The 80,810-nt window shown below is 73.6% G+C and carries 79 protein-coding genes, 3 pseudogenes and 1 riboswitch (1 of these 83 only partly in view); of the genes and pseudogenes, 42 read left to right on the forward strand and 40 right to left on the reverse strand.

The window, feature by feature from the left end:
• Together V6U89_RS13570 and V6U89_RS13575 are read left to right on the forward strand one after the other, a co-directional pair.
• On the forward strand, positions 1-1,355 hold the 3' portion of the coding sequence (locus V6U89_RS13570; protein ID WP_334571326.1) for a sensor histidine kinase. The gene continues 379 nt to the left of window position 1, outside the view; only the last 1,355 of its 1,734 coding nucleotides appear in the window; the start codon falls outside the window, past its left edge; it ends in the stop codon at positions 1,353-1,355.
• On the forward strand, positions 1,352-2,026 hold the full coding sequence (locus V6U89_RS13575) for a response regulator (RefSeq protein ID WP_280839437.1): 675 nt from the start codon (positions 1,352-1,354) through the stop codon (positions 2,024-2,026). Before V6U89_RS13570 ends, V6U89_RS13575 begins: the two co-directional genes overlap by 4 nt.
• 25 nt (positions 2,027-2,051) lie before the next feature.
• On the opposite strand, the gene V6U89_RS13580 is transcribed toward V6U89_RS13575, so the two are convergent.
• Both V6U89_RS13580 and V6U89_RS13585 read right to left on the reverse strand, forming a co-directional pair.
• Positions 2,052-2,735 carry a response regulator transcription factor gene (locus V6U89_RS13580; protein WP_154941669.1) on the reverse strand — a complete coding sequence of 228 codons (684 nt, stop codon included), beginning with the start codon at positions 2,733-2,735 and terminating at the stop codon, positions 2,052-2,054.
• 20 nt (positions 2,736-2,755) lie between these two features.
• The gene (locus V6U89_RS13585; protein WP_334571409.1) at positions 2,756-4,027 is read right to left on the reverse strand and encodes a sensor histidine kinase; all 1,272 of its coding nucleotides are present in this window, start codon (positions 4,025-4,027) and stop codon (positions 2,756-2,758) included.
• A gap of 231 nt (positions 4,028-4,258) precedes the next feature.
• On the opposite strand from V6U89_RS13585, the gene phoU reads away from it, so the two are divergent.
• Entirely contained in the window at positions 4,259-4,912 is a 654-nt protein-coding gene (phoU, locus tag V6U89_RS13590) for a phosphate signaling complex protein PhoU (RefSeq protein WP_334571327.1), read from the forward strand.
• A gap of 57 nt (positions 4,913-4,969) precedes the next feature.
• On the opposite strand, the gene V6U89_RS13595 is transcribed toward phoU, so the two are convergent.
• On the reverse strand, positions 4,970-5,737 hold the full coding sequence (locus tag V6U89_RS13595) for a phosphoglyceromutase (protein WP_334571328.1): 768 nt from the start codon (positions 5,735-5,737) through the stop codon (positions 4,970-4,972).
• Between the two features lie 152 nt (positions 5,738-5,889).
• Here V6U89_RS13595 and V6U89_RS13600 point away from each other — a divergent pair, with 152 nt between their 5' ends.
• Together V6U89_RS13600 and V6U89_RS13605 are read left to right on the forward strand one after the other, a co-directional pair.
• Positions 5,890-7,221, forward strand: coding sequence for an MDR family MFS transporter (locus V6U89_RS13600; RefSeq protein ID WP_334571330.1), 1,332 nt, complete (start codon positions 5,890-5,892; stop codon positions 7,219-7,221).
• Positions 7,222-7,479: 258 nt separating this feature from the next.
• Positions 7,480-8,853, forward strand: coding sequence for an MFS transporter (locus V6U89_RS13605; RefSeq protein WP_334571331.1), 1,374 nt, complete (start codon positions 7,480-7,482; stop codon positions 8,851-8,853).
• A gap of 1,418 nt (positions 8,854-10,271) precedes the next feature.
• On the opposite strand, the pseudogene V6U89_RS13615 reads toward V6U89_RS13605, so the two are convergent.
• The 3 genes and pseudogenes from V6U89_RS13615 to mshA all read right to left on the reverse strand — a co-directional run.
• A pseudogene (locus V6U89_RS13615) lies at positions 10,272-10,557 on the reverse strand (hypothetical protein); the annotation flags it as partial.
• A 75-nt stretch (positions 10,558-10,632) separates the two neighbouring features.
• Positions 10,633-11,148, reverse strand: coding sequence for a YbjN domain-containing protein (locus V6U89_RS13620; protein WP_334571332.1), 516 nt, complete (start codon positions 11,146-11,148; stop codon positions 10,633-10,635).
• A gap of 57 nt (positions 11,149-11,205) precedes the next feature.
• Complete coding sequence (mshA, locus tag V6U89_RS13625) at positions 11,206-12,570, reverse strand: D-inositol-3-phosphate glycosyltransferase (protein WP_334571334.1); 1,365 nt, start codon at positions 12,568-12,570, stop codon at positions 11,206-11,208.
• A 181-nt stretch (positions 12,571-12,751) separates the two neighbouring features.
• Here mshA and V6U89_RS13630 point away from each other — a divergent pair, with 181 nt between their 5' ends.
• Together V6U89_RS13630 and V6U89_RS13635 are read left to right on the forward strand one after the other, a co-directional pair.
• Entirely contained in the window at positions 12,752-13,519 is a 768-nt protein-coding gene (locus V6U89_RS13630; protein ID WP_334571335.1) for an SDR family NAD(P)-dependent oxidoreductase, read from the forward strand.
• A gap of 31 nt (positions 13,520-13,550) precedes the next feature.
• Positions 13,551-14,330, forward strand: a complete 780-nt coding sequence (locus tag V6U89_RS13635; RefSeq protein ID WP_442933915.1) for a class I SAM-dependent methyltransferase — start codon at positions 13,551-13,553, stop codon at positions 14,328-14,330.
• Between the two features lie 134 nt (positions 14,331-14,464).
• Here the strand turns inward: V6U89_RS13635 and V6U89_RS13640 are convergent, their stop codons facing one another.
• Positions 14,465-15,556, reverse strand: coding sequence for a UDP-N-acetylmuramate dehydrogenase (locus V6U89_RS13640; protein ID WP_334571337.1), 1,092 nt, complete (start codon positions 15,554-15,556; stop codon positions 14,465-14,467).
• A 70-nt stretch (positions 15,557-15,626) separates the two neighbouring features.
• Here V6U89_RS13640 and V6U89_RS13645 point away from each other — a divergent pair, with 70 nt between their 5' ends.
• The 6 genes from V6U89_RS13645 to V6U89_RS13670 all read left to right on the forward strand — a co-directional run bounded on the left by V6U89_RS13645 (position 15,627) and on the right by V6U89_RS13670 (position 22,260).
• Positions 15,627-16,385 carry a maleylpyruvate isomerase family mycothiol-dependent enzyme gene (locus tag V6U89_RS13645; RefSeq protein ID WP_334571339.1) on the forward strand — a complete coding sequence of 253 codons (759 nt, stop codon included), beginning with the start codon at positions 15,627-15,629 and terminating at the stop codon, positions 16,383-16,385.
• A gap of 272 nt (positions 16,386-16,657) precedes the next feature.
• Positions 16,658-17,962 carry an ABC transporter substrate-binding protein gene (locus V6U89_RS13650; RefSeq protein ID WP_334571341.1) on the forward strand — a complete coding sequence of 435 codons (1,305 nt, stop codon included), beginning with the start codon at positions 16,658-16,660 and terminating at the stop codon, positions 17,960-17,962.
• 72 nt (positions 17,963-18,034) lie between these two features.
• The gene (locus tag V6U89_RS13655) at positions 18,035-19,024 is read left to right on the forward strand and encodes a carbohydrate ABC transporter permease (protein WP_334571342.1); all 990 of its coding nucleotides are present in this window, start codon (positions 18,035-18,037) and stop codon (positions 19,022-19,024) included.
• Positions 19,021-19,854 carry a carbohydrate ABC transporter permease gene (locus V6U89_RS13660; RefSeq protein WP_334571344.1) on the forward strand — a complete coding sequence of 278 codons (834 nt, stop codon included), beginning with the start codon at positions 19,021-19,023 and terminating at the stop codon, positions 19,852-19,854. The genes V6U89_RS13655 and V6U89_RS13660 overlap by 4 nt, the downstream gene beginning before the upstream one ends.
• Positions 19,851-21,233 carry a GH1 family beta-glucosidase gene (locus V6U89_RS13665; protein WP_334571345.1) on the forward strand — a complete coding sequence of 461 codons (1,383 nt, stop codon included), beginning with the start codon at positions 19,851-19,853 and terminating at the stop codon, positions 21,231-21,233. The genes V6U89_RS13660 and V6U89_RS13665 overlap by 4 nt, the downstream gene beginning before the upstream one ends.
• A 19-nt stretch (positions 21,234-21,252) precedes the next feature.
• Complete coding sequence (locus V6U89_RS13670) at positions 21,253-22,260, forward strand: LacI family DNA-binding transcriptional regulator (RefSeq protein WP_334571346.1); 1,008 nt, start codon at positions 21,253-21,255, stop codon at positions 22,258-22,260.
• Positions 22,261-22,547: 287 nt separating this feature from the next.
• Here V6U89_RS13670 and V6U89_RS13675 read toward each other — a convergent pair whose 3' ends face one another.
• A complete protein-coding gene (locus V6U89_RS13675) occupies positions 22,548-23,063 on the reverse strand; it encodes an O-acetyl-ADP-ribose deacetylase (protein WP_334571347.1) in 516 nt (171 codons plus the stop codon).
• Position 23,064: 1 nt separating this feature from the next.
• The gene (locus tag V6U89_RS13680; protein WP_334571350.1) at positions 23,065-23,856 is read right to left on the reverse strand and encodes an EI24 domain-containing protein; all 792 of its coding nucleotides are present in this window, start codon (positions 23,854-23,856) and stop codon (positions 23,065-23,067) included.
• Positions 23,857-23,910: 54 nt separating this feature from the next.
• Here V6U89_RS13680 and V6U89_RS13685 point away from each other — a divergent pair, with 54 nt between their 5' ends.
• Positions 23,911-24,900, forward strand: a complete 990-nt coding sequence (locus tag V6U89_RS13685) for a helix-turn-helix transcriptional regulator (protein WP_334571351.1) — start codon at positions 23,911-23,913, stop codon at positions 24,898-24,900.
• Here the strand turns inward: V6U89_RS13685 and V6U89_RS13690 are convergent.
• Positions 24,884-25,801 (reverse strand): SDR family oxidoreductase, encoded by a 918-nt coding sequence (locus V6U89_RS13690; protein ID WP_334571352.1) that lies wholly within the window; start codon positions 25,799-25,801, stop codon positions 24,884-24,886. The genes V6U89_RS13685 and V6U89_RS13690 overlap by 17 nt on opposite strands.
• Before the next feature lie 78 nt (positions 25,802-25,879).
• Between V6U89_RS13690 and V6U89_RS13695 the strand changes: the two genes are divergently transcribed.
• Both V6U89_RS13695 and V6U89_RS13700 read left to right on the forward strand, forming a co-directional pair.
• On the forward strand, positions 25,880-26,557 hold the full coding sequence (locus V6U89_RS13695) for a nucleotidyltransferase domain-containing protein (protein ID WP_334571410.1): 678 nt from the start codon (positions 25,880-25,882) through the stop codon (positions 26,555-26,557).
• A gap of 128 nt (positions 26,558-26,685) precedes the next feature.
• The gene (locus tag V6U89_RS13700) at positions 26,686-27,657 is read left to right on the forward strand and encodes a GNAT family N-acetyltransferase (RefSeq protein WP_334571353.1); all 972 of its coding nucleotides are present in this window, start codon (positions 26,686-26,688) and stop codon (positions 27,655-27,657) included.
• A gap of 49 nt (positions 27,658-27,706) precedes the next feature.
• Here V6U89_RS13700 and V6U89_RS13705 read toward each other — a convergent pair whose 3' ends face one another.
• The 5 genes from V6U89_RS13705 to V6U89_RS13725 form a co-directional block, all read right to left on the reverse strand.
• A complete protein-coding gene (locus V6U89_RS13705) occupies positions 27,707-28,441 on the reverse strand; it encodes an alanyl-tRNA editing protein (protein ID WP_334571354.1) in 735 nt (244 codons plus the stop codon).
• 11 nt (positions 28,442-28,452) lie between these two features.
• The gene (locus tag V6U89_RS13710; RefSeq protein WP_334571355.1) at positions 28,453-29,340 is read right to left on the reverse strand and encodes an alpha/beta fold hydrolase; all 888 of its coding nucleotides are present in this window, start codon (positions 29,338-29,340) and stop codon (positions 28,453-28,455) included.
• Positions 29,337-29,651 (reverse strand): DUF2516 family protein, encoded by a 315-nt coding sequence (locus V6U89_RS13715; protein WP_210773656.1) that lies wholly within the window; start codon positions 29,649-29,651, stop codon positions 29,337-29,339. The genes V6U89_RS13710 and V6U89_RS13715 overlap by 4 nt, the downstream gene beginning before the upstream one ends.
• Positions 29,652-29,724: 73 nt before the next feature.
• Positions 29,725-30,393 (reverse strand): hypothetical protein, encoded by a 669-nt coding sequence (locus tag V6U89_RS13720; protein ID WP_334571356.1) that lies wholly within the window; start codon positions 30,391-30,393, stop codon positions 29,725-29,727.
• Positions 30,390-30,974, reverse strand: a complete 585-nt coding sequence (locus V6U89_RS13725; protein WP_334571357.1) for a helix-turn-helix domain-containing protein — start codon at positions 30,972-30,974, stop codon at positions 30,390-30,392. The genes V6U89_RS13720 and V6U89_RS13725 overlap by 4 nt, the downstream gene beginning before the upstream one ends.
• A gap of 117 nt (positions 30,975-31,091) precedes the next feature.
• On the opposite strand from V6U89_RS13725, the gene V6U89_RS13730 reads away from it, so the two are divergent.
• A complete protein-coding gene (locus V6U89_RS13730) occupies positions 31,092-31,883 on the forward strand; it encodes an alpha/beta fold hydrolase (protein ID WP_334571411.1) in 792 nt (263 codons plus the stop codon).
• A 272-nt stretch (positions 31,884-32,155) separates the two neighbouring features.
• On the opposite strand, the gene V6U89_RS13735 is transcribed toward V6U89_RS13730, so the two are convergent.
• The 5 genes from V6U89_RS13735 to V6U89_RS13755 form a co-directional block, all read right to left on the reverse strand.
• Complete coding sequence (locus V6U89_RS13735) at positions 32,156-33,115, reverse strand: asparaginase (RefSeq protein WP_334571358.1); 960 nt, start codon at positions 33,113-33,115, stop codon at positions 32,156-32,158.
• 94 nt (positions 33,116-33,209) lie between these two features.
• Entirely contained in the window at positions 33,210-34,037 is an 828-nt protein-coding gene (locus tag V6U89_RS13740) for a 3-keto-5-aminohexanoate cleavage protein (RefSeq protein ID WP_334571359.1), read from the reverse strand.
• Positions 34,038-34,162: 125 nt separating this feature from the next.
• Entirely contained in the window at positions 34,163-35,275 is a 1,113-nt protein-coding gene (gene ygfZ, locus V6U89_RS13745) for a CAF17-like 4Fe-4S cluster assembly/insertion protein YgfZ (protein WP_334571360.1), read from the reverse strand.
• Entirely contained in the window at positions 35,272-35,676 is a 405-nt protein-coding gene (locus V6U89_RS13750; protein WP_088960086.1) for a Fur family transcriptional regulator, read from the reverse strand. Before V6U89_RS13750 ends, ygfZ begins: the two co-directional genes overlap by 4 nt.
• 31 nt (positions 35,677-35,707) lie before the next feature.
• On the reverse strand, positions 35,708-36,367 hold the full coding sequence (locus V6U89_RS13755) for a TetR family transcriptional regulator (RefSeq protein WP_334571361.1): 660 nt from the start codon (positions 36,365-36,367) through the stop codon (positions 35,708-35,710).
• A 125-nt stretch (positions 36,368-36,492) separates the two neighbouring features.
• On the opposite strand from V6U89_RS13755, the gene V6U89_RS13760 reads away from it, so the two are divergent.
• Positions 36,493-36,942, forward strand: coding sequence for a hypothetical protein (locus V6U89_RS13760; protein WP_334571362.1), 450 nt, complete (start codon positions 36,493-36,495; stop codon positions 36,940-36,942).
• A gap of 54 nt (positions 36,943-36,996) precedes the next feature.
• Positions 36,997-37,845, forward strand: coding sequence for an aminotransferase class IV (locus V6U89_RS13765; protein WP_334571363.1), 849 nt, complete (start codon positions 36,997-36,999; stop codon positions 37,843-37,845).
• 38 nt (positions 37,846-37,883) lie between these two features.
• Here V6U89_RS13765 and V6U89_RS13770 read toward each other — a convergent pair whose 3' ends face one another.
• Together V6U89_RS13770 and mtfM are read right to left on the reverse strand one after the other, a co-directional pair.
• Positions 37,884-38,486: an FABP family protein gene (locus V6U89_RS13770; RefSeq protein WP_334571364.1), complete on the reverse strand. Its 603-nt coding sequence runs from the start codon at positions 38,484-38,486 to the stop codon at positions 37,884-37,886.
• Between the two features lie 3 nt (positions 38,487-38,489).
• The gene (gene mtfM / locus V6U89_RS13775; protein ID WP_267897534.1) at positions 38,490-38,594 is read right to left on the reverse strand and encodes a small membrane protein MtfM; all 105 of its coding nucleotides are present in this window, start codon (positions 38,592-38,594) and stop codon (positions 38,490-38,492) included.
• A 12-nt stretch (positions 38,595-38,606) separates the two neighbouring features.
• Between mtfM and V6U89_RS13780 the strand changes: the two genes are divergently transcribed.
• The 3 genes from V6U89_RS13780 (at position 38,607) to V6U89_RS13790 (ending at position 41,493) form a co-directional block, all read left to right on the forward strand.
• Positions 38,607-38,981 (forward strand): DsrE family protein, encoded by a 375-nt coding sequence (locus V6U89_RS13780; protein ID WP_334571365.1) that lies wholly within the window; start codon positions 38,607-38,609, stop codon positions 38,979-38,981.
• Positions 38,982-39,061: 80 nt separating this feature from the next.
• Complete coding sequence (locus tag V6U89_RS13785; protein WP_334571366.1) at positions 39,062-39,442, forward strand: SCP2 sterol-binding domain-containing protein; 381 nt, start codon at positions 39,062-39,064, stop codon at positions 39,440-39,442.
• A complete protein-coding gene (locus tag V6U89_RS13790) occupies positions 39,439-41,493 on the forward strand; it encodes an amylo-alpha-1,6-glucosidase (protein ID WP_334571367.1) in 2,055 nt (684 codons plus the stop codon). Before V6U89_RS13785 ends, V6U89_RS13790 begins: the two co-directional genes overlap by 4 nt.
• Before the next feature lie 58 nt (positions 41,494-41,551).
• Here V6U89_RS13790 and V6U89_RS13795 read toward each other — a convergent pair whose 3' ends face one another.
• The 6 genes from V6U89_RS13795 to V6U89_RS13820 all read right to left on the reverse strand — a co-directional run bounded on the left by V6U89_RS13795 (position 41,552) and on the right by V6U89_RS13820 (position 46,028).
• A complete protein-coding gene (locus V6U89_RS13795) occupies positions 41,552-42,394 on the reverse strand; it encodes a hypothetical protein (protein WP_442933916.1) in 843 nt (280 codons plus the stop codon).
• A 120-nt stretch (positions 42,395-42,514) separates the two neighbouring features.
• The gene (locus tag V6U89_RS13800) at positions 42,515-42,835 is read right to left on the reverse strand and encodes a DUF1416 domain-containing protein (protein ID WP_334571369.1); all 321 of its coding nucleotides are present in this window, start codon (positions 42,833-42,835) and stop codon (positions 42,515-42,517) included.
• A 1-nt stretch (position 42,836) separates the two neighbouring features.
• Positions 42,837-43,685, reverse strand: coding sequence for a sulfurtransferase (locus V6U89_RS13805; RefSeq protein ID WP_088960076.1), 849 nt, complete (start codon positions 43,683-43,685; stop codon positions 42,837-42,839).
• Positions 43,686-43,889: 204 nt separating this feature from the next.
• Entirely contained in the window at positions 43,890-43,967 is a 78-nt protein-coding gene (locus tag V6U89_RS13810; protein WP_323135737.1) for an Ms5788A family Cys-rich leader peptide, read from the reverse strand.
• A gap of 118 nt (positions 43,968-44,085) precedes the next feature.
• A complete protein-coding gene (locus tag V6U89_RS13815; protein WP_280839473.1) occupies positions 44,086-44,874 on the reverse strand; it encodes an LmeA family phospholipid-binding protein in 789 nt (262 codons plus the stop codon).
• Between the two features lie 107 nt (positions 44,875-44,981).
• Positions 44,982-46,028, reverse strand: a complete 1,047-nt coding sequence (locus tag V6U89_RS13820) for a hypothetical protein (RefSeq protein ID WP_334571370.1) — start codon at positions 46,026-46,028, stop codon at positions 44,982-44,984.
• Positions 46,029-46,277: 249 nt separating this feature from the next.
• On the opposite strand from V6U89_RS13820, the gene V6U89_RS13825 reads away from it, so the two are divergent.
• The 8 genes from V6U89_RS13825 (at position 46,278) to pstB (ending at position 54,512) form a co-directional block, all read left to right on the forward strand.
• On the forward strand, positions 46,278-47,006 hold the full coding sequence (locus V6U89_RS13825) for a winged helix-turn-helix transcriptional regulator (RefSeq protein ID WP_334571372.1): 729 nt from the start codon (positions 46,278-46,280) through the stop codon (positions 47,004-47,006).
• Positions 47,007-47,214: 208 nt separating this feature from the next.
• Entirely contained in the window at positions 47,215-48,078 is an 864-nt protein-coding gene (locus V6U89_RS13830) for a polysaccharide deacetylase family protein (RefSeq protein ID WP_334571373.1), read from the forward strand.
• Positions 48,079-48,109: 31 nt separating this feature from the next.
• On the forward strand, positions 48,110-49,036 hold the full coding sequence (gene mshD / locus V6U89_RS13835) for a mycothiol synthase (protein ID WP_334571375.1): 927 nt from the start codon (positions 48,110-48,112) through the stop codon (positions 49,034-49,036).
• A gap of 21 nt (positions 49,037-49,057) precedes the next feature.
• Positions 49,058-50,104, forward strand: coding sequence for a phosphate ABC transporter substrate-binding protein PstS (gene pstS / locus V6U89_RS13840; RefSeq protein WP_334571377.1), 1,047 nt, complete (start codon positions 49,058-49,060; stop codon positions 50,102-50,104).
• Between the two features lie 282 nt (positions 50,105-50,386).
• Complete coding sequence (gene pstS, locus V6U89_RS13845) at positions 50,387-51,490, forward strand: phosphate ABC transporter substrate-binding protein PstS (RefSeq protein ID WP_334571378.1); 1,104 nt, start codon at positions 50,387-50,389, stop codon at positions 51,488-51,490.
• Between the two features lie 45 nt (positions 51,491-51,535).
• A complete protein-coding gene (gene pstC, locus V6U89_RS13850) occupies positions 51,536-52,630 on the forward strand; it encodes a phosphate ABC transporter permease subunit PstC (RefSeq protein ID WP_334571379.1) in 1,095 nt (364 codons plus the stop codon).
• Complete coding sequence (gene pstA / locus V6U89_RS13855) at positions 52,627-53,715, forward strand: phosphate ABC transporter permease PstA (RefSeq protein ID WP_334571381.1); 1,089 nt, start codon at positions 52,627-52,629, stop codon at positions 53,713-53,715. The genes pstC and pstA overlap by 4 nt, the downstream gene beginning before the upstream one ends.
• A 20-nt stretch (positions 53,716-53,735) precedes the next feature.
• The gene (pstB, locus tag V6U89_RS13860; protein ID WP_088960067.1) at positions 53,736-54,512 is read left to right on the forward strand and encodes a phosphate ABC transporter ATP-binding protein PstB; all 777 of its coding nucleotides are present in this window, start codon (positions 53,736-53,738) and stop codon (positions 54,510-54,512) included.
• Between the two features lie 125 nt (positions 54,513-54,637).
• Here pstB and V6U89_RS13865 read toward each other — a convergent pair whose 3' ends face one another.
• Positions 54,638-55,471 (reverse strand): NUDIX hydrolase, encoded by an 834-nt coding sequence (locus V6U89_RS13865; protein WP_334571383.1) that lies wholly within the window; start codon positions 55,469-55,471, stop codon positions 54,638-54,640.
• A 70-nt stretch (positions 55,472-55,541) separates the two neighbouring features.
• Here V6U89_RS13865 and V6U89_RS13870 point away from each other — a divergent pair, with 70 nt between their 5' ends.
• Positions 55,542-56,510 (forward strand): Gfo/Idh/MocA family protein, encoded by a 969-nt coding sequence (locus tag V6U89_RS13870; RefSeq protein WP_334571384.1) that lies wholly within the window; start codon positions 55,542-55,544, stop codon positions 56,508-56,510.
• Between the two features lie 51 nt (positions 56,511-56,561).
• On the opposite strand, the gene V6U89_RS13875 is transcribed toward V6U89_RS13870, so the two are convergent.
• The 3 genes from V6U89_RS13875 to V6U89_RS13885 all read right to left on the reverse strand — a co-directional run bounded on the left by V6U89_RS13875 (position 56,562) and on the right by V6U89_RS13885 (position 59,311).
• Entirely contained in the window at positions 56,562-57,566 is a 1,005-nt protein-coding gene (locus tag V6U89_RS13875; protein WP_334571386.1) for an inorganic phosphate transporter, read from the reverse strand.
• A gap of 4 nt (positions 57,567-57,570) precedes the next feature.
• Positions 57,571-58,197, reverse strand: coding sequence for a DUF47 domain-containing protein (locus V6U89_RS13880; RefSeq protein WP_280840029.1), 627 nt, complete (start codon positions 58,195-58,197; stop codon positions 57,571-57,573).
• Positions 58,198-58,327: 130 nt separating this feature from the next.
• Entirely contained in the window at positions 58,328-59,311 is a 984-nt protein-coding gene (locus V6U89_RS13885) for a PPK2 family polyphosphate kinase (RefSeq protein ID WP_334571387.1), read from the reverse strand.
• A gap of 243 nt (positions 59,312-59,554) precedes the next feature.
• Here V6U89_RS13885 and sigJ point away from each other — a divergent pair, with 243 nt between their 5' ends.
• The gene (sigJ, locus tag V6U89_RS13890) at positions 59,555-60,517 is read left to right on the forward strand and encodes an RNA polymerase sigma factor SigJ (protein WP_442933920.1); all 963 of its coding nucleotides are present in this window, start codon (positions 59,555-59,557) and stop codon (positions 60,515-60,517) included.
• A gap of 7 nt (positions 60,518-60,524) precedes the next feature.
• On the opposite strand, the gene V6U89_RS13895 is transcribed toward sigJ, so the two are convergent.
• The gene (locus V6U89_RS13895) at positions 60,525-61,031 is read right to left on the reverse strand and encodes a DUF402 domain-containing protein (RefSeq protein ID WP_238450621.1); all 507 of its coding nucleotides are present in this window, start codon (positions 61,029-61,031) and stop codon (positions 60,525-60,527) included.
• Positions 61,032-61,151: 120 nt separating this feature from the next.
• On the opposite strand from V6U89_RS13895, the pseudogene V6U89_RS30185 reads away from it, so the two are divergent.
• Together V6U89_RS30185 and V6U89_RS30190 are read left to right on the forward strand one after the other, a co-directional pair.
• Positions 61,152-62,504, forward strand: a pseudogene (locus tag V6U89_RS30185) (ATP-dependent DNA helicase); the annotation flags it as partial.
• Between the two features lie 132 nt (positions 62,505-62,636).
• Positions 62,637-63,323, forward strand: a pseudogene (locus tag V6U89_RS30190) (ATP-dependent DNA helicase); the annotation flags it as partial.
• 98 nt (positions 63,324-63,421) lie between these two features.
• Here V6U89_RS30190 and V6U89_RS13905 read toward each other — a convergent pair.
• On the reverse strand, positions 63,422-64,771 hold the full coding sequence (locus V6U89_RS13905) for an AI-2E family transporter (protein ID WP_334571412.1): 1,350 nt from the start codon (positions 64,769-64,771) through the stop codon (positions 63,422-63,424).
• A gap of 107 nt (positions 64,772-64,878) precedes the next feature.
• Between V6U89_RS13905 and V6U89_RS13910 the strand changes: the two genes are divergently transcribed.
• Together V6U89_RS13910 and V6U89_RS13915 are read left to right on the forward strand one after the other, a co-directional pair.
• Positions 64,879-65,226, forward strand: a complete 348-nt coding sequence (locus tag V6U89_RS13910; RefSeq protein ID WP_334449737.1) for a GroES family chaperonin — start codon at positions 64,879-64,881, stop codon at positions 65,224-65,226.
• Positions 65,227-65,349: 123 nt separating this feature from the next.
• Positions 65,350-65,505 carry a hypothetical protein gene (locus tag V6U89_RS13915; RefSeq protein WP_179800955.1) on the forward strand — a complete coding sequence of 52 codons (156 nt, stop codon included), beginning with the start codon at positions 65,350-65,352 and terminating at the stop codon, positions 65,503-65,505.
• Positions 65,506-65,546: 41 nt separating this feature from the next.
• On the opposite strand, the gene V6U89_RS13920 is transcribed toward V6U89_RS13915, so the two are convergent.
• Positions 65,547-67,022 carry a PrsW family intramembrane metalloprotease gene (locus V6U89_RS13920; RefSeq protein ID WP_334571391.1) on the reverse strand — a complete coding sequence of 492 codons (1,476 nt, stop codon included), beginning with the start codon at positions 67,020-67,022 and terminating at the stop codon, positions 65,547-65,549.
• Between the two features lie 23 nt (positions 67,023-67,045).
• A riboswitch (SAM riboswitch) is annotated at positions 67,046-67,167 on the forward strand.
• Positions 67,168-67,216: 49 nt separating this feature from the next.
• Between V6U89_RS13920 and V6U89_RS13925 the strand changes: the two genes are divergently transcribed.
• The gene (locus tag V6U89_RS13925) at positions 67,217-68,488 is read left to right on the forward strand and encodes an aminotransferase class V-fold PLP-dependent enzyme (RefSeq protein ID WP_334571392.1); all 1,272 of its coding nucleotides are present in this window, start codon (positions 67,217-67,219) and stop codon (positions 68,486-68,488) included.
• Positions 68,489-68,530: 42 nt separating this feature from the next.
• On the opposite strand, the gene V6U89_RS13930 is transcribed toward V6U89_RS13925, so the two are convergent.
• Positions 68,531-69,793, reverse strand: coding sequence for an FUSC family protein (locus V6U89_RS13930; protein WP_334571413.1), 1,263 nt, complete (start codon positions 69,791-69,793; stop codon positions 68,531-68,533).
• A 65-nt stretch (positions 69,794-69,858) separates the two neighbouring features.
• On the opposite strand from V6U89_RS13930, the gene V6U89_RS13935 reads away from it, so the two are divergent.
• Positions 69,859-70,488 carry an HD domain-containing protein gene (locus V6U89_RS13935; RefSeq protein ID WP_334571394.1) on the forward strand — a complete coding sequence of 210 codons (630 nt, stop codon included), beginning with the start codon at positions 69,859-69,861 and terminating at the stop codon, positions 70,486-70,488.
• A 38-nt stretch (positions 70,489-70,526) separates the two neighbouring features.
• On the opposite strand, the gene V6U89_RS13940 is transcribed toward V6U89_RS13935, so the two are convergent.
• A complete protein-coding gene (locus tag V6U89_RS13940) occupies positions 70,527-70,799 on the reverse strand; it encodes a DUF4031 domain-containing protein (RefSeq protein ID WP_334571395.1) in 273 nt (90 codons plus the stop codon).
• A 35-nt stretch (positions 70,800-70,834) separates the two neighbouring features.
• Between V6U89_RS13940 and V6U89_RS13945 the strand changes: the two genes are divergently transcribed.
• Positions 70,835-72,235 (forward strand): FAD-binding oxidoreductase, encoded by a 1,401-nt coding sequence (locus V6U89_RS13945; RefSeq protein WP_334571396.1) that lies wholly within the window; start codon positions 70,835-70,837, stop codon positions 72,233-72,235.
• A gap of 30 nt (positions 72,236-72,265) precedes the next feature.
• Here V6U89_RS13945 and V6U89_RS13950 read toward each other — a convergent pair whose 3' ends face one another.
• Both V6U89_RS13950 and V6U89_RS13955 read right to left on the reverse strand, forming a co-directional pair.
• Positions 72,266-72,778 carry a hypothetical protein gene (locus V6U89_RS13950; protein WP_334571397.1) on the reverse strand — a complete coding sequence of 171 codons (513 nt, stop codon included), beginning with the start codon at positions 72,776-72,778 and terminating at the stop codon, positions 72,266-72,268.
• 76 nt (positions 72,779-72,854) lie between these two features.
• Positions 72,855-74,687: a glycerol-3-phosphate dehydrogenase/oxidase gene (locus tag V6U89_RS13955; protein WP_442933917.1), complete on the reverse strand. Its 1,833-nt coding sequence runs from the start codon at positions 74,685-74,687 to the stop codon at positions 72,855-72,857.
• 163 nt (positions 74,688-74,850) lie between these two features.
• Between V6U89_RS13955 and V6U89_RS13960 the strand changes: the two genes are divergently transcribed.
• From V6U89_RS13960 to V6U89_RS13970, 3 genes are all read left to right on the forward strand, one after another.
• On the forward strand, positions 74,851-77,430 hold the full coding sequence (locus tag V6U89_RS13960; protein ID WP_334571398.1) for a S8 family serine peptidase: 2,580 nt from the start codon (positions 74,851-74,853) through the stop codon (positions 77,428-77,430).
• Between the two features lie 46 nt (positions 77,431-77,476).
• Positions 77,477-78,397 carry a GNAT family N-acetyltransferase gene (locus tag V6U89_RS13965; protein WP_334571399.1) on the forward strand — a complete coding sequence of 307 codons (921 nt, stop codon included), beginning with the start codon at positions 77,477-77,479 and terminating at the stop codon, positions 78,395-78,397.
• A gap of 151 nt (positions 78,398-78,548) precedes the next feature.
• The gene (locus V6U89_RS13970) at positions 78,549-78,791 is read left to right on the forward strand and encodes a hypothetical protein (RefSeq protein ID WP_442933918.1); all 243 of its coding nucleotides are present in this window, start codon (positions 78,549-78,551) and stop codon (positions 78,789-78,791) included.
• 62 nt (positions 78,792-78,853) lie between these two features.
• Here V6U89_RS13970 and groL read toward each other — a convergent pair whose 3' ends face one another.
• The gene (groL, locus tag V6U89_RS13975) at positions 78,854-80,476 is read right to left on the reverse strand and encodes a chaperonin GroEL (RefSeq protein WP_334571400.1); all 1,623 of its coding nucleotides are present in this window, start codon (positions 80,474-80,476) and stop codon (positions 78,854-78,856) included.
• Positions 80,477-80,810: the final 334 nt, after the last annotated feature.

Consider the following 80,810-nt stretch of genomic DNA (forward strand, 5'->3'; position numbering starts at 1 on the left):
CCGGCGAGCTGGAGGTCGGCGGCTCCCGGGAGCTGGTGGCCCAGGTGCCGGTGCTCGGGGCTCGTGAGTACAACCTCGGCCGGCACCTCGGGGTGGTGATGATCGGCGAGGCCGCACCGACCTGGTCGGAGCGGCTGGTCGGCGCCTCGTCGTACCTCTTCACCTATCTCGGCATCGCCAGCCTGCTCGGGGTGGCCGGGTCGTGGCTGCTGGCCCGGCGGATCAAGCGGCAGACCCTGGGCCTGGAGCCGCGGGAGATCGCCGGCCTGGCCGAGCACCGGGAGGCGCTGCTGCACGGCATCGCCGAGGGGGTGATCGCGCTGGACCCGCAGCAACGGATCACCCTGGTCAACGCGGTCGGCCGCCGGCTGCTCGACCTGCCCGAGCACTGCCTCGGCCGCAGCCTCGCCGACCTGCGGATCTCCGGCCGGCTGCGGGACGTGCTGGCCGGCGCCGACGGCGGCCCGGAGGCCCGGGACGAGGTGGTGGTCCGGGGCGGTCGGGTGCTGGTGATGAACCGGATGACCGTGACCAAGGACGGCCGCAGGCTCGGCTCGGTGACCACCCTGCGGGACCGCACCGAGCTGGCCCGGCTGGAGCAGGAGATCGGCTCGTTCCGCAGCACCACCGAGCTGCTCCGGGCGCAGACCCACGAGTTCGCCAACCAGCTGCACACCATCTCCGGGCTGATCCAGATCGGCGAGCACGACGAGGTGGTCCGGTACGTCGACGCGCTCAGCCGGCACCGGGCCTCGCTGGACCTCACCGTCACCAGCCGGATCCACGACACGGCGGTGGCGGCCCTGCTGATGGCGAAGTCGGCGCTGGCCGCCGAGCGCCGGGTGGAGCTGCGGATCTCCGAGCGGACCGGCCTGGACCGGCTGGAGCCGGCGGTCGCCGCGGACGTCGCGACGGTGCTCGGCAACCTGGTCGACAACGCTGTCGAGGCGGTCGCCGGCGGCTGGGAGGGCCGGACCGCGCTGCCGTCCGGCAGCCCGGAGGGCGGCACCCCGGACGGCGGCAGCCCCGACGGCGGCGGACCCGGCGGCGGACCGGGCGGCGGCGGACCGGACGAGCCGGCCTGGGTGGAGGTCGAACTACGCCGGGACGCCTCGTCGGTGGAGATCGTGGTCCGCGACTCGGGGCCGGGGGTGGCTCCCCAACTGGCCCAGGAGGTCTTCACCCACGGCTTCACCACCAAGGCCGCCCGGGGTGGCGAACGGGGCATCGGACTGGCGCTCACCCGGCTGGTCTGTCACCGTCGCGGCGGTGAGGTCGCGGTGACGAACACCGAGGAGGGTGCGATGTTCACGGCCCGGATGTCGGTGACCGGCACTCTGGAGGGGGTCCGGTGATCGACGTACTGGTGGTCGACGACGACTTCATGGTGGCCCGGATCCACCGCGGCTTCGTCGAGCGGATCGACGGCTTCCGGGTGGTGGGTACGGCCAGCACCGGCGAACAGGCGATCGCCGCCGTCGACGAGCTCCGCCCCGACCTGGTGCTGCTCGACCTCTACCTGCCGGACATGTTCGGCCTGGACGTGGTGACCCGGCTGCGGGCCGCCCGGCACGACTGCGACGTGCTGGTGATCAGCGCGGCCCGGGAGGCCGAGGCGGTACGTCGGGCGGTCCGCTACGGCGCGGTCAACTACCTGCTCAAGCCGTTCGGCTTCGACGAGCTGCGGACCCGGCTGGAGCAGTACGCCGCCCGGCGCAACGCGCTGCGCGCCACGGTGGTGAGCGACCAGGCCGACGTGGACCGGGTGCTGTCCCGCAGCGGCGCGCACATCGCCACCTCGGCGCTGCCCCGGGGCCTCAGCGCGGAGACCGCCGAGCTGGTCGAACGTACCCTGCGGGGACACTCGGGGACGTTCTCCGCGGCCGAGTGCGCCAACGCGGTGGGCATCTCCCGGGTCAGCGCCCGGCGTTACCTGGAGCACTTCGCCGACACCGGGCGGGCGGAGGTCAACCTCCGGTACGGCTCCGCCGGCCGCCCGGAGCGTCGCTACGGCTGGGTTTCCTGACGTCTCCCGACGTCTCCTGACCGGCTTACGGCTCGAACTTGTAGCCGAGACCGCGCACGGTGACGATGAACCGCGGCGCGGACGGCTCCGGCTCGACCTTCGAGCGCAGCCGCTTGACGTGCACGTCCAGCGTCTTGGTGTCGCCGACGTAGTCGGCGCCCCAGACCCGGTCGATGAGCTGCCCCCGGGTGAGCACCCGGCCGGCGTTGCGCAGCAGCAGCTCCAGCAGCTCGAACTCCTTCAGCGGCAACTGGACCGCGGCGCCGTCGACGGTCACCACGTGCCGCTCGATGTCCATCCGGACCGGGCCGGCGGCCAGCGTCGGCGCGCCCGACTCGGTCACCTCGGGGCTTTGCCGGCGCAGCACCGCCCGGATCCGGGCCACCAGCTCCCGGGGCGAGTACGGCTTGGTGACGTAGTCGTCGGCCCCGATCTCCAGGCCGACCACCTTGTCGATCTCACTGTCCCGGGCGGTGACCATGATGATCGGTACGTGCGAGCGCTGCCGCAGCTGCCGGCAGACCTCCGTCCCGGACATCTCGGGGAGCATCAGGTCGAGCAGGACGATGTCCGCGCCGGTCCGGTCGAACTCGGTGAGGGCGGAGGGTCCCGTCGCGGCGACGGACACCTCGAAACCCTCCTTGCGGAGCATGTACGACAGGGCGTCGGAGAACGACTCCTCGTCCTCGACCACCAGAACGCGGCTCAACGGTGCTTCCTCTCGTGCGGTCAGACCTGGCGAAGCTCGGCCGGGCCGGCCTCGATCCCAGTCGACGGCAGTATCGTCTCCAGGTCGGCCGGGGGGCTGGCCGGTAACCGGAGGGTGAACGTCGATCCCCCACCAAGAGTGCTCGCCACCTCCACCCGGCCGCCATGGTTGCTGGCGATGTGTTTGACGATGGCCAGGCCGAGGCCGGTGCCACCGGTGGAGCGGGAGCGGGCCTGGTCGGCCCGGTAGAAGCGCTCGAAAATCCGGTCCACCTCGTTGGGGGCGATGCCGATGCCCTGGTCGGTGACGGCGATCTCGACGTGTTCCTCGTCGGCCCGGGTGGCGACCCGGACCGTGGTGCCCTCGCCGGAGTAGTTGATCGCGTTCTCCACCAGGTTGGCCACGGCGGTGGCGATCTGGGCGTCGCTGCCGTACACGGTCAGCCCCTTCTCGCCCTCGGTCACCACCTGGATATGCCGGGCGGCCGCGGTGGTTCGGGTCCGGTCGAGCACCTCGGCGACCACCCAGTCGACCGCGACCGGCTCCGGCGCGGGTTGCGGCTCCGCGCCCTGCAGCCGGGTCAACTCCAGCAACTCCTGCACCAGCCGGCCCAGCCGGGTCGACTCGTGCTGGATCCGTTCGGCGAACCGGCGGGCGGCGACCAGGTCCTCGGAGAGGTCCGGCGCGGCCGCCCCGGCGGGTTCGGTGGCGTCGAGCAGCGCCTCGGCGAGCAGTTGCAGCGCCCCGATGGGGGTCTTCAGCTCGTGGCTGACGTTGGCGACGAAGTCCCGGCGGACCCGGGCCAGCCGGTGCGACTCGGTGACGTCGGCTGCCTCGATCGAGATGTAGCCGGCGCCGAGCCCCATCGCCCGCAGGTGCACCCCGAGCGGGTTCACGCCGGGGTTGTCGCGGCCGCGCGGCAGGTCCAGCTCGATCTCGCGCCGCACGCCGGTGCGGCGCACCTGCCCGGCGAGGGTACGGATCAGCGGGTGGGCGGCGATGGAGCCGGGTGTGGGGCCGGTGCGGAGCAGGCCCATCGCCCGGGCGGCCGGGTTGACCAGCACGGGCACGTCGTCCGGGTCGAGCACGACCACGCCGGCGCGCAGTGAGTCGATCGTCTTGCGGCCGAGCCCGGTGAGGCCGCCCTGCTGGTCGTCGGGAATCGCGAGCCTCCCTGAGCTCCAGCGGGAGCGACCGCTCCCCGACGACGCCGCCCGGCGCCGCCACTCGCGGACGGGCCCGGACAGCAGCAGACCGGCGACCAGGCCGGTCGCCAGCGCCACGGCCACCACGGCCGCCCCCACCCATTCCACCCGGCGATCGTAGGGTCATTGTTAACCTGGCTATCGCCCATAACGGGACGAATCATCCTCACTTCCGCAGAAGTTCACTCCCGGGCCTCGCGTCGTTCACCGGAGTTCACCTGGGATCCGCTCCCCCCGCCTACGGTTGGCGCGCACCCGCTCGACCCGTACGCCGGACGCCCCCCTGGGGCCCGGCGGCACCGACCCCAGGAAGTGACGATGCGCGACGAGTTCCGGGCCGACCTGCAGATTGTCAGCCAGCTGCTGGTGGACATGGCGGAAGGGGTCCGCGCCGCGATGCGCCAGGCCACCCGCGGCCTGCTCACCGCCGACCGTGAGGCGTCCGAGGCCGTGATCGCGCGGGACGCTGAGATCGACGACCTCTACCAGCACGTCGAGGAGCGGGTCTGCGACCTGCTCGCCCGGCAGGCGCCGGTCGCCTCCGATCTGCGGGCCATGATCACCGCACTGCACGTCGCGGCAGACCTGGAGCGGATGGGCGACCTGGCCGACCACGTGGCCAAGACGGCACTGCGTCGGCACCCGTCGCCGGCGGTGCCGGCCGAGCTGCGGCCGGTCTTCACCGACATGGCCGCCATCGCCGATCGGATGGCGGAGAAGATCGGCACGGTGCTGGCCAAGCCCGACGCCGACCTCGCCGCCGAGCTGGACCGCGACGACGACGCCATGGACGACCTGCACAAGAGCCTGTTCGGCGTGCTGCTCGGCGACGACTGGCCGTACGGGGTGGAGACGGCGATCGACGCCACCCTGCTCGGCCGCTTCTACGAGCGCTTCGCCGACCACGCGGTGAACGCCGGCGAGCACGTGGTCTACCTGATCACCGGGCAGACCACCCCCTCGGCGAGCTGACCCGGGCGACGACGAAGGCCCCCGGTCCGTGCGGACCGGGGGCCTGTCGCGGGTACGTCAGCGGCCCTGGTTGGCCACCGCGGCGGCGGCCTCCTTGGCGGCGGTCGGGTCGAGGTAGGTGCCGCCCAGGGTGTGCGGGCGCAGCTGGGCGTCGAGGTCGTAGCGCAGCGGGATGCCGGTGGGGATGTTCAGCTTGGCGATCGCCTCGTCGCTGATCTGGTCGAGGTGCTTGACCAGGGCGCGCAGCGAGTTGCCGTGCGCGGCCACCAGCACCGTACGGCCGGCCAGGATGTCCGGCACGATCGAGTCGTACCAGTACGGCAGCATCCGCTCGACGACGTCCTTGAGACACTCGGTGCGCGGCATCAGCTCGGTCGGCAGCAGCGCGTAGCGCGGGTCGCCGACCTGCGAGAACTCGTCGTCATCCGAGATCGGGGGCGGCGGGGTGTCGTACGACCGGCGCCAGAGCATGAACTGCTCCTCGCCGTACTCCTCCAGGGTCTGCTTCTTGTTCTTGCCCTGGAGGGCGCCGTAGTGCCGCTCGTTGAGCCGCCACGACCGGCGCACCGCGATCCAGTGCCGGTCGGCGGCGTTGAGCGCCAGCTCGGCGGTGCGGATCGCGCGGCGCATCACGCTGGTGTGCACCACGTCGGGCAGCAGGTTGTGCTCGCGCAGCAGTTCGCCGCCGCGCCGCGCCTCGTTCTCGCCCTTCTCGGTCAGGTCGACGTCCACCCAGCCGGTGAAGAGGTTCTTGGCGTTCCAGTCACTCTCGCCGTGCCGCAGCAGGACCAGCGTCCCGACGGTGGGCCCCTCGCTCGCAGTCATGCCGATCATCCTGCCGCACCCCGCCGGTGGACACGCGGGTGGTGGCCGTGACGACCACCACGTGGAAAAACCGATGACCCGCGTTCCGGGCCGGCACTAGGTTGTAAGGCGCTTAGAACTTGGCGGTCATTACCAAAGCGGGGGGCGCGGGCGTGCGGACGGTGCGAAGTTGGTTCCAGGACACCACCGGAGGGCTGCCGAGGACCTTCTGGTACCTCTGGACCGGCACCCTGATCAACCGGCTCGGTTCGTTCGTCCTGGTCTTCCTCGCCATCTACCTCACCCAGGAACGCGGCTTCTCCCCCACCCAGGCCGGCCTGGTGCTGGGCCTGTGGGGCGTCGGCGGCGCGGTCGGCACCACCGTCGGTGGCACGCTCACCGACCGCTGGGGACGGCGGCCCACGCTGCTCACCGCGCACCTCGGCGCGGCCACCATGATGCTCGCGCTCGGCTTCGCCCGGCCGCTCTGGGCGGTGGCCACGGGCGCGCTGCTGCTCGGCATGTTCGCCGAGGCGGCCCGGCCGGCGTTCGGCGCCATGATGATCGACGTGGTGCCGGAGAAGGACCGGTTGCGCGCCTTCTCGCTGAACTACTGGGCGATCAACCTCGGCTTCGCCTGCGCCGCGGTGCTCGCCGGGTTCGCCGCACAGGCCGGCTACCTGCTGCTCTTCGTGGTCGACGCGGCCACCACCGTGGTCACCGCGCTGATCATCTTCACCCGCGTCAGGGAGACCCGCCGGGTCTCGGTCGCCCCGGCCCGCCCGGGTGGCGCCGCCCCGCTCGGCGCGCTGCGCACCATCGCCACCGACCGGGTCTTCCTGGGCTTCGTGGCACTGAACCTGTTCGCCGCGCTGGTCTTCCTCCAGCACATCTCGATGCTGCCAATCGCGATGGGTGACTCGGGGCTCAGCCCCGCCACCTACGGCTCGGTGATCGCGCTCAACGGTGTGCTGATCGTCGTCGGGCAGCTCTTCGTGCCCCGGCTGATCAGGGGGCGCAGCCGGTCGCACGTGCTCGCCCTGGCCTCGCTGGTGATGGGCGTCGGTTTCGGCCTGACCGCGTTCGCCGACGCCGCCTGGTTCTACGGCCTCACCGTGCTGATCTGGACCCTCGGCGAGATGCTCAACTCGCCGTCCAACGCCACCCTCATCGCCGAGCTCTCCCCCGACCGGCTGCGCGGTCGCTACCAGGGCGTCTTCTCGCTGTCCTGGCAGATCGCCGGGGCGGTCGCGCCGATCCTCGGCGGCCTGGTCCGGGAACGGGCCGGCAACACCGAACTCTGGCTCGGCTGCGCCGCCATCGGCGCACTGATGGCGGTGGCCCACCTGGTCTCCGGGCCGGCCCGCGAGCGGCGGGCCGCCCAGCTCCGGCCGGCGACGCAGCCGGTCACGCCGGTCACCGCCGTCCGGCAGCCGGCTCCCCAGGCGGCCGAGGCCGCCGCCACCGCCCCGGCCGAGCCGGTCGCGGCCCACACCCCGTCCTGAGTACGCCGACCGCCGGCACCCCGACCGGGCACGCGGACCGGCGGGGTCGCTACCGCCCGCCCGGCCCGAATCGTTGACGACACCAGCTCGACAGGACCTCCGACCACCGTCCGCCTCCGGCCCGCCCGAACCCGCCCGTGCCGTAATCCGAGGCGCCACCTCCGGGTCCGCCCCGGGTGATCACCGACACGGTGGCGAGGTCGCGCGGGGCTGCATACGGTCGGGAACGTATCGGTTAACAAAGTTTCTGGAGGACGGGTGCGCGGGTTGCGGCGCTGGTGGGACGGAACTGCCGGCGGTCTGCCCGCCACCTTCTGGTACCTCTGGGCGGGGCTGCTGGTCAACCGGGCCGGCGCCTTCGCGGTGCTCTTCCTGTCGCTCTACCTCACCGAGGCGCGCGGGGCCAGCGAGTCGCTGGCCGGCGCGGTGGTCGGTGCGTACGGGGCCGGCGGGGCGGTCGGGGTGCTGCTCGGCGGGGTGCTGGCGGACCGCTGGGGCCGGCGGGCCACCCTGCTCGCCGCGCACCTGGCGGCGGCGGGGCTGATGGTGGGGCTGGCGTTCAGCCGGCACCTGGCGGTGATCGCGGCGCTGGCCGCGCTGGTCGGGATCGCGCACTCGATGCCGAGTCCGGCCTTCGTGGCGGCGATCGTGGACGTGGTCCCCGAGCACCGCCGCTCCCGCGCGTTCAACCTCCAGTTCTGGGCGTTCAACCTCGGCATGGCGGTGGCCTCGCTGCTGGCCGGGCTGCTGGCCGAGGCGAGCTTCCTCGCGCTCTTCCTGGTCGACGCCGTCGCCACCCTGGCCGCCGCCGCGCTGATCGCCTGGAAGGTCCCGGAGACCCTGCCCCGCCGCCGCACCGGACCGGTGGAGACCCGCCCGGACCCGGCCGGGACCGGGCGCGCCGCCGGGGAGCCGGTGGCCGCGGGCGCCAGGATCGTCGGGGAGCCGGTGGCCGTGGGCGCCCGGACCGTCGGCGAGGTGGCCGCGGGCGCCGGGCGATCCCGGCCGCCGGGGCTGCACACCGCGCTGACCGACCGGACCTTCCTGGTCTTCGTCGGGCTCACCTTCGTGCTGGCCGTGCTCACCATGCAGACCTCGACGATCATGCCGCTGGCCATGCGCGCGGACGGCCTCAGCCCGTCGGCGTACGGGATCGTGGTGGCGCTGGGCGGCGCGCTGATCGTGGTGGGGCAGCTCTTCGTACCCGGGTTGATCGACCGGCGTCGGGCGCACCGGGTGCTGGCCCTCTCCACCGGCCTGCTGGCGGTGGGGTTCGGTGCGCTGGCCGTCGCCGACCAGCTCTGGGTGTACCTGGCCGCCGCGGTGGTCTGGACGGTCGGCTCGATGCTCGCCGCGCCGCCGAACGCGCAGATCAACGCCGACCTGGCCCCGCCCGAGCTGCGGGCGCGCTACCAGTCGGTGTTCTACCTGACCTTCCCGGCCGCGTCCTTCGTCGCGCCGACGCTGGGCGGGGTGAGCCTGCAGTACCTCGGGGAGCGGCACTGGCTGGTGGTGGCCGCCCTGGGTCTGCTCGCCGCGGGCGGGCACCTGCTGGCCGGGCCGAGCCGGGAGCGTCGGGTGGCGGCGCGGCGGGTGGCCGCACCGACGCGCGCCTCGCAGCCGGTGGGCTGACGGCAGAACGCCCACCACGACCGTGGTCGTGATGGGCATCCGCACCGCTTGCCCGGCGGCGGCGGGCGACACTCACCCCCGTAAGCGTCGCCCGCTCGCGCCGCCGGTTCCACGGGTGGCACCGTCCCCCAACGATGTGCTCCACCCGTTTCTTGCGCCTCGCTCGGTGCTCGGATCTGATCGATCCACCGCTCCCCCGAACGGTTCCGAGCGTGGCGCGGTGCAATAAAGTTAGTTCGCCCGGATTCCGGATTCAACCCGGATCGCTGTCTCGCCGGTCACAGCGCCGACGTGGCGTCCGACACCCCTGCTCCGGGCCTCGCCAGGGTCAACACGGCGTACCCGGCGACCATTCCCGCAAACACCTCAGGCGTCCTCACGATCGGGTGACTCCGTCCGGAAGAAGTTGCTCTGCCGACCGTCGCGCATCTGCTCCTGGTAGATGAGGTTCAGCCGGCGGGTGTCGAAGGTCCGGAACCAGTCGTCCCAGCTGATCACCTGGACCCGGCTGCTCTCCCGGTAGCCCGGGATCTCGAAGGTCAGCACCCCCGGTCGGCCCTCGCGCTCGGTGCCGGCGATGGTCGCCGGTTGGGCGCCACGGGCCCGCGCCCAGTTCTGGATCACCTCGTGGTTGCTGGTGACCAGGCTGCGCCCGGGGCGCTCGGGGCGGTCCGCCGGGGAGGAGATCACCTGCGACGACCGTACCGACCGGGAACTGGACCGGCCGGTCCGTACGCCGGTGGTCCGGGCCCCGGCGGCCGCGCCGACGGCGGCCGGTGGGGCGATGACCCGCTGGGCGGGCGTCGCCCCGGCCTTCGCCGGCGTGGCCTTCGCCCGAGCCCCGGCCTTCGCCGGTGCGGTCTTCTTCGCGGGTGCGGTCTTCTTCGCGGGGGCGGCCTTCGCCCGGGCGCCCGCCTTCGCCGGAGCGGTCTTCTTCGCCGGGGCCGTCCTGGCGCGGGCGCCGGCCTTCGCCGGTGCGGTCTTCTTCGCCGGCGCGGCCTTCGCGCGGGCGCCCGCCTTCGCCGGTGCGGTCTTCTTCGCCGGCGCGGCCTTCGCGCGAGCGCCCGCCTTCGCCGGTGCGGTCTTCTTCGCCGGCGCGGCCTTCGCGCGAGCGCCCGCCTTCGCCGGTGCGGTCTTCTTCGCCGGCGCGGCCTTCGCGCGAGCGCCCGCCTTCGCCGGTGCGGTCTTCTTCGCCGGCGCGGCCTTCGCGCGAGCGCCCGCCTTCGCGGGCGCGGCCTTGGCCCGGGCCGCCTTGGCCGGTGTCGCCTTCGCCCGGGCGGTCGTCGCCTTGCGGGCCGCCGGGGCGGCCTTGCGGGCCGGCGCCGCCTTGCGGGCCGGGGCCGGCGCGGCCTTCGCCCGGGCGGTCGTGGTCTTCCGAGCGGCCGTCGTCTTCTTCGCGGCGGCCTTCGTCGCGCCGGCCTTCTTGGCGGGTGCCCGGCCCGTCGGGCCGGTGCTACGCCGGGCCGCGGCGCCGGGGCGGCCCTCGGACCGCAGGGTCCGCGCGAGCGTCTTGACCAACTCGGGCTTGCGCAGCGCGGAGATGCCGGAGACACCGCGACGCCGCAGCTGACCCCGGATGTCGTCGACCCGCATCCGCGAGATCTCCGACTCCGAGATCCCCGGGGTGTTCGGCGTCTGGTTGCCCGCCTGCTGTTTCGTCCTGGTCGCAGTTCCGCCGCGACCTGAGCTGTTCCGCTGAGCCATCGCACGCTCCTCGACAGTCCGTCTCGGCCTGCGGCGGGTCCCGTTTCGCCGCACCGCAGCGGTGCGGCATACCCGTCAGGACCGGTCCGAACCTCCGGCGGACGGCTCGAAAAGGTGGGCGAAGGCGGCGAGGTTGGCGGTGGACTCGCCCCGCTTGACCCGCCACTCCCACTCGCGGCGGATCGAGCTGCCGAAGCCGATCTCCAGCATCGTGTCGAACGACTCGTCCGCGTAGGTGAGCACCGCGCCGAGCAGCCGGTCCAGCTCGTCGGCGTCGACCCCGGCCGGGTTGACCCGCCCGGTGAGGTAGACGTCCCCCACCGCGTCGATGGAGAACGAGACGCCGTACATCCGGGCGTTGCGCTGCAGCAGCCAGGCCCACAGCTCCTCGCGCCGCTCGTCGGGCTGGCGCATCACGAACGCCTCGACCCGCAGCGCGTGCTCGCCGACGATCAGGTTGCAGACCGTCTTCAGCTTGTGCGTACCGGGCAGGGTGACCGCGTAGGAACCCTCGCCGGTCGACTCCCAGTCCAGCTCACGCTCGGTGCAGACGGACTCGATCAGGGCGGCCAGATCGCTCTTCGCGCTCATCGCACCCACTCTACGGGCGCCCGCCGGGACGCACCGGGCGCGCGGGAGTGGCCCGGGTCACCAGGAACAGGACAGCGCCGGGTCCCCGGCGAGCTGGGCAGCCAGCCGTCCCCGGTGCTCGACGATCGCCTCCCCGTAGACGGCGAGCAGGCCGGAGACCGTGCGCTGCCAGGAGAAGTTGCGCGCGTGCCGGGCCGCGCCCACCGCCAGGTCGGCCCGTAGCGCCCGGTCGGGCAGCAGGCGGGCGAGCGTAGCGGCCCAGTCGGCCGGGTCGTGGCCGTCGACGAGCACTCCGCTGACCCGGTCCCGTACGGCGGTGACCAGACCACCGACGGCGGCCGCGACGACCGGCGTACCGCAGGCCTGCGCCTCCAGGGCGACCAGGCCGAACGACTCGTTGTACGAGGGCACCGCGACCAGGTCGGCAGCCCGGTAGAGGGCGGGCAGGTCGTCGCCGGTCTGCGGGGGCAGGAAGCGCACCCGGTCGGCGACACCGAGCGATCCGGCCAGCTCCATCAGCGAGGTGGGCCGGTCCAGCCCGCTACCGCTCGGGCCGCCGCAGATCACCACGGTCAGCTCGTCGGCGAGGGCCGGGTCGCACTCGCGCAGCGCGGCGACCGCGCGGACCAGCACGTCGGGTGCCTTGAGCGGCTGGATCCGACCGACGAAGGCCACCACGTACCCGTCGGTGGGCAGGCCCAGCCGGCGGCGGGCGGCGCGGGTGGCCGCGACCCGGTCGCCGGGGGCGGGACGAAAGCGGTCGAGGTCGACGCCGGGCTCGACCACGGCGACCCGGGCCGGTTCGGCGTCGTAGCGGCCGATCAGGTCGGCCGCCTCCACCCGGGTGTTGGCCACCAGCCGGTCGGCCTCGGCGACCACCTGCTCCTCGCCGATCACCCGGGCCTTGGGCTCGGGGCGGTCGCCGGCGGCGAGCTGGGCGTTCTTGACCTTGGCCAGGGTGTGCGCGGTGTGCACCAGCGGCACTCCCCAGCGTTCCTTGGCCAGCCAGCCGACCTGACCGGAGAGCCAGTAGTGCGAGTGGATCAGGTCGTAGTGGCCGGGCGGGCGGGCCGCCTCGGCGCGCAGCACGCCGGCGGTGAAGGCGCAGAGCTGCCCGGGCAGCTCCTCCTTGGTCAGCCCCTCCAACGGCCCCGAGGTGATGTGCCGGACGTGCACGCCGGGCGCCATCTCGACCACCGGGGGCAGGTCACCGGAGGTGGCCCGGGTGAAGATCTCGACCTCGACGTCGGCCTCGGCGAGCCGTCGGGCGACCTCCAGGATGTAGACGTTCATCCCCCCGGCGTCACCGGTGCCGGGCTGGTGCAGCGGGGAGGTGTGCACCGACAGGGTGGCGATCCGCCGGGGGCGGGGCCACGGACGGGCACCTCGCTGACGACCGACGCCGGTGTGCATTTCCGCCACGTCCGCTCCTTCTGTCACGGTTTATGCCGTCCGCACGACCGGCGCTTCTCGGTCAACTCGCGCGCCGGGTGTCATCTTCCCCATCGGGCTACGGAAATGCGCCCGCGCTCTCCCCCGGCGTGACCCAGTTCATCGACGGCCCCCGCCCGGGCCGGTCGGTGCCGGAGGGGACAATGTCCGGATGACCTCTGTCGCGATCGTCACCGGGGCGTCCAGCGGGATCGGCGCGGCGACCGCCCGCCGGCTGGCCGCCGAGGGCTTCCACGTGCTGGCCGCCGCCCGGCGTACCGACCGGCTGGCCGGGCTGGTCAAGGAGATCGAGGCGGCCGGCGGCACGGCCACGGCGGTGGCCTGCGACGTCACCTCCGACGAGTCGGTGGCCGGGTTGGCCGCCGCGGCACAGGCGGCGCCCGGGCCGGTCACCCTGCTGGTGAACAACGCCGGCGGAGCGCGCGGGCTGGACCCGGTGGAGTCCGGCGCGATCGGCGACTGGCAGTGGATGTACGACGTCAACGTGCTCGGCACGCTCCGGGTCACCCAGGCGCTGCTGCCCGCGCTGGAGGCGTCCGGCGCCGGCACCATCGTGATCGTCTCCTCCACCGCCGGCTTCACCGTGTACGAGGGCGGCGGCGGCTACACCGCGGCCAAGCACGCGCAGACCGCGATCGCCGGGACGCTGCGCCTGGAACTGTGCGGGCGGCCGCTCCGGGTGATCGAGATCGACCCGGGCATGGTGCGGACCGACGAGTTCGGGCTGGTCCGCTTCGGTGGGGACGCCGACAAGGCCGAGGCCACGTACGCGGGGGTGCCCGAGCCGCTGGTCGCCGAGGACGTGGCCGACTGCATCGCCTGGTGCGCCACCCGCCCGCACCACGTCAACGTGGACCGCCTGGTGGTCCGCCCGCTGGCCCAGGCCGCCCAGCACAAGGTGCACCGGGTCGGGCAGTGAGCCGGACCGGTCGCCGGTGAGGGCCGGGCCGGTGCGGCCCCAGGGCGTGGTGACCCGGGGGACGACGAACCCCAACCGGCTGCGCCGGGTGGACAACTGGATCGTGGCCACCTGCGGCGACCGGCTCCGCGCCGCCGCCGACCCGCTGGTGGTGGACCTCGGCTACGGCGCCACCCCGGTCACCGCCGTGGAGCTGCGCGCCCGGCTGGCCACCGGGGTCCGCGCCGACGTGCGGGTGGTCGGGCTGGAGATCGATCCGGTACGCGTGGCCGCCGCCGCGCCCGCCGCCGACCCGCCCGGGTTGACCTTCGCCCGGGGCGGCTTCGAGCTGGCCGGCCTGCGTCCGGTCCTGGTGCGCGCGTTCAACGTCCTGCGCCAGTACGACGAGAGCGAGGTCGCCGCCGCCTGGCGGACGGTCACCGACCGGCTCGCCCCGGGCGGGGCGCTGGTCGAGGGGACCTGCGACGAGCTGGGCCGGCTGGGCAGCTGGGTGCTGGTCGACGGGGCCGGCCCGCGAACGCTGACCCTGGCGGCCCGCCTGGCGACCCTGGAGACCCCGGCCCAGCTGGCCGAGCGCCTGCCCAAGGCGCTGATCCACCGCAACGTCCCCGGTGAGCGGGTGCACGACCTGATCCGCGCCCTCGACGACGCCTGGCAGGCTGCCGCCGGCTACGCCGCGTTCGGCCCCCGTCAGCGCTGGCTCCGCGCGGTCGGCACCCTCAAGCAGTCCGGCTGGCCGGTCCTGGACCGCCCGCCCCGCTGGCGCCACGGCGAACTCACCCTCCCCTGGCCCGCCGTCGCCCCCACCTGACCCACCCACCCGGCCCGCCCCGACCACCCCCGCCCCGGGCCGCGGTGATCAAGAAGTTCTGGTCGGGAATCCGGCCCGGGGTGACGCAAACTTCTTGATCAACTCGGACTCAGTGGGCGGGGTGGGTGGGTGGGTCAGATGGTGCAGTTGATCAGGACGGGTTCGGGGTGGAGGGTGACGGCGAAGCGGGTGTGGACCGTGTCGCGGATGTCGCGGGCGAGGGCGACCAGGGCAGCCGTGCTCGCCGTGCCGGTGTGGTTGGTCAGGGCGAGGGTGTGCTTGCTGGAGATCGCGGTGCCCTCGGGGCCGGGGTGGCCCTTGGCGAAGCCGGCCTTGTCGATCAGCCAGGCGGCACTGACCTTCACCATGTCGCCCGGGCAGGGCCAGGAGGGCGGTTCCCCGACGTCGGTGGCGCGTTCGCGCAGCAGCTCGTACGCCTCCCGGTCGAGCACCGGGTTGGTGAAGAACGAGCCCACCGACCAGGTGTCCGGGTCGGTGGCGTCGAGCACCATGCCCTTGCCGGCGCGCAACTTCAGCACCGTCGCGCGGGCGTCGGCCAGCGGCACCCGGTCGCCCACCTCGACGCCGAGCGCCCGGGCCAGCTCGGCGTAGCGCACCGGGCCGGAGAGCGTCGAGCGGTGCAGCCGGAAGTCGACCGAGAGCACCACCCAGCGGTCGCTGTACTTGAAGATGCTGGACCGGTACGCGAAGCCGCAGTCCACCGCCTCGACCCGGCCGAGGCTGTCGTCGGCGCGGTCGTACACCTGGACGCCGGTGATGCTCTCGGCGACCTCCTGGCCGTACGCGCCGACGTTCTGGATCGGGGTGGCGCCGGCCGAGCCGGGGATGCCGGAGAGGCATTCCAGCCCCGACCAGCCGTTGTCCACGGTGGCGGCGACCAGGTCGTCCCAGGGCTCGCCGGCCTCGACCCGTACGGTGACGGTGTCGGCGTCCTCGGCGACCACCCGCAGCCCCCGCGACCGGACCAGCAGGACCGTGCCGGGGAAGCCCTCGTCGCCCACGACGACGTTGCTGCCGCCCGCGAGGATGAGGACGGGCTCGTCCCGCTCCCGCGCCTGGCGCACGGTTCGTACGATCTCCTCGGCGCTGGTGGCGGTCACCAGTCGGCCGGCGGGGCCGCCGAGGCGCAGCGTGGTGTACTTCGCCAGGGTGGCCGGGTCGGCGGGGTCGGCTCCGGTTGTCGGCTGGGCGTAGACGTCTGACACGCCTCTCACCCTAGGCTGAGGGGTAGCCGCGGCACCCACTGGTGGCCCGGTCACCCCCGGGAGGATTGCGATGAGCAGGTTGCACGGCACGAAGGACTTCTGGATCGGGGCGCTCCGGGTGGACGGCCCGGCATTCGCCGCCGCGGTGGCCGAGGCGCCGCCCGAGACACCGGTGCTGTCCTGTCCGGGCTGGACGGTCGCCGACCTCACCCTGCACCTCGCCGGCATCTACCACTGGGTGCACTCCTTCGTCGGCTCCGGCGAGACCGCCCAGCCGGCCCGCCGGGACCGCGCGGAGCTGCCCAGCGGGGTGACCCCGCTCCAGCTGTGGCAGCACGGGTACGACCAGCTGATGACCCTCTTCGACACCCTCGACCCGGAGGCGCCGGCGTGGAACTGGGCGCCGCAGCCGAAGAAGGCCGGGTTCTGGCCGCGCCGGATGGCGCACGAGACGGCGGTGCACCGCTGGGACGCCCAGCTCGCCATCGCCGCCGGTGAGCCGATCGAGGCCAAGCTCGCGGCGGACGGGGTCAGCGAGGTGCTGGACACCTGGCTGCCGGCCGGGCGCCGGGCGGTGCCGGGCCAGTGGCACGGCGTGGTGCAGCTGACCGCGACTGACGCCGCGCAGGACTGGTACCTGCGGCTGCGCGGCGAGGGGGTGGCCCTGCTCGACACCGCCACGGTCTTCGGCCACGAGGACCACCACGCCCGGGTCCAGGTCACCGGCACCGCCAGCGACCTGCTGCTCGCCCTCTGGGGTCGGATCGGGTACGACGCCCTGGGCGTCACCGGCGACCGCACCCTCCTGGACGGCCTGCGCACCGGCTGACCCGCACCCGGACCTCCCGGTCCGCACGTCGCGCTCTCCGCGAAGAGTGGCCATTCCCCCCGAATGGCCACTCTTCGCGTATCCGGGGTCGTCAGGTCACGGCTCGGACGCGACGAGAGAGCGCTCTCTTGACACCGTCGTGGCGAGCCGTAACGCTGTCGTGAGAGCGCTCTCTCAGCCCCTCACGATCGCGTCAGGACCCGGGCTGCGGCTCGCTCACCAGCAGGTCCACCCGCTTCACCACCGATTGACCTGAGAGGAATCCGAGGAAGATGGGTACCTTTTCGCGCCGCCGTCTGGCGGCGGTGGCCCTGGTGGCCACCACCGCCCTGCTCGGCACCGCCTGCGCCGGCGAGGACGACTCCGCCAAGGACGGGCCGATCACGCTGACCGTCGACGTGTTCGGCCAGTTCGGCTACGAGGAGCTCTACAAGGAGTACATGGCCAGCCACCCCGACGTGAAGATCGTCGAGCGGGGCACCGGCAGCAACCTCGACGAGTACTCGCCGAAGCTCACCCAGTGGCTCGCCGCCGGCAAGGGCGCCGGCGACGTGGTGGCCATCGAGGAGGGGCTGCTGGTCGAGTACAAGGCCAATCCGCAGAACTTCGTCAACCTGCTCGACCACGGGGCTGCCGACCTCAAGGGCAACTTCCTCGACTGGAAGTGGAACCAGGGGCTCACCGCCGACGGCAAGCAGCTGATCGGCCTCGGCACCGACGTCGGCGGCATCGCGATGTGCTACCGCAAGGACCTCTTCGCCAAGGCCGGCCTGCCCACCGAGCGGGACCAGGTCTCCAAGCTCTGGCCGACCTGGCAGGACTACATCGCCACCGGCGAGAAGTTCAGGGCCGCCAACACCGGCGCGTCCTTCCTCGACGCGGCGACCAACACGTTCAACACGATCCTGCTGCAGACCGCCGGCAACACCTCCGGCTACAGCTACTACGACACCAGCGACAAGCTGGTGGTCGACAGCAACCCGGCCGTGAAGCAGGCCTTCGACACGACCGTCGACATCATCGACTCGGGCCTCTCCGGCAAGTACGGCTCCTGGTCGGAGGAGTGGGTCTCCGCCTTCAAGCAGTCGAAGTTCGCCACCATCGCCTGCCCCGCCTGGATGACCGGCGTCATCGAGGGCAACGCCGGCCCGGCTGCCAAGGGCAAGTGGGACATCGCCCAGGTCCCCGGCAACGGCGGCAACTGGGGTGGGTCGTTCCTCGCCGTGCCGAAGCAGAGCAAGCACCAGGCCGAGGCGATCGAGCTGGCCAAGTTCCTGACCAGCGCCAAGGGTCAGATCGGCGCGTTCAAGGCCAAGGGCCCGCTGCCCTCGTCGCCGCAGGCGCTCGACGACCCGGCGATCGTCGACTCGACCAACGCGTACTTCTCCGCCGCGCCGGTCGGCAAGATCTTCGGCACCGGCGCCAAGAGCCTGAAGCCGGTCTACATGGGCCCGAAGAACCAGGCCGTCCGCACCGAGGTGGAGAACGCGGTGCGCACCGTCGAGCTGGGCCAGCGCACCCCCGAGCAGGGCTGGAACGACGCCGTCAACAACGCGAAGAAGGCCGCCGCCAAGTAGCCCGAGCCAGGCGGGCGGGCGGGGTCCGGTGTCGCCGGTCCCGCCCGCCCGGCGGAGAAGGAGTCCACTCCCATGGCCGTCCAGCTCGACGCGCGCCCCCCGGTCGTACCGGCGCCGCGCCACGCCCGCTCGAACCGGGGCAACCGGCTCGCCCGGTTCGACACCCGGTACTCGCCCTACCTCTACATCGCCCCGTTCTTCCTGATCTTCGCGGTCTTCGGGATCTACCCGCTGGTCTACACCTTCTGGGTTTCGCTGCACGACTGGGACCTGCTCGGGGTCGACCCCACGTTCATCGGGGCGCAGAACTACACCCAGCTGATGGCCGACCCCGACTTCTGGCACTCGGTGGTCAACACCCTCGGCATCTTCGTCATCTCGACCGTCCCGCAGCTGCTCCTCGCGCTCTGGCTGGCCAACCTGCTCAACCGGCAGCTGCGGGCGCGGACGGGCTGGCGGATGGCGGTGCTGGTCCCCAACGTCACCTCCACCGCCGCGGTGGCGATCGTCTTCGGCGTGCTCTTCGGCCGCGAGTTCGGCATGATCAACTGGCTGCTCGACCTCGTCGGGATCGACGCCATCGACTGGAAGTCCAACCGGTTCGCCTCCTGGGTGGCCATCTCGACCATGGTCGACTGGCGGTGGACGGGCTACAACGCGCTGATCTTCCTGGCCGCGATGCAGGCCATCCCGCGCGACCTGTACGAGTCGGCCTCGATCGACGGCGCCGGCCGGGCCCGGCAGTTCTGGTCGATCACCGTGCCGCTGCTCAAGCCGACGATCATCTTCGCGGTCATCATCTCCACCATCGGCGGGCTCCAGCTCTTCACCGAGCCCCGCCTCTTCAACTCCGGCACCAACGCGATCCGGGGCGGGCCGCTGCGCGAGTCGCAGACGGTGACCATGTACATGTTCGAGAACGCCTTCGCACCGCACTACAACTTCGGCTACGGCTCCGCCATCGCCTGGCTGCTCTTCGCGCTGATCGCGGTGGTCGCGGCCATCAACGTGCTGGTCCTGCGCCGGCTCGGCGGCGGCGGGCGCAAGGAGGAATCCCGATGACCCGACTCTGGTCGGCCGGCCGGCTCACCTACGCGGCACTGGCCCTCACCGCCCTCCTGTCGATCTTCCCGATCTACTGGATGTTCGTGGTCGCCAGCCGCACCAGCGACGCGATGGGCGAGGTGCCGCCCCCGGTCACCCCCGGCGGCAACCTGGGCGCCAACATCGCCCGGCTCTTCGCCAACACCGACGCGTACTTCCTGACCGGACTGGTGAACTCCACGATCGTGGCGGTGTCGGTCACCGTCTCGGTGGTCTTCTTCTCCACCCTGGCCGGGTTCGCCTTCGCCAAGCTGCGGTTCCGCGGCCGCAACGCGCTGCTGATGGTCATCATCGCGACGATGATGGTGCCCACCCAGCTCGGCGTCATCCCGCTGTACATGCTGATGACCAAGCTGAACTGGAACGACCGGTTGCCGGCCGTGATCGTGCCGGCGCTGGTGACCGGCTTCGGGGTCTTCATGATGCGCCAGTACGCCGGCCAGGCGGTCAGCACGGAGCTGATCGAGGCCGCCCGGATGGACGGCTGCAACACCGCGCGGATCTACTGGAACGTGGTGCTGCCCGCGCTGCGCCCCGCCGCCGCCGTCCTCGGCCTGCTCACCTTCATGACCACCTGGAACGACTTCCTCTGGCCGTACGCGGTGCTCAACGATCCGGAGAACCCGACCGTGCAGCTGTCGCTGCGCGCCCTGTCGGACGGTTACTACCAGGACATGTCGCAGGTGTTCACCGGCACCGCCATCGCGACGCTGCCCCTGCTGCTGGTCTTCGTCGTGTTCGGTCGCCAGATCATCGGCGGCATCATGGAAGGTGCGGTCAAGGCGTGAGTGAGCTGCGTTTCCCCGAGAACTTCGTCTGGGGCGCCGCCACCGCGGCGTACCAGGTCGAGGGCGCGGCCCACGACGACGGTCGCGGCCCGTCGATCTGGGACACCTTCAGCCGTACGCCCGGAAAGGTCTTCCAGGGGCACACCGGCGACGTCGCCTGCGACCACTACCACCGGTACGCCGGCGACGTGGCGCTGATGGCCGAGCTGGGCCTGCGGGCGTACCGGTTCTCGGTGGCCTGGCCCCGGATCCAGCCGGACGGCACCGGCCCGGTCAACCCGCGCGGGCTGGACTTCTACGACCGGCTCACCGACGCGCTGCTCGACCGGGGTGTCGACCCGATCGTCACGCTCTACCACTGGGACCTGCCGCAGGCGCTGCAGGACCGGGGCGGCTGGACCAACCGGGACACCGCCGGGCACCTCGCCGACTACGCCGTCGCCGTGCACGGCCGGCTCGGTGACCGGGTCCGCACCTGGACCACGCTCAACGAGCCCTGGTGCTCGGCGTACCTGGGGTACGGCAACGGGGTGCACGCGCCGGGCGAGCGGGACGCGGGGGCGGCCTTCGCCGCCGTACACCATCTCCTGCTGGGGCACGGCCTGGCGGCCCGCGCGCTGCGCGCGGCCGGCGCGCCGACCGTCGGGATCACCCTCAACCCGGCCGACGTGCAGCCCGCCGATCCGGCCAGCACCGCCGACGTCGCCGCGGCCCGGCTGGTCGACGGCCTGCACAACCGGATCTTCCTCGACCCGCTGACCGGCGCCGGCTACCCCGAGGACGTGCTGGCCCACCTCGGCCGGCTGGTGGAGCCGACGTTCATCCGGGACGGCGACGAGAAGATCATCGCGGCGCCGATCGACCTGCTCGGGGTGAACTACTACGCCCCGACCTACGTCGCCGGCCGGCCGGACGCCGCCGGCGGCGGCGGGGCGTACCCGGGCACCGAGGGTGTGGTGGAGTTCCTGCCGCCGACCGGCCCGCTGACCGACATGGGCTGGATGATCGAGGCGACCGGGCTGACCCGGCTGCTGGAGCGGATCGCCCGGGACTACCCGGGGCTGCCGATGCTGATCACCGAGAACGGCGGCGCCTTCCCCGACAAGCCCGGCGCCGACGGCCCGGACGGTCTCGGCCAGGTGATGGACACCGACCGGATCGCCTACCTCGACGGGCACCTGCGGGCGGCGCACCAGGCCATCGCCCGGGGGGTGGACCTGCGCGGCTATCTCGTATGGTCGTTGCTGGACAACTTCGAGTGGGCCGAGGGCTATCGGAAGCGGTTCGGGATCGTCCACGTGGACTACCTGACCCAGCGGCGCACACCGAAATCCAGCGCCCGGTGGTACCAGGAGGTGATCTCCCGGAACGGGCTGTGACGAGGTGGTGGTGACGGGGATGACGACCGCGCAGCGACCGACCCTGGAGGCGGTCGCCCGCCGGGCCGGGGTGTCCCGGGCGACCGTGTCCCGGGTGGTCAACGGCTCCACCACGGTGGCCGAGCCGATCCGGGAGGCGGTCCGCCGGGCCGTGGCCGAGCTGGGGTACGTGCCGAACCTGGCCGCCCGCAGCCTGGTCACCCAGCGGACCGACTCGGTCGCCCTGGTCATGCCCGAGGAGGCCACCCGGGTCTTCTCCGACGACCAGGTGTTCCCAGGGATCATCCGGGGGGCGGCCCAGGAGCTGGAGGCGGCCGACAAGCAGCTGGTGCTGATGCTCGCCGGCTCGGCGGCCGGTCACGAACGGGTCGAGCGGTACACCACCGGCCGGCACGTCGACGGGGTGCTCTTCGCCTCGCTGCACGGGGCCGACCCGCTGCCCGGCACGCTGGCCCGGCTCGGCATCCCGGTGGTCTGCGCCGGCCGGCCGCTCGACGGCGCGCGGGTGCCGTACGTCGACGTCGACAACGTCGGCGGGGTGACCCGGGCGGTGCGACACCTGATCCAGAACGGTCGCCGCCGGATCGCCAGCATCGCCGGCCCACAGGACATGATCGCCGGCATCGAGCGGCTCACCGGCTACCGGGAGACGGTCACCGCCGCCGGGCTGGACGAGCTGGTCGCGTACGGCGACTTCACCCGCGAGTCCGGGGCGGCGGCCATGCACCAGCTCCTCACCGCGCACCCCGACCTGGACGCGGTCTTCGCCGCCAGCGACCTGATGGCGCACGCCGCCCTGCGGACCCTGCGCGAGGCGGGACGGCGGGTGCCGGACGACGTCGCGGTGATCGGCTTCGACGACATCGAGACGGCGGCCTACACCGAGCCGCCGCTGACCACGGTGCGCTGGGAGATCGTGGAGCTGGGCCGGGAGATGACCCGGCAGTTGCTGCGGCTCGCCGCGGGCGAGGCGATCGAGGAGGCGATCATCCTTCCGACCGAGCTGGTGGTACGCGAGTCGGCCTGACCGGGCACGGCGGGCCGGCGCTGGCCGGCGGGGGTTCTGGCGAGGGCCCGGGCGTGCGGGGGGACGCACGGTTCGGTCGCCTCGGAAAAAGCCTGCTCGACGCGGTGTTGCCTCGGCGGCAGCAGAGCAAAGCAGTCGATGAGGGTCCGGAGCTCCGGAGCAGATATCACCCTTCGTGACGAAGGCCAACCAACTACCCGGCGCAACAGGCGCGTGGTACGGCTCCCTGATCCGTGGCCGTGCGGGGCGTCCCGGCGGCCGTGCCTGCGCGAGCTGGCCTGAACCGGTCAGCCCTCGGCGACGATCCGCTGCGCGGTCTGGTGGGTGGCGGCGCCGAAGAGCACCAGCCGGGCCTCGGTGACGTGCGCCGGGGTGGCCGCGCGCAGCACGGTCAACGCCTGGCGTACGGCGTCGTCGACCGGCCAGCCGTAGACGCCGGCCGAGATCAGCGGGAACGCCACCGTGGCGGCACCCAGTTCGTCGGCGGTCCGCAGGCTGTTGGCGTAGCAGTCGCGCAGCAGCGCCGAGCGGTCCTCGGCGGCCGAGAAGACCGGCCCGACGGTGTGCACCACCCAACGGGCGGGCAGGTTCCCGGCGGTGGTGGCGACCGCCTGCCCAGTGGGCAGGCCCCGGCCGTACCGGGAGGCGCGCAGGGCACGGCACTCCGCCAGGATCGCCGGGCCGCCCCGGCGGTGGATCGCGCCGTCCACTCCCCCGCCGCCGAGCAGGGACGAGTTGGCGGCGTTGACGATCACATCGACCCGCTGCGTGGTGATGTCGCCCTCGGCGAGGGTGATCTCCATGTCAGCGCTCCTCGACGGGTTGACCGAGCGACCGGCGGGTGAGCAGGGTGGCCCCGGCGACGGCGGCCGGCATGACCAGCACCGCGCCGAGCGGGATCAGGAAGCAGAGGAAGACCGCCACGCCGAAGCCGAGCGTGGTGGGCCGGTCCGCCTTCAGGATCGACCGGCGGTCGGGCAGCCGTAGCCCGCGCCGGGAGAACGGCGCCCCCACCAGCTCCACGGCGAGCAGCCAGCCACCCACCGCCGCCCCGATCACCGGCACCACCGTCTGGCCGACCACCGGGATGAACCCGGCGGCGAAGAGCGGGATGCCGAACAGCACCGACAGCCCGACCAGCCGCAGCGAGTCGACGACGCTGCGCCGCAGCGAGGCCCAGAGCGGCACCTCCACCCCGCCCGGGGTGCCACCGAGGCGCTCCTCCACCCGCTCGGAGATCTTCTCGTAGAACGGGTCACCGATGACCAGGGTGACCGCGGTGAAGCTGACCACCGCCAGCAGCCCGCCCAGCCCGAGGACGGCCAGCCCGGCGATCACCCGGACCAGGCTGCGCGCGGTGGTCGACCAGTCGTCGGCGAACGGGGTGACCAGCGCGGCCAGGTCGTCCACGAAGTACACCAGGGCGGCGAAGGCGGACAGGAAGACCGCACCGGAGATCAGCGCCGGCACGATGCCGAGCAGCATCAGCCCCGGGCTACGGACGTAGAGGCCGAGGCCGCGCAGGAGCAGCCCGACGCCGGAGAGGAACCGACCGACGGCGCCGGTGACCGGCGCGGCGATGCTGGGTGCGTTCACGAGCGGAGAGCCTAGTGCTCACCGGCACGCCCTGGGGCCGGGCAGGATGGTCGGGTGCGCGCGTCCCGGCTGATCTCCCTGGTGCTGCTGTTGCAGTCCCGCGGCACGATGACCGCCGCCGAACTGGCCCGCGAGCTGGAGGTGTCCGAGCGGACGGTCTACCGGGACGTGCTGGCGCTCTCCGCCGCCGGGGTGCCGGTTTACGCCGACCGGGGCCGGGCCGGCGGGTACCGCCTCCTCGGCGGCTACCGGACCCGGCTGACCGGCCTGACCCGGGACGAGGCGGAGGCGCTCTTCCTCTCCGGCCTGCCCGGGCCGGCCGGCGAGATGGGGCTGGCGGACGCGGTGGCGGCCGCCGAGCTGAAGGTGCTCGCCGCGCTGCCGCCGAGCCTGCGGGACGCCCCCGCCCGCGCCGGGCAGCGGTTCCACCTGGACGTGCCGGGCTGGTTCCGGGAGTCCGCGCCGCCACCGTGGCTGGCCGAGCTGGCCCGGGCGGTCTGGCGGGACCGGGTGGTCGAGCTGCGCTACCGGCGCGGCGACCGGGAGGTCACGCGGGAGCTGTGCCCCCACGGGCTGGTCCTCAAGAGCGGGATCTGGTACCTGGTCGGCCGCGTCGGCGACCGGTACCGGACGTACCGGGTGGACCGGGTGACGGGTGTCGAGGTGGGTGCGGAGAGCTTCGACCGGGACGACGACTTCGACCTGGCCGCGTACTGGCGGGAGCAGGCCGAGGCGTTCCTGCGGAGCATGCTCCGGGCCGAGGTGACGATCCGCCTCAGCCCCGCCGGCCTGCGCCGGCTCCGGCACCTCGCCGACGCCCCCTTCGTGTACGCCGAGGCGCTCGCCGCCGCAGGCGAACCCGACGGGCAGGGGTGGGTGGTGACCCGGCTGCCCGTCGAGTCCGTCGAGGTGGCGTACTCCCAGCTGCTGGGGCTGGGCCCGGAGGTGGAGGTGCTGGACCCGCCGGAGCTGAGGGCACGGCTGGCGGACGCCGCGAGGCGGTCCGCCGCCCGCTACCTCCCACCGGTCAGCGGTAGCCCGTGACGTCGGCGGGCTTGCCGGCGTCGACCACCTCGGCGATGTAGCGGAAGGCGTCCGGCCGGCTGCCGTCGACGTCGGTGAACCCGTACACCTGGGACAGCTCGCCGGCCGAGACGGAGGCCTGGTTCCAACGGACCTTCCCCTCGTCGGCGGCGAGCGCCGCGACCGCGCGCCCGACGAAGGCCGGGGTCTCCGAGATGAGGAAGTGCGGGTCCTTCGCTGCGCCGTCGCGCCAGTTCTCCTCGGTGACCGCGTAGTGCTCCAGCATGGCCTCGGACCGGATCCAACCGGGAGTCAGCGCGACGGCCGTGCCCCCGTGCGGCTTCAGCTCGTGCCCCCAGCTGAACGCGAGCCGGTTGACCGAGACCTTGGCCAGGTCGTAGAAGACCGAGAGCCGGTAGTTCTCGTCGTTGTACTCCTTGGTGCCGTCACCGATCTCCACCACCAGGCCGCCCGGGCGGCGGATCAGCAGCGGCAGCGCGTAGTGGCTGGTGATGATGTGGGTGTCCACCGCCAGCCGCAGCGTGCGGAAACCGGCCTCCAGCGGCTGCTCCCAGACCGGCTTCTCCCAGGTGATCAGCGGGTCGCCGCCCCAGATGTCGTTGACCAGCACGTCGAGCCGGCCCTGCTCGGCGTCGATCCGGGCCACCAGGTCGCGGACCTGCTCGGGCACCAGGTGGTCGACCCGTACCCCGATGCCGGTGCCGCCGGCGGCGGTGACCAGCTCGGCCGTCTCCTCGATCGTCTCCGGCCGGTCCATCTCCGAGCGGCCGGCGCGGCTGCTGCGGCCGGTGGCGTAGACGGTCGCCCCGGCCGCCCCGAGCTGGATGGCGATCTGCCGGCCGGCACCCCGCGTCGCCCCGGCGACCAGCGCGACCTTCCCTGTCAGCGGTTTCGTCGTCATGCGTCCGACCCTGACAGGAAAACCTGACATCCCAAGTCCGGTTTCGCCGACCGGGTGTCGTGCGTCATGCTCGCCGGCATGCACCTGCTGCTCTCCGGGATCGTCGGGTCGGTCGCGTACGGGCTGGCCGGGCCGGGCTCGGACGTCGACCGGATCGGCGTGTTCGCCGCGCCCACCGTCGCGTTTCACGGCCTGCACCCGCCGAAGGAGTCCGTGGTCACCACCGACCCGGACGTCACCCTGCACGAGGCCGGCAAGTACGCGAAGCTGGCGCTGAGCGGCAACCCGACCGCCACCGAGCTGATGTGGCTGCCGGACGACTGCTACGAGACCCGGACGGAGTTCGGCGAGCGGCTGATCGGCATCCGGTCGGCGTTCCTCAGCGCGCCCCGGGTCCGCGACGCCTACCTCGGGTACGCCACCCAGCAGTTCCGCAAGCTGACCGCCCGCGACTCGTCAGTAAGCGGACGGCGGCGCTCGGCCAAGCACGCCCGGCACCTGGCCCGGCTGCTGCACCAGGGCCGGGTGCTCTACGCGACCGGCGTGCTGGAGATCCGGCTGGCCGACCCGGAGTGGTTCCGGGCCTTCGGCGAGCGGGTGGCCGGCGGCGCGTTGGACGAGGCGGAGGCGCTGGTCGCCGCGGCGCAGCGGGACTTCGACACCATCCGTACGCCGCTGCCGGAACGGCCGGACGAGGCGACGGTGGAGGGTTGGCTGCTCGACGTGCGCGCCGCCCACCTGCCGACGAAGGGCTGAGCGCTCACTGGCCCGCCGGTGCCCGGGCCGAAAACCGCTCGGCCGGGCGCCGCCCCCGCTGCTAGGGTTCGGCCGCGTCCTCGATCAACGAAAAGGGAGGTGAGCGCGATGTCCACCACGACTGTCATGTGCTCCCACCCGACGGCGAGGACGCCGAGGTCCTGAACCGGGAGCACGTCAACACCCGGAAGGATCCCATGACCGACCTGGTCATCCGCCCGATCACCGCGGGCGAGGAAAAACTCTTCGACTCCCTGCCCGACCCCGCTCTCGTCGGCCGCGCCGCGTTCGGCGAGCGCTACCTCGACATGGCCGAAGCCGGCCAGTACCGCCCCGAATGGACCTGGGTAGCCCTGCGCGACGACGTCGTCGTGGCCCGCGCCGCCTGGTGGGGTGGACCGGACGACGACCAGCCGCTGGCGCTCGACTGGTTCGACTTCACCGACCCGGACGCGGCGGTGGAGCTGCTCCGGACCGCACCGTTGCGGGCGGAGTACTCGCTCTCGCTGCCACCCGGCTGGCGCGACGAGCCTGCCGTCCGGGCACAGGCGCAGGCGCGGATCGACGCCGCCACGGCCGCCGGCATGTCGGTGCTGGTCGAGCGGTACCGGTACCGCTGGACCACCTGGTGTGGACTGCCCGACCGGCCGGGTCGGCTCACGTTCCGCCCCGAACCGGACGATGCCGTGATCCTCGACGTCCTCCGCCGCGTCGGCGAGGGCAGCCTGGACGCCCACAACCGCCACACCACCGCCACCTCCGGGCCGGACGCGGCGGCCCGGGAGGAACTGGACCTGCTGCTCTGGCTGCCGAGCCCGCGTGACTGGTGGCGACTGGCCTGGACCGCGAGCGGTGAGCTGGTCGGCATCATCGTGCCGGCCCGCAACCACGCCGATCCGATCATCGGCTTCGTCGGCGTGGTCCCCGAGCAGCGCGGCCACGGCTACGCGTACGACCTGCTGGTCGAGGGGACGCACCTGCTGGTCGAGGGCGGCGCGACGGAGATCGTGGCCGCCACGGACCAGACCAACCACCCGATGGCCGCCGTCTTCGCCCGCGCGGCCTACCCGATTGAGCGGGCACGCGTGGACCTCGTCTGATCGGTCGTCCCCGGCACCGGTGCACCGGTGCCGGGGACACACCACCCGCTTAGTCGGCCAACCTGACCCGGACCCGGCGGTTGGCGCGGCCCTTGCTCTCCACCTTGACCACCTGCACCTTGCCGATCTGGGCGGTCGAGGCGACGTGGGTGCCGCCGTCGGCCTGCACGTCCAGCCCGACGATGTCGACGATCCGGACCTCCTGCTCGTCCGGCGGGATCAGGTTGGACTGGGTACGGATGATGTCCGGCAGGGCCAGCGCCTCGGCCCGGGGCAGCACCCGCACGGCGACCGACCGGTCGGCGGCCACCTCGGCGTTCACCAGCTCCTCGATCCGGGTCTTGAAGTCCGGCGGTACCTCGGGCAGGTTGAAGTCCATCCTGGCCTCCCCCGGCTCCATGTTGCCGCCGGTGACCAGCGCGCCGAAGTCGCGGAACACGACGCCGCAGAGCACGTGCAGGCCGGAGTGGGTGCGCATCAGGCGGGTCCGCCGCTCGTCCGCCACCGCGCCGGTGACCGCGGTGCCCACCGGCGGCACCGGATCTCCCTCGGCCGGGATCAGGTAGAGGTCGTCGCCCTTGCGGGTGCCGACGATCCGGGTCTGCACGCCCTGCCAGAGCAGCACGCCGTGGTCCGGCGGCTGGCCGCCGCCGCCCGGGTAGAACGCCGACCGGTCCAGCACGATGCCCTGCTCGTCGGCGGCGAGCACCGTGCACTCCCACTCCCGCAGGGTGGGGTCGGCGAGGTCGAGACGGTGGGTACGGCCGTGGTGTGTGACGCCCATGACAGCAGACGCTACCTGTTGAGGAACGTCGAGATCCGCTCCCGCAGGTCGGCGCGTTCGGTCCAGGCGAAACCCGGGCGGTCGTAGAGGTGCAGGGTGGCGTGTGGCAGCGCGGCGGCCAACTCCTCGGCGACGTGCGCCGGGTGCAGGTCGTCGCCGGCACAGCCGATCACCAGCGCCGGGGCGGTCACCGCGGCGAGTGCGGAGACGTCGCGCAGCGGGGCCTGCTCCGGCAGATCGGCCAGCCCGGGGGCGAGCCCGTCGCGGAGCAGCTGGTCGAGCCGCTGCCGCAGGTACGCCCAGCCCGCCGGAGTGTTCCGGACCGCCGCCGGCACCTCCAGCGAGACCACCTCGGCGACGGCCGAGGCGTCGCCCTCGGCCACCGCGTCCAGCAGGTCGGTCAGCCGTTGCCGGGCGACCGGGCCGCGCGGCTTGTCGAGCACCGCGGGCAGGAAGAAGACCAGCTTCTCGAAGCGGTCGGGGCTTTCCAGCAGCAGCCGGCAGAGCGCGCCGGCCCCGAGGCTGGCCCCGAACGCCCGGGTGGCGCCACCGAGGTCGGCGACCGCCCGCAGGTCACGCGCGAGGTCCAGGTAGCTCCACGGGCCGGGCGGCGCGTCGGAACGTCCGTGCCCCCGGAACTGAAAGAAAATCTTGCGGCCGGTGACGGCGCTGCCGAACGGGCGGGTGGTGGCGATGCCGTTGCCGAGCCCGTGCGCGAAGACGGTGGCCGGGTCACCGGCGCCGGTGACCAGCCGCTCCAGCCGTACCCCGTGCGGCGTGGTGACCAGCTCGGTCTCCGGCTCGGGCAGGGCCGGTCGCCCGGTACGCGGCCCGCCCGGACCGGGCCCCCAGGTGCGGGGTCCGCCGTCGGGCGGCGGGGGCCAGCGGAAACCTCTCACCAGAACCCTTTGCCGTCGTGCAGGTCACGCAGCCCGACCCGGACGTCGAGCAGGTAGATCAGGCCCGCCGCGATGCCGATCAGCCCGAAGATGCTGAGCGCGCCGAAGCCGAGCAGGGTGAGCACCAGACAGACCGCCAGGATGGCGATCCAGCCGCCCTTGGGCAGGGTGCCGATCGCCGGGAACGCGTCGGCGCGCTGGGTGATCGCGTGTACCAGGGCGATGCCCTGTACGGCCAGGGCGAAGACGAGCAGGATCAGCTCGATCACATAGCGGACTTCGAACACGAAGATCGGCGCGGCGATGGCCATGCCGGCCAGCATATGCCGACGACCCCGGAAACGTCCCACAGGACGCTTCCGGGGTCGTACCGGTTTGCGGCGGTTACTGGGCGGCCGGACGGGTCCGCTTGGTGGCCTTCGGCAGCTTCGCCGACGGGGTGGCAGCCGGCTTGGCGGCCCGCGCCCGGGTGGTCTTCGCGGCGGCGGGCTTGGCCTCGACGGCCTCGGCCACCTCGGCCGGGGTGGGGATCTCCGCCTCGGCCGGTGCGGCGGTGGTGGCCGTCGCGACCTCGTCCTTCACCTCGGTGGGGAGGGTGGCGTCCGTCGCCTCGATGTCGGCGTTGACGGTGTCGGCGGCCTCCAGCACGCCGGCGCCGACGACCCGCTCGCCGCGGGCGATCAGCGCGCCGTACGCGGCCAGCGCGCGCTCCTGCGCGGCCTGCGCACCGACCAGCAACGCGGCGGCGTTGCGGGTGGCGGCCTCGCGCAGCTTGTCCAGGTCGAGGTCGGCCGGGACGGCCTTCTCGCGCAGGCCGGTCGCGGTCAGGTTGGCGGTCTTGAAGGTCTCGGTGGCCTTCTGCCGCAGCTCGAAGCCGGTGACGACGGCCTTGCCGCCGATCTCGGTGACCGCCTTGGTGCCGTCGGCGACGACCTTCGTGCCCAGCTCGCTCACCACGGTCGGGAGCTTGCGGAGCTGCTGGTACGCCAGCTCGCCGGCGCCAGCGGCGGCGTAGAGCGGAGCCGGGATGCGGTTGGTCTTCGGCTGGGTCATGACTTCTCCTCCTCGGCCGCTTCCGCGGCCTTGCTGTCGGGGGTGACGGGGGCGGGCGCGGGGCCCGCCTCGGTGACGGCGACCGATTCGAGGACGGCCTCGGTCGGGGTGCCGTCCGCGGTGGTGGGCCCGGTCGCGGCCGGCGTGGCGGTGGCGGCCGCCTCGGTCGGTTCGGCCGGTGCGCTGGGTTCCGCCGCCGGAGTGGTCTCCGGGCCGGCCGCGGCGGTCGCCTCGGCGAGCCGGACGTTCTCCCGGCGGAAGGTCTCGTAGATCTGGCTCAGCGACTGCTTCTGCGCCATCGTCAGGTCGGGGTCGACGGCGATCGCCGCGAGCACCCCCTGACCCTCCTTGTCGTCGAGCAGCCCGGCGCGCAGGTACATCGCCGGGGTGGAGACCCGCAGCGCACTGGCGAGCTGCTGGAGCACCTCGGCGCTCGGCTTGCGCAGCCCGCGCTCGATCTGACTCAGGTACGGGTTGCTCACCCCGGCCTGCTCGGCGAGCTGGCGCAGCGAGATCTTGGCGTTCCGGCGCAGGTCACGGATGAATCCGCCGACGTCGGGTAGATCCTTGGGTGCGGCCATGAGCCATACGGTAGTCCGCGGTGCTAACTACAGCAAGCAAAACGCTTGCCAGAGTTAGCAAGGTAACAATAGGCGGTTGCGGACCGGATGTCCGCTGCGTAGCTTGCACGCGTGACGATGATCGACATCAACGGTGCCCGGCTCGCCTACGACGATCTGGGCAGCGGCAGCCCCGTGCTCCTGCTGCACGCCGGCATCGCGGACCGGCGGATGTGGCGGCACCTGGCGCCCGCTCTCGCCGAACGGCACCGGGTGATCGCGCTCGACCTGCGCGGCTACGGCGACTCCGAGCTGCCGCCAGCGTCCTTCGCCCACCACGACGACGTGGTCGCGGTGCTGGATGCGCTGGGCATCGAGCGGGCCGCCCTGGTCGGCTGCTCGTTCGGCGGGGCGGTGGCGATCGACACCGCGCTGGCGCACCCGCAGCGGGTCTCCGCCCTCGCGCTCTTCGGCTCGGCCGTCGCCGGTAACCAGTGGTCCGAGGAGGCCGAGCAGCTCTGGGAGAAGCTGGTCGGCGAGGTGGACCCGGAGGACTTCGCGGCGAGCGCGGCCGGCGAGGTGCGGTTCTGGGTGGTCGGCCCCGGCCGCCGCCCGGAGGACGTCGACCCGGGCCTGGTCGCCTTCGCCGAGGAGCTGGACCAGCGGGCGCTCGCCGCCGAGCAGGCGCTCAGCGCGGTGGAGGTCGACGACCTCGACCCGCCGGCGATCGAGCGCCTCGGTGAGCTGCGGCTGCCGGTGCTGGTCACCGCCGGCGCGGCCGACGTCCCGGACATCTCCCGGCTCGCCGACCGGATCGCGGCCGAGGTGCCCGGCGCGGTGCGCCTGCCCGACGTGCCGGACGCCGCCCACCTGCTGCCGCTGGAGCGCCCGGAAGCGGTCGACGCCGCCCTGCGCGACTTCCTGCGCTGACCGCGCCGGGCCGACCCCCCGCACAGGCGTCGCGTGCCGGCCCTTCGGTAGGCCCGAGAGCGGCGCGGCCTACCGCCCGGCCCACCCGGGCGTGTCGCGCTCGCGGCAGGATGTGTGGCCCAATGAGCCGGATGGGACTCACGCTCTGTAGCGGCACCGCGGCCGCCCGCACCACGAGACGTCACGGTGCCGCCGGCCCGGCGCACCGCGGTGCGTCACGGCGCCACCGACTGCGACGCGCCGGCGTCAGGCGGCCCGATGCGGACCGGGCGTCACCAGGCGGCCCGCACGGCCCCGACCGGCAGGCCGCCGCCGAGCAGCGGCAGTTCGGCGTACTCGGTCAGCACCGGGGCGTCGACGCCGAGCCGGCGCAGCGCGGAGACCAGCACCGGCATCCGGGCCCGCGCGGCGCCATCGTCGATCTTGAGGGCGACCGCACCCACGCCGGGCACGGCCGCGGCGATCACGCCCTCCGCGCCCACCTTGGCCAACGCCCCGGGTACGCCCCGCATCAGCCGGGTGTCCTCGGCCCCGGTCCCGCCGACCATTTCCGGGTACGCCCGCATCGCGTCGGACACGGTCCGCTCCACCGACCCCGGCTCGGCCGAGACCAGCCGCAGGTACGCCCCGGCCAGCCCGGTCAGCGAGACGGCGAGCACCGGCGCGCCGCAGCCGTCCACCCCCACGGCCGCCACCTCCTCGCCGGTGAACTCCCCGATGGTCGCGGTCAGCCGCTGCTGCAGGGGGTGCTCCGGCCGCCAGTAGCCGTCCAGCGGCCAGCCGGCCGCCACGCAGGTCAGCAGCATCCCGCTGTGCTTGCCGGAGCAGTTCATCTGCACCCGGGTCGGTCCGCCGCCGGCGCGCAGCACCGCCTCCCGGGCCGCCTCGCCGACGGGCAGATCGGGCGGGCAGTGCAGGGCCGAGCCGTCCAGCCCGGCCCGGGCCAGCAGCGCCGCCACCCGGGCCAGGTGGAACTCCTCGCCGGCGTGGCTGGCGGAGACCAGCGCCACGTCGGCCGGGTCGGTCAGCGGTAGGCCGGCGCGCAGCATCCCGATCGCCTGCATCGGCTTGCTCGCCGAGCGCGGGAAGATCGGCGAGGTGACGTCCCCCGCCCCGGCCACCGGTGCGCCACCGGCGTCGATCACCACCACCGAGCCGCGGTGCACGCCCTCGACGAAACCGGACCGGACCACCTCGACGAGCGGCACGCCGCCCTCGTACGTCTTTCCCACGAAGTGGACGGTACCGACGCCCCCGCAGTGGTCGGCAGCCGGGTGACCAGGGACGTCGGCGGTGGCCGTACAGGGGTGGGCGGCGGGGCCGGCCTTACAGGCCGAGCAGCGTACGGGCCTCGGCGGTGGTCAGCGGCGGACGCTGGGCGAGCTGGGCGAAACCGACCGCCCGGGCGACCAGCTGCATGTTGGACTCGACCGGCTGGCCCTTGGCGTAGGTGACCGTGTCCTCCATGCCGACCCGCAGGTGGCCGCCGGCCGAGAGCGAGGCCAGCAGCACCGGGATCGTGCTGCGCCCGATGCCGGTGGCCGAGAACGTGGTGCCCTCCGGCAGGTCACGCAGCGCCTGGTGGGCGGCGACCAGCGCCTGGGTGGTGCCCGGCATGCCGCCCGGCACGCCCATCACGAAGTCGACGTGCACGTGGCCGCCGTGCGGCAGCCCGTACTTGCCGAGCAGCCGCTGCAGGGCGGTGAGGTGGCCCAGGTCGAAGATCTCGTACTCGGGGACGATGCCGCGCTCCTGCATCCGGGTGTGCAGGTCGACGATGAACTCCCACCGGTTGAGGAAGACGTCGTCGCCGAAGTTGAGCGTGCCCATGGTGCAGGAGGCCATGTCCGGCGCGGCGTCGAGCACGGCGAGCCGGGCGGACTCCGGATCGGTCACCGCGCCGCCGGAGGAGAGCTGCACGATCAGGTCGGTGTTCTCCCGCAGCGCCGCCACGGTGTCCCGCAGCCGGCCCTGGTCCAGCGTCGGCCGCGCCTCGTCGTCGCGGATGTGGACGTGGATCACGGCGGCGCCGAGCGCCTCGCACTCCTTGGCGGTCAGCAGCAGCTCGTCGAGGGTCACCGGCAGCGCCGGCACCTCCGCCTTGGCCGACTCCGCGCCGGTGGGGGCAACCGTGATCAACGTCCCTGTGCTCATGCCAGGATCCTAGCCGCCCCGGCCGGCTCCGGTCGACGGCCGGAGCCGGCAATGACGGAAGAATGGCGGGACCGCGCCTAGCGGGAAGGAAGACTTCCTGCAATGTGAGCGCGGACCCGGCACCCTTACTCCCGGTCGATCGCCGCGGCGGTCTCCCCCACCAGCAGGCGGGCGTCGTCGGCGACGTTGCGCTTGACCACGGCGAGGGCGACCTGCCCCAGCTCGTAGTGGTGCACGGCGGTGCCGACGAAGCCGACCGCCCGGCCGTCCAGGGTCACCGGCGTGCCGGCGGCCGGCGGCTGGTCGGTGGTCACCCCGTCCAGGTGCAGCAGTACCAGCCGGCGCGGCGGCTTGCCCAGGTTGTGCACCCGGGCCACCGTCTCCTGCCCCCGGTAGCAGCCCTTGTTCAGGTGCACCGCCGGGGCGATCAGACCCACCTCGGCGGGGATGGTCCGGTGGTCGGTGTCCACCCCGACCCGGGGCAGCCGGGCGGCCGCCCGCACCGCCTCGTACGCCCACAGCCCGGCCACCGGCACCCCGTTGCCGCGCAGCTCGGCCACGACCTGGTCCATGGCGGGCCGGGGCACCAGCAGGTCCACGCCGAGCCGGCCCCGGCGGGCCCAGCCGCCGACGGGCAGCGGCCGCACGTCGTACACGACGGTGGGCCGGGACGGCAGCTCGTCGGAGCGGAACTTCGGACCCGGCACCGCGACCACGTCGGGGTCGGCCAGCCCGGTGACGCCGAGCGCCGCGACGGCCGTGACCGCCTCCGGACCGACCAGCGAGAGCAGCGCATGGTCGGCGGTCGCGTCGCGCGGCTCGACCCGGCTGAAGAACCGCATCTTCTCCAGGTACGACAGCAGCCCCTCGGTGGCGCCCGGCTCGGTGTCGAGCCAGGTGGTCTCGCCGTCCTCGGCGACCATCGCGTGCTGCTCCACGTGCCCGTGCGGGCTGAGCACCAGCAGCTCGGTGCCCTGCCAGGGCTGCAGGGCGTTGAGGTGCTGGCTGGTCAGCGTGTGCAGCCAGCCGATCCGCTCCTCGCCGGGTACCGCGACCACCCCGCGGTGCGACCGGTCGACCAGGCCGACCCCGGTGGCCAGGGTGCGCTGCTCGCGCATCGGGTCCCCGTAGTGCGCGGCGACGCCCCGGACCCCGGCGGCGCGGTGCGCCGGCTCCGGCTGGTCGCGACTGGCCTCGTCGATGGCCTCGACGGCCACCGCTCCCGCGATGTCGATCATTTCGGTTCCCCGTCCTCGCAGTGGCCGCAGACGCCGAAGAGCGCCACGTGCCCGATGTCGACCCGGAACCCGCGCTCGGCCACGAGCTGGTCGGCGAGGGGACGGAGCAGCTCGGGATCCATCTCGTCGATCGCCCCGCACTCGCGGCAGACCAGGTGGACGTGCTGGTGCTCGCCCGCCGCGTGGTAGGTCGGCGACCCGTGCGACAGGTGGGTGTGGGTCACCAGCCCGAGCCGCTCCAGCAGCTCCAGGGTCCGGTAGATGGTGGTGATGTTGACGCCCGCGGCGACCTCCCGGACCGCCGTGTGCACCTGCTCCGGCGTGGCGTGCCCCAGGTCCAGCACGGCCTGGAGCACCAGCTGCCGCTGCGCCGTCAGCCGCAGCCCACGGGAGCGGAGCATTTCCGCGAGGGAGGATTCGGACACCGTCCGATCATAGTTCGGCGCCGGCGGGTCGTTCCGGCGCGGAAAGCTCCAGGCTCGCCGGGATGGCCCGGAAGGCGCGCGCGACCCGCTCGACGAGGGTCGGCAGCCCGCCCTGCCCGCCGCCGTGCACCCAGGCCCGGGCCGCCAGGCGCCAGGCGGTGGTGGTGACCTCGGCGAGGACCTGCGGCCGGAGGTCCCCGGGCGGCAGCGCGAGCTTGCCGGCCAGCCGGTCGGCGATCCGCTGCTCGACCTCGGCGCGGTAGTGGGCGGCGTAGGCCAGCAGGGCGGGCGAGGTCAGCACGAGCCGCCGGGTGGCGACGTAGCGGTCCGCCCAGTCCGCCCCGAGCCCGGTCACCACCTCGCCCAGCAGGTCGCTCAGCTCGGTGAGCACGAGGCCGGACAGGGCGCGCCGCTCCAGGGCGGCCAGGTAGGCCGACCAGAGCTCCGCCTCCGCCTCGATGGCGGCGGCCTCCTTGGCCGGGAAGATCCGGAAGAAGCTGCTGCGGGACACCTCCACCGCGTCGACCAGCTCCTCCACCGTGGTGGCCTCGAAGCCCCGCTCGGTGAACATGCGCAGCGCGGCGTCGGCGAGCGCGCGCCGGGTCCGCAGCTTCTTGCGCTCCCGCAGCGGCAGGGCCCGGTCGGACGTCGAGGAGTTGGCGGTCATGGCCGCAATCTAGCCGCATCCCGACCGGAAGGAGACCTGACATCCTTAGGGATCTGTTGCCAAATGAGACTCCGTCTCAATATGCTCGGAGTGCCGAAAGCATGGAGCGAACGAAGGAGCGACCGATGTCGACCACTCCCACCCTCAACGGCCAGGTCGTCGGCCTGGCCCACTACGCCACCCGCGCGGTCCTCGAAGGCGAGCTGGCCCCGACCGGAACGTCCTTCCCGCAGGCGCTGGCCCTCAACGCCGTTGCCAACGCCGGCGGGACGCTCGACCGGTCCCGGCTGGTCGACCGGATGACCAGCGCCCTGAAGGTCGACGCGGCGGCGGTGCTCGCGACGATCGCCGAGTTGGCCGAGGCCGGCCTGGTACGGGTGCTACCGGCCGACGAAGCCCGGGTGGACCTGACCGACGCCGGCCGGGCCCGGCAGCGGCGGGTCGCCGAGATCAGCGCCGGCATCGCCGGCCGGGTGTACGCGGACATTCCCGCAGCCGACCTGGCCGTCACCGCCCGCGTGCTGACCCTGGTCACCGAGCGGGCCAACGCCGAACTGGCCGCCGCGCGGGGCTGACCCGGGCAGGCGAGCGCGACCGGGGGCCCCGGCCACTGTCTAGGCTCGACGGCCATGGAGGCAACCAGGGTCGCCGTGCTCGGCCGGGGCGTCGTACCCGGTGGGGAGCCGGTGCTGCGCGGCGACGACCTCGGCGTGCTGCACGGCGACGGCCTCTTCGAGACGATGCACCTGCGGGGCGGGCGGCCCTGGCTGCGCGCGGCGCACCTGGCCCGGCTGCGGGCCGGCGCCGCCGCCGTGGAGCTGGCGCTGCCCGCCGAGGACGCCCTGGTCGAACTTCTGGAGAGGGTGGCCGCCGGCTGGCCGGCGGAGGTGGAGGGCGCGCTCCGGCTGGTCTGCACCCGGGGCCCGGAGGGCGGCGGCCCGGCGACCGTCTACGCCACGCTGGGCGAGGTCCCGCCGTCCGCCCGACGGGCCCGACGGGACGGTGTCGGCGTGGCCACCCTGCCCCTCGGGGTGGCCGCGGCGGCCCGGCCGGAGCTGGGCTGGCTCCCCACCGGCGTCAAGTCCACCTCGTACGCGGTGAGCAGCGCCGCCCGGCGCTGGGCCGCCCGCAACGGCGTGGACGACGTGCTCTGGACCTCCACGGACGGGTACGTGCTGGAGGGGCCGAGCGCGAACGTGGTGTGGCTGGAGGGCGGTACGCTCTGCACCGTCCCGGCCGCCGCGACGGGCATCCTCCCCGGCGCCACCTGCGCCTGGCTGCTCGCCCATGCGGGGGAGCTGGGCTTCGCCGCCGCCGAGCGGATGGCCACGCCGCGGCGGCTGGCCGAGGCCGATGGCGTCTGGTTCACCTCGTCGGTGCGCGGCCTGGCGGAGTTCCGCAGCCTCGACGCCACGCGCCTCCGCCGCTCCCCGCACACTCCGGCCCTCCAGGCCCTGCTGGCCCACCCCGTCCCCTGACCCTGTCCGGGTCCAGGGTGGGCGTGCCGGGGGGTGGGTCAGCCGGCCACGCGGATGAGGCGGGCGGAGAGGTGCGGCGAGAGGGGGTGGCCCATGCCGGCCATCTCCTGGGCGTAGAGCAGCGCGCCCTCGACGATGCCGAAGAGTCGGGCGCCGGCGGTGACCTCCTTGGCGGTGGAGGTCCGCACGACCGCGTCGGTGGCGAACTCGATCTGGGTGCCGGTGCGCTTGCCGATGTAGAGCTCCATGATCCCGGTGGGGCTCATCATCAACGCCTCCAGCTCGTCGGTGGCCCGGTCGCCGCTGAGCACCGGACGCCACCAGCCGACCTCACGCCCGGCGGGGCGCACCGGGCGGCTCTGCTCGTCGAGGATCCACGCCCGCGACTCGTAGAGCAGGAACGGTCGGCCGTCGTGGCTGATCCGGATCTCCTGGGCGAAGTCGAAGTCCTCGATGGTGGGGAAACCACCGCGGCCGCGACCCCGCCACACCCCGACGTACGGCAGCAGGCCGTCGAGGGCCGGGTGCAGCTTCGGCCCGACCCGCAGGTCGTGGCTCTCCTCGTACGGGTACTCCTCGACCGGCGGCGCGTTCAGCCACGGCGGCTGCAGCGGGTTCTCGTCCGACGGGTTCGCGCTCACCGGTTACCAACGTCCTCTCGAAATGCGTACGGCAAGGTAGACCAGGCCACCGGCGAGCGCGCCGAGGCCCGCGACCAGCAGGCTGACGAACCCGATCTCGGTAACCATCATGGTCATCCTATGCTGGGCGTCATGGCCCGCACTCTCGTCGTCAAGGCCACCGCCGGGGCGGACGCGCCGGAACGGTGCGCCCAGGCCTTCACGGTCGCCGCCACCGCCGCCGCAGCCGGAGTGGAGGTGTCGCTCTGGCTGACCGGCGAGTCGACCTGGTTCGCCCTGCCCGGTCGGGCGGAGCAGTTCGAGCTGCCGCACTCCGCGCCGCTGGCGGAGCTGCTGCACGTCATCCTCACCACCGGGCGGATCACCGCCTGCACCCAGTGCGCCGCCCGCCGGGACATCGGCCCCGGCGACGTGCTGCCCGGCGTACGCATCGCGGGCGCGGCCGTCTTCGTCGAGGAGGCGATGGCCGAGGGGGCCCAGGCGCTGGTCTACTGACCTCCCCCGATTTTCCTGTCCGATCTGCGTGGAGTGCCGATACTGTCCCGACTTGTCGGTCGGCTGCCTACCATTCGGATGTGAACGAGGCGATTGAGGACTTCTTCGCATCGCTGCCGGCGCGCGCCCCGGCGGTGCTGCGTACCCCGACCAGCGGGACGATCCAGATCGACCTCACCACCGACAACCGGACCGACCACTGGCTGGTCCAGATGAGCCCCGGGGAGATCATCGTCAACCGGGCCCGCGGTCCCGCGGACGCGATCTGGCACAGCAGCGCCGACCTCTTCGAGCGCCTGGTCACCGGCCGGGCACAGGGCATCTCCGCCGTGCTGCGCAACGAGACCACGTTCAGTGGCAACGTCCTGCTCTTCCTCGTCTTCCGCCGGTTCTTCCCCGACCCGCCCGGCGCCCGGGACCCCCGGGAGACCGCCCGCGAGGAGCTGGGAGGGTCGGGATGAGGCAGCTGGTCAGCATTCTCGACGGCAACACCTTCATCGTCTGCGACCGCCGTGGCGACATCGAGCCGTCGTTCGACTTCCCCACCGGCCTCTTCTCGTTCGACACCCGCTTCCTCTCCACCTGGCTGCTCACCCTCGACGGGGAGCGGTTGCACGCCCTGTCGGTCGACGACTCGCACTCCTACCGGACCCGGTACTTCCTCGTCCCGGGCGAGCCGACCCACTACCTCGACGCCAAGGTGTCGGTGATCCGGGACCGATCCATCGACGACGGCCTGGGCGAGAGACTCACCGTGCTCAACCACTCCGACAAGGAGATGCGCTTCAACGTCCGGCTGGAGATGGGTTCCGACTTCGCCGACCTGTTCGAGATCAAGCACCAGCGGCGCAAGGCCGGCCGGGTCAGCGCCCGCGTCGGTGAGAACGAGTTGCGGTTGACCTACCGGCGGGAGGCGTTCCACCGGGAAGCTGTGATCACCAGCAGCTCACCCGCCGAGGTGGACCCGGGCGGGATGACCTGGGCCATCCTCGTCGGTCCGCACGCGGAGTGGACGACCCGGCTGCACGCGGGGACCGTGATCTACGGCGCCCGGGGCCAGGACTTCCGGGTGAGCACCCCGCTGGTCGGCAGCCGCAGCCCCGCCGCGATCCGCGCCGAGCAGGAGGAGCTGATCCGCAAGGCGCCCAAACTCGGCTGCGACTACGAGCCGCTGGCCACGGCGTACCGGCAGAGCCTCAACGACCTGGCCTCGCTGCGCTACGAGTCGATCACCCTCGGCGTTCGTCTGGTGGCGGCGGGCCTGCCCTGGTTCATGACCCTCTTCGGCCGGGACAGCATCCTCACCTCGTTCCAGGTGCTGCCGTTCCTGCCCGAGCTGATCCCGCCGACCATCCTGATGCTGGCCGGCCTGCAGGGTCATCGGCTGGACGACTTCCGCGACGAGGAGCCGGGCAAGATCCTGCATGAGCTGCGCTACGGCGAGACGGCCGGCTTCGAGGAGCAGCCGCACTCGCCCTACTACGGCTCCGCCGACTCCACCCCGCTCTTCCTGATCCTGCTCGACGAGTACGAGCGGTGGACCGGCGACGCCGACCTGGTGCGGAAGCTGGAGTTCCCGGCCCGGGCGGCGTTGGCCTGGATCGACAGCTACGGCGACCTGCTCGGCACGGGCTACCTCTGGTACCGCACCCGCAACCTGGACACCGGCCTGGCGAACCAGTGCTGGAAGGACTCGTGGGACTCGATCTCCTACGCGGACGGCCGGCTGCCGGGCTTCCCCCGGGCCACCTGCGAGCTCCAGGGCTACGCGTACGACGCGAAGCTGCGCGGCGCCCGGATGGCCCGGCAGTTCTGGAACGACCCCGCCTACGCCGAGCGGCTGGAACGCGAGGCCGCCGCCCTCAAGGAGCGCTTCAACCGGGACTTCTGGATCGCGAAGGATGAATACTTCGCGCTCGCCCTCGACCCCGAGGGGCGGCACGTCGACGCCCTCTCCTCCAACATGGGGCACCTGCTGTGGAGCGGCATCGTGGAGGAGTCCCGGGCCGAACGGATCGCCCGCCACCTGCTCGGCCCCCGGCTCTTCTCCGGCTGGGGAGTGCGCACGCTCGCCACCGACCAGGGTCGCTACAACCCGGTCGGCTACCACGTGGGCACGGTCTGGCCGTTCGACAACGCCTTCATCGCCTGGGGCCTCGCCCGGTACGGGTTCCGGGAGGAGGCCGGGCGGATCTGCGAGGGCATGCTCAGCGCCTCCCGCTACTTCCACGGACGGCTCCCGGAGGCGTTCGCCGGGTACGAGCGCGAGGTCACGGAGTATCCGGTGCAGTACCCGACGGCATGCAGTCCGCAGGCCTGGTCGGCGGGGACGCCCCTGCTGCTGCTGCGGGTGATGCTCGGGCTGGAGCCGCAGGGCGAGCACCTGATCATCGACCCGGCGGTGCCGGAGGGTCTGGGCCGGATGGAGCTGCTGGACATCCCCGGCCGGTGGGGGAAGGTCGACGCACTCGGCCGCAGCCGCACGGAGCAGGACCACGATCCGGTCACCTGACCGCAGCCCGTCGAGCCCGGGAGGGACCGGCAGCCCACGCAGGTCGTGCCGCGCGGGATCAGCAGCCGGTGGAGGCGGAGACCCGCACCTGCTGGCCGGTCGCGTCGGCCAGGACGACGGCGGTGCCGCGCCGGTAGGCGTACACCTCCGGGCTGTCGACCACCGCGCCGCCGGCGGCCAGCGGTTTCAGCCCCGCCAGCGACGCCGGCGCGGAACCGGCGGCGACCCAGGCGGTCCGGGCGAGCCCACCGCCGGGGCAGGGCGCGACGACCTGTTCCGAGGTGCCCGCCGGGCGGCCGAGCGCGCGCAGCGCCTCGTCCAGGGCCGGCTCGCCGGCGTAGCCGGGAAGGAGTGTCGCGTATGCCACGTCGTCCGGGCGGCAGCCGGTGTCCACGGTCAGCCGGACCCGGCCGGGGGTGACCACCCGGCCGTGCACCGCGACGAACTCACCGGCGTCGGCCCGCAGCCGGGGACCGTCGGAGCCGAGGTGGACGCCGGCGCGCCAGTCCGCCGGGAGCCGCCCGGCGACCGCCTCCAGCAGTGCCCGTTCCCCGCCCTCGGCCACCACCACGTCCAGGTCCCGGGCCAGCGACGCGCCGTCGTCCATCGGGGTGACCCGACAGCCCCGGTCGAACCGCGGCGCGGCCAGCTGCCAGGCCCCGTCGCCGGTGGCGGCGACGAGGCGGCCGACCGCCCGGTCGACCACCGGTACGGCCTCGGCGAGGGTGCGCTGCTCGCGCACAGTCGGCGGGTCGTGCCGCACCGACCACCAGGTCAGCGCGCCCAGCAGCACCGCCCAGAGCACGGTCACCGCCAGCAACCAGCGCGGCCACCCTCGGGTGGGCGCCGGCTCTCCAGGACCACTCGGCGGGGCCCACCCCGCCTGGACAGCACCGCTCACCCGCCCATCGTGTCACGCGCCCGCCGTCGGGCCGGCCGCCCCCTGCGGCGGAAGCCGGGCGACGACCGGGGCCGGTCACCCCGGGTGGGGTGACCGGCCCCGGGCCGATCAGAGCATGGGTCAGGCGACGGTCACGGAGACCTCGTTGATGCCCCGTCCGGCGGTCACGGCGGTGTCGCCGTTGCCGTGCCGGGACAGCGCCCGCAGCGTCCAGCTGCCCGGCGCGGCGAAGAACCGGAACTGCCCGGCCGGGGAGGTGACCACCTCGGCAATGAACTCACCGGTCGAGTCGAGCAGCCGGACGTACGCGCCCGGCACGGTCTCGCCCGCGTCGGAGCGGACCACACCGGTGATGACGGTTTCCTTCTCCAGGTCCAGGCTGGCCGGCAGCGGCGCGGCCTGGTCGGGAGCGGCGCAACCCGCGGCGGTGGGTGCAGTCATCTCAGGCCTCCCCAGGCTCGTCGCCGAGCGCCACCGGCACGCCGACCAGCGAGCCGTACTCGGTCCAGGATCCGTCGTAGTTCTTCACGTTGCGGTGGCCGAGCAGCTCCTGGAGCACGAACCAGGTGTGCGAGGAGCGCTCACCGATCCGGCAGTAGGCGATGGTCTCCTTGCCGTCGTCCAGCCCGGCGTCGGCGTAGATCCGGCGCAGCTCGTCGTCGGACTTGAAGGTGCCGTCCTCGTTGGCCGCCTTCGACCACGGCACGCTGATCGCGGTGGGCACGTGGCCGGCCCGCTGCGCCTGCTCCTGCGGCAGGTGGGCGGGGGCGAGCAGCCGGCCGGCGTACTCGTCGGGGCTGCGCACGTCGACCAGGTTCTTGGTGCCGATGGCGTCGACCACCTCGTCGCGGAAGGCGCGGATCGAGGCGTCCGGCTCCTGCGCGACGTACTGCGTCCGGGGGCGGGTCACCGGGTCGGCGACCAGCGGGCGGGCGTCCAGCTCCCACTTCTTGCGGCCGCCGTCGAGCAGCTTGACGTCGCGGTGGCCGTAGAGCTTGAAGTACCAGTAGGCGTACGCGGCGAACCAGTTGTTGTTGCCGCCGTACAGGATCACGGTGTCGTCGTTGGCGATGCCCCGCTCGGAGAGCAGCGCCTCGAACTGGGTCTTGTTGACGAAGTCCCGGCGGACCGGGTCCTGCAGGTCGGTCCGCCAGTCCAGCTTGATCGCGCCGGCGATGTGGCCGGTGTCGTACGCCGAGGTGTCCTCGTCGACCTCGACGAAGACGACGCCCGGGGCGTCGATGTTCTTCTCGGCCCACTCGGCCGAGACGAGTGCGGTGTCGCGACTCATCGAATCACTCCCTGGTGAGGATGGATGGTGAGCCTGCGCGGGATCGAAATCGGTGATTGTCGCACCACGCGCGGGACCCATAGAGGAACGGATCACGGGTTCGTGCGACGGCGCCGCTGCCGGGCGTGCGGTGGGAAGAGCACCGGAGGGTGGAGAGACCCCTGAAGCCGGTTGGCCGCTAGGCGGCCGGAGACAGCCCCGCCGTCAGATGACGGAGCGACACAGGCAGGTGGCCACGCGGCACAGGTCGACCGCGCGCCGTTTGGTGAGGTGCGTCCCCATGAGCAGGGAGCCTAGCAGCCGTCCCGGAGAGCGCCACCGGTCCGACCAGCATGCGGGACACGACGCGGGACACGGCGACGGCCCGGCCGGGCGGCCGGGCCGTCGTGCGGTGGCCCGGTCAGCGGGCCGAGTTGATCGGTACGTTCGCCGCGTCGGCGGTCACCACCAGGCCCTCCGGCCTGGGCTCGACCTTGCGGACGTTGAGCTGGAACGGCAGCTCGGGCAGGGGCACGTCGATCGAGATGCCCTTGGCGTAGTTGCTCAGCAGCGTCCGGGCCAGCGGCACCGCCGGCAGCCCTTCGGCGGTCAGGTCGTTGAAGCGCAGCGCGACCTTGTTGCCCTCGGCCACGGTCACGTCGGCGGTGCCGGTGACGGTGAGCTTCTGCCCGAGGATGTCCACCGGGGCGGTCACGGCGAGCTTGCCGTTCTGCTCGCCGAGCTTCAGACCGGGGCGGTCCAGCAGGGCGGCCAGGCTGTCGTAGGTGACGGTGCCGGTGCCGTCGACCTTCTCGGCGACCACGTCGCCGCTGCCCGAACGGAGGGTGTCCAGCGAGGCCCGGACGTTCCGGGCGTCCACGTCCAACCGGGGCACGCTCACCGCGTTGCCCTCGACCGAACCCCGCACGTCGGTCAGCACGATGGAGATCCGCTCGTAGCGGCCGTCGAGCACCTGGGTCAGGAACGGGAAACCGCCGACGTCGACCTTGGGCGGGGCGGACTGGGCGTCCTGCTTGGCGACCTCCTGCTTCACCTGGTCGGCGATGGCGCGCTCGGCCACCCCGGCCGCCACCCGGTCGGCCACGACCAGCAGCCCGACCAGGAGCAGCAGGAGGACGACCAGCGTGACCAGCACCTTGCGCCCCCGTCGCCGGGGACGCTCCTCGTACGCGGGGTACGCCTCTGCCACGCCGCCTCCTCGTCCGTCGCCGTCGCTGTCCCGCGACGGTCGTGTCCACCGCGCCACCGGCGCGGGCGCACCGTTGGTACCCGAGCGGCGTGACGCCCAACCGTAGGTCAGAGGAACAGCACGCACATGGCGTACGCGGCCGGCGCGGCGAGCGCGAACCCGCCGAGCGGACCCTGCATGTGCCGGGCGATCCACAGCGTCGGCGGCTCGCCGGCCATCAGGCGGCCCGCCTCGGCGTACCCGACGGCGAGGTCGGCCAGCACGGCGGTGGCGGCGGTGACCAGGCCGATCAGCGCGGCGCTGGTCGGGGTGAAGCCGACCAGGTAGCTGCCGAGCACCGCGCTGGTCAGGGTGCCGATCATCGCCCCGGCCACCACGCCGGCCGCGCCCCGCGGCACCTGCGGGGCGAGCCGGGGCCAGGGCAGCACGGCGTCGGTGAGCCGGGCGACGGTCAGCGCGACCCCGGTGGCGGCCAGGCAGACGGTGATCGCCTGGGTGCCGGCCGGGATCCGGCTGAGCGTGATCAGGGTGGCGAACGCGACCACCCCGACCACGATGAGCAGGGTGGTGCCGAGCGAGTCGGTGACCCGGATCCGGTCCACCCGGCGGACGAGCTGCCCCAGCACGCCGAGCAGGAATCCGCCCGCCGCGACGTATCCGAGCGGCGCGAGGGCGGCGATGTCCGACTGCACCGCGGCGACGTCCGCCGCGCCGGCGACGGCGGCGCTGACCACCGCGACCAGCAGCAGGGCGGGCGGGCGCATGGCCATCGTCCAGGCCAGGACGAAGAGCAGCTGCACGCCGAAGACGATGAAGGCGAACGGCAGCCGGTGCCCGGGCCCGGAGGTCTGCGCGCCGAGCACCAGACCCACCCCGAGCAGCGCGGCGAAGCCCGCGACGGTCAGCGACAGTGGCTTGTGTACGTCGACCGGCTCGACGACCTCCGCCTCCGGCTCCGGCGCCTCGTCGTCCGGCCGGCGGGGCGCGCCACCCTTGCGGGCCCGGCGCGGCCCGCGCTCCCGCCGCGGCTCACCGCCGTCGGTCGGCCCGGTACGCGGACCGGGCGGGAGGCCACGGGCGGGGCCGGCCGGCCCCGAACGGGCATCGGCGGGCCACGGGTCACGGCCGGTCTCGGGCGAGGTGGAGGGAAACACGCCCCGATCGTGCCAGACCAGGTGGCTCCGGCGGAGGTCACGGTTTCGGCAACGTTAAAACCTGCGGCGCGATCGTGGGCACAACGGACAAACAGGAAAGGACGAGCGGGGCTCACCTGGGCCATCGGTTACGCTCAAGCCGTTACCCGCCCGTCAGCGACGCCGGGACCCACGCAGTTCACAGCGCCACGCCCGCCGGGCTGCCGCTGGTCGCGCGCGGCTTCGCCGCCGCCGGACGGAGGTGATCGTGTGGAGATCCTGTTGCTGGTGACCGCGCGCGCAGGTGAACCATCGGCAGTGCTGCCGGCGCTCGACCTGCTGCCGCATTCGGTCCGCACCGCACCCCGTGACGTCCGCACCCTGGTCGCCGGCCCGAGCCCGGACGCGGTGCTGGTGGACGCGCGGTCCGAGCTGAGCGAGGCGCGGGCGACCTGCCGGATGCTGCACGCCACCGGCCTCGGCGTGCCGCTGGTGGCGGTGGTGACCGAGGCGGGGCTGATCGCGTTGAACGCCGACTGGGGCGTGGACGACGTCATCCTGGCCAGCGCCGGCCCGGCCGAGGTGGAGGCCCGGTTGCGCCTCGCGGTCGGCCGGCTCAGCAACGCCACCGCCGGCTCCGGCGGCTCGATCCGGGCCGGCGAGCTGAACATCGACCCGGACACCTACGCGGCCAAGCTCAAGGGCCGGCCGCTCGACCTCACCTACAAGGAGTTCGAGCTGCTGAAGTTCCTGGCCCAGCACCCGGGCCGGGTCTTCACCCGGGACCAGCTGCTCCGCGAGGTCTGGGGGTACGACTATTTCGGCGGCACCCGGACGGTGGACGTGCACGTCCGGCGGCTGCGGGCCAAGCTCGGCTCGGAGTACGAGTCGATGATCGGCACGGTCCGCCAGGTGGGCTACAAGTTCGTGGTCCCGCCGTCGCGGTCGCTGCCGGAAGCAGAGCACACCCCGCGGCCGGTCCGGGCGGAGCAGGCCTGATCACCGGTCACGATCGGGCCCCATCGCCGGCTTGAGCCGGATCGTCGCGGTTCCACCCATCCGGAGCACTGTTTCCGATCTGCCCTTTTTGCCCCTCTTGTCGGCCCTATTCTCAGGGCGAGTTGGCGGCGAGAGGGGCGATGGTGCGGGCACTGACCACGGGGGCGACGAGGGGACCGACCCACGGTCCACACCGGCGGTGGCACTGATGGGCCCCCGGAGCACCGGCCGCGCTGTGGGCGTCGTCGTCCTCGTGCTGGCCGCCCTGCTCGGCTCGGCGTACGTGCTCGGCCGGAGCCTGTTCCCCGACCAGCCCCGGTCCCGAGCCGGCGTCGCGGCCAGCGTCCACGACACCGAGTACGGCGACCAGTCGGCCGGGTCCGACACCCCCGGGGACGCCCCGTCGGGCCGCGCCGAGGCCGGCCAGGAGCCCGCCGCCCCTCGCGCGACCGAGAACCCGGACGAGGGCCCGTTCGGCACCCGGGTGACCACCGGCTCCCCCGAGGTGGCGCTCACCTTCGACGACGGGCCAAACCCGCAGTACACCCCGCAGGTGCTGGAGATCCTCCGCCAGTTCCACGTCCGAGCCACCTTCTGCGTGGTCGGCGAGAACGCGCAGGCCCACCCGGACCTGATCCGGGCGATCGTGGCCGACGGGCACACCCTGTGCAACCACACCTGGCAGCACGACGTGCAGCTGGGCCAGCGCTCCCCCGCCACGATCCGGGCCGACCTGCTGCGGACCAACCAGGCGATCCACGACGCGGTGCCCCACGCCCCCATCGCCTGGTACCGGCAGCCCGGCGGCGCCTGGACGTACCCGGTGGTGTCGGTCGCCCAGGAGCTGGGGATGACCTCGCTGCACTGGAACGTGGACCCGTCGGACTGGGAGGTGCCCGGCGCCGCCCGGATCGCCACCCAGGTCACCCGGGGCGTCGGGCCCGGTTCGATCGTGCTGTTGCACGACGCCGGCGGGGACCGGCAGGGGACGGTCGACGCGCTGCGTCACATCCTGCCCGACCTGACCAGCCGCTTCCGCCTGGAGGCACTGCCGGTCGACGGCACCACCTGAGCCCTCGTGCCGATGGGGCTACGGTGACGGGGTGAGCAGCGCGGAACCGACGACCGACCGGGTGGCCCGGGCCGACCGACTCGCCCCGGCCGAGGTGGCCGAGGCCCTGGCGCTGGCCCGCCTCGCCGGCGACGCCGACGGCGCGGACCCGTTCGACGAGCACACGCTGCTGCGGCTGCGGGACCCGGAGGCGCCGGCCGTGCACCTGACCGCCCGCGCCACCGACGGCACCCTGACCGGGTACGCCCACGTGGACACCTCCGACCCGGCGGCCGGCGTCGGCGCGGAGCTGGCGGTACATCCGGCGTACCGGCGGCGCGGCACCGGCCGGGCGCTGGCCCGGGGCGTGCTGGCGGCGGCGTCCGGGCCGGTGCGGGCCTGGGCGCACGGGGACCACCCCTCCGCCGCGGCGCTCGCCGTCGACCTGGGCTTCACCCGCGCCCGGGTGCTCTGGCAGCTGCGCCGCTCGCTGGCCGCCGCGCTGCCCGCGCCCCGGCTGCCGGACGGCGTCGTGCTGCGCGCCTTCCGCCCCGGCACGGACGACGAGGCCTGGCTGGCGCTGAACACCCGCGCCTTCGCCGCGCACCCGGAGCAGGGCCGGTGGACCCCGGCCGACCTGCGCGCCCGGCTGGCCGAACCGTGGTTCGACCCGGCCGGCTTCCTGCTCGCCGTCGAGGAGGCCAGCGGCCGACTGCTCGGCTTCCACTGGACCAAGGTGCACGAACGTCCCGGCTCGGCCCGGATCGGCGAGGTCTACGTGCTCGGGGTGGACCCGGCGGCGCACGGCGGCGGGCTCGGCCGGGCGCTGACCACCGCCGGCCTGGCCCACCTGCGGGACGCGCGCGGGCTGGACCGGGTGATGCTCTACGTCGACGAGTCGAACACCAGCGCGGTGGCGCTCTACGAGCGGATCGGTTTCGCCCGCTGGTGCGGGCACGTCAACTACCAGCTGGGCTGAGCCGGCGTGCGCGGCGGTCGGGTGGCAGCCGGCCTCGGCGCGCTGCTCCTGGTCGCGGGGTGCGGTGACCCGGCCCGGCCCGACGGCGGGCCGGTGCCCGCCCGGCTGTGCGTACCCGGCACGCTCGACGCCCAGGGCTCGTCCGCCCAGCGCAACGCGATGGACCTGTGGCGCGACGACTACCAGCGCTCCTGCCCCGGCGCCACGGTCAACTACGACCCGTCCGGCTCGGGGACGGGCATCCGGGCCTTCCTCGGCGGCACGATCGACCTGGTGGGGACGGACTCCCCGTTGAAGGCGATGGAGCAGGCCCAGGCGGACGCGCGCTGCTCGGGCGGCAGGGCGGTGAGCCTGCCGATGGTCGTCGGGCCGGTCGCGGTGGCGTACCGCCTGGGCGGCGTGCCCGAGCTGCGGCTGAGCCCGGCCACCCTGGCGAAGGTCTTCGGTGGCGCCATCCGGCGCTGGGACGATCCGGCGATCCGGGCCGACAACCCGGGTGTCGCGCTGCCGCCCACCCGGGTCCGCGCCGTGCACCGGCAGGACTCCTCCGGCACCACGGAGACCTTCACCGGCTACCTCACCGCGAGCGCCGGGCCGGACTGGCCCTTCGGCTCCGGGCGGGACTGGCGGGCGCCGGACGGCACCGGCGCGGCCGGCTCGGAGCGGGTGGCGAGCGCGGTCGACCGCACCGAGGGGGCGATCGGCTACCTGGAACTCTCGTACGCCCGGCCGCGGGGGTTGCCGGTCGCCGCGGTACGCACCGGCGCGGACCGGTTCGTCGTACCCTCCGGCGAGGCGGCGGTACGCAGCGTCCAGGTGCCACCCAGCGGCCTGGCGGTGCGGGTGGACCCCACCCTGACGGACCCGGCCGCGTACCCGATCGTGCTGATCACCTCGGAGATCGTCTGCGACCGGGGGCGGTCCGCCGACAAGACGGCACTGGTGAAGGGCTTCCTCGGCTACGCCGCCAGCGAGGAGGGGCAGCGGTCGATCGCCCGGCAGGGCTACGGGGCGCTGCCGGAGGAGTTGCGGATCCGGGTGCGGGCGGCGGTCGACGGCCTCGGTTGAGGGCCGTCCGGGCGGTCACCGCGCGGTAACGGCGCCGCATCGGCGGGATAACAGCCGTCCCGGCAAGTCGGATAAATAGCGATAGCAGGCCGGCAGTTCACCTATCGGACAACCATCCCTCAGGCCGTGGCCACCCCGTCGGCCGCGCTTGTTCATCTCCCGTTCACTTCTGACCGGCGAACCGTCTACCTGGCCCTCCTAACTTTCGTGTCAGCCGGTCAGCGCCGGCGCCCGGGCCCCTTCCGGGCGACCTGACCAAAGACGTGAAGGGAAACCCCTCAGGTGAAGCTCCAGCGGCACGGCACCATCGCCTGCCTCGCTCTTACCGCGGTGCTCGGTCTCAGTGCATGCGGCTCGGACAACAACGAGCCGGCCGGCACGTCCGCCTCGGGTTCCGCCAGTGCGGCGGACTGCGCCAAGGGCACGCTGAACGCGCAGGGCTCCTCCGCGCAGAAGAACGCCATGGCCGAGTGGATCAAGGCGTACCAGCAGAAGTGCGCCGGTACGACGATCAACTACGAGCCGACCGGCTCGGGCGCCGGCATCCAGGCCTTCATCGCCGGCACCGCCGACTTCGCCGGCTCCGACTCCGCCCTGAAGGAGGAGGAGAAGCCGCAGGCCGACGCCAAGTGCGCGGGCGGCCAGGCGCTCAACCTCCCGATGGTGATCGGCCCGGTCGCGGTCGTCTACAACGTCGAGGGCGTGGACAACCTCCAGCTCAGCCCGACCACGCTCGCGAAGGTCTTCGCCGGCAAGGTCACCAAGTGGGACGACGCGGCCATCAAGGCCGACAACCCGACCGCGAAGCTGCCGGCCACCGCGATCCAGACGGTGCACCGCTCCGACGAGTCCGGCACCACCGACAACTTCACCAAGTACCTCTCCAAGACCGCCACCGCGGACTGGACCTTCGGCAACGCCAAGGCCTGGAAGGCCCCGGGCGGCGTCGGCGCCGCGAAGTCGGACGGTGTGGCCAGCAAGGTCAAGAGCACCGCCGGCACGATCAGCTACGTCGAGTGGTCGTACGCCGAGAACTCGAGCCTCAAGAAGGCCAAGATCCAGAACGGCGCCGGCGAGTTCACCGAGCTGACCGCCGACTCGGCCGGCAAGACCATCGCCGGGGCCAAGATCGAGGGCCAGGGCGACGACCTGAAGATGTCGATCGACTACAACACCAAGGAGGCCGGGGCCTACCCGATCGTCCTGGTGACCTACGAGATCGTCTGCAGCAAGGGCCTCGCGGCCGACAAGCTTCCGCTGGTCAAGGGCCTGCTCGGCCACGCCGCCAGCGCGGAGGGCCAGGCCGACCTGGTCGAGCTGGGCTACGCCCCGCTGCCCGACTCGGTCCGCACCAAGGTCGAGGCCGCGGTCAAGAACCTCAGCTGACCTACCCCGAGCGACACCACCTCTCAATTCGAAGCGAGCGAGCAGATGGGTGAAACCCCTCACCGCTCGGCACACGCCGGCACCGGCGGCACGAGCGTGACCTCAGGTCACGACCGTCCCGCCGGTGCCTCGGCGCGGGTGGCCGAGACCTCCGTCAGCGACGGCCGGATTCCGGGCGGCGACGGGCTGGGCGGCGGCGGCGCGCTGCCCCGGGCCCGGGCCTTCGGCGCCGAACGGGCGTTCCGCGGCCTGACCCTGGCCGCCGGAACCGCCGTGCTGGTCGTCATCGCGGCCATCGCGATCTTCCTGATCGCCAAGGCCGTTCCCGCGTTGCAGGCCAACACCGAGAACTTCTGGACCTTCGAGGGCTGGTTCCCCAACGAGAACCCACCGAAGTTCGGCATCGGCGCGCTCGCCTTCGGCACCGTGCTCACCGCGCTGCTGGCACTGCTCATGGCGGTGCCGGTGGCGCTGGGCATCGCCCTCTACCTCTCCCACTACGCCCCGCGCCGGCTGGGCAACGGCCTCGGGTTCCTGATCGACCTGCTGGCCGCCGTGCCGAGTGTGGTCTTCGGGCTCTGGGGCCGGGACTACTTCGTCGGGCCGATCTCGGACCTGTCGGCGTGGCTGAACAAGTACTTCAGCTGGCTCCCGATCTTCGGCGGCGACGGACCGTTCGGGAACTCGATCCTGCTCGGGTCGGTGGTGCTGGCGATCATGGTGCTGCCGATCATCACCTCGCTCTCCCGGGAGGTCTTCCTCCAGACCCCGACCGCCAACGAGGAGGCCGCCCTCGCGCTGGGCGCCACCCGCTGGGAGATGCTGCGCACCGCGGTGCTGCCGTACGGGCGGCCCGGCATCATCGCCGCCGTCATGCTCGGCCTCGGCCGGGCGCTCGGCGAGACCATCGCGCTGGCGCTGACCCTCGGCTCCACCTACGCCATCTCGTTCAACATCCTGGAGAGCGGCGGCAACACCATCGCGGCGAACATCGCCAACCGGTTCGCCGAGGCGAACGACACCGGCCGGGGCGCGCTGATCGCCTCCGGCCTGGTTCTCTTCGCCATCACCCTGATCGTCAACATCACCGCCCGGGCGATCATCTACCGCCGTCGCGAGTTCACGGAGTCGGCCGCATGACCACCACCCTCACCTCACACCGCCCCCGCCCGCCGGCGCAGCCGGTGACCCTGCGGGCCCGGCGCCTGCCCGCGTACGCCGCCCCCGCGATCGCGGTGGCGGCCCTGCTGCTCGCCGCCGGGATCGTCTACGGCGCCGGTCTCGGCGGCCCGGTCCTGGTCGTCGTCGTCGGCGCGCTGCTCTACCTGACCGGCCTCTTCGCCGCCGCCAACGCGGTCGAGGGTCGCCGGTCGGCCCGCAACCGCACCTGGAGCGCGCTGATCCACTCCGCCTTCGTGCTGGCCGTACTGCCCCTGGCCTCGGTGGTCTGGACGCTGTTCAGCAAGGGCACGGAACGCCTCGACGGCGACTTCTTCGGCACCTCGATGAACAACATCGGGGCCCGGGACGCCAACGGCGGCGCCTACCACGCCATCGTCGGCACGCTGGAGCAGGTCGGCATCGCCACCCTGATCACCGTCCCGCTCGGGGTGCTCTGCGCGATCTACGTGGTCGAGTACGGGCGGGGCCGGTTCGCCTTCGCGATCCGGTTCTTCGTCGACGTGATGACCGGCATCCCGTCGATCGTCACCGGCCTCTTCGTGCTGGCCTTCTGGGTGCTGATCGTCTCGCCGTGGTTCAACGACGGCCGGCCCGGCTTCTCCGGCTTCGCCGCCGCGCTGGCGCTCAGCGTGCTGATGCTGCCGACCGTGGTCCGCTCCACCGAGGAGATGCTGCGTCTCGTCCCGGCGCCGCTGCGCGAGGGCGCGTACGCCCTCGGCGTGCCGAAGTGGAAGACCATCCTGCGGGTCGTGGTGCCAACGGCGCTGCCGGGCATCGTCACCGGCATCATGCTCGCCATCGCGCGGGCTGCCGGCGAGACCGCCCCGGTGCTGCTCGTCGCCGGCGGCGGCGCGGCGATCAACTTCAACCCGTTCGAGAACAACCAGTCGTCGCTGGCCCTCTTCGTCTACCAGCAGGCCGGCGAGGCCTCGAAGTACTCGCCGGCGCGGGCGTGGACCGCGGCGTTGACCCTGGTCGTCCTCGTACTCGTCCTCACCATCGCGGCGAAGTTGCTGGCCCGTCGCAACCGGCTCGCCCGATGATCCCCGGAGGTACCGCCACCATGGCCAAGCGCATCGACGCCACCAACGTCACCGCCTACTACGGCGGGTTCAAGGCGATCGAGAACATCAACCTGACCGTCGAGCCCAAGACGGTGACCGCCCTGATCGGCCCGTCCGGCTGCGGCAAGTCCACCTTCCTGCGCTCGATCAACCGGATGCACGAGGTGCTCCCCGGCGCCCGGGTCGAGGGCAGCCTGACCATCGACGGTCAGGACATCTACGACCGGGACGTGGACGTCACCGCGGTGCGCCGCATGATCGGCATGGTCTTCCAGCGGCCCAACCCGTTCCCGACCATGAGCATCTTCGAGAACGTGGTGGCCGGGCTGCGCCTCAACGGCGTCCGCCGCAAGTCGATTCTGGACGAGGCCGCCGAGAAGGCGCTGCGCTCGGCCAACCTGTGGGACGAGGTGAAGGACCGGCTGGGCAAGCCGGGCGCCGGCCTCTCCGGCGGTCAGCAGCAGCGGCTCTGCATCGCCCGCACGATCGCGGTCGAGCCGCAGGTGGTGCTGATGGACGAGCCCTGCTCGGCGCTGGACCCGATCTCCACGCTGGCCATCGAGGACCTGATGTTCCAGCTCAAGGACAAGTTCACCATCATCATCGTCACGCACAACATGCAGCAGGCCGCCCGGGTGTCGGACCGGACCGCCTTCTTCTCGATCGAGAAGACCGGCGACCCGGGCCGGCTGATCGAGTACGACAACACGCAGAAGATCTTCAGCAACCCGAGCGTGAAGAAGACCGAGGACTACATCACCGGCCGCTTCGGCTGAGCCGCTGGATCCCGGTCCGCGAGGGGCGTCGGTCGCACTGACCGGCGCCCCTCGGCGTGTCGGGGTGTCCCGGTCGCTGGATGCCCCGGCCCGCCGCAACCAGGGGCGGCGGCGGGAGGCGGCGGTCAGTCCAGGACGAAGCGGGGCTCGCCGTCGTCGGGGAGGTCCAGGCGCGGGGTGACCGGGGTGGCGGCGTCCCGGTCGGCCGCCGCTCGCGCCACGCCGGCCAGGTCACCGGCGGCGACCACCTGGGCCAGGGTGACCAGCGTCGGCGGCAGCATGGTCAGCTCGCCGGCCTCGGCCCGGGCCAGGGCGTCCGCCGGACGGACCCACATGGTGTGGTCGGCCTCGCCGGACACGTCCCGGGTCCGCTGCCCCTCCGGCAGCAGCGCCACGAAGAAGTACGTGTCGTAGCGGCGCGGCTCGAACTCCGGGGTGATCCACCGGCTCCACGGCAGCAGCAGGTCCGACCGGAGGGTCAGCCGCCGCCCGGCGAGCAGGTCGGCGAAGCCCACCCGGCGGGCCTCCAGGTCCTGCCGGGCGGCCTCCCACTCGTCGCCGCTGACGTCGCCCACCACGGTCGAGGCGTCCGGGCCGGCCAGCAGCACGCCGGCCTCCTCGAAGACCTCCCGCGCGGCGGCGCAGACCACCGCCTGGGCGGCCGCCGGGGCCACCCCCAGCCGGCCGGCCCACTCCGCCGGCTCCGGGCCGGCCCAGTCCAGGTGCGCCTGCGAGTCGGAGCGGTCCACCCCGCCGCCGGGGAAGGCGTACATCCCGCCGAAGGCCATCGCGGCGACCCGGCGGATGACGTACACCTCGAAGTCGTCGCCGGCCGGGCGCAGCAGCAGCACCGTGGCCGCGACCCGCGGCACCGCCGGGGTGCCACCCTCGGCGCGGAACCGGCGGGCGTGCTCGACCAGGGCGGCCGGGGCGGCGAAGCCGTCACTGTCGATCGTCATCCCGCGAGCCTAGTTGCCGACCGGTGGATCGCCCGACCGGCCGGTCGGCGATCTTCGTTAGCCTGCCGGCATGACACGTTGGGGAATCCTGGCCACCGGGTACATCGCCGGCCGTTTCGCCGAGGACCTGCGCCTGGTGCCGGGGGCCGAACTGGTCGCGGTCGGCTCGCGCACCGCCGAGAGCGCCGAGCGGTTCGCCGCCCGGCACGGCATCCCCCGGGCGTACGCCTCGTGGGCCGAGCTGGCCGCCGACCCGGACCTCGACGTGATCTACGTGGCCACCCCGCACGCCGCCCACCACGAGGCGACCCGGGTCTGCCTGGACGCCGGCCGGGCGGTGCTGGTGGAGAAGCCGTTCACCCTCGACCTGCCGAGCAGCACCGAGCTGATCGAGTCCGCCCGCGCGCGTGGGGTCTTCCTGATGGAGGCCATGTGGATGCGGACGAACCCGCTCGTCCGGCGGGTGGTCGAGCTGATCGCCGACGGGGCGATCGGCGAGGTGACCAGCGTCCGGGCCGACTTCGGCGCGGCCGGGCCGTTCCCGCCCGAGCACCGGATGCGGGCCCGCACCCTCGGCGGCGGCGCCCTGCTCGACCTCGGCGTCTACCCGGTGAGCCTGGCCCACCTGCTGCTCGGCGTGCCGCAGCACGTGCACGCCTGGGCGAAGCTCGGCCCGGAGGGCGTGGACGAGAACACCGGCATCGTCCTCGGGTACGACTCGGGCGCGGTCGCCACGCTGGGCTGCGGCATGGTCGGCGCGACCGCGATCACCGCCTCGATCACCGGCACCACCGGCCGGATCGACCTGCCCGAGCCGTTCTACCGGCCGGGGTCGGCGGTGCTGCACCGGGCCGGCGCCGAGCCGGAGATCATCCCCGCCGATCTCACCGGCGGCGGCTACCAGCACGAGGCCGCCGAGGTGCAGCGCTGCCTGGCGGCGGGGCTGACCGAGAGCCCGCTGGTGCCGCACTCCGCCACCCTCGAGGTGATGGGGCTGCTGGACGGCATCCGGGAGCGGATCGGCGTGCACTACGCGTGAGGGGCCCCCTGCCGGTGGCGGGGAGCCCCTCGACGGGCGGTGCGGCCGGGATCAGAACAGCGGCCGGACCACCAGGTAGGTCAGGCAGGCGATCAGCGCGGCCGCCGGGAACGTGATGATCCAGGCGAGCACGATGTTGCCGGCGACGTTCCAGCGCACCGCGGAGAGCCGCTTGGTGGCACCCACACCCATGATCGCCGAGGTGATCGTGTGGGTGGTGGAGATCGGGGCCTTGAGCACCAGGGCGTTGAAGTAGAGCACCATGCTGGCCACCGTCTCGGCGGCGAAGCCCTCCGGCGGGCCCAGGTCGATGATCTTGCGGCCGAGGGTGCGGATGATCCGCCAGCCGCCCGCGTAGGTGCCCAGCGCCAGCATGGTCGCCGAGGTCCAGAACACCCAGCCGGGGATGTGCGTCTTGTCTTCCTGGAAACCACCGGTGTAGAGGGCCAGCACCACGATGCCCATGGTCTTGGCGGCGTCCTGCATGCCGTGGCCGATCGACATGGCCGCCGCGGAGGCGGTCTGCGCCCAGCGGAAGCCCCGGTTGAGCTTGCCCGGCTGCCCCTTCCGGAACAGCCAGAGGATGGCCAGCATCAGCAGGTAGCCGAGGGTGAGGCCGACGATCGGCGACAGGATCATCGGGACGATGACCTTCTGACCGATGTTCGCCCACTGCACCACGCCGCCGGTGGCGAGCAGGGTCGCCCCGACCAGGCCGCCGAAGAGGGCGTGCGAGGAGGACGAGGGCAGACCGAAGTACCAGGTGATCAGGTTCCACGCGATGGCGCCGAGCACCCCGGCGAAGACCACCCCCAGGCTGGCCACGCCGGTGGGCAGGGTGACCAGGCCGTCGCCGACGGTCTTGGCCACCCCGGCGCCGAAGTGCGCGCCGACGAAGTTGCCGACCGCGGCCAGCAGCAGGGCGATCCGGGGTGTCAGCGCCCGGGTGGAGACGCTGGTCGCGATCGCGTTGGCGGCGTCGTGGAAGCCGTTGGTGTAGTCGAACGCCAAGGCCACCACGATCACCGCCAGCACGGCGATGAGTTCGGGACTCACAGGATCAGGACTCCTTGACCGCGATGGTCTCGACGGTGTTGGCCACGTGCTCGAAGGCGTCGCAGGCGGCCTCCAGCTCGTCGGCGACCTCCTTCATCTTCAGCACGGTGAGCGCGTCGTACTCGCCGGAGAAGAGGCGGACCAGCAGCATCCGGTACACCTGGTCACCGGTGTTCTCGAGCCGGTTGCACTCGATCCAGTAGTCCTCGAGGTCCTTCATCGACTTCAGCCGGGGCATCGCGTCAGCGGTCAGCTTGGCCTGCTGGTCGAGGACGTTGACCATCTCGTGCATCTCGCGGGGCAGCGAGGGGAGCTTGGTGAGGCCGTACAGGTAGAGCAGGTTGCCGACGGCCTCGAGGTGGTCCATCACGTCGTCGAGCAGCGAGCCCAGACGGTAGATGTCCTCCCGGTCGAAGGGGGTGATGAAGGTCGAGTTGATCTTCTTGTACAGCTCGTGGGTGATCTGGTCGCTGTCGTGCTCGACCTCGGTCAGCCGCTCGCTCACCGACTGCACCTCGACTCCGGGCAGGGCCAGCTCGTTCAGCAGTTCGGTGCCCTTCACCAGGTTCTGCGCGGCCCTGGTGAAGAGCTCGTAGAAGGCGCCCTCGGTGGGACGGAAGGAAAACTTCACAGCACGGACCTCGTCGTGTCGGTGGAAGGGTGGCCGACGCCGCCGGGGCGCCTGCTCTGGGCATGCTAAGGACATGGGAAAACCGGGCATTCCCCGGCCCACCCCTGGTCAGGCCCGATTCACCGCTCGTTCACCCGCCGTTCACCTTCACCCCTTCATCGTCGGCCCGCAACCGGTCGCGCTCGCGCTCGACGTCGAAACCGGCTGCCGGATACCCGAGATGCAGACCGGCGAACGTCTCCCGCAGCAGGTGGGCCACGGCCCAGTCCCGGTACCACTTGCGGTCCGCCGGCACCACGAACCAGGGCGCGGCCTCCGTGCCGCACCGCTGGAGCGCCTCGGCGTACGCGGCCTGGTAGTCGTCCCAGCGGGCCCGGGAATCGAGGTCCGACGGGTTGTACTTCCAGTGCTTGCGCGGGTCGGTCAGCCGCTCCAGCAGCCGCTCGCCCTGCTCCTCGCGGGAGATGTGCAGCATCACCTTGACCAGGGTCACCCCGGCGTCGACCAGCTCGTGCTCGAAGGCGTTGATCTCGTCGTACCGGGCCCGCCAGGTGGCCTCCGGGACCAGCTCCGCCACCCGGGCCACCAGCACGTCCTCGTAGTGTGACCGGTTGAACACCCCCACGTACCCGGGCGGGGGCAACGCCCGCCGGATCCGCCAGAGAAAGTCGTGCCGCAGCTCCTCCTCGGTGGGTGGGCCGAACGAGCGGATGTGCAGGCCCAGCGGGTTCATCGCGCCCGCCACCCGCTTGACCGTGCCGTCCTTGCCGCCGCAGTCCATCGCCTGGAGCACCAGCAGCACCCGGCCCGGCCGGCCCGGGGCCAGCTCGGCACCGCCCGTGGTGGGCGCCGACGCGGGCGCGTCCGGCTCGCCGGCGGCCTTCGCGGTGGCGAAGAGCATCTCCTGCTGTTCGCCCAGCTCCACGCCGAGGAGTTCGACCTGCTCGCGGGCCCAGGCCTTGCGCGCCCGGCCACCGCCGGCCGCCGCCGGCAGCCCCGGGGTCGAGCGGGGATCGAGCGTACGCGGGTCGACCGCCCCCGGAGAGACCCGGAGCAGGTCCCGCATCTCTCCGCCCTCGGGTGCCACGATCTCCGATCCATCGACTGCGCTCATCCCGCGATCATCGCCCACCTCGCCCCCCTCCGCCTCCCGAGCACCACCCACCCCTCCCTCCCTCACCCCGCCCAAGATCCGCGCACCTTCGGAGAAGGAGTGGCCTCGAGGCGCTCCGAGGCCCCGCTTTCTCGGAAAGTGCGCGTTGGTGGACGGGGCTCCCGGGAGCGGGTGTCACGTTTTGGGGCGGTGGGGTGTCCGGTGGGCGGGGAGAATGCCGTCGGTGGGGAGGCGACTGTGACGGTGGACGCGGTGACCGAGTTCGAGGCCGAGCGCGGGCGGCTGATGGCGGTGGCGTACCGGATGCTGGGCAGCCGGAGCGAGGCCGAGGACGCCGTGCAGGAGACCTGGCTGCGCTACGCCAGTGCCCTCGGCGATCCGGCCGCCCGCGCCGAGGTGCGGCACCTGGGCGGCTGGCTCACCACCACCTGCGCCCGGATCTGCCTCGACCTGCTCCGCTCCGCCCGGGTACGCCGGGAGACGTACCCGGGGCAGTGGCTGCCCGAGCCGCAGGTGACCCCGCTGGGCGCGGCCCCGGAGCCGGACGGCTTCGCCCCCGACCCGGCCGAGCGGGCCGTCCGCCGCGACCAGCTCGGCACCGCCCTGCTGGTGGTGCTGGAACGGCTCACCCCCGAGCAGCGGGTGGCCTTCGTCCTGCACGACGTCTTCGCGGTGCCGTTCGGCCAGATCGCCGAGGCGCTCGGCACCAGCCCGGAGGCGGCCCGGCAGCTCGCCTCCCGGGCCCGCCGCGCGGTCAACACCCCGGACACGCCCCGGCACACCGCCGACCTGGCCGAGCAGCAGCGGGTGGTGTCCGCCTTCGTGGCCGCCACCGAGTCCGGCGACCTGGCGGGGCTGATGCGGGTGCTGGCGCCGGACGTGGTGCTCATCGGCGACGGCGGCGGGCACGCCCCGGCCGCCCGCAACCCGATCGCCGGGGCCGACAAGGTCGCCCGGTTCACCCTCGGTCTTTTCAGCCAGGCCGGCCGCTTCGGCCACCGGGTACGCGCGCGGCCCGTGCTGGTGGACGGGGCGCTCGGGTTGCAGATCGAGACCACCCGGCCCGACGGGCGGATGCAGCGGCTGGTCACCGCGTTCGCCGTGGACGACGGGCGGATCACCGGCATCTTCAACCAGCTCAACCCGGACAAGCTGACCCGGGTGGCGGAGATCGGCGCCGAGGACGGCGGGCCGCAGCGCTGGTGAGCCCGGCTCAGAGCACCAGGGCCAGCCACTTCCGGTACGACGTGGCGAACGGCTCGGTGCCGTCCCCCAGCGCGCCGAGCAGCCAGCGCGACGCCGCCTCCGCCTCGGCCACCAGGTCGTCCGGGTAACCGAACCGCTCCCGGTGCTCGGCGAACTCGTCCTCGTCGCGCAGCTCGACCGCCCCGGTGGCGCGCCGGCGCACCACGTCCAGGTCCAGGTCGAACAGGTGCACGGTGTCGTCGCCCTCCCAGCGGGCCGGGGTGGTGATGTCGCAGTAGACCTCGCTGGTCCGCGGCGGCGGATTGAACATGCCCGTCCACCAGGCGTGGTGCGGCACCAGGAGCACGAAGGGGATCTGCTCCACCGAGGGCCGGCCGTGGTAGACCGACTCGGTGCCGGCCGGCACACCCAGCCAGACCCCCAGGTCGTCCTCGGTGAGCCGGCGGGCCGGGTAGTCGCGGTGGGCGCTGCCGTCGTACTTGCGGTAGATCACACGGACCACGTCGCTCGGCATGAGTCGCACCCTAACCGATTCCGCCCAACGGTCGCTGCGCGGAAGTAACCGGTCACGATCGGGTATCCCACCCGGCCGGGTGGCACGCCCGGTGTCGGCGTCGGCGGGTACCGTCGCACGGTGACTCCGCCGCGCACCGCCACCGGTTCCGCCACCCCCCGCGGCCGGCGTCGGGGCGCCCGGCCCAGCGGCGGCGAGCTGCTGGCCGCCGCGGTCGGCGCGGTGCCCGGTGGCGCGGCCCGTCCCGGCCAGCAGCAGATGACCGAGGCGATCGAGCGCAGCATCGGCTCCGGCGAGCACCTGCTGGTGCAGGCGGGCACCGGCACCGGCAAGTCCCTGGCCTACCTCGCCCCCGCGCTGACCGTGGACGGCCCGGTGGTGGTCTCCACCGCCACCCTGGCGTTGCAGTCCCAGCTGGTCGACCACGACCTGCCCCGACTGGCCGACGCGGTGGAGCCGCTGCTCGGCCGGCGGCCCACCTTCGCGGTGCTCAAGGGGCGGCACCACTACCTCTGCCTGGCCCGCCTGGACAACTCCACGGAGGACGAGCCGGAGGACACCCTCTTCGACGCCCCGGCGGCGCGGCCGGGTGGGGCCACCAAGTGGCTCGGCGAGGCCGGGCGGCTGGGCAAGCAGGTCCAGCGGCTGCGCGACTGGGCCGAGGAGACGGCCACCGGTGACCGGGACGAGCTGGACCCGGGCGTCGACGACCAGGCCTGGCGGCTGGTCTCCATGCCGGCGCGGGAGTGCGTCGGCGCGTCCCGCTGCCCGTTCGGCCAGGAGTGCTTCGCCGAGGCGTCCCGGGCCCGGGCGCGGGAGGCCGACATCGTCGTCACCAACCACAGCCTGCTCGCCGTCGACATGATCGCCGGCCGGCACATCGTGCCGCCGCACAAGCTGCTCATCGTCGACGAGGCGCACGAACTGGCCGACCGGGTCTCCTCGGCGGCCCAGGCCGAGCTGGTCCCGGAGCTGGTCGACCGGTCCGCCCGGCGGGCCCGGCCGCTGCTGCGACCGGACGTCGCCGAGCGGCTGACCGAGGCCGGCGACGCGCTCGCCGTCGGGCTGGCGGAGGCGCCGGCCGGGCGGATCACCGCGGGGCTGCCGGCCCCGCTGCGCGAGGCGTGCACGCTGCTGGACGCGGCGACCCGGGCCGCGTTGGACGCGATCGGCGACATCAAGGCCGACGACCCGGACCCGGTGCGCAAGCAGCAGGCCAAGGCGGCGCTGGACGAGCTCTCCACCACCGCCCAGCGGCTGCTGGAGGAGGCCGACCACGACGTGGCCTGGGTGGAGAAGCCCGAGAACGGCAGCCGCCGGGCGCTGGTGGTCGCGCCGCTGTCCGTCGCCGGCACCCTCGCCACCCACCTGTACGAAGAGCGCACCGTGGTCGCCACCTCGGCCACGCTGGCGCTGGGCGGGCGCTTCGACACGGTGGCCCGGGCGTTGGGGCTGGACGCTCCCCCGCCCGCCCCGCCGTCGCCGGCCGCCGCCGCGCTGGCCGTGACCGCCGCCGCCGGCCGGCCGGGCGTCACGCCGGGCGCCGGATCCCCGCCCGGCAAGGTGGCGGTCGCCGCGGGCAGCCGGGCCGCGACCGGCACCGTGCCCGCCACCGAGGGCCCGGGCTGGCGGTCGCTGGACGTCGGCTCCCCGTTCGACTACGCCCGGCAGGGCATCCTCTACGTCGCCGCGCACCTGCCCCGCCCGAGCGTGTCGGGGCTCCCCGAGGCGGCGGGCGAGGAGCTGCTGGGGCTGGTCGGCGCGCTCGGTGGCCGTACCCTCGGGCTCTTCTCCTCGCGGCGGGCGGCGCAGCAGGCCGCGGAGCTGCTGCGCGCGCGGACGGACCTGCCGGTGCTGCTCCAGGGCGAGGAGGCGCTGCCGCTGCTGGTCCGCCGGTTCCGGGAGGAGCGGTCGAGCTGCCTGTTCGGGGTGATGTCGCTCTGGCAGGGAGTGGACGTCCCCGGCGACGCCTGCCAGCTCGTGGTGATCGACCGGCTGCCCTTCCCGCGCCCGGACGAGCCGCTGGCCGCCGCCAGGGCGGCGGCGGTGGACGCCGGCGGCGGCTCCGGTTTCGCGGCGGTCAGCGTGCCGATCGCGGCCGTCCGGCTGGCCCAGGGGGTGGGCCGGCTGATCCGCGCCACCGGCGACCGGGGTGTGGTCGCGGTGCTCGACTCACGGCTGGAGACGGCGCGCGGCTACGGGCCGTTCCTGCGCCGATCGCTCCCCCCGTTCTGGTACACCACCCGCCCCGACGTCGCCCGCGGCGCCCTCGAACGCCTCGCCAAGGCCTGACCGCCCGCTGCCCGCGCCGTCCGGCGCGCCCGCTTGTGCGAGACGCGCGACGGGCCCGCCCCTGGAAAGGGGCGGGCCGGTTCTGCGGGTCAGCGCGGTCAGGGCGCGTGGGAGGCGACCACCACCGCGTCCGGCGGGGTGTCCGGGACGGTACGCGCGGCCAGCCGGCGGACGGCGGTGTTGAGCACCGCGATCAGCGGCACCGCCACCAGCGCGCCGGTGATGCCGGCCAGCACCACGCCGGCCGCGATCCCGATGATCACCGCGAGCGGGTGGATGGCCACCGCCCGGCCCATGATCAGCGGCTGGAGGATGTGCCCCTCGACCTGCTGCACCCCGATCACCGCACCCAGAATGATCAACGCGGTCACCGGGCCGCTGTCGACCAGCGCCACCAGCACCGCCACGATGCCGGAGAGCGCGGCGCCGACGATCGGGATGAACGCGCCCAGGAAGACCAGCGCGGCCAGCGGAAACGCGAACGGCACGTCGAAGATGACCAGGAAGATCCCGATGCCGACCGCGTCGATGAAGGCGACCAGCACCGTGGCCCGCACGTACGCGCCGAGGGTGGCCCAGGAGGCCCGGCCCGCGTCGTCGACCTTCCAGCGGGCGGCCACCGGCAGCAGCCGGACCAGGAACCGCCAGATGTTGTTGCCGTCACGCAGGAAGAAGAAGGTGGCGAAGAGCACCAGGACGGTGCCGGTCAGCACCTCGGCCAGCGTGCTCGCGGTGGAGATCGCGCCGCTGGTGAACTTCTCGGTGTTGCCGTTCACCCAGGCCTGCGCTTCGTCGATGTACCGCTCCAACTGGCCGTCGGAGAGGTGCAGCGGGCCGGTCTTGAGCCAGTTCTGGATCTGCCGTACGCCCTGTGACGACTTCTCGCTCAGCTCCGGCACGCCCTGGATGAACTCGTTCACCACCAGGGTCAGCGTGCCGACCACCGCGGCCAGCCCGCCGACCAGCACCACGGCCGTCGCCAGCGACCGGGGGAAGCGCGCCCTGAGCAGCCAGCCGACGGCCGGCGCGAGCAGCGCCGAGAGCAGCAGCGCCACCGCCAGCGGGATGATCACGATGCTGATCGTGCCGACGATCTTCAGCACCGCCCAGGTGACCACGCCGATCACGATCAGCCGCCACGACCAGGCGGCGGCGATCCGCAGCGCGTGCGGCACGTCCTCGTCGTCCCGGCTGCTGGTCGAGGTGTGCACCGCGGCGGGCGGCTCCGCGCCGACCACCGTCGCCGACCTCGGCGCGACCGGCCCCGGGGACGCCGGCGAGGCGACCCGGGCCTCCTCGGGTACGCCGGCGGGGGCGGAACGACCGGAGCGCACCGACTCTCGCCCGGACTCGTACGCGCGGCGGAGTCGACCGCGTACCCGCTCGAAGCGGCTCAAGCGCACCTCCTCAGGATGAAACCGGGCCGCCCAGGACGACGGTCCGGACAGGGTACGTCCGACAGCGACACCGTAGGGCAGTTCCGCCACACATTGCCCCGCCCGGCACGGCTCAACCACGGCGACGACCGCCCCCGGGCACGCGGTAGCGTCTTCGCGTGACCGCCGATCAGAACCTCGACTCCGGCCTGCCGATCCGTCTGCTGCACGACCGCGTGCTGGTGCGGGTGGAAGGCAGCGAGGGCGAGCGCCGCTCCACCGCCGGCATCGTGATCCCGGCCACCGCCGCCGTCGGCAAGCGGCTGGCCTGGGCGACCGCGGTGGGCGTGGGGCCCAACGTGCGCGCGATCGTCTCCGGCGACCGGGTGCTCTTCGACCCCGACGACCGCTCCGAGGTCGAACTGCACGGCCGGGGGTATGTCCTGCTGCGCGAGCGCGACGTGCACGCCGTCGCCGCCGAGCGGGTGGAGACCGAGTCCACCGGCAACACCGGCCTCTACCTCTAGCCGGTCACCTGTTGACCGCACCCCGTCGTTTCACCTCGACCACTGGCCGCGCCGTTTGGGCTTCCTGTCGAGGGGAAGCCAGGCCCCAATCAGGGGCCCTGGGGAGGGACGATGCCGGAATTAGTGAGGAAGCTTCTGTTCTGGGGCTTCATCGCGTTCCTGATCTTCTTCATGGCGTTTCGGCCGGACGGGGCGGCGCAGATGTTCAAGGGAATCGGCGCGGGCCTGATGGCGATCTTCCAGGGCCTCGGTGACTTCATGACCAGCCTGATGACCTGACCACCGTGCGTCGCCTCCGCGCCGGCGGCGCGCGGCGCGGGTCAGGGCTGCCTGGGCCCCCACGGCGCGGCCGGGGACGGGCCGGACCAGGGGTGGCCGGCCGGGAGCGGCGGCGGAGCCAGCACCACCGGGATCGGCACCACCGGGGAGTCCGGGGCGTCCACCGCCCGCTGCGACCCGTCCGGGAAGCGCAGGTGGTAGCGCTGCCCGTCCCAGACCCCGACCGGCGCATGCGGGTCGCGCCCGACGAAGAACGCCCGGTACGCGGCGATCGCCTCCAGCAGTTCCCGCTCCTCCCGCACGGTGCGCTCCCGGTCGGCCGCCTTGCGGTCCAGCCCCCGGCGCATCCCGTCGCGCAGCAGCGCCAGCCGGGTGGCCGCGAACTGGTAGCCACGCATCGCCCGCAGTCCGGCGTCGCCGCCGACCCGGCGGGCCCATACCCGGGCGGCGTGCCGCCGGCCGAGGCTGCCCAGGGCCGCCACCTCGGGCGGGCTGAGCCAGCCGGCCCGGACGTAGTCCGGCAACGTCCGCTCGGTGAGCCGCCCCTCCCAGGCCCGCAGCCAGACCGCGAAGCCGACCATGCCGAAGAAGATCGGCACCATCAGCGCGACCATGCCGTACATGAAGATCACCAGCTCGCCGGTGGCCTGCACCAGCGTCGGGATCAGGTTCCAGGTGCCGTGCAGCATCATCGCCAGCAGCAGGCCGGCGGCCGGCGCGAGGAACCGTACCCGGCGGTCCGCCGTCCGGGCGGCGATGCCCAGCCCGACCCCGGTCATCGAGGTGAACAGCGGGTGGGCGAAGCCGAAGAGCAGGATCCGGGTGATGAAGATGGCGAACACCTGCCGGAAGCCGGTGGCGGGGCCCCACTGGTCGGCGCCCGAGGCGTAGCCGTAGCCGCCCAGGTAGAGGATGTTCTCCACCATGGCGAAGCCGACCGCCGAGAGCCCGCAGTAGACCAGGCCGTCGGTGATGCCGGACCACTCCCGCCGCCGGAAGACCAGCAGCAGGATCGGGCCGAGCGCCTTGGTCAGCTCCTCGATGAACGGCGCCACCAGCACACCGGTGAGCGCCTGCGGCAGGCCCCAGTCCTTGAACAGCCCGGCCGCGGTCTCGTTGACCCTCAGCGATGCGGCGGTGGAGACGAACGCGCCCCAGGCGAAGCAGAAGATCAGGTACTTCAGCGGCTCCGGCTCGTACCGGTCGAGCCAGAGGAAGCAGGCGACCAGCACCGGCACCGGCAGGATCGCCGCCACCAGGCCGATGAGCAGTGCCTCCAGCCCGAGGTTGGAGCCGAGCACGAAGAGCATGTAGACCGCGCAGGCCGCGATCAGCAGCACCACCCCGGCCAGCGCCAGGACCCGTCGCCAGCCGAGCCGGCGCAGCGGCATCCGGGGCAGGGCTCCACCCGACGGCGGCGGAAGGGCGGGCGCGAGCGGCGGCGGCGCGGGCGAGCCGGGCGGGGTGTCGGCCATGCGGTCAGCGTAGTCATCTCCGGTCCACTGGTCCGGGCGCATCGGTGGTGGTTATGCTGCGGTCAGGTCACGAGCGCCAGCGTCAAGCCCCGGCTTGCTGGCCGGCAACCCTCGTCGAGGTTCGCGGTGGGGTGCCCCGGGTGATGACCGGGCCCGGCCCGATCCGTGTGCTGGGCAAGCGCGGACCCCGTCCCGGTGTGCCCACACCCGGGGTCCCTGGACCCCGGAGGCCCACCATGACCCTCACCCTCGTACCGCCCGCCGCCCCGACCACCGTCGCGCCGGCCTCGACCGGGCCGGATCCGCTCGGCGTGCTCGGCGTACCCGGGCAGGTGAACCTGGACCACGCCGCCAGCGCGCCCTGCGCGCGGGCCGCAGCCGACGCGGTGGCCGAGCTCCTGCCCTGGTACGCCAGCGTGCACCGCGGTGCCGGGGCGCTGTCGCGGCGCTGCACCCTGGCCTACGAGCGGGCCCGGCAGACGGTCGGCGACTTCTTCGGCGCCCGGCCCGAAGACCACGTCGTGTTCACCCGCAACACCACCGACGCGCTCAACCTGCTGGCCCGGGCGCTGCCCCCGGGCACCACGGTGGTCACCTTCGCCGGGGAGCACCACGCCAACCTGCTGCCCTGGCCGCGCGGCTCGGTCCGCCTGCCGGTGCCGGAGAGTCCCGCCGGGGCGGTCCGGGCGCTGGACGCCGCACTGGCCGAGCTGCGCCGGGGGGCCACCTCCGGGCTGCCGGTGCTGGTGGCGGTGACCGGGGCGAGCAACGTGACCGGCGAACGCTGGCCGGTGGCCGAGCTGGCCCGGGTGGCCCGCCGGCACGCCGCCCGGATCGTGGTGGACGCCGCCCAGCTCGCCCCGCACGCGCCGGTGGACGTCACCGCACTGGACGTGGACTACCTGGCCGTCTCCGGACACAAGCTGTACGCCCCGTTCGGCGCGGGCATCCTGCTCGGCCGGGCGGACTGGCTGGACGACGCCCCGCCGTACCTGGCCGGGGGCGGCGCCACCAGCCACGTCGGCGCGGCCACCCACGAGGTGCGCTGGACGACCGGCCCGGCCCGGCACGAGGGCGGTACGCCCAACCTGCTCGGCGCGGTCGCCCTGGCCGCCGTCTGCGCGGCGCTGGCCGGGGCGGACCGGGCGGCGCTGCACGCCCACGAGCAGCGGCTGGTGGACCGCCTGCGCGACGGGCTCGCCGCGCTGCCGGACGCCGTCGAGCTGCGCACGTTCTCCCCCGACGCGCCCCGGGTGGGCATCGTGTCGTTCGTGCTGGCCGGCCGGGACTCCGCCGAGGTGGCCGCGTACCTGGCCCGGGAGCACGACATCGGGGTCCGCGACGGCCTGTTCTGCGCGCACCCGCTGGCCCGGCGGCTGCTCGCCGAGGCGGCGGCGCGCGCCGGGCGGGACGACCTGCCGCCGACCGCGCTGCGGGCCAGCCTCGGGCTGGGCAGCACCGTGGCGGACGTGGACCGGCTGCTGGCCGCGTTGGCCGCCCTGGGCTGAGCGACCCGCCGGCGCTCAGACGGGTCGGTGCGGGCGGGTCGCTCAGCCGATCGGCGGGGCGGTGGGGGGCTTCGGAGTGCCCTGCTGCCGCTCCGCCGGCTCGCCGGCCGGCTTCTCCTGGTCGCCGAAGGACGTCCGGACCAGCCGGTTCGCCTCATCCTGGTCGATGCCGGAGGCGACCAGGAGGTCGCTGGCGGTGGTACGCACCTGGGCGACCACCACGCTGCCGGAGAAGCCGACGCCCTCCGCGTAGGCCCGGCCGGCCTCGCTGACCGCGCGCAACGAGCGCTCCCGGGCCTTCTCCGGTTCCTCACCGACGGCGAACTCGTGCCGGAGCAGGCGCACCGCCTCGGCGAGATGGCCCGCCGCGTCCGGCAGCGGATCCGGCACCGGCTCCTCGTCCTCGATCATCGTGACGGCGCGCCGGATCAGGGTGCCGCTGTTGCGCATCGCCCGGTCGATCGGGTCGGCGGCCTCCGCGTAGTGGGTCAGCTCGCTGCGCCGGTGCCACCGAGCCGGTGAGAGGGTGCTGGTCTCCTTCGCGCCCTCGATCGCCTCGCTGAAATTGGCCAACTCCTCCTTGTTCTCGCGGAGCCGTTCCAGGGCCCGCTGGGCGCTGGCTCGGTCCCGGTTGCGCAGCGCCTCGGCGGTGATGTCGAGCTGGGCGGCGAGCAGGTCCAGCGCCGGCCGGGCGGCCCGGTTGATCACGCGTAGCGGGTTCAGCGGCAGCAGGATCGCCGTCACCAGCAGCGCGATGCCGCCGCCGATGAACGCGTCGATGAAGCGGGGTATCTCCAGGTTCTGGGTGGAGGGGCTGAGCGTGACGATCAGCACCGCGGTCGCCGCGGCCTGGATGACGATGGCGACGCTGGCGCCGAAGAAGATGGTCAGCAGGATGGCCGAGGTCACCACCAGGCCGAGCTGCCATCCCCCGGTGCCGAGGAAGTAGATCAGGAGGTCGCCGAGGAAGACCCCGACCGCGACCCCGATGATCAGCTCCACCGTGCGGCGCAGCCGCTGGCCGACCGAGGCGGCCAGGGTGCCGACCGCCGAGATCGGCGCGAAGACCGGCTGCGGATTGTTCAGGAACTCGTGGGAGACGACCCAGGCCAGCGCCGCGGCGACCCCGGCCTGGAGAGCGAGGCCCAGGGCCATCCGGACCCGGTGCAACCGGTCGTGCAGGGTGGCGCGGCTGCGATGCCGCAGCTCCTCCATCGCGTCGGCGATGCGCACCGAGTCGACGTCGGACTCACGGTCGCGCCGGCTGAGCCGACGCCACAGCGGTAGTCGTCGGTCCCGGGCCACGGCCATGGCCGGGACTACCCGTACCGGCGCGGTTCATCCCCGCCCGCTCGGGCAGACTCGGCGGGGTGACGGAGCTGATCGACCGCTGGCGGACGGCCGCGCGGGACGCCGGCGCCCCGGACGGGCCGGCGCTGGTCCGGGCCGGGGAGGAGTTGCTGGCCCGGTGGCGGGAACCGCAGCGGCGCTACCACACCGTGCGGCACCTGACGGCCGTGCTCGACGTGGTCGACGCGTACGCGGAGCTGGTCGACCGGCCGGACCTGGTCCGGCTGGCCGCCTGGTGCCACGACGCGGTCTACGACCCGGCCGGCGAGGCCAACGAGCGTGACAGCGCCGCGCTCGCCGGCACGCTGCTGACCGCGCTGGGGCTGCCGGCCGCCGCGGTGGCCGAGGTGCGCCGGCTGGTGCTGCTCACCGCCGGGCACGCCACCACCGCCGGGGACCGGAACGGCGCCCTGCTCTGCGACGCCGACCTGGCGATCCTCGCCGCACCCCGGCAGGAGTACGACGCGTACGCCGCCGCGATCCGCGCGGAGTACGCGCACGTGCCCGAGCCCGACTTCCGGGCCGGCCGGGCCCGGGTGCTGACCGCCCTGCTCGCGCTTCCCGCCCTCTACCGGCTCCCCCCGGTCGCGGCCCGCTGGACCGACCCCGCCCGCGCCAACCTCACCCGCGAACTCGCCACCCTCGCCTGACTGTGCGGCTGGCCGCGTCGGGTCCGCCGGTGATGGGGTCAGCCGGCGGGGCGGGTCAGGTGTTTGGGGCGGCGCAGGCCCGCGTCGCGGAGCAGGCGGACCAGCTCCCGGCTGGGGACCACCCGGGCCCCGAGCCAGACGGCCATGGCGAAGCGCTCGGCGGGGATGTCGTAGTGGTCGCGGTCGAACCCGCGCCGGGGTGCGCCCAACGCCTCGGCGAAGGCGTGCAGCTCCGCGAGGGAGACGTCGCTGATCAGGTGGGACCAGAGCCGTCCCCGCGACGGCCAGACGGGCCGGTCCAGGTACAGCATGGCGGCCAATCTAGCCGCCGGTTAGCCTCTCCCGCATGGCCGGATCCCCTCTCCTCGACGACCTGCGTGCGGCGCTCGGCGACGACGCCGTCCTCACCGACCCCGATCTGCTCCGGATGCACCAGCGCGACGAGGCGGACCTGTGCCCGGCCGGTACCCCGCTGGTGGTGACCCGCCCGCGCGACACCGGGCAGGTGGCCGCCGTGGTCCGGGCGGCCGCCCGGCACGGCGTACCGGTGGTGCCGCAGGGTGCCCGGACCGGCCTGGCCGGCGCCGCGAACGCGATCGACGGCGCGGTGGTGCTCAGCGCGGTGGCGATGGACGCCATCCTGGAGATCGACCCGGTGAGCCGGATCGCCGTGGTGCAGCCCGGCGTGGTGAACGCCAGGCTGGCGGCGGCGGTGGCCGAGCACGGCCTCTACTACCCGCCGGACCCGGGCTCCTGGGAGTCCTCCACCATCGGCGGCAACGTCTCGACAAACGCCGGCGGCATGTGCTGCGTCAAGTACGGCGTGACCACCGAGTACGTCCTCGGCCTGGAGGTCGTGCTCGCCTCCGGCGAGGTGCTGCGCACCGGCCGGCGCACCGCCAAGGGGGTCGCCGGCTACGACCTGACCCGGCTCTTCGTCGGCTCGGAGGGCACCCTCGGGGTGCTCACCGAGATCACCGTGTCGCTTCGCCCGGCGCCCGAGGAGTCGCTGACCATGGTGGCGGTCTTCGGCTCGACCGCCGAGGCCGGTGCCGCGGTGGCCGACATCGCGGCGCAGGGGCTCAGCCCCAGCCTGCTGGAACTGCTCGACCGGACGCACCTTCAGGCGATCGAGGCGTACCGGCCGATGGGGCTGCGGACCGACGCGCAGGCGCTGCTGCTGGCCGCCGCGGACACCGGCCCCCGGGCGGCGGACGACCTGGCCCGGCTGGCCGAGGTCTGCGAGGCCGCCGGCGCCGAGGAGGTGTACGCGGCCACCGACGCGGTGGAGGCGGCGGCGCTGCTCCAGGCCCGCCGGCTGGCGCACCCGGCGATGGAGAAGTTCGCCGCGGACGCCTTCCCCGGCGGCAACGGCGGTCTGGTGATCGACGACGTGGCGGTGCCGCGCGGCTCGCTCGCGGCGTTGCTGGACGGGGTGGCCCGGATCGCCGAGAAGTGCGACGTGCCGATCGGCGTCGTCGGGCACGCCGGGGACGGCAACATGCACCCGAACATCGTGGTGGACCGGGCGGACCCGGCCAGCCTGGAGCGGGGCCGGCGCGCCTTCGACGAGATCATGCAGCTCGGCCTGGACCTCGGCGGCACCTGCACCGGCGAGCACGGCGTCGGGCTGCTCAAGCGGGACTGGCTGGCCCGGGAGATCGGCCCGGTCGGGGTGCGGGTGCACCAGGCGATCAAGGCGGCGCTCGACCCGGCCGGGCTGCTCAACCCGGGCAAGGTGCTCTGAGGCACGGCCCGGCCGCTGCCCGGGCGCGGTTCAGGCGGTGGGTTCGGCGGGGGTGGCCTGGGTGAGCAGCAGCAGGATCTCGTTGGCCACCGGCGGCCGATCCTCGCCCGGGCAGTCCTGCGAGGTGATCAGGCCGGCCGAGGTGAGCAGGCTGGAGGTCAGCGCGTCGATGCAGCTGACCCGGTAGCGGCGGGCCTCGTCGGTCTCCTGCCGCAGGCGTGGGTCGGCGAGCAGGTCGTGCAGCCGCTTCACCTGCTCCGGGTCGAGGCTGCCCGTCGAGGTCACCCCGTCGCCGGCGCAGTCGTCGCACTCCCAGTGGCCGTCCGGCTCGACGTTGAGCGACCGGAGCGGACCGTCCTGACCGAGCTTCTGCACCAGGCTGACCCGGTTGGCCGCGCCGGCGCCGGGGGAGGCCGTCGCCGCCGCGGCCTTGTCCGGTGTGGATTCCGTGCCCCGGTCGAACACCGAGCAGGCGGTGAGGGCGATCGTCAGGACGGCACCGGCGCAGACCATGAGCGTGCGTGACCACTGGTTGGGAACCACGCGCCGCAACTTACCCCACCGTAGGTAGCGACCGGTACCCGCCGACCGGACGGCCATCGATGGGTGTAACGGTCGGTCAGCGGGACGAGGTGGGCAGTCCGGCGCTGTCCCCGTCGACGCCCCGGTCGGCGGCGAAGCCCCGCACGTCCGGCGCGCCGAGCCGGGCCGCGTCGGCGGTGGCGTCGTCCGGCATCAGCTGGGACTCCCGCTCCGCCTCGACCCGAGCCCGGTAGTGGGTGATCTCGCGCTCGCGGGTGGCCGCGTCCCAGCCGAGCACCGCGCCCATCAGCTCCGCGGTGTGCCCGGCCGACTCCAGGCCGCGGTGGGTGGTCTCGAAGGAGATCCGGGTACGCCGGGTCAGCACGTCCTCCAGGTGCAGCGCCCCCTCGGCGCGGGCCGCGTACGTCACCTCGGCGGCCAGGTACTCCGGTGCGCCGGCCAGCGGCGAGGCGAGCAGCGGGTCGGCGTCCACCAGGGCCAGCAGCTCCCGGGTCAGCGTGCCGTACCGCTCCAGCAGGTGCTCGACGACGCCGACCGGCACCCCGTGCCGGCGCGCCAGGTCGGCCCGGTCCCGCCACATGGCCTGATAGCCGTCGGCGCCGAGCAGCGGCAGGTCGGCGGTGCGCGAGGGGCGACCGCCGCCAAGCCGGCGGACCGCCCGGTCCACCACGTCGGAGGCCATCACCCGGTACGTCGTGTACTTGCCGCCGGCGACCAGGAGCAGCCCCAGCATCGGCTCGAAGACGGCGTGCTCGCGGGAGAGCTTGGAGGTGGAGTCCGCCTCGCCGGCGAGCAGCGGGCGCAGCCCGGCGTAGACGCCCTCGATGTCCGCCGTGGACAGCGGCCGGTCGAGCACGGTGTTGACCTGGTCGAGCAGGTACTGGATGTCGCGGGCGGACGCGGACGGGTGGGAGCGGTCCAGCCGCCAGTCGGTGTCCGTGGTGCCGATGATCCAGTGCCCGCCCCAGGGGATGACGAAGAGCACGCTGGTGGCCGTGCGCAGGATCAGCCCGGTCTCGCCGGTGATCGCCGAGCGGGGGACGACCAGGTGCACGCCCTTGGAGGCCCGCACCCGGATGCCGGGGCGCAGTCCGACGTCGTTGAGCATCCGCGACATGTCGTCGCTCCACACGCCGGTGGCCCCGATGACGGTGCGCGCGCGTACCTCGAACTCGGCGTCCGGCGAACCGGCCGGCGCCTCCAGATCGCGGACCCGGACCCCGGTCACCTCGCGGGCCTGCCGGACCAGCCCGACCGCGCGGGCGCTGCTCACCACGGTCGCGCCGAGGCTGGCCGCGGTGCGGGCCAGGGTCACCACCAGCCGGGCGTCGTCGACCTGGCCGTCGTAGTAGCGGATGGCGCCGGCCAGCGAGTCGGCCCGCAGGCTGGGGAAGATCCGGCGGGCGCCCTCGCGGGTCAGGTGCCGGTGCAGCGGCATCCCCCGCCCACCGCCGAAGACCCCGGCAAAGGCGTCGTACGCGGCCACGCCGGCGCCGTAGTAGGAGCGGCGGAACGCTCGGGCCGGCAGGTCCCGCAGGCCACGGCCGGCGGGCAGCGGCACCAGGAACGGCACCGGCCGGACCAGGTGCGGGGCGAGCCGGGTGGCGAGCAGGCCGCGCTCGGTGAGCGCCTCGTGGACCAGGTGGAACTCCAACTGCTCCAGGTAGCGCAGGCCGCCGTGGATCAACTTGCTGGACCGGCTGGAGGTGCCGGCGGCGTAGTCGCGGGCCTCGACCAGGGCCACCTTGAGCCCCCGGGAGGCGGCGTCCAGCGCGGCGCCCGCCCCGGTCACCCCACCACCGATGACCAGCACGTCGAACCGTTCGGACCGGAGGCGGCGCAGGTCCGCGGCGCGGCGCTCCGGGGAGAGTTGGCCGGCGACGGATCGGGTCACGTTGGGGTCGCGCACGGGTCCACCGTAACCGCCCGGGGCCCCGGGCAGCATGCCTTGTCCCCCCGCCAGGGGCAGGGAGAGGCATTGATCACCCACCGCGCGACGGGGATAGCGCGATCCGGGCACGCCGGGACGGCACGGACGTCCGGGGGCGGCTCGGGCGTCGTACTGTTTCCGGATGCGGCCCGAGCCACCTCCCACCGGAAGCGACGGGACCGCATGGTCCGCCAACCCGTGGGCGGTGGTGGCGGCCGTGCTGGCGGGCGGCTGGACGGTGGCGACCACCGTGCTGCTCCAGGTCGCCGGCTGGTCCGTCGACCAGGTACGGCTCGCCAGCGGGCTGGACCGGTGGCCGTGGCTCTGGCCGGTGCTCTCCCTGGCCGGTGCACTGCTGGCCGGCCTGCCGGCCCTGCTGCTGGCGCTGCTCCCCCGCTCCCCGGCGCTGCGGGCCACCGGCCGGGCCTGGCTGGCCGGAGCGCTTGCGCTCGGCGTGCTCGGGGCACTGCGCGCCCTCCCGCCGGTGCACCACGAGCTCTACCTGGCGGCGCTGGCCGCCACCGCCGCCGGGCTGGCCCTCGTCGCCGCCCGGCTGCCGGCCCGACGCCGCGCCCTGCCCAACGGGTCGGGGGGCGGGCCCGGGCCGGCGACCACCGCCGATGCACCAGGGGGCGAGCCGCGGGCGACGACCACCGTCGAGGCACCGGACGGCGAGCCGGGGCCGGCGACGACCGCCGATGAGCCGGACGGCGCGGGCCGCACCGGGCGGCGGGCGAGCGCCGCCGGCGGGGCGGACGGCCGACGACCCGATCGGGTCACCCTGCTCGCGGTGGCCGCCGGGCTGGCCCTGCTGCTCCCCTGGGCCTGGCTCGGCGCGCTCGGCGGCCTGCTGGAGACCCTGCTCGCCGCGCTGGCCGCGGCGGCGCTCGGCGCGCTGGCCGGGGTGCTGCTCGACGGGCGGTTCTGGCGCCGGCTCGGTGGCGGCGAGCGGCCCCGGCCCGCCCGGCTGGTGTTCCTCGGCGGGCTGGTCGCCGGGGTCACCCTGCTGCTGCTGGCCGCCGGCACCGGGCAGTCCGGGGCCCAGCTGCCCGCCCTGCTCGCCGTGCCGCCGGTCGCCTTCACGCTGGCCGCCCTGTACGCGGCGACCCGCCGGGCCGGCACCCGGTCCGCCGCACCGGTCGGCTGGCTGGTCGGCCTGGCGCTGTTCGGCCCGCTCGCCCTGGCCGACCCGGAGGAGGTCTCGATCCTCCTGGCCACCGCCCGCGACGTGCCGTTCTGGGTGGCCGCCGCCGCGGTGGTCGGGCTCGCCGTCGCGGTCCTGCTCGCCGTCGGGTACGGCGTCCTGCTCGCCCGGCCCCGGGCGGTCACGCCCAGCCGGCGGGTGGCCGTGCTGGCCGCCGGCGTGCTGCTGGTCGCGGTCGGGGTGGTGGACGTGGTCCCCGGGCAGCCCGGACTGCACGGCGAGCGGCTGCTGGTGGTGCTGCGCGAGCAGGCCGACCTGGCCGGCATCCCGGCCGGTACGCCGGGTCGGACCGGTCGGGACGCGCGCGCCGCCGAGGTGTACCGCCGGCTGGTCGCCACCGCCGAGCGGACCCAGGGCGACCTGCGCGGGGAGCTGTCCCGGCTGCGCCTGGACCCGAAGCCGTACTACCTGGTCAACGCGATCGAGATCGACGGCGGGCCGGCGGTGCGGGCCTGGCTGTCGGGCCGTCCCGAGGTCTCCCGCGTGCTGGTCAGCCAGCGGGTACGGCCGCTGCCCGCCCCCGCCCCGACCAGCAACGGCGACGCGCCGGCGCCGGCCGGCCCGGCCTGGAACATCCGGCTGCTCGGCGCCGACCGGGTCTGGTCGGAGCTGGGGGTGACCGGTTCGGGCGTGGTGGTCGGCAGCTCCGACTCGGGCGTGGACGGCCGCCACCCGGCGCTGGCCGACGGCTTCCGGGGCGGCGACGACTCCTGGTACGACCCGTGGGACCGCACCCGCTCCCCGAACGACGCGGGCGGACACGGCACCCACACGGTGGGCAGTGCGGTGGGTCGGGACGGCATCGGGGTGGCGCCGGGCGCGCGCTGGGTGGGCTGCGTGAACCTCGACCGCAACCTCGGCAGCCCCGCGCACTACCTGGACTGCCTCCAGTTCATGCTGGCCCCCTTCCCGCCCGGCGGCGACCCGATCACCGACGGCCGCCCGGCCCGCGCGCCGGACGTGCTGACCAACTCCTGGGGCTGCCCGCCGATCGAGGGCTGCGACCCGCGGGCCCTTCGGCCGGCCGCCGACGCGCTGGCCGCCGCCGGCATCCTGGTGGTCGCGGCGGCCGGCAACACCGGCCCGTACTGCGGCTCGATCGTCGACCCGCCCGCGCCGTACCCGGACGTGTTGACCGTCGGCGCGGTGGACCGGAACCGCCGGGTGACCCTCTTCTCCAGTCGCGGACCTGCCCCGGGCGGCGCGGCCAAGCCGGACGTGCTCGCCCCGGGCGCCGGCGTGCTGTCCGCGATGCCGGGCGGCGGCTACGCCACCCTGGACGGCACCTCGATGGCGACGCCGCAGGTGGCGGGCGTGGTGGCGCTGATGTGGTCGGCGAACCCGGCGCTCGTCGGCGACCTGGAGCGCACCCGCCGGATCCTGCGGGAGACGGCGAAGCCGGCGCAGCCGAGCTACCGCTCCCGCGCGCCGCAGGACGCCTGCGGTGGGAACGCGAACATCACCGGCGCGGGCCTCGTCGACGCGTACGCGGCGGTGCGGGCGGCCCGGGCCGGCTGATCGGGCCTTGCGCCCACCCGTGGTGGTTGATCTAGGGTCGGCCACCATGGAGTTCACCCTTGCCGACCTGCCCGCCGACCGGGTTCCCGCCGTCATCGCGCTCTGCGGACGCGCGCTCGACCTGCCCGAGGACGCCGCGGAGGCGGAGTCCGTGGTCACCGCCCTCTGGCCCCGGGCCGCGGCGGACCGGACCGTGCTGGCGCTCGGGGCGTACGCGGGGGACGAACTCATCGGGGTGCTGATCGGATCGGTCTCGGCGGCGGAGGAGCGCGTCGGGCACGTGGACCTGCTGGCCGTCGCGCCACAGCGGCGGCGCCGGGGGGTCGGCCGGGCGCTGGTGGCCGAGGCGGAACGACGGCTCGCCGGCCTCGGCGCGTCCGAGCTGCTGCTGGCCGGGAACCCGCCGTACTACGCCTGGCCGGGCATCGACGTGCGGTACACCCCGGCGGTCTGCCTGGCGCTGGCGCTGGGCTACCGGCAGGACCGTACGGCGTGGAACATGACCGCCGACCTGTCGTACGACGGGTCGCCGGCGCTGCGCACGACGGAGCCGGCGGAGACGAGGCTGGCCGGCCAGGGCGTGACGGTACGCCGGGCGGAGCCGGCGGACCTGCCGGCGCTGGCCGCGTTCGCCCGCTCCACCTTCGGCGGCGCCTGGGACGGCGAGTTGGCCGGCTCGGTCGGCCGCGCCGACGCGGGCTGCCACCTCGCGGAGCGGGACGGCGAGATCCTCGGCTTCGCGGCCTGGGGATCGTCGCGGCCGAGCTGGTTCGGGCCGATGGGCACCGCGCCGGCGGCGGAGGGCTCGGGCATCGGCGGGGTGCTGCTGCGCCGCTGCCTGCGTGACCAGCACGAGGCCGGGATCGGCGCGGCGCAGATCGGCTGGGTGGGCCCGGTGCCGTTCTACTCCGGCAGCGCGGGCGCCCGGATCGAGCGGGTCTTCTTCCTGTACCGCCGCCCGCTCTGACGGCCCTGCCGGCCCGCCGGACGGGGCGCGCGGCTCCGGGAAAAGACCGCGACCCATCGATAAACGGGCGAATAGGATATAGACCCTGATAATGCCATTCGCCCGCATGGGTGATGGGCGCCCCCTACCGTTTCGGTAGAGGAGGCGACCCATGACCACGGACGACGAACAGACCGACGAGCCGATGCCCCGCACCTGGGTGCCGGTCGGCGAGCCGCCCGTCGCGGTGCCGTTCGACCGGCGGGACTACGGCGACGCGGAGCAACTCGCCGAGATGACCGGCGTCGACGAGCCGGAGGCCGAGGACCTGGTGACCGTGGTGGACGAGCCGGTCGCCATCCGCCCGCCGTACGACCGGGCGCAGAAGCGGCGTAACCAGCGCAGCCTGCCCTGAGAAGACGGAAAGGGGCGGACCGCTCGCGCGGCCCGCCCCTTTCGGCGTTGGTGGAGCTGGACTCAGAAGTCCATGTCCCCGCCACCCGGACCAGCCGGGGCGGCCGGGGTCTTCTCCGGCTTGTCCGCCACGACGGCCTCGGTGGTGAGGAAGAGCGCCGCGATCGACGAGGCGTTCTGCAGCGCCGACCGGGTCACCTTGGCCGGGTCGATGATGCCCGCGGCCAGCAGGTCCACGTACTCGCCGTTGGCGGCGTTGAGGCCGTGACCCGCGTCGAGGTTGCGGACCTTCTCCACCACGACGCCGCCCTCGAGGCCGGCGTTGACGGCGATCTGCCGCAGCGGGGCGTCCAGCGCGATCTTGACGATCTGCGCGCCGGTGGCCTCGTCGCCGGTCAGGTCCAGCTTGTCGAAGGCGGTCTTGCCGGCCTGCACCAGCGCGACGCCACCACCCGGGACGATGCCCTCTTCGACGGCGGCCTTCGCGTTGCGGACGGCGTCCTCGATGCGGTGCTTGCGCTCCTTGAGCTCGACCTCGGTGGCCGCGCCGACCTTGATCACCGCAACACCGCCGGCCAGCTTGGCCAGGCGCTCCTGCAGCTTCTCGCGGTCGTAGTCGGAGTCGCTCTTCTCGATCTCGGCCCGGATCTGGTTGACCCGGCCCTGGATCTGCTCGGCGTCACCGGCACCGTCGACGATGGTGGTCTCGTCCTTGGTCACCACGACCTTGCGGGCGCGGCCCAGCATCTCGACGCCGACGGCGTCCAGCTTGAGGCCGACCTCCTCGCTGATGACCTGGCCACCGGTGAGGATGGCGATGTCGGCGAGCATGGCCTTGCGGCGGTCACCGAAGCCCGGCGCCTTGACGGCGACGGACTTGAAGGTGCCCCGGACCTTGTTGACGACCAGGGTGGCCAGGGCCTCGCCCTCGATGTCCTCGGCGATGATCAGCAGCGGCTTGCCGCCCTGCATGACCTTCTCCAGGATCGGGAGCAGGTCCTTCACCGACGAGATCTTGCTGTTGACGATCAGGAGGTACGGGTCGTCGAAGACGGCCTCCATACGCTCCGGGTCGGTCATGAAGTACGCGGAGATGTAGCCCTTGTCGAAGCGCATACCCTCGGTGAGCTCGAGCTCCAGGCCGAAGGTGTTGCTCTCCTCGACGGTGATGACGCCTTCCTTGCCGACCTTGTCCATCGCCTCGGCGATGATCTCGCCGACGGTGTTGTCACCGGCCGAGATGGAGGCGGTGGAGGCGATCTGCTCCTTGGTCTCCACGTCCTTGGCGAGCTTGAGCAGCTCCTCCGAGACGCTGGCCACGGCCGCCTCGATGCCCCGCTTCAGGGCCATCGGGTTGGCGCCGGCGGCCACGTTGCGCAGGCCCTCGCGAACCAGGGCCTGGGCCAGGACGGTCGCCGTCGTCGTGCCGTCACCGGCCACGTCGTCGGTCTTCTTGGCGACCTCCTTGACCAGCTCGGCGCCGATCTTCTCGTAGGGGTCCTCGAGCTCGATCTCCTTGGCGATGCTCACACCATCGTTGGTGATGGTGGGGGCACCCCACTTCTTCTCGAGCACGACGTTGCGGCCCTTGGGGCCGAGCGTCACCTTCACGGCGTCGGCGAGCTGGTTCATGCCCCGCTCGAGGCCGCGGCGCGCCTCTTCGTCGAACGCGATCATCTTGGCCATACGGCGTTGTCCTCCTGGACACTCACGGGCCACCCGAGTGTTGTGCCCCGGATGGGCCGCCTGGTGTACGCACCTTGGGACGTCGCCACCTGGCGACGACGACGTCCTTCGGCCGGGCCGGATAGCCCGCGACGACTGGCCATGTGCCCCACCGGCGTCTCGAACGCCGGTGCGACCGTGGCCCCACCGCCCCGACCATTGGCACTCAGCGTATGCGAGTGCCAATGACTTGTTTAGCACTCTCCCCTGCCGAGTGCAAGCACGATGGGGCCGGACGCTCCTATGCCGCGTCAAGTGGTTGGGGTGGGGTTTCGAGGCGTCGGTAGAGCTCTCG

This window comes from Micromonospora sp. CPCC 206171 (assembly GCF_036906755.1).
GTDB classification, from domain to species: Bacteria; Actinomycetota; Actinomycetes; order Mycobacteriales; family Micromonosporaceae; genus Micromonospora; species Micromonospora purpureochromogenes.

Excerpts from the sequence above, each read along its gene's own strand:
- phoU (WP_334571327.1), top strand. The coding sequence starts at position 4,259 with ATGCGCGACGAGTTCCGGGCCGACCTGCAGATTGTCAGCCAGCTGCTG.
- V6U89_RS13595 (WP_334571328.1), bottom strand. The coding sequence starts at position 5,737 with ATGACTGCGAGCGAGGGGCCCACCGTCGGGACGCTGGTCCTGCTGCGG.
- V6U89_RS13620 (WP_334571332.1), bottom strand. The coding sequence starts at position 11,148 with ATGAGCGCGAAGAGCGATCTGGCCGCCCTGATCGAGTCCGTCTGCACC.
- V6U89_RS13630 (WP_334571335.1), top strand. The coding sequence starts at position 12,752 with ATGACCTCTGTCGCGATCGTCACCGGGGCGTCCAGCGGGATCGGCGCG.
- V6U89_RS13645 (WP_334571339.1), top strand. The coding sequence starts at position 15,627 with ATGAGCAGGTTGCACGGCACGAAGGACTTCTGGATCGGGGCGCTCCGG.
- V6U89_RS13650 (WP_334571341.1), top strand. The coding sequence starts at position 16,658 with ATGGGTACCTTTTCGCGCCGCCGTCTGGCGGCGGTGGCCCTGGTGGCC.
- V6U89_RS13655 (WP_334571342.1), top strand. The coding sequence starts at position 18,035 with ATGGCCGTCCAGCTCGACGCGCGCCCCCCGGTCGTACCGGCGCCGCGC.
- V6U89_RS13660 (WP_334571344.1), top strand. The coding sequence starts at position 19,021 with ATGACCCGACTCTGGTCGGCCGGCCGGCTCACCTACGCGGCACTGGCC.
- V6U89_RS13670 (WP_334571346.1), top strand. The coding sequence starts at position 21,253 with ATGACGACCGCGCAGCGACCGACCCTGGAGGCGGTCGCCCGCCGGGCC.
- V6U89_RS13675 (WP_334571347.1), bottom strand. The coding sequence starts at position 23,063 with ATGGAGATCACCCTCGCCGAGGGCGACATCACCACGCAGCGGGTCGAT.
- V6U89_RS13690 (WP_334571352.1), bottom strand. The coding sequence starts at position 25,801 with ATGACGACGAAACCGCTGACAGGGAAGGTCGCGCTGGTCGCCGGGGCG.
- V6U89_RS13695 (WP_334571410.1), top strand. The coding sequence starts at position 25,880 with ATGCACCTGCTGCTCTCCGGGATCGTCGGGTCGGTCGCGTACGGGCTG.
- V6U89_RS13705 (WP_334571354.1), bottom strand. The coding sequence starts at position 28,441 with ATGGGCGTCACACACCACGGCCGTACCCACCGTCTCGACCTCGCCGAC.
- V6U89_RS13715 (WP_210773656.1), bottom strand. The coding sequence starts at position 29,651 with ATGGCCATCGCCGCGCCGATCTTCGTGTTCGAAGTCCGCTATGTGATC.
- V6U89_RS13720 (WP_334571356.1), bottom strand. The coding sequence starts at position 30,393 with ATGACCCAGCCGAAGACCAACCGCATCCCGGCTCCGCTCTACGCCGCC.
- V6U89_RS13725 (WP_334571357.1), bottom strand. The coding sequence starts at position 30,974 with ATGGCCGCACCCAAGGATCTACCCGACGTCGGCGGATTCATCCGTGAC.
- V6U89_RS13730 (WP_334571411.1), top strand. The coding sequence starts at position 31,092 with ATGATCGACATCAACGGTGCCCGGCTCGCCTACGACGATCTGGGCAGC.
- V6U89_RS13740 (WP_334571359.1), bottom strand. The coding sequence starts at position 34,037 with ATGAGCACAGGGACGTTGATCACGGTTGCCCCCACCGGCGCGGAGTCG.
- ygfZ (WP_334571360.1), bottom strand. The coding sequence starts at position 35,275 with ATGATCGACATCGCGGGAGCGGTGGCCGTCGAGGCCATCGACGAGGCC.
- V6U89_RS13750 (WP_088960086.1), bottom strand. The coding sequence starts at position 35,676 with ATGCTCCGCTCCCGTGGGCTGCGGCTGACGGCGCAGCGGCAGCTGGTG.
- V6U89_RS13755 (WP_334571361.1), bottom strand. The coding sequence starts at position 36,367 with ATGACCGCCAACTCCTCGACGTCCGACCGGGCCCTGCCGCTGCGGGAG.
- V6U89_RS13760 (WP_334571362.1), top strand. The coding sequence starts at position 36,493 with ATGTCGACCACTCCCACCCTCAACGGCCAGGTCGTCGGCCTGGCCCAC.
- V6U89_RS13765 (WP_334571363.1), top strand. The coding sequence starts at position 36,997 with ATGGAGGCAACCAGGGTCGCCGTGCTCGGCCGGGGCGTCGTACCCGGT.
- mtfM (WP_267897534.1), bottom strand. The coding sequence starts at position 38,594 with ATGGTTACCGAGATCGGGTTCGTCAGCCTGCTGGTCGCGGGCCTCGGC.
- V6U89_RS13780 (WP_334571365.1), top strand. The coding sequence starts at position 38,607 with ATGCTGGGCGTCATGGCCCGCACTCTCGTCGTCAAGGCCACCGCCGGG.
- V6U89_RS13790 (WP_334571367.1), top strand. The coding sequence starts at position 39,439 with ATGAGGCAGCTGGTCAGCATTCTCGACGGCAACACCTTCATCGTCTGC.
- V6U89_RS13800 (WP_334571369.1), bottom strand. The coding sequence starts at position 42,835 with ATGACTGCACCCACCGCCGCGGGTTGCGCCGCTCCCGACCAGGCCGCG.
- V6U89_RS13805 (WP_088960076.1), bottom strand. The coding sequence starts at position 43,685 with ATGAGTCGCGACACCGCACTCGTCTCGGCCGAGTGGGCCGAGAAGAAC.
- V6U89_RS13810 (WP_323135737.1), bottom strand. The coding sequence starts at position 43,967 with ATGGGGACGCACCTCACCAAACGGCGCGCGGTCGACCTGTGCCGCGTG.
- V6U89_RS13830 (WP_334571373.1), top strand. The coding sequence starts at position 47,215 with ATGGGCCCCCGGAGCACCGGCCGCGCTGTGGGCGTCGTCGTCCTCGTG.
- pstC (WP_334571379.1), top strand. The coding sequence starts at position 51,536 with ATGGGTGAAACCCCTCACCGCTCGGCACACGCCGGCACCGGCGGCACG.
- pstA (WP_334571381.1), top strand. The coding sequence starts at position 52,627 with ATGACCACCACCCTCACCTCACACCGCCCCCGCCCGCCGGCGCAGCCG.
- pstB (WP_088960067.1), top strand. The coding sequence starts at position 53,736 with ATGGCCAAGCGCATCGACGCCACCAACGTCACCGCCTACTACGGCGGG.
- V6U89_RS13865 (WP_334571383.1), bottom strand. The coding sequence starts at position 55,471 with ATGACGATCGACAGTGACGGCTTCGCCGCCCCGGCCGCCCTGGTCGAG.
- V6U89_RS13870 (WP_334571384.1), top strand. The coding sequence starts at position 55,542 with ATGACACGTTGGGGAATCCTGGCCACCGGGTACATCGCCGGCCGTTTC.
- V6U89_RS13885 (WP_334571387.1), bottom strand. The coding sequence starts at position 59,311 with ATGAGCGCAGTCGATGGATCGGAGATCGTGGCACCCGAGGGCGGAGAG.
- V6U89_RS13895 (WP_238450621.1), bottom strand. The coding sequence starts at position 61,031 with ATGCCGAGCGACGTGGTCCGTGTGATCTACCGCAAGTACGACGGCAGC.
- V6U89_RS13920 (WP_334571391.1), bottom strand. The coding sequence starts at position 67,022 with ATGCGCCCGGACCAGTGGACCGGAGATGACTACGCTGACCGCATGGCC.
- V6U89_RS13925 (WP_334571392.1), top strand. The coding sequence starts at position 67,217 with ATGACCCTCACCCTCGTACCGCCCGCCGCCCCGACCACCGTCGCGCCG.
- V6U89_RS13940 (WP_334571395.1), bottom strand. The coding sequence starts at position 70,799 with ATGCTGTACCTGGACCGGCCCGTCTGGCCGTCGCGGGGACGGCTCTGG.
- V6U89_RS13945 (WP_334571396.1), top strand. The coding sequence starts at position 70,835 with ATGGCCGGATCCCCTCTCCTCGACGACCTGCGTGCGGCGCTCGGCGAC.
- V6U89_RS13960 (WP_334571398.1), top strand. The coding sequence starts at position 74,851 with ATGCGGCCCGAGCCACCTCCCACCGGAAGCGACGGGACCGCATGGTCC.
- V6U89_RS13965 (WP_334571399.1), top strand. The coding sequence starts at position 77,477 with ATGGAGTTCACCCTTGCCGACCTGCCCGCCGACCGGGTTCCCGCCGTC.
- V6U89_RS13970 (WP_442933918.1), top strand. The coding sequence starts at position 78,549 with ATGACCACGGACGACGAACAGACCGACGAGCCGATGCCCCGCACCTGG.
- groL (WP_334571400.1), bottom strand. The coding sequence starts at position 80,476 with ATGGCCAAGATGATCGCGTTCGACGAAGAGGCGCGCCGCGGCCTCGAG.